At 69.2% G+C, this 115,343-nt stretch carries 81 protein-coding genes (1 of these 81 running past the window's edge); 40 read left to right on the top strand and 41 right to left on the bottom strand.

Going from position 1 to position 115,343, the window contains the following annotated elements; translation table 11 throughout:
- From HUA75_RS43465 to HUA75_RS43445, 5 genes are all read left to right on the top strand, one after another.
- On the top strand, positions 1 to 253 hold the end of the coding sequence (locus HUA75_RS43465) for an ATP-binding protein (RefSeq protein WP_174464513.1). The gene continues 1,115 nt to the left of window position 1, outside the view; 253 of the gene's 1,368 nt are visible here — the last part of the coding sequence; its start codon lies off the left edge, out of view; it ends in the stop codon at positions 251 to 253.
- A 101-nt stretch (positions 254 to 354) separates the two neighbouring features.
- Positions 355 to 1,962, top strand: coding sequence for a CocE/NonD family hydrolase (locus HUA75_RS43460; RefSeq protein WP_141644319.1), 1,608 nt, complete (start codon positions 355 to 357; stop codon positions 1,960 to 1,962).
- Positions 1,963 to 2,217: 255 nt separating this feature from the next.
- The gene (locus tag HUA75_RS43455; RefSeq protein ID WP_217442681.1) at positions 2,218 to 4,062 is read left to right on the top strand and encodes an OmpA family protein; all 1,845 of its coding nucleotides are present in this window, start codon (positions 2,218 to 2,220) and stop codon (positions 4,060 to 4,062) included.
- A gap of 12 nt (positions 4,063 to 4,074) precedes the next feature.
- A complete protein-coding gene (locus HUA75_RS43450; protein ID WP_174489791.1) occupies positions 4,075 to 8,214 on the top strand; it encodes a DUF4215 domain-containing protein in 4,140 nt (1,379 codons plus the stop codon).
- A gap of 103 nt (positions 8,215 to 8,317) precedes the next feature.
- Positions 8,318 to 12,010: a serine/threonine-protein kinase gene (locus tag HUA75_RS43445; RefSeq protein WP_174489790.1), complete on the top strand. Its 3,693-nt coding sequence runs from the start codon at positions 8,318 to 8,320 to the stop codon at positions 12,008 to 12,010.
- A gap of 10 nt (positions 12,011 to 12,020) precedes the next feature.
- Here HUA75_RS43445 and HUA75_RS43440 read toward each other — a convergent pair whose 3' ends face one another.
- From HUA75_RS43440 to HUA75_RS43425, 4 genes are all read right to left on the bottom strand, one after another.
- Positions 12,021 to 12,365, bottom strand: a complete 345-nt coding sequence (locus HUA75_RS43440) for a hypothetical protein (RefSeq protein ID WP_141644316.1) — start codon at positions 12,363 to 12,365, stop codon at positions 12,021 to 12,023.
- A gap of 171 nt (positions 12,366 to 12,536) precedes the next feature.
- Positions 12,537 to 14,156 carry a sigma 54-interacting transcriptional regulator gene (locus HUA75_RS43435; RefSeq protein ID WP_141644315.1) on the bottom strand — a complete coding sequence of 540 codons (1,620 nt, stop codon included), beginning with the start codon at positions 14,154 to 14,156 and terminating at the stop codon, positions 12,537 to 12,539.
- A gap of 262 nt (positions 14,157 to 14,418) precedes the next feature.
- Positions 14,419 to 15,072: a translation initiation factor IF-3 gene (gene infC / locus HUA75_RS43430; RefSeq protein WP_371745711.1), complete on the bottom strand. Its 654-nt coding sequence runs from the start codon at positions 15,070 to 15,072 to the stop codon at positions 14,419 to 14,421.
- A gap of 334 nt (positions 15,073 to 15,406) precedes the next feature.
- Entirely contained in the window at positions 15,407 to 15,961 is a 555-nt protein-coding gene (locus tag HUA75_RS43425) for a GNAT family N-acetyltransferase (RefSeq protein ID WP_174457847.1), read from the bottom strand.
- Between the two features lie 249 nt (positions 15,962 to 16,210).
- Here HUA75_RS43425 and HUA75_RS43420 point away from each other — a divergent pair, with 249 nt between their 5' ends.
- Positions 16,211 to 17,269, top strand: a complete 1,059-nt coding sequence (locus HUA75_RS43420) for a nitronate monooxygenase family protein (protein ID WP_254628072.1) — start codon at positions 16,211 to 16,213, stop codon at positions 17,267 to 17,269.
- A gap of 105 nt (positions 17,270 to 17,374) precedes the next feature.
- Positions 17,375 to 19,153 (top strand): DUF6311 domain-containing protein, encoded by a 1,779-nt coding sequence (locus tag HUA75_RS43415; RefSeq protein ID WP_174489788.1) that lies wholly within the window; start codon positions 17,375 to 17,377, stop codon positions 19,151 to 19,153.
- A gap of 10 nt (positions 19,154 to 19,163) precedes the next feature.
- Here the strand turns inward: HUA75_RS43415 and HUA75_RS43410 are convergent, their stop codons facing one another.
- The 3 genes from HUA75_RS43410 to HUA75_RS43400 all read right to left on the bottom strand — a co-directional run bounded on the left by HUA75_RS43410 (position 19,164) and on the right by HUA75_RS43400 (position 22,476).
- Positions 19,164 to 20,060 (bottom strand): bestrophin family protein, encoded by an 897-nt coding sequence (locus HUA75_RS43410; protein ID WP_174463987.1) that lies wholly within the window; start codon positions 20,058 to 20,060, stop codon positions 19,164 to 19,166.
- 120 nt (positions 20,061 to 20,180) lie between these two features.
- On the bottom strand, positions 20,181 to 21,365 hold the full coding sequence (locus HUA75_RS43405; protein ID WP_141642503.1) for a phage capsid protein: 1,185 nt from the start codon (positions 21,363 to 21,365) through the stop codon (positions 20,181 to 20,183).
- A gap of 64 nt (positions 21,366 to 21,429) precedes the next feature.
- The gene (locus tag HUA75_RS43400) at positions 21,430 to 22,476 is read right to left on the bottom strand and encodes a serine hydrolase domain-containing protein (RefSeq protein WP_174489787.1); all 1,047 of its coding nucleotides are present in this window, start codon (positions 22,474 to 22,476) and stop codon (positions 21,430 to 21,432) included.
- Positions 22,477 to 22,585: 109 nt separating this feature from the next.
- Between HUA75_RS43400 and HUA75_RS46335 the strand changes: the two genes are divergently transcribed.
- Positions 22,586 to 23,230, top strand: coding sequence for a histone H1-like repetitive region-containing protein (locus HUA75_RS46335; RefSeq protein ID WP_217446546.1), 645 nt, complete (start codon positions 22,586 to 22,588; stop codon positions 23,228 to 23,230).
- Positions 23,231 to 23,380: 150 nt separating this feature from the next.
- On the opposite strand, the gene HUA75_RS43390 is transcribed toward HUA75_RS46335, so the two are convergent.
- Positions 23,381 to 24,319 carry a LysR family transcriptional regulator gene (locus HUA75_RS43390; RefSeq protein WP_174489786.1) on the bottom strand — a complete coding sequence of 313 codons (939 nt, stop codon included), beginning with the start codon at positions 24,317 to 24,319 and terminating at the stop codon, positions 23,381 to 23,383.
- 149 nt (positions 24,320 to 24,468) lie between these two features.
- Here HUA75_RS43390 and HUA75_RS43385 point away from each other — a divergent pair, with 149 nt between their 5' ends.
- The 3 genes from HUA75_RS43385 (at position 24,469) to HUA75_RS43375 (ending at position 28,519) form a co-directional block, all read left to right on the top strand.
- Positions 24,469 to 25,227, top strand: a complete 759-nt coding sequence (locus HUA75_RS43385) for an SDR family NAD(P)-dependent oxidoreductase (protein ID WP_174489785.1) — start codon at positions 24,469 to 24,471, stop codon at positions 25,225 to 25,227.
- Positions 25,228 to 25,365: 138 nt separating this feature from the next.
- On the top strand, positions 25,366 to 26,883 hold the full coding sequence (locus HUA75_RS43380; RefSeq protein ID WP_174489784.1) for a discoidin domain-containing protein: 1,518 nt from the start codon (positions 25,366 to 25,368) through the stop codon (positions 26,881 to 26,883).
- A 100-nt stretch (positions 26,884 to 26,983) separates the two neighbouring features.
- Positions 26,984 to 28,519 carry a discoidin domain-containing protein gene (locus HUA75_RS43375; protein WP_174489783.1) on the top strand — a complete coding sequence of 512 codons (1,536 nt, stop codon included), beginning with the start codon at positions 26,984 to 26,986 and terminating at the stop codon, positions 28,517 to 28,519.
- A 67-nt stretch (positions 28,520 to 28,586) separates the two neighbouring features.
- On the opposite strand, the gene HUA75_RS43370 is transcribed toward HUA75_RS43375, so the two are convergent.
- The 5 genes from HUA75_RS43370 to HUA75_RS43350 form a co-directional block, all read right to left on the bottom strand.
- A complete protein-coding gene (locus tag HUA75_RS43370) occupies positions 28,587 to 30,236 on the bottom strand; it encodes a cell wall anchor protein (RefSeq protein ID WP_254628071.1) in 1,650 nt (549 codons plus the stop codon).
- A 194-nt stretch (positions 30,237 to 30,430) separates the two neighbouring features.
- Complete coding sequence (locus HUA75_RS43365) at positions 30,431 to 32,113, bottom strand: carbohydrate-binding protein (protein WP_174489782.1); 1,683 nt, start codon at positions 32,111 to 32,113, stop codon at positions 30,431 to 30,433.
- 132 nt (positions 32,114 to 32,245) lie between these two features.
- A complete protein-coding gene (locus HUA75_RS43360) occupies positions 32,246 to 33,232 on the bottom strand; it encodes a methyltransferase (RefSeq protein WP_141642511.1) in 987 nt (328 codons plus the stop codon).
- A 282-nt stretch (positions 33,233 to 33,514) separates the two neighbouring features.
- Entirely contained in the window at positions 33,515 to 37,072 is a 3,558-nt protein-coding gene (locus HUA75_RS43355) for a PepSY domain-containing protein (RefSeq protein ID WP_174489781.1), read from the bottom strand.
- A gap of 253 nt (positions 37,073 to 37,325) precedes the next feature.
- The gene (locus HUA75_RS43350; protein ID WP_174489780.1) at positions 37,326 to 37,925 is read right to left on the bottom strand and encodes a TetR/AcrR family transcriptional regulator; all 600 of its coding nucleotides are present in this window, start codon (positions 37,923 to 37,925) and stop codon (positions 37,326 to 37,328) included.
- Between the two features lie 107 nt (positions 37,926 to 38,032).
- Between HUA75_RS43350 and HUA75_RS43345 the strand changes: the two genes are divergently transcribed.
- The 3 genes from HUA75_RS43345 to HUA75_RS47355 all read left to right on the top strand — a co-directional run bounded on the left by HUA75_RS43345 (position 38,033) and on the right by HUA75_RS47355 (position 40,944).
- A complete protein-coding gene (locus HUA75_RS43345) occupies positions 38,033 to 39,394 on the top strand; it encodes a S9 family peptidase (RefSeq protein ID WP_174489779.1) in 1,362 nt (453 codons plus the stop codon).
- A 7-nt stretch (positions 39,395 to 39,401) separates the two neighbouring features.
- Entirely contained in the window at positions 39,402 to 40,496 is a 1,095-nt protein-coding gene (locus tag HUA75_RS43340; RefSeq protein ID WP_174489778.1) for a BamA/TamA family outer membrane protein, read from the top strand.
- Between the two features lie 217 nt (positions 40,497 to 40,713).
- Positions 40,714 to 40,944 (top strand): hypothetical protein, encoded by a 231-nt coding sequence (locus HUA75_RS47355; RefSeq protein WP_254628070.1) that lies wholly within the window; start codon positions 40,714 to 40,716, stop codon positions 40,942 to 40,944.
- Here the strand turns inward: HUA75_RS47355 and cqsA are convergent, their stop codons facing one another.
- The 6 genes from cqsA to HUA75_RS43305 form a co-directional block, all read right to left on the bottom strand.
- The gene (gene cqsA, locus HUA75_RS43330) at positions 40,945 to 42,198 is read right to left on the bottom strand and encodes an alpha-hydroxyketone-type quorum-sensing autoinducer synthase (protein WP_174489776.1); all 1,254 of its coding nucleotides are present in this window, start codon (positions 42,196 to 42,198) and stop codon (positions 40,945 to 40,947) included.
- Between the two features lie 147 nt (positions 42,199 to 42,345).
- Positions 42,346 to 43,065, bottom strand: a complete 720-nt coding sequence (locus HUA75_RS43325) for a CPBP family intramembrane glutamic endopeptidase (protein ID WP_174489775.1) — start codon at positions 43,063 to 43,065, stop codon at positions 42,346 to 42,348.
- Complete coding sequence (locus tag HUA75_RS43320) at positions 43,062 to 43,634, bottom strand: helix-turn-helix domain-containing protein (protein ID WP_174489774.1); 573 nt, start codon at positions 43,632 to 43,634, stop codon at positions 43,062 to 43,064. Before HUA75_RS43320 ends, HUA75_RS43325 begins: the two co-directional genes overlap by 4 nt.
- Positions 43,635 to 43,697: 63 nt before the next feature.
- A complete protein-coding gene (locus HUA75_RS43315) occupies positions 43,698 to 44,267 on the bottom strand; it encodes an imm11 family protein (protein WP_174489773.1) in 570 nt (189 codons plus the stop codon).
- Positions 44,268 to 44,280: 13 nt separating this feature from the next.
- Positions 44,281 to 45,636, bottom strand: coding sequence for an AHH domain-containing protein (locus HUA75_RS43310; RefSeq protein WP_174489772.1), 1,356 nt, complete (start codon positions 45,634 to 45,636; stop codon positions 44,281 to 44,283).
- A gap of 208 nt (positions 45,637 to 45,844) precedes the next feature.
- Positions 45,845 to 46,276: a DUF4345 domain-containing protein gene (locus HUA75_RS43305; protein WP_174489771.1), complete on the bottom strand. Its 432-nt coding sequence runs from the start codon at positions 46,274 to 46,276 to the stop codon at positions 45,845 to 45,847.
- Positions 46,277 to 46,337: 61 nt separating this feature from the next.
- Here HUA75_RS43305 and HUA75_RS43300 point away from each other — a divergent pair, with 61 nt between their 5' ends.
- The 3 genes from HUA75_RS43300 (at position 46,338) to ileS (ending at position 51,440) form a co-directional block, all read left to right on the top strand.
- Positions 46,338 to 46,940 carry a TetR/AcrR family transcriptional regulator gene (locus HUA75_RS43300; RefSeq protein WP_141642521.1) on the top strand — a complete coding sequence of 201 codons (603 nt, stop codon included), beginning with the start codon at positions 46,338 to 46,340 and terminating at the stop codon, positions 46,938 to 46,940.
- A gap of 150 nt (positions 46,941 to 47,090) precedes the next feature.
- Positions 47,091 to 47,633: a hypothetical protein gene (locus HUA75_RS43295; protein ID WP_141642522.1), complete on the top strand. Its 543-nt coding sequence runs from the start codon at positions 47,091 to 47,093 to the stop codon at positions 47,631 to 47,633.
- A gap of 60 nt (positions 47,634 to 47,693) precedes the next feature.
- A complete protein-coding gene (gene ileS, locus HUA75_RS43290; RefSeq protein ID WP_174489770.1) occupies positions 47,694 to 51,440 on the top strand; it encodes an isoleucine--tRNA ligase in 3,747 nt (1,248 codons plus the stop codon).
- A gap of 77 nt (positions 51,441 to 51,517) precedes the next feature.
- On the opposite strand, the gene HUA75_RS43285 is transcribed toward ileS, so the two are convergent.
- Genes HUA75_RS43285 through HUA75_RS43250 form a run of 8 tightly spaced genes read right to left on the bottom strand, consistent with a single transcriptional unit; the run spans position 51,518 to position 58,499 of the window.
- Complete coding sequence (locus tag HUA75_RS43285) at positions 51,518 to 53,266, bottom strand: complex I subunit 5 family protein (RefSeq protein ID WP_174489769.1); 1,749 nt, start codon at positions 53,264 to 53,266, stop codon at positions 51,518 to 51,520.
- Positions 53,263 to 54,747 (bottom strand): monovalent cation/H+ antiporter subunit D family protein, encoded by a 1,485-nt coding sequence (locus HUA75_RS43280; protein ID WP_217446545.1) that lies wholly within the window; start codon positions 54,745 to 54,747, stop codon positions 53,263 to 53,265. Before HUA75_RS43280 ends, HUA75_RS43285 begins: the two co-directional genes overlap by 4 nt.
- A complete protein-coding gene (locus tag HUA75_RS43275; protein ID WP_174489768.1) occupies positions 54,744 to 56,171 on the bottom strand; it encodes a complex I subunit 5 family protein in 1,428 nt (475 codons plus the stop codon). Before HUA75_RS43275 ends, HUA75_RS43280 begins: the two co-directional genes overlap by 4 nt.
- Positions 56,168 to 56,497: an NADH-quinone oxidoreductase subunit K gene (locus tag HUA75_RS43270; RefSeq protein WP_141642526.1), complete on the bottom strand. Its 330-nt coding sequence runs from the start codon at positions 56,495 to 56,497 to the stop codon at positions 56,168 to 56,170. The genes HUA75_RS43275 and HUA75_RS43270 overlap by 4 nt, the downstream gene beginning before the upstream one ends.
- A complete protein-coding gene (mbhE, locus tag HUA75_RS43265) occupies positions 56,494 to 57,426 on the bottom strand; it encodes a hydrogen gas-evolving membrane-bound hydrogenase subunit E (RefSeq protein WP_174489767.1) in 933 nt (310 codons plus the stop codon). Before mbhE ends, HUA75_RS43270 begins: the two co-directional genes overlap by 4 nt.
- Entirely contained in the window at positions 57,423 to 57,737 is a 315-nt protein-coding gene (gene mnhG, locus HUA75_RS43260; RefSeq protein ID WP_141642528.1) for a monovalent cation/H(+) antiporter subunit G, read from the bottom strand. Before mnhG ends, mbhE begins: the two co-directional genes overlap by 4 nt.
- A complete protein-coding gene (locus HUA75_RS43255; RefSeq protein ID WP_141642529.1) occupies positions 57,734 to 58,024 on the bottom strand; it encodes a monovalent cation/H+ antiporter complex subunit F in 291 nt (96 codons plus the stop codon). Before HUA75_RS43255 ends, mnhG begins: the two co-directional genes overlap by 4 nt.
- Positions 58,017 to 58,499, bottom strand: a complete 483-nt coding sequence (locus HUA75_RS43250) for a Na+/H+ antiporter subunit E (protein WP_181790569.1) — start codon at positions 58,497 to 58,499, stop codon at positions 58,017 to 58,019. The genes HUA75_RS43255 and HUA75_RS43250 overlap by 8 nt, the downstream gene beginning before the upstream one ends.
- A gap of 317 nt (positions 58,500 to 58,816) precedes the next feature.
- Here HUA75_RS43250 and HUA75_RS43245 point away from each other — a divergent pair, with 317 nt between their 5' ends.
- Positions 58,817 to 59,638 carry an alpha/beta fold hydrolase gene (locus HUA75_RS43245; RefSeq protein ID WP_174489765.1) on the top strand — a complete coding sequence of 274 codons (822 nt, stop codon included), beginning with the start codon at positions 58,817 to 58,819 and terminating at the stop codon, positions 59,636 to 59,638.
- 15 nt (positions 59,639 to 59,653) lie between these two features.
- Here the strand turns inward: HUA75_RS43245 and HUA75_RS43240 are convergent, their stop codons facing one another.
- Complete coding sequence (locus HUA75_RS43240; RefSeq protein WP_174489764.1) at positions 59,654 to 62,383, bottom strand: N,N-dimethylformamidase beta subunit family domain-containing protein; 2,730 nt, start codon at positions 62,381 to 62,383, stop codon at positions 59,654 to 59,656.
- A gap of 325 nt (positions 62,384 to 62,708) precedes the next feature.
- Here HUA75_RS43240 and HUA75_RS43235 point away from each other — a divergent pair, with 325 nt between their 5' ends.
- Both HUA75_RS43235 and HUA75_RS43230 read left to right on the top strand, forming a co-directional pair.
- The gene (locus tag HUA75_RS43235; RefSeq protein ID WP_141642533.1) at positions 62,709 to 63,512 is read left to right on the top strand and encodes an alpha/beta fold hydrolase; all 804 of its coding nucleotides are present in this window, start codon (positions 62,709 to 62,711) and stop codon (positions 63,510 to 63,512) included.
- On the top strand, positions 63,509 to 66,010 hold the full coding sequence (locus tag HUA75_RS43230) for an ATP-binding protein (protein ID WP_174489763.1): 2,502 nt from the start codon (positions 63,509 to 63,511) through the stop codon (positions 66,008 to 66,010). Before HUA75_RS43235 ends, HUA75_RS43230 begins: the two co-directional genes overlap by 4 nt.
- Position 66,011: 1 nt before the next feature.
- Here the strand turns inward: HUA75_RS43230 and HUA75_RS43225 are convergent, their stop codons facing one another.
- Positions 66,012 to 67,682 (bottom strand): condensation domain-containing protein, encoded by a 1,671-nt coding sequence (locus HUA75_RS43225; protein ID WP_174489762.1) that lies wholly within the window; start codon positions 67,680 to 67,682, stop codon positions 66,012 to 66,014.
- 74 nt (positions 67,683 to 67,756) lie between these two features.
- Positions 67,757 to 68,158, bottom strand: a complete 402-nt coding sequence (locus tag HUA75_RS43220; RefSeq protein ID WP_181790571.1) for a hypothetical protein — start codon at positions 68,156 to 68,158, stop codon at positions 67,757 to 67,759.
- On the opposite strand from HUA75_RS43220, the gene HUA75_RS43215 reads away from it, so the two are divergent.
- From HUA75_RS43215 to HUA75_RS43205, 3 genes are all read left to right on the top strand, one after another.
- A complete protein-coding gene (locus HUA75_RS43215; protein WP_174489761.1) occupies positions 68,043 to 68,666 on the top strand; it encodes an FAD-dependent monooxygenase in 624 nt (207 codons plus the stop codon). The two genes, HUA75_RS43220 and HUA75_RS43215, sit on opposite strands and share 116 nt — an antisense overlap.
- Positions 68,663 to 70,267, top strand: coding sequence for a hypothetical protein (locus HUA75_RS43210; RefSeq protein ID WP_371746324.1), 1,605 nt, complete (start codon positions 68,663 to 68,665; stop codon positions 70,265 to 70,267). The genes HUA75_RS43215 and HUA75_RS43210 overlap by 4 nt, the downstream gene beginning before the upstream one ends.
- A 74-nt stretch (positions 70,268 to 70,341) precedes the next feature.
- Positions 70,342 to 70,992, top strand: coding sequence for a carbonic anhydrase (locus tag HUA75_RS43205; RefSeq protein WP_141642538.1), 651 nt, complete (start codon positions 70,342 to 70,344; stop codon positions 70,990 to 70,992).
- A 9-nt stretch (positions 70,993 to 71,001) separates the two neighbouring features.
- Here the strand turns inward: HUA75_RS43205 and HUA75_RS43200 are convergent, their stop codons facing one another.
- Complete coding sequence (locus HUA75_RS43200) at positions 71,002 to 73,428, bottom strand: ABC transporter permease (RefSeq protein ID WP_174489760.1); 2,427 nt, start codon at positions 73,426 to 73,428, stop codon at positions 71,002 to 71,004.
- Positions 73,429 to 73,691: 263 nt separating this feature from the next.
- On the opposite strand from HUA75_RS43200, the gene HUA75_RS43195 reads away from it, so the two are divergent.
- From HUA75_RS43195 to HUA75_RS43185, 3 genes are all read left to right on the top strand, one after another.
- Positions 73,692 to 75,749, top strand: a complete 2,058-nt coding sequence (locus tag HUA75_RS43195) for a glycoside hydrolase family 71 protein (RefSeq protein WP_174489759.1) — start codon at positions 73,692 to 73,694, stop codon at positions 75,747 to 75,749.
- A 165-nt stretch (positions 75,750 to 75,914) separates the two neighbouring features.
- A complete protein-coding gene (locus HUA75_RS43190) occupies positions 75,915 to 76,826 on the top strand; it encodes a DUF6310 domain-containing protein (protein ID WP_174489805.1) in 912 nt (303 codons plus the stop codon).
- Positions 76,823 to 77,578 (top strand): DUF5953 family protein, encoded by a 756-nt coding sequence (locus HUA75_RS43185; RefSeq protein ID WP_174489804.1) that lies wholly within the window; start codon positions 76,823 to 76,825, stop codon positions 77,576 to 77,578. The genes HUA75_RS43190 and HUA75_RS43185 overlap by 4 nt, the downstream gene beginning before the upstream one ends.
- A 46-nt stretch (positions 77,579 to 77,624) precedes the next feature.
- On the opposite strand, the gene HUA75_RS43180 is transcribed toward HUA75_RS43185, so the two are convergent.
- A complete protein-coding gene (locus HUA75_RS43180; RefSeq protein WP_141642540.1) occupies positions 77,625 to 78,932 on the bottom strand; it encodes an acetamidase/formamidase family protein in 1,308 nt (435 codons plus the stop codon).
- Positions 78,933 to 79,128: 196 nt separating this feature from the next.
- Between HUA75_RS43180 and HUA75_RS43175 the strand changes: the two genes are divergently transcribed.
- Together HUA75_RS43175 and HUA75_RS43170 are read left to right on the top strand one after the other, a co-directional pair.
- The gene (locus tag HUA75_RS43175; protein ID WP_174489758.1) at positions 79,129 to 80,502 is read left to right on the top strand and encodes an SWIM zinc finger family protein; all 1,374 of its coding nucleotides are present in this window, start codon (positions 79,129 to 79,131) and stop codon (positions 80,500 to 80,502) included.
- Positions 80,499 to 83,243: a DUF6493 family protein gene (locus HUA75_RS43170; protein ID WP_174489757.1), complete on the top strand. Its 2,745-nt coding sequence runs from the start codon at positions 80,499 to 80,501 to the stop codon at positions 83,241 to 83,243. The genes HUA75_RS43175 and HUA75_RS43170 overlap by 4 nt, the downstream gene beginning before the upstream one ends.
- Here the strand turns inward: HUA75_RS43170 and tal are convergent.
- A complete protein-coding gene (gene tal / locus HUA75_RS43165) occupies positions 83,149 to 84,270 on the bottom strand; it encodes a transaldolase (RefSeq protein WP_174489756.1) in 1,122 nt (373 codons plus the stop codon). The two genes, HUA75_RS43170 and tal, sit on opposite strands and share 95 nt — an antisense overlap.
- A 196-nt stretch (positions 84,271 to 84,466) precedes the next feature.
- Here tal and HUA75_RS43160 point away from each other — a divergent pair, with 196 nt between their 5' ends.
- The 4 genes from HUA75_RS43160 (at position 84,467) to HUA75_RS43145 (ending at position 92,500) form a co-directional block, all read left to right on the top strand.
- Positions 84,467 to 86,368 carry a transketolase gene (locus HUA75_RS43160; RefSeq protein WP_174489755.1) on the top strand — a complete coding sequence of 634 codons (1,902 nt, stop codon included), beginning with the start codon at positions 84,467 to 84,469 and terminating at the stop codon, positions 86,366 to 86,368.
- Between the two features lie 48 nt (positions 86,369 to 86,416).
- Entirely contained in the window at positions 86,417 to 88,882 is a 2,466-nt protein-coding gene (locus tag HUA75_RS43155) for a WD40 repeat domain-containing protein (RefSeq protein ID WP_174489754.1), read from the top strand.
- A 585-nt stretch (positions 88,883 to 89,467) separates the two neighbouring features.
- Entirely contained in the window at positions 89,468 to 90,688 is a 1,221-nt protein-coding gene (locus HUA75_RS43150) for an FAM151A/B family protein (RefSeq protein ID WP_141649492.1), read from the top strand.
- Positions 90,689 to 90,919: 231 nt separating this feature from the next.
- Positions 90,920 to 92,500: a DUF2181 domain-containing protein gene (locus tag HUA75_RS43145; RefSeq protein ID WP_174489753.1), complete on the top strand. Its 1,581-nt coding sequence runs from the start codon at positions 90,920 to 90,922 to the stop codon at positions 92,498 to 92,500.
- 3 nt (positions 92,501 to 92,503) lie between these two features.
- On the opposite strand, the gene HUA75_RS43140 is transcribed toward HUA75_RS43145, so the two are convergent.
- Together HUA75_RS43140 and HUA75_RS43135 are read right to left on the bottom strand one after the other, a co-directional pair.
- Positions 92,504 to 93,286, bottom strand: a complete 783-nt coding sequence (locus HUA75_RS43140; RefSeq protein WP_174489752.1) for a hypothetical protein — start codon at positions 93,284 to 93,286, stop codon at positions 92,504 to 92,506.
- 106 nt (positions 93,287 to 93,392) lie between these two features.
- Positions 93,393 to 93,812, bottom strand: coding sequence for a hypothetical protein (locus tag HUA75_RS43135; protein ID WP_174457787.1), 420 nt, complete (start codon positions 93,810 to 93,812; stop codon positions 93,393 to 93,395).
- Positions 93,813 to 94,101: 289 nt separating this feature from the next.
- Here HUA75_RS43135 and HUA75_RS43130 point away from each other — a divergent pair, with 289 nt between their 5' ends.
- Entirely contained in the window at positions 94,102 to 96,048 is a 1,947-nt protein-coding gene (locus tag HUA75_RS43130; RefSeq protein WP_217446544.1) for a vWA domain-containing protein, read from the top strand.
- A gap of 57 nt (positions 96,049 to 96,105) precedes the next feature.
- Here HUA75_RS43130 and HUA75_RS43125 read toward each other — a convergent pair whose 3' ends face one another.
- The 4 genes from HUA75_RS43125 to HUA75_RS43110 form a co-directional block, all read right to left on the bottom strand.
- On the bottom strand, positions 96,106 to 99,510 hold the full coding sequence (locus tag HUA75_RS43125; protein ID WP_174489750.1) for a hypothetical protein: 3,405 nt from the start codon (positions 99,508 to 99,510) through the stop codon (positions 96,106 to 96,108).
- 466 nt (positions 99,511 to 99,976) lie between these two features.
- Positions 99,977 to 100,861 carry a class I SAM-dependent methyltransferase gene (locus tag HUA75_RS43120; protein WP_141648682.1) on the bottom strand — a complete coding sequence of 295 codons (885 nt, stop codon included), beginning with the start codon at positions 100,859 to 100,861 and terminating at the stop codon, positions 99,977 to 99,979.
- A 126-nt stretch (positions 100,862 to 100,987) separates the two neighbouring features.
- A complete protein-coding gene (locus HUA75_RS43115) occupies positions 100,988 to 102,685 on the bottom strand; it encodes a delta-60 repeat domain-containing protein (protein WP_254628068.1) in 1,698 nt (565 codons plus the stop codon).
- A 218-nt stretch (positions 102,686 to 102,903) separates the two neighbouring features.
- Positions 102,904 to 103,122 (bottom strand): hypothetical protein, encoded by a 219-nt coding sequence (locus HUA75_RS43110; protein ID WP_141649527.1) that lies wholly within the window; start codon positions 103,120 to 103,122, stop codon positions 102,904 to 102,906.
- A 198-nt stretch (positions 103,123 to 103,320) separates the two neighbouring features.
- On the opposite strand from HUA75_RS43110, the gene HUA75_RS43105 reads away from it, so the two are divergent.
- A complete protein-coding gene (locus HUA75_RS43105; protein ID WP_174489748.1) occupies positions 103,321 to 105,480 on the top strand; it encodes a caspase family protein in 2,160 nt (719 codons plus the stop codon).
- Between the two features lie 70 nt (positions 105,481 to 105,550).
- On the opposite strand, the gene HUA75_RS43100 is transcribed toward HUA75_RS43105, so the two are convergent.
- Both HUA75_RS43100 and HUA75_RS43095 read right to left on the bottom strand, forming a co-directional pair.
- Positions 105,551 to 106,159, bottom strand: a complete 609-nt coding sequence (locus HUA75_RS43100; protein ID WP_174489747.1) for an RNA polymerase sigma factor — start codon at positions 106,157 to 106,159, stop codon at positions 105,551 to 105,553.
- Positions 106,160 to 107,227, bottom strand: coding sequence for a sigma-54 dependent transcriptional regulator (locus HUA75_RS43095; protein ID WP_305794755.1), 1,068 nt, complete (start codon positions 107,225 to 107,227; stop codon positions 106,160 to 106,162). It lies immediately after the preceding gene.
- 387 nt (positions 107,228 to 107,614) lie between these two features.
- Here HUA75_RS43095 and HUA75_RS43090 point away from each other — a divergent pair, with 387 nt between their 5' ends.
- The 6 genes from HUA75_RS43090 (at position 107,615) to HUA75_RS43065 (ending at position 115,190) form a co-directional block, all read left to right on the top strand.
- Positions 107,615 to 107,944, top strand: a complete 330-nt coding sequence (locus HUA75_RS43090; RefSeq protein WP_174461150.1) for a hypothetical protein — start codon at positions 107,615 to 107,617, stop codon at positions 107,942 to 107,944.
- A gap of 103 nt (positions 107,945 to 108,047) precedes the next feature.
- Entirely contained in the window at positions 108,048 to 110,297 is a 2,250-nt protein-coding gene (locus tag HUA75_RS43085; protein WP_174489745.1) for a TOMM precursor leader peptide-binding protein, read from the top strand.
- Between the two features lie 12 nt (positions 110,298 to 110,309).
- A complete protein-coding gene (locus HUA75_RS43080) occupies positions 110,310 to 111,704 on the top strand; it encodes a SagB family peptide dehydrogenase (RefSeq protein WP_174461148.1) in 1,395 nt (464 codons plus the stop codon).
- On the top strand, positions 111,701 to 113,038 hold the full coding sequence (locus HUA75_RS43075; RefSeq protein WP_174489744.1) for a B12-binding domain-containing radical SAM protein: 1,338 nt from the start codon (positions 111,701 to 111,703) through the stop codon (positions 113,036 to 113,038). The genes HUA75_RS43080 and HUA75_RS43075 overlap by 4 nt, the downstream gene beginning before the upstream one ends.
- Positions 113,035 to 114,375 (top strand): cytochrome P450, encoded by a 1,341-nt coding sequence (locus HUA75_RS43070; RefSeq protein WP_174489743.1) that lies wholly within the window; start codon positions 113,035 to 113,037, stop codon positions 114,373 to 114,375. Before HUA75_RS43075 ends, HUA75_RS43070 begins: the two co-directional genes overlap by 4 nt.
- Entirely contained in the window at positions 114,372 to 115,190 is an 819-nt protein-coding gene (locus HUA75_RS43065) for a class I SAM-dependent methyltransferase (RefSeq protein WP_174489742.1), read from the top strand. Before HUA75_RS43070 ends, HUA75_RS43065 begins: the two co-directional genes overlap by 4 nt.
- Positions 115,191 to 115,343 lie beyond the last annotated feature (153 nt).

Here is a 115,343-nt window from a genome sequence, read left to right as displayed (position 1 = left end):
CGGCCCGGCGCAGCGCCTGCGGCTCTGGGAGGCGTGCTTCCGCGACAAGCCCTTCCCCCTCGCGCCCGACGTGGACCTGCCCCGACTCGCGCGCGAGCACGAGCTGTCCGGTGGCGCCATCATCAACGTGCTCCGCCACGCCTGCCTCAAGGCCGTCGTCCGCACGCCCCAACAGATTCGCGCACAGGACCTCCTCCACGGCATCACCCGCGAACTCCACAAGGAAGGCCGCTACTCCCTCCCGGGACGATGAAATCTGCTTAACAAGTCTTCCGAGACATACCTTGATTGACGAATCAATCTACCGTTACGGTGGACGCTCCCCCTCTAGCCAGCAGTCCCGTGAGGTGCTCCATGGCGCAGCGTCTTGCCCCCCGGTTGCTCCGACTGCCGTCCCTCCTCCTGGCGTTGCTCGTCCCCTTCGCCGGGGCCGCATCCGTTCCCAATCCCTCCCCTGTCGCGCGCGTGGTGCTCGCGGCGGTGCCGACCACGGGCTTCCAGTTCGTCGACATCCCGGTCGGCAATGGCGTGGTGCTGAAGGCCAACTTCATCGCGCCGACGACGCCCGGCCCCCATCCCGCCGTCGTCTTCATCGCGAGCTGGGGCCTCAATGATTTGGAGTACCTGGCCCAGGCCAAGGCGCTGGCGCAGAAGGGCTACGTGGCCCTCTCGTACACGCCCCGGGGCTTCTGGGCCTCCGGTGGTGGCATCGACACGGGCGGGCCCGCGGACATCGCGGACACCTCGCGCGTCATCGACTGGCTGGTGGCGAATACGCCCACGAACAGCGCGCGCATCGGCCTTGCGGGCGTGTCGTACGGCGCCGGCATCTCGCTCATCGCCTCCGGCTTCGACCCGCGCGTGAAGGCCGTCGCCGCGCTCTCCGGTTGGACGGACCTGGTGGCCTCGCTGTACGGCGGGGACACGCGCAGGCCCCAGGCGGTGGCCCTGCTGGATATCGCCTCGCGCCTGTTGGGCCGTCCCAGCCCCGAGCTGCGCACCACCATCGACAACTACTTCGCCAACCGCGACATCGAGGGCATCAAGAGCTGGGGCCGCGTGCGCTCGGCCGCCACCTACGTGGACCGCATCAACGCGAACGCGCCCGCCATCCTCATCGCCAACGCGTATGGCGACAGCCTGTTTCCGCCCAACCAGCTCTCCGCGTTCTTCGGCCAGCTCACCGGCCCCAAGCGCCTGGAGCTCGCCCCCGGGGACCACGCCGTCGTCGAGGCCACGGGCCTGCTCGGCCTGGAGAACCATGTGTGGACCAGCGTGACGCGCTGGATGGACCAGTACGTGGCCGGCATCAACACCGGCATCGGCAACGAGGCCCCCGTGGTGCTGCGCACCTATGACGGCGACGTGGAGGGCTACACGTCCTGGGCCGACGTGTCCTCGGGCACCCAACGTCACGCGCTCGGCGCCATCCGCCTGCTCGATGGCACCGGCACGCTGGGCGGCTCGTCCACGAACCCATCCCGGACCATTTTTGGCGGCTTCGACACCCACGCCGACGCGGGCGTCGCGCTGCTCACCAACGGGCTCCAGGCGCTGACGGGGATTCCTCCCGTGGTCTGGCTGCCGGGCGTCAACCGCCTCAACGCGGGCGTCTGGACCTCCGGGCTCTCCACGAACGCTGTCGCCATTCGCGGCACGGCCACGCTGCGGCTGCGCATCACCCCGACGACGGCGTCGGGCACCGTGGTCGCCTACCTCTATGACCTGGCCGGCGACTTCGGAGGCCTCATCACCCACGTGCCCCTGAGCTGGACGGGCGCCACGCCCGGCGCGCCGCTCGACTTGAACCTGGTGTTCCCCGCCACGGCGTACGACGTCCCGGCCTGGCACCGGCTCGCGCTCGTCGTCGACACCGAGGACCCGCTCTACTTCGACGCCAACACCACCGGCGCCTCGCTGGCGTTCAGTGGCCCGTCCTGGCTGGACCTGCCACTGCGCTAGAAATGCGCCCCTCCCTCCCGGACTCTTTTCGAGGAGTTCGGGAGGGTCTGCTTCCACCCGCCTCTTGCTGACCTGACACGTCAACGGCACGCGCATTTGCGTCCGGACGTGCCCTGACACGTCAGCAGGGGCTCTCGTCCTCCTGCCTACCGCCCACGACGCCCTGGCCCGGGGCGTGCAAATGTGCACTCACACACATTTGGTGGCTGAAGGCCGCGCGCGCTCCCGGTGAGCAGCGCGGACGTGGAGGAACCCTTGAATTCAAGAAGTCGTCATCCCCTGCTCGGAGGACTGGCCGTTCTCTGGGCGTTTTCCGCTCAAGCACAGGCCCAGCGAATCCCAAGCATCGAGCTGGAGCGATTGCAGCTCAACCCGGGCGCGAAGGACAGCCTCGTGCTGTCCACCGGCGACCTGTTGCCGGACGGCACGTTCCGCATCGCCCTCACGGCGCATTACGAGAACGAGCCGTTGGTGCTGCTGCGCAACGACCAGCGGCAGGGCACCATCATCTCGGACCGCATGACGGTGCACTTCAGTGGCGCCTATGCGGTGACGGACTGGTTGGAAGTGGGCGCGCAGGTGCCCATCGTCGCGCAGTGGGGGCCGGACACGAGCACGCTCGGCTTCGACACGCCGGACACCAGCTCGTTGGGCACGCCCTGGCTGCAGGTGCGCGCGGGCCTGTTGTCCGAGTCGCGCGGTGGACCGCTGGACGTGGGCCTGCACCTGGGCGCCGCGCTGCCCCTGGGCAGTGAGGAAGTGCTCACGAAGGACGACGGCTTCGTCTTCACCCCGCGCCTGGGCCTGGGCAAGAAGCTGGGCGACACCTGGCGCGTGGGCGCCGACGTGGGCGCGCTGGTGCGGACCAAGACGTACGCCCTCTCCCCCGGCGCGGACCCGCTTCGCGACGAGATGGGCGTGGAGATGAACGGCGGTGTGAACCTCACCGCCCACCTGTTCGGCCTGCGCGAGGAACTCGTCGTGCGCGGCACGCTGCCCTTCGCGGACGCGCCGGAGTCGCTGGAGGTGCTGCTGGGTCTGCGCGCGCCGACGAGCAACGGCACCGAGTTCTACGTCATGGGCGGCCCGGGCTTCGGCCAGACGCCCGGCACGCCGGAGTTCCGCGTGCTTGCGGGCGTCAACTTCGGCCCTGGCAACACGCCGGTGGCGTCATGTGTCGCGGGCCAGCCCCACGACGCGGCCCGCTGTCCCGACCTGGACGCGGACGGCGATGGCGTGAAGAACCTCGCGGACCGCTGCCCGACGGCGCCGGGCCTCGCCCAGCTCAACGGCTGCGCGGACGAGGACGACGACAAGGACGGCCTGCTCAACCTGGCGGACCGCTGCCCGGCGAAGGCGGAGAACGTCAACGGCTTCGAGGACTCCGACGGGTGCCCGGATGACCCGGACACGGACGGCGACGGCCTGGCCGACTCCAAGGATACCTGCCCGCGCGAGGCGGAGGACCTGGACGGCTTCGAGGACACCAACGGCTGCCCGGACCCGGACAACGACAAGGACGGCGTGGCCGACGCGCGCGACGCCTGCATGAACGAGGTGGGCCCGAAGGAGAACCGCGGCTGCCCGGACAAGGACCGCGACGGCGATGGCCTCGTGGACCGCCTGGACAACTGCCCCGACGAGCCCGGCACGGAGAAGAACCACGGCTGCAAGCAGAAGCAGCTGGCGCAGATTGGAGAGGGCCAGATTCGCATCCTCGAGGCCGTCTTCTTCGAGAACAACCAGGACGTCATCAGCGCGCGCAGCCACAAGCTGCTCGACGGCGTCGCGTCCATCCTCTCGTCGCACCCTGAAATCGAGAAGCTGCGCGTCGAGGGCCACACCGACAACACGGGCAAGGCCGACTACAACCTGGACCTGTCCCAGCGCCGCGCCGAGGCGGTGGTGAAGTACCTGGTGGGCAAGGGCCTCAGCCGCGAGCGGCTGGAGTCGCAGGGCTTCGGCCCCGCGAAGCCCATCGCCGAGAACACCACCAAGCCCGGCCGCGCCAAGAACCGCCGCGTGGAGTTCCGCATCGTCGGTGACGCCGAGGGCGTCGAGACGAAGCAGGGCGCTCCCACCGACACCATCGAGAAGTGAGGCAGACATTCCATGAACACACGTGTCCCTGAACCCCTTTGTTCCGAGCCCGTGAAGTCCTCGCGCTCGGGGCTCTCCACCGCGCTCGCGCTCGCGCTCTTCACCGCCCTCACCGGCTGCGAGCAGAACACCCCACCCCCTCCCGTCGAGGAATCCGTCCTGGCAAGCCAGGCCGCCGAGGTCGTCGGCGACGGACGCATCCAGCCCGGCGAGCAGTGTGACGACGGCAACACGGTGAGCGGTGACGGCTGTTCCGCCACCGGCACCGTCGAGGCCGGCTATCTCTGTCATGTCCCCGGACGCGCCTGCTCGCTGGCGAGCCTGTGCGGCAACACCGTCGTCAACCCGGGCGAGGCCTGCGACGACGGCGACACCGCCGCTGGCGCCAACGGCTGCACCGCCACGTGCGACCTGTCGCTGTGCGGCAACGGCGTCTTCAACAACCGCCAGTGGCCCAACTTCGACCAGGAGATCTGCGACGACGGCAACCGCACCGAGGGCGACGGCTGCAGCCGCATGTGCGAGGTGGAGCCCGGCTTCGCCTGCGCGGGAACGCCCAGCCGTTGCGTGAGGGCGGGCCTCGCCTTCTTCAACACCGGCGTGGACCAGAACAACCGCCGCCTGGAGTCCGGCGCGGATCCGCACTGGTTCTACCGGGGTGGCACGACGGGCGCCGCCACGGGCGTGCGCAACGCCCAGGACTGGCCGCAGGAAATCACCACGGCCCGCTTCATGGCGGCCCCCCTGGGCGCGCCGGTGTGCGTCTACCAGGACTTCATCATCCCCTCGACGACGAACATCGCCCAGTTCCGCATGCGGCTGGCCACGTTCAATGACAACGAGTTCGACAGCGCGGCGGTCAACGGCGCGGCCTTCACGCCCACCACCGTGAGCGAGCCCGCGGGCAACTCCTGGCAGAAGAACATCATCCGGGAGTTCGGCACGACGGCGGCCTGGCGCATCGGCCTCAACCGCATCGAGCTGTGCAACGAGAACGCGGAGTCGACGCCCAACGCGTTCCGCTACCTCTTCGTGGACGCCTACGACGACCGCTGCGGCGACGGCGCGGTGTCCCTGCGTGAGGAGTGCGACGACGCCAACACCGTCAACAACGACGGCTGCAGCGCCAGCTGCGGCATCGAGCCCGGCTATGGCTGCGCCGGCTCGCCCAGCTCCTGCGCGGCGACGTGTGGCAACGGCCTGCTCAACTCGGGCGAGCAGTGCGACGACGGCAACACCACCATCGGCGACGGCTGCAACGCGTCCTGCCGTATCGAAGCCGGCCACGCATGCCCCACCCCGGGACAGGCGTGTGTCGCCACCTGCGGCAATGGCACCATCAACCCGGGCGAGCTGTGCGATGACGGCAATGGCCTGTCCGGCGACGGCTGCTCCAACTCCTGCCGCATCGAGAGCGGCTACGAGTGCGTGGGCCAGCCGTCCAGCTGCGCTCCGCTGTGCGGCAACTCGCGACTGGACTCCGGCGAGCTGTGCGACGACGGCAACACGAACCTGGGCGACGGCTGCTCCAACGCCTGCACCCTGGAGCTGGGCTATTCCTGTCCGACCGTGGGCCAGCCCTGCGCGAAGACGTGTGGCAACGGCACGGTGAATCCGGGTGAGCAGTGCGACGACGGAAACCTGAACCCGGGCGACGGCTGCGCCACCGAGTGCCGCGTGGAGTCGGGCTACTCGTGCAGCAGGCCCTCCAACGGGCCTTCGGTGTGTGCCCCGACGTGCGGCAACGGCACGGTGGACGCCAACGAGACGTGCGACGACAACAACACCACCGCCGGTGATGGCTGCTCGCAGGGCTGCGGCGTGGAGCCAGGCTACTCCTGCTCCAACACGCCCTCCGACTGCGTCACGCTCTGCGGCGACGGCATCACCGCCGGCAGCGAGGCGTGTGACGACGGCAACATGACGGACGGCGACGGCTGCACCGCGTGCGCCGTGGATTCCGGCTACAGCTGCCCGCCCCCCGGCAACGCCTGCTTCAACACCTGCGGCAATGGCACCCTCAATTCGGGCGAGACGTGCGACGACGGCAACAAGCTGAGCGGCGACGGCTGCTCCGGCATCTGCGCCCAGGAGCCGGGCTACAACTGCAGCGGCTTGCCCTCCAGCTGCGCCACCACCTGCGGCGACGGCGTCGTGGCCGGCTCCGAGGTGTGTGACGACGGCAACCTGAACAGCGGGGACACCTGCTCGCCGCGCTGCCTGTGGGCGAACGGCCAGCCCTGCGCCGCCTCTGGCGTCTGCGAGAGCGGCACCTGCAATCCCCACACGGACGTCTGCGTCACCGCCAACGTGTGCGGCAACGCGATGCTCGACAACGGGGAGCTGTGCGACGACGGCAACACCGCCAACAACGACGGTTGCTCGGCCACCTGCGCCATCGAGGCGGGCCACGGTTGCACCGGCAACCCCTCCGTCTGCGCCGTGACGTGCGGCGACGGCATCAAGGCCGGCTCGGAGGCCTGTGACGACGGCAACACGGAGGCCAACGACGGCTGCTCGGCCACCTGCACCATCGAGGCGGCCCACGGCTGCAAGAACACCGAGGTGCGGGTGTTCTTCACCCGGCAGGGCAGCAGCCAGTGCACCCAGGTGTCCAGCATCGACGAACCGGAGCTGGCCGCGGGCGCCATCCAGGCACCGCTCACCGTGCCGGGCCGCTACCGCGTCGGCTACGTCTCCGGAGCGGTGAGCTACTCCGGTGGCACCAACTGGTACCCGGGCATCTTCGGCTTCAACCACACGTCGGGCACGGGCGAGCAGCGCTTCTCGCTCGGCTTCGTCCCGGCGGGGGGCCCCCCGTCCACCACCCGTGACGCCGCGATGGAGCTGGGCTTCCCGCTGCGCCGCGACTTCGACGCGGCCTCGGGTGACGTGCGCCTGGCGCTCGTCGACACCGACTGCGCCTTGAACAACAACTCGGAGACCGCGGTGGCCTACCGCGTGGACTCGCTGTCCATCTGCCAGCTCATCCCCGTGCTGACGGACCCGACTCCGGGCGGCGTGTCGAACCCCGTCATTGGTGGCACCGGCTCGCCGGGCTCCACCATCAACGTCTACGTCGACGGCAGCCCCACCCCGGCGTGCACCGCCGTCGTCGACAACAACGGCCACTGGACGTGTGATTTGGGCAACATCCCCGAGGGTCCGCACTCGGTGGTCCTCACCTCCACCGAGGTGGGCGCCACGGAGACGGCTCCGCCGGTGGACATCATCATCAACAGCGGGCCGCCCGCCGCGCCCGTCATCACCGGCCCCGTGAATGGCTCCACCACGACTGACTCGACGCCGCCCCTGAGCGGCACGTCCGAGCCGGGCACCACGGTGACGGTGAGCGAGGGTGGCACGGTGCTCTGCACCGCGACCGCCGACGCCGCCGGAAACTGGAGCTGCACGCCCGCCACGCCGCTGACCGACGGTCCGCACACCATCACCGCCGTCGCCACCGAGGATGTGGGCAACCCCAGCGCGCCCTCGGCCCCGGTGACCTTCACCGTGGACACCACGCCGCCGGCCGCGCCCGTCATCACCGGCCCCGCGAACGGCTCGGTGCTGGACACGTCCACCCCGGCCATCTCCGGCACCTCCACGCCGGGCTCCACGGTGACGGTGCGCGAGGGAGACACCGTGCTGTGCACGGCGACCACGAGCGCCACGGGGGCCTGGAGCTGCACGCCCGCCACGCCGCTGGCGGACGGCACACACGCGGTCGTCGCCAACGCCACGGATTCGACAGGCCTCACGAGCGCGCCCTCCAATGTCGACACCTTCCGCATCGACACGCAGGCGCCGGACACGTCGTTCGGCCGCGGCCCGCCGGCTCGCACCGGAGACCCGGAGGCTCCGTTCGCGTACGCCTCCAACGAGGGCAGCGTGACGTACGAGTGCAGCCTGGACGGCGGCCCCTTCATCGCCTGCCAGGAGACCTACGACGTCAACGACGGTGACCACACCCTGCGGGTGCGCGCCACCGACGAAGCCGGCAACGTGGATGCCTCCCCCGCCGAGTACCGGTGGACGGTGGTGAACACGCGCGCCTTCGCGGGCGGCGGCTGCAGCGCGGCCCCGGCGACGTCCTGGCTGCCCCTGCTGGCGCTGCTGGGTCTGCGCCTGCGCCGCAAGCAGCGCCGGTAGCGACGGTTTTCCGCCGGGGGGTCCACATCCCTTCCCCCAGTCCCCGACCCCGGGGACTCGTGGACCTCCCGGCGGATCTCCCCGTAAAACCGCGCAACCCCGTATGCTGGGGGCCGTGGACATCGCGGGGAAGAAGCAGGAGACGTTCGAGGAGGAGCTGCTCCTCGCGCTGGACGAAGGGCTCGTCTCCGCCGAGGAGGCGGCCGCCCTGCGCGAGGAGGCGCTCGGCCTGGGGCGCAGTCCCCTGGAGCTGCTGAGGGAGCAGGGGCGCCTGGGCGAGCACACGCTGAGCGAGCTGCGCGAGGAGGTCTCCCGGGAGTTGGGAGGCTCCGGTGGGCAGAGCCCGCAAGAGGCAGCCACGCTGGACCCGGACACACCCATGGTGCCCCCGCCGGCCGCCCCCGCGTCCACCGACTCACACGCGGAGCCGTCCTTCCCCGTGCTAGACTGGGACCGCTACCAGCCCGTGCGCTTCCTGGGGCAGGGCGGCATGGGACAGGTGTTCCTGGCATATGACCCGCTGCTGCGCCGCAACGTCGCGCTCAAGTTCGTGAAGGGCGGAGACCCGGAGCTGGCGCGCCGCTTCCTCTCCGAGGCCCGCGCCCAGGCCCGCGTGCGTCACGAACGCGTGTGCGAGGTGTACGAGGTCGGTGAGGTGCAGGGGCGCGGCTACATCGCCATGCGCTACGTGGCCGGCCAGTCCCTGGGCCAGCTGGCGCCGTCGCTGACGCCAGAGCAGAAGGTGCTGGTGCTGCGGCAGGCCGCGGAGGGTGTGCACGCCGCGCACCGCGCGGGACTGGTCCACCGGGACATCAAACCCGGCAACATCCTGGTGGAGCGCACGGAGGACGGAGACTTCGCGCCCTTCGTCATGGACTTCGGACTGGCGCGGGACTGGCGCGAGGAGGGCGGACTGCACGGCGTGGTGATGGGCACGCCGCACTACATGGCCCCCGAGCAGGCCAAGGGCGACACGGCGCGGTTGGACCGGCGCGTGGACGTCTACGGCCTGGGCGCCACGCTGTACCTGTTGCTCACCGGACAGACGCCCTTCCAGGGCACCCGCGAGCACGACATCATCACCCGACTCCAGACCGAGGAGCCCCGGCCGCCGCGCACGGTGGACCGGGACATCCCCCAGGATTTGGAGGCCATCGTCCTCAAGTGCCTGGAGAAGGACCGCTCGGCCCGCTACGACTCGGCGCGAGCGCTGGCGGATGACCTGGAGCGCTTCCTTGGCGGAGAGCCGGTGCAGGCGCGGCGCGGCCTGGGCTACCGGCTGCGCAGAAAGGCGCGCAAGCACCGCGTGGCGCTGAGCGCGGGCCTGGCGGCGCTGACCGTGGTGGCGCTGGCGCTGGGGCAGGCGGTGCTGGCGCGCAGCGAGGTGGCCGAGCGCGAGCGGCTCACGCGCAGCTTCACCGAGCGGGTGGAGCGCATCGAGGCCGCCGCGCGCTACTCATTCCTCTCGCGCCTGCACGACACGCGCGAGGACCGCACCGCCCTGCGCGCCAGCATGGACGCGCTGGAGGCCGAGGTGCGGGAGGCGGGTGAACACGCGGTGGGCCCCGGCCACTACGCGCTGGGCCGCGCGCTGTTGGCGCTGGGCGACGTGGAGGGCGCTCGCCGGAAGCTCGAGTCCGCGTGGGAGCATGGCTACCGCGAGCCTCGCGCGGCCTGGGCCCTGGCGCTGGTGCTGGGAGACCAGTACCGCGAGAAGCTGCTGCTGGACGTCGAGCGGCGCAGTCCCGAGCAACGCGAGCTGCGCCGCCGCGAGCTGGAGCAGCGCTATCGGGACCCGGCGCTGGCGTACCTGCGTCAGGCCGAGGGTCCGGATGTCCCGGCGCCGCCGCTGTACGTGAAGGCCCTGTTCGCCTTCCACGAGGGGCGCCATGAGGAGGCGCTGGCGCACCTGGAGGCGATGAGCCACACCCAGCCCTGGTTCTACGAAGCGCCGCTGCTGCGCGGAGACGTGTACCTGGCGCGCGCCATGGGGCGCTGGCACCAGGGCGACGGCGTGGGCTCGCAGGCGGACCTGGAGGCCGGACGGCGCGCGTACGCCGCGGCCATCGCCACGGCGGAGAGTCAGCCCGACGGCCACTACGCCCTGGGGCGACTGGAGCTGGCCGCGCTCGTGATGGAGCTGTACGGCGCGGGCAACGTGCTGCCGCCCTACCAGCGGGGCCTGGAGTCGCTGGACTACGCGCTCACGGCCGCGCCGGACCATCACCGCTCGCTCATCGTGCGCTCGCGGCTCTACCGCCGCCTGGGCGAGCAGCACTCCAACCAGAACACCGACGACGTGGAGATGCTGTTCGGCAAGGCCATCGACGCGGCCCAGGCCGCGCTGAAGCTTGCGCCCCCGAGCGACCGCGTCACGCTGGAGCTGGCCATCATCCACCGGCTGTGGGCCCGCCACCGCCAGCGGCTGTCGCAGGACCCTCGCGAGCAGCTCGGCCTCTCCATTGACGCCCTGGAGCGGCTGGGCCCCGAGGAGCGCGACTATGCCTTCCACGCCAACCTGGGCCTGACGCACCAGGTGTGGGCCGACTACGAGAGCGAGCACGGGGAGGATTCGCTCGTCCACCAGGGCAAGGCCATCGACGCGTACCTCGCCGCCATCCGCGTGAGGGAGAACCAGGCGGACGCGTGGATCAACCTCGGCAATTCCTATCGCGCGCGGGCGGCCATCCCCAGCGCCCCGGACGCCTCGGGAGATTTGACGCGGGCGATGGAGGCCATCGAGCGCGCGCTCACGCTCAACCCGCGCAACGTCATGGCCTGCTTCCAGGGCGCGGACGTCTCCGAGCAGCTGGCGCGCTGGCGACAGGAGCACGGGCAGGACCCGGAGCCGGACCTGGAGCGGGCGCTGGCGCTCTACCGGCAGGGCCGGGACATCAACCCCAAGCTGCCGCAGCTCCACAACGGCCTGGGCGCCGCGCTCCTCGCGCAGGCCGAGCAGCGCTGGGAGGACGGAAAGGACGTGGGGGCACTGCTGACCGAGGCGCGCAAGGCCTTCGAGCAGGCGCGCGCCGTGGCCCCGCAGCAGGCCTTCGCCTACAACAACCTGGGCGAGGTGGAGGCGGTGCGCGCGGGCTTCCTCGTCGCGCGCGGGGACGACCCCGGCCCCAGCCTCAAGGCGGCGAAGGAGGACTACCGCCGCGCGCTGGAGCTGCTCCCCGGCGACGCGGACCTGTGGACCAACCTGGCGCGGGTGCATGTGCTGTGGGCCACCCACGCGCTGGCGCGCGGGCGCGACGTGGGCCCGGACCTGGCCCAGGCGGAGGAGGCGCTCGCCCGCGCCCGCGAGCTCAACCCGAAGCTGGCCTACGCGTGGCGCTACCAGGGCGGCGTGCTGGACGTGCGCGCCCGCGACAAGGCCCGGCGAGGCACCGCGAAGGACGAGGACTTCCAGCACGCCGCGGAGGCGCTCGCTCGCGCGGTGGAGCTGGCGCCCAGGCGGCACGAGTACGTGCTCGCGGCCGGGGAGCTGCAGCTCGCGTGGGGGCGCTGGAAGCAGTCGCAGGGAGAAGACGCGACCCCCATGCTGACGCGGGGGTTGGAGCACGTCGCGCACATCGTCGCGGCGCGGCCGGCGTGGGCGAAGGCCCTGCTGTTGCGCGCGGGACTGCGGCTCGCGCTGGCCGACAACGCGCCCACCGAGCAACAGCAGGCGTGGCGCGTGCAGGCCCGAGAGGACGCGGAGGTGGCGCTCTCGCGAAACCCCCACCTCGCGCCGGGCTGGAAGGGCAGGCCCACCTCCGACTCGGAGCTGTCGGCCCGCCCTCCCCCGCCTTGAGGCGCGGCGACTACTTCTTCTTGAAGTCTTCCGGCGGGTCGGTCGTCACGTCCAGGCCGCCCTTCTTCGTCTCGTAGTTGTTGCCCGGGCCGTGCTTCGCGTCGGGCAGAATCACCTGGAACGGGTACTTGTCCGGCGCGCACGTCAGCGTCACGCTGTTCGTGCTGTTGGAAGAAGCCAGGGTGCTGTTGTTCAGGAAGAACGGGCCGGGATTCGAAAGGCACGTCCCGTCGGGGAACTTCACCTCGGCGGAAACGACTCCATCCAGGGTGAACGTCACCGAGTCACCGTGACGGACGCGGGGCTCTTCCGGGGTGGGTCCTGAGGACTGAATCCTGATGACGATATCGGCCATGGGCCGTGGCTCCTTCTGGGGGTTGGACTGACTGTCTGTGGCAACAGATTGCAGGCACCGTACCAGCGCGTGCCGACATGCGGCTCACTCGGAAGCCCCCTCCGGGCACGCGGTGCCGGGGAGCGATGGACGCGTCAACGACGTGTCATGCCCGGAGGCTGACGCGTCCACTCACGCGTCCGACAGGCCCAGCTCGCGCACGCGGCGCTGCAGGGCGCGGCGGGAGACCTCCAGCCGCTGCACCATCTTGTCCAAATCCCCCTCGCACTCCTGGAAGCAGCGGGTGATTTCCTCCGGGCTCAAGTCCCGGGCGGTGCGGATGAGCGAGCTCTTGTCGATGAGGACGTAGACGGAGGGGCGCGGAATGCCGAGGAAGTCCGCGGTGGCCTTCAAGTCCCAGGAGCACGCGCGCAGGGCCTCCAGCAGCTCGTCCTCCCCGACCTCGGACGGCTTGCGCCGGGAGGACTTCGCGTCGGCGGCGTCGGGCTGGCCCGAGGTGGGCGCGGTCAGCACCTTGCCCGGCACGGGCAGCGACTCCGCATCCAGCGTCTGCTCCAGCCGCGAGTCCACGCGCAGGCCCGGCAGGCCCCGGCTGCCGATGATGAGCTGCCGGGTGATGTTGCGCAGCTGCCGGACGTTGCCGGGCCACGCGTAGCGCACCAGCCGGACGGCGACGGCCGCGGGCAGCCAGGGCTGCGCGCGCGGGTCGGTGGAAGCCAGGCGCCACGTCTCGCCCGTCGTCTCCAGCTCCTGGCGCGCGAAGTGGAGGAACAACAGGCCAATGTCCTCGCGCCGCTCGCGCAGCGGGGGCACCCGCAGCTCGAAGCCCGCCAGCCGGTGCAGGAGCGGCGCCTTGAACAGGCGCTCCTCGATGCGCGCCTCGAGATTCGAGTCCGTGGCGGCGACGAGCCGCACGTCCACGGGCACCGGCGTGTGGCCGCCCACCGGATACACCTCGCCCGTCTCCAGCACGCGCAAGAGCGCCGCCTGCACCTCGGCGGGCGCTTCCCCCACCTCATCCAGGAACAGGGTGCCTCCGTGCGCGGCGCGGAAGAAGCCCTCGCGATCTCTACTGGCGCCCGTGTACGCGCCGCGCTGCGCGCCAAACAGCTCCGCGGCCACCAGCTCCTTGGAGAGCGCGCCCAGGTTGACGCTGACGAAGGGCCCCGAGCGACGCGGGCCGTGCTCGTGGATGGCGCGCGCCACCAGCTCCTTGCCCGTGCCCGTCTCCCCCCGGATGAGCACCGGCACCTGGAGGTCCGCCACCCGCAGGATGTCCTCGCGGAGCTGCCGGATGCCCTCGCCCTGCCCCACCAGCCCCAGGTCCTTGTGGGAGACCACGTCCCCACCCGAGGAGGCCAGGTGCAGCAGCAGCACCACGCGCTCGGCCAGCACCAGCGGCACGCCGGCGACCAGCTCCTCGTGGGTGAACTCCCGGCCTCCGGCGACGGACTCCCCGGCCACGCAGACCTGGGTGCCATCCTCCGGCACCAGCAGGCGCAGGCCGCCATGGGAGCCCGGCTCGAACAGCACCGGCGTCCGGCTGAGGAAGGGGTCTCCCAGGGGCAGCGCCAGCAGTCCTCCCGGGCGGGAGAAGTCCGGCGCGTTGCGCGACAGCGCCGCCGTCCGGCCCACGCTGGCGAGCACCTCCAGCAACAGCCGCTCACCGATGCGCTGGGGATGGGGATGCGACACGACCGTCAAGGCCGGCACACTCCGCGGGGCCTGCGCGGACTTGCCCTTCGTATGGACGGCGGTCGTCGACATGTCGGCGGCGAGCTTTTGCTGCATGGGCTGGTTCGATTTCCAGGTGCTTCCAACCTATCAGCGTACACCGGCCCGGCGCGGGGAGATCAGCCGAGGCGACTCAACCGTCAGCGAAGCTACGCTCACGGGAGCAGGCCCTCGCCAGCTCGCCAGCCAGCGGCCTCACGTGTGGGCCGCTGACGTCATCGCTCCCCATCACCTCATTCCAGGGAGGCTGAAAGGGACGCGGCCCTGAGAGGCCCCCCACGCGGTGGAGATTGTCCACCGCGTGCGGGGGCTGTGGGTCTCAGGCCGTCGGGCCCGTCGTGTCCGACGGGGGAGGCGCCGCGGGGCTGGCGCTCTCTTCGGGCGTGGTGCCCGTGGCGGTCGCCGCGGGCTTCTCAGAAGAGGCCGGGGAGGGGGTCGACGGCCGCTTGGGGCCGGCCGCGGCGCGGGCCTGCTCACGGGCACGCTGGGCGATCTTCGGCGTGGGCGCGAGAATCATGAACATCAAGCGCCCTTCCATGCGCGGGGCCTGCTCCACCACCGCGACGTCCTTCAGGTCCTTCGCCACGTCGTCGAGGATGGCGGTGCCCTGCTCCTTGTGCGTGATTTCACGCCCGCGGAACTGGATGACCACCTTCGCCTTGTTGCCATCTTCGATGAAGCCGCGGGTGTTGCGGACCTTGAACTCGTAGTCGTGGTCCTCCGTCTTGGGACGGAGCTTCACTTCCTTGAGGTGGACGATGAGCTGGGCGCGCTTGGCTTCCGCGGCCTTCTTCTTCTCCTCGTACTTGAACTTGCCGTAGTCCATGATCTTGCAGACTGGCGGCTGAGCCATCGGACTGACCTCGACCAGGTCGAGCCCTTCCGAGCGGGCCTTGTCGAGCGCGGCCTCGAGCGGCATGACTCCGAGCTGTGAGCCATCGGAGCCGACCACCCGGACTTCACGGGCGCGGATGCGGCGATTGGTTCTCTGGTCGCGGCTCCCGCCGCGGCTGCCTCTTTGATCACGAAGAATGTGACGCTCCTGCGAAAGGGTGGAAGGACCTGCTGCCCCAAGGGTGGGCAGGTCACTGAGTTACGGCATGGGGTGGGTCGATGCGTACGGCGGGCGGCCCGCCCCTCTGACACTCGCGCACGGTGCGGCCTCTCCGTGCGACACTTCGAATCTAATCGCCCCCTTGCCCCGTGAGAAAGGGAGCAAGCGGGAAGACACGTCCCAGGGGCGAGGACTAGCCCACCGGCGGACATAACACCAGGGCCCCTTCCTTGCCCCGGAATCCCACCCTGGGTCAGCCATTGGACGAAGCGCGGCGGGCCCGCCACGCGTCCCGGCCCTGGCCCCAGAGTTCCACGAGGGAGCTCTCCATGGGGGCGGGGAGCTTGCCGGGGCCGCGCAGGCTCGAGCCCAGGCGGCGGGCCACCTGCTGGGAGCCGGTGTTGTCCGGGGCGATGGAGTGGATGATGTCCGTCCAGCCCAGGTGGTCGAAGGCCCAGTCCATGGCGGCCGAGGCGGCCTCGGTGGCGTAGCCCCTGCCCCAGGTCTCCCGCAGCAGGGCCCAGCCGACCTCCGTGCCCGGCCACCCTTCCGGCTGCCAGGGGCCCACCCGGCCCACCCACCTGCCCGTGGAGCGCTCCAGCACGGAGAACATGCCAAAGCCCTGGAGCGCCCAGCTCCCTGCCATGGAGCTCATGGCCCGCCAGACGACGGAGCGGGGCTGGAGGCCGCCGATGTGGCGCGAGGAGTCGGGGTCGGCCATCAGGGCCACGAAGCCCTCGAAGTCCTCCCGCGCCGTCGGGCGCAGGATGAGGCGCGCGGTTTCAAGCGTCGGTCCCGGTGCTTGCATCATCAAGTTCCTTTGGAGAATCGAGCGGCGCGGCAGGGTTGCACCCGCCCCCCGCCGGGGCAAGCGCTCGTTGCCCCGTGGCAGGCGCCCTCGCCACAAGCGCGGCTTCTCCTCTCGGTTATCCGGAAAAGCCCCAAGCGCCCGCCTGTCCGGACATCGGGTCGCGGGGCAGGCCCCTCGTCGCTAGGACAGCGGCGCACACGACGGCGCGAGGGCCTTCCCATGTGGACCGAGACACGAGTGGCACGGATGCTTGGAACCCGGCTCCCCCTCATCCAGGGGCCGTTTGGCGGAGGCATGTCGTCGACGCGGCTGGCGGCGGCGGTGTCCGAGGCGGGAGGGCTGGGCTCGTTCGGCGCGCACCACCTGAGCGCGTCGCACATCGAGGACACCGTCCGGGAGCTGCGGGGGCTCACCTCGCGGCCGTTCGCCATCAACCTGTGGGTCCCGCTGGAAGGGGAGCGGGAGCTGCGCCCCACGCCGGAGGAGTTCCAGGCGAACGTCGCCCGGCTGAAGCCCTGGTACGACGAGCTGGGCCTGCCCGCGCCCACTTACCCCAGCGCCTTCTCCCAGGACTACGACGCGCAGCTTGACGCGGTGCTCGCGCTCAAGCCGCCGGTGTTCAGCTTCATCTTCGGCATCCCCTCGGCGCGCATCCTGGAGGCGTGCCGGGCCTCCGGAATCCTCACGGTGGGGACGGCGACGAACGTGGACGAGGGGCTCGCGCTGGAGCACGCGGGCGTGGACCTCATCGTCGCGTCGGGCAGCGAGGCGGGTGGACACCGGGCCTCGTTCCTCAGGCCCGCGGACGAGTCCCCCGCGACGACGGCGCTGGTGCCTCAGCTGGTGGACCGGGTGCGCACGCCCGTCATCGCCTCGGGTGGCATCGCCGACGGCAGGTCGGTGGCCACGGCCCTGGCGCTGGGAGCCGAGGGTGTCCAGGTGGGCACCGCCTTCCTCGCATGCGAGGAGTCCAACGCCAGTGACGTCTATCGCAAGGCGCTGCGCCAGGAGTCCGCGCGCGCCACGGTGCTGACGCGCGTCTTCTCCGGACGCTATGCGCGTGGCATCAAGAACCGCTTCCTGCGGGAGATGACGCCTCACGAACACGACGTCCCGCCCTACCCCGTGCAGAACTGGTTCACCCAGCCGCTGCGGCAGGCGGCGGCCCGTCAGGGGCGCGAAGACCTCCTGTCGCTGTGGGCGGGCCAGAACGCGCCCCTCATCCGGCACTCGCGCGCGCCGGAGCTGGTCGACTTCCTGGAGAAGGACACCACCCGCGTGCTGGCGCGGCTCGCGGGACTCTGAGCCGCGCGAGGCGTCGGTCCAGGAGGCGCTCGCGCCGCACGCCCTCCCTCCAAGCCCTCGCGGCGCCTTGACGGCGCGGGAAGTCCCGTGCTCAAGCACCGACGAATGTCGGACCCAAGCGCCCCCCTTCCCGCCCCACCCGAGACACCGTCGGCGCCGCTCCCCCCGTGGGAGCGCCTGCATCACGCGTGGGATGCCCTCACCCGGTGGGGCAAGGCCCAGGCGGGCCCGCTGGGAGCGGCGCTCGTCGGGCTGCTCACGTTCCTGGCGACCTTCGGGCCGGGCGCGCTCGCACCCTGGCGACTCGGCTGGCTCATCCGGGACGACTTCAGTCAGCACCTGTTGGGGTGGCTCTTCTTCCGCCAGACGCCGCTCGGCCTGCCGCTGGGAGCCACGCCCAACTACCTCCATCCGCTGGGGACCTCGCTCGGGTACACGGACTCGATTCCCTGGGTGGGCTTGCTGCTGCGGCCCTTCTCCTTCGCGCTGCCCACGGACTTCCAGTACATCGGCCCGTGGATGTGTTTGTGCCTCATGCTGCAAGGCGCGTCCGCGGCGTGGGTGGCGCGGCGCATGGGCGCCTCCACGCAGCACCAGTGGTGCGTGGGTGGACTGCTGGTGCTGTCGCCCGTGCTGCTCTCGCGGATGACCTTCGCGCACGAGGCCCTGTGCGCGCACTGGCTGCTGGTGCTGCTGGTGGGGCTCCACCTGATTCCCCAGCGCGACGCGCGTGACGCGAAGCAGGCGCTGGGGATGGGCCTGTCGCTCTGTGTCTTCGCCGCGGGTGTCCACCCCGTCATCGCCGCCATGACGTTGCCGCTCGCGCTGTCGCTGTGCGCGCGAACGGCGCTGGAGCGGAAGCTGCCCTTCACCTGGCCCGCGCTCGCGGCGGTGGCCTGCTTCGCGTCCGTGCTCGGCCTCTTCTTCGCCTTCGGCTACCTGGGCACCGGCATCCCCGTGAGCGCCACGGAGTTCGGTGACTACTCCTCGGACCTGACCACGCTGTTCAACAGCATTGGCCACGGCGAGATTCGCTGGTCCCGCTTCCTGCCCCCGCTGCCCAGGAACGGAACCCAGAACGAGGGCTTCGGCTACCTGGGCATGGGGGGCCTCGTCGCGCTCGTCATCGTGCTCGGGCTCATGGCCCGCGAGCCCCGGCGCATCCTGTCGCTGTGGCGGCGCTGGGTGCCCCTCACCGTCGTCGCCCTGGGACTGGCCTTCTTCGCCCTCTCGTGGCGCATCACCTTCCAGGGCGTGCAGGTGGCCGACGTGTCCGCGCTCTATCGCCCCGTGCTCAAGTGGGTGGAGGCGTTCCGCTCCTCGGGCCGCTTCATCTGGCCGCTGCACTACCTGCTGCTCGTGGGGGCCGCGCTCGCGCTGCCTCGGCTGGTGCGCCCGTCGCTCGCGCCCACGCTGGCGGGGCTGCTGCTGCTCATCCAGGGCCTGGACCTCAACCTGGGCGAAGGGCGCAGGGCCCAAGGAGGAGGCCGTTGGAACACGCTCCCGTCCCCCGCGCTCACCGAGGCGGCGAAGGGCCGCAAGCACCTGGCGCTGTATCCGCCGCAGATGCATGACGGCTCCGGCCGGGGCTGCCGCGCGGGCCCCATGGACTTCCACCGCTGGGCCTACCGCGCGTACCGGCTGGGCCTCACCTTCAACAGCGGCTATGTCGCGCGCATCGACGACGCCAAGGCGCAGACGTACTGCCTGGGCATGGACGCCGAAATCGCCGCGGGCAGGCTGGACCCCGAGACGGTCTACCTGGTCATCCCCGTGAGGGTGCGCTGGCTCCAGAAGATTCCGGGCGCGCACTGCACGCCGGAGGACGGGCTGTGGCTGTGCGTCTACAACGAGCCGCCCGCGTCCTCCGTGTCCGGTCGCTGAAACCCCCGGCTCAGGCGGCCGGGGGGGCCTGACGCGCTGGCGGCTCGACGGGCATGAGCGCGTTCAGGTTGGCGTGGATGGTGTTGCAGATGGAGTCCAGCGGCAGGTCGTTGTCGTCGTGGCCGAAGGGGTCTTCGATTTCGACGCCGATCTCCTCGATGCCGAAGAAGATGTACGCGACGACGAACGTGGCGAGCACGGTCAGCCCACCGAAGGACTCCACCAGCGCGAAGGGCAGCGTGTAGCAGAAGACGAGCAGCGCCCGGCGCAGGTGCATCACATACGCGAAGGGGATGGGCGTCTTGCGGATGCGCTCACAGCCGCCGATGTAGTCGACGAGCAGGTGGACGTCCTGGTCCAGCTGCATCTGCACGTACTCGGAATAGAGGCCCTTGCGCCGGCCGGCGTCGAGCAGCGCGCTCATCTTCCGCGCCACCGCGAACGGCACGTGCTGCGCGCGCATCACCTCCGCCACCTCGTCCGGCGGCAGCTCCTGGGCCAGGGGCCCCAGCTCCGCCTTGGTGCGCAGGAACGACGCGGACGCGAAGGGGAAGGCGGCCGTCCACCGCAGCAGCGCGGCGTAGAGGGCGGGCTCGGACTGGAGGAAGACGCCCGCGGCGCGCGCCAGGTTGCGCGTCTCGTTGACGATGCCACCCCACAGCTTCCGCCCCTCCCAGAAGCGGTCATAGGAGGAGTTCGTGCGGAAGACGAGCAGGAGGCTCAAGGAGATTCCCGCCAGCGTGTGGACCGTGGGGGGAATCGCCACCGAGCGGACATGGGAATGGAAGATGGTGACGCCCAGCGCCCACAGGACGCAGACCATGACTCGGGCCACGATTTCGCGGACCATCGAGCCCTTGAGATAGTGGAAGTAACTCCACCAACGATGCGGATCGTACTCAACCATGGGATTCGAGGGCGTAGGCTGCCACGGCGCTTGAAACCGTGCCGCAACCTTTTCGTCCAGGGGCTGCTGGTGTGTCCAGCCCTCTCTTCCATGAGCAAGGGCTGGCCTCGGGCCTCGTGACTACGGCTGGAGCACGCGGTTTCCGCCGAGCGCGTCAATCACCGCGATGACGTCGTTGGGAGCGCGCTCGTAGAGACCCGGCGTGTAGTTGCGGGACGTCGCGGTCCACACGGGGCTCGGGGCCGACCACGTCTCGAAGTTGACCGTGGTGCTGACGTAGCCGACGTGGCAGTTGCGCTGGTCCACGGGGGCGCTCGACAGGTCGGGCGCTCCCACCTTGTCCTCGTCTGTGCAGAAGGCGACGCCGACGGGGCCATTGCCCACGCGGATGGCATACGGGACGTAGGCGTTGTAGCGACGCCCGGAGCCCGGGTCGACACGGGAGCGATAGACGGTGCGCCGCAGGGACTCGTCCCATGTCCTGCCGCCGTCCCACGACTGCACGGCGTTGATGACATTGGCGCGCGCGCCACCGGTGGCGAAGGCCTCCACGCCCTCCACGACGACCATCAACCGGTCTCCTCCGAGTTGCACGACGGTGGGCATGCCCTCGCGGTTCAGCGCTCCAGCGCGCTTGTCCCACGCCACGGCGACGACGCCATACGCGGTCCACGGCCCCGAGATTCCCGCGCGTCCCTGCATGGCAATCCACTGGTGGCCCGGATAGCCGCGCTGCGCGGCGAGCGGCTCGGAGTCGTAATAGACTTGCAGGTCTCCATTCGCGCGCTGGAAGAGGAAGGGCGCTCCGACGAAGCGGGTGACGGGGCCGATGACGGTGCTGTCGTAGACCCAGTGGTCTCCGTCGTTGTCGCTCCGGGTGATGGTGATGCGGTACTGGCCGCCGGCGTACTCGCGGAACGCACAGAAGATGGTGCGTGTCCCCGGAATGGCTCGCATCGTCACGTCGCCGAACTGCACCGCGGGGTTGTTCGCGACGGAGCCGTGGAGTGACCAGCTCGCACCACCGTTGCCGCTCGTCCAGACGTCGACGCGCGTCCCCGCGCTCGCGCCGCCAATCAGCAGTCCATCCGAGCGGCGGGTGATGTTCCGGATGGGCGCGCCGCCGCTCGCCATCAACGTCCGCCAACCGCCCGCGGGCAGTGCGTCCTCTCTTCGCTCCAGCGGCTCGGTTTCATCGCGAGGCGCTTCGGGTCCACACGCGGCGAGCGCCGCCACCAGGACGAGCACAGCCAGGGGACGCGAATCAGAACAGCGGCCAGTCCGCAGCACGGGAGCAGGTGTCATGCGCTCCAGCGTGCCCGTTCGTGTTTTATCTGCTCAAGCCAATAAAGCCGATTTTCTTGAAATGCTAAGTTGTCGTCTCCGCGAGGAGTCGGGAGAGGAGCGCGAAGCCAGGGGCCTCCAGGGGGACGCGACCTCGGAGCGCGGCGAGCAGGGACCAGCCGTGGTTCGAGAGCAGGACGACGCCCGCGTCCACGGAGGGCGCCAGGCCGATGAAGCCGACATACCCGCCCATCACCGACGAGCACCACGCCACGGTGTGGCCACGAAGCTGGGAGATGGACCAGCCGAGCCCCATGCGCACGGCGCCGCCTTCGGTGCGCGGAAGCAGAGACATCTTCAGGGGGCGTGAGAGGGACTCGTCGGCGCGGCCGAGGCTCGCGTCGAGGAAGCGCAGCAGGTCCGGCACGGTGGAGTGGAGCGCACCCGCACCCGGCAGTGCTGGGAAGGTCCAGGCGGGCACGGGCCGGCCGCGCGCGGTGTGGCCGGGGAGCAGGCGAGGCGCCAGTTCGTCCGTCACCCGTGCCGAGGTGTCGCTGAGCTTCAGGGGAGTGAAGAGCAGGTCGCGCAGCGCGTGCCCGTAGTTGAGTCCCGCGCGTCGGGAGAGCGCGTGGCCCAGGACGCCCATGCCGAGCAGGGACTCGGAGACGGGGCGCGGAGGGGGAAGTTGGGGGTGGTAGGTCCGGAGGAAGTCACCGAAGAGGTTCGCGGAATAGTGGCCGAACGGGTCTTCGGGACTGCGAGGTGCCGCGTCGAGATTGGGCGGCAGGTGGGGCATGCCAGTGGTGTGCGTGGCGAGCTGCTCCAGGGTGATTCGGCCCGCGTCCGCATCGGGGAGAAGCGAGCGGGGAATCACCTCGGCGAGCGGCATGTCGAGTCGTGCCTTGCCCTGCTCCATCAGGAGGCCCAGCAGGGCGCCGGTGAAGACCTGGGTGAGTCCGCCCAGGGAGAACAAGGCGTTGTCGGGAGGCGGGGTGCCCTTCCCTCGGGAGGCCTGGACGTGGTGCTCGCCGCGTGAGGTCAGGCCCGCGCACAGCGAAGCCGAGCGATAGCTCCGCACGTAGCGACGGGTCTCATCCTGAAGCAGCGTGGCGAGGGACGGAGGGGAGCTCACGGAGATTGTCTACACCATGGCGGACGCGGGCTGTGCGGAGACGTGTCGCCAGTTCGTGGTTGCCTGGACGCGCTGCCCTCTCCATGGTCAGCACCCCAGGAGGAAGCAAATGCCGACCGGACTTGCAGCGGATGGGACGTATGGGGCCGGAGCCCGACACACCTTCGACATGACGGCCGAAGAGGCGTGGCGGAACTGGGCGGAGGCGAAAGGCCTGGGGCGATGGCTCTCACCCGCACGGGCCTCGTTCAAGGAGGGCGACCTGACCACCCTCAAGGACGGGACGGACGTCGTCGTGATTCGGGCGAGGCCTCCAACCCTGCTCCGCATCCGACTGAATCGCATCGACTGGCCGCGCCCGAGGACCGCGCAGCTCCGCGTCCTCCCGGCGGCGCGCGGCCACACCGTCGCCCTGCATGCGGAAGGACTTCCCGACGCGACGACTCGCGCTGACTACATCCAGCGATGGATGAAGGCCCTGACCGGCGAAGCCACGGCGACCACGACGAAGGTCGCGGCGAAGTCCGCCTCCGCGAAGAAGACCTCCACGCGGAAGACGGTGGCGAAGAAGAGCGCGGCGAAGAAGACCTCCACGAGGAAGACGGTGGCGAAGAAGAGCGCGGCGAAGAAGCCTTCCGCGCGAAAGCCAGCGGCGAAGAAGCCTTCCGCGCGAAAGCCAGCGGCGAAGAAGCCTTCCGCGCGAAAGCCAGCGGCGAAGAAGTCCTCAACGCGGAAGACGCCAGCCAGGCGCTGACGCCTGACGTCCAGCCCGGCGCTGACGCCTGAGGTCCAGCACGACGCCCTCCAGGAATCGCCTTGAGCTGATAGCGACAGGACAGAGCGCCCTACGCCTCGACGAAGCGCTCTGCCTCTCGTTGATAAAGGGCGCCGCACCGGTCCTTCTTCACCGCCGGGCCGCGAGCTCCGTGACCTCACGCCGAGGCCTGAACGGAGCGAACAGCTCCACCGCCCAGTCCACGAACGCGCGGAGCTTGGCGCTCACGTGCCGGTTCTGCGGATAGACGATGAAGAGAGGGAACGGCGGCCCCTGCCACTCATCCAGGATTTGAACCAGTGCCCCGCTGTCCAGATGAGGCCGGGCCACGAAGGCGGGAAGCTGCGTCACGCCCAGCCCCGCCAGTACCGCCGACAAGTGCGCGGTGCTCTCGTTGACGGCCACGCTGGAGCGCCCCATCACATCGATGCGCTCTCCTTCCCGTGGGATGAAGGACAACGGCACGAGCCGTCCCGTCCTCGTGGAGAAGTAGCTCACGATGTCGTGGCCCTCCTGGAGGTCCGAGGGATGCATGGGCTTGCCCTTGCGCTTCAGGTACTCGGGAGTAGCGCACGACAGGAACTCCAACTCTCCGATGCGCCGCGCCACCAGCGACTGGTCCGGCAGTACACCTCCGCGAATCACGCAGTCCACGCCGTCGCCCACCAGGTCCACCGAGCGGTCACTCACCCCCAGCTCCAACTGGATGTCCGGATACTTCGCCCGGAACGCCGGCAGCGCTGGGATGAGCAGGAAGTTGGACACCGAGGACCCCGCGTCCACCCGCAGCCGTCCCCGAGGACGCGTCCGAGCGTTCGACACGTCCGCTTCGATGTCCTCCAGGTCCGCCAGGAGCCTCGCCGTGCGCTCGTAGTACGCCGCGCCCTCGGGCGTCACCGTCACGCGTCGGGTGGTGCGCTGGAGCAGCTTGACTTGAAGGTGCTCCTCCAGCCCCTGGACCAGCTTCGTCACCGAGGGCTTGGGCATCTTCAGCGTGTCCGCGGCCCGGGTGAAGGTGCCGGCTTCGACCACGCGGGCGAACACCCGCATCGCGGTGAGCTGATCCATGGAGTCGTCCTCGAAGCGGCCCGAAGGGAAGTCCCGGGCTCCGGCGATTATTACTCGAATGGAAACAGTCCTGTCCCAGGCCCGGCGTTTCTCCCGCGAGGCGAGGTCCCTACCCTTGCCTCATCGAAACCCCACACCGGAGACACGCCATGACGAAGACACGCAAGAACCTCGAAGGCAGGGTGGCCCTCATCACCGGTGGCTCGCGCGGCCTGGGCGCGGCCATCGCCCGGGCCCTGGCGGATGAAGGCGCGGACGTCGCCATCAGCTACGCCTCCTCCGAGACGAAGGCCCAGGCGCTCGTCGAGGAGCTGAAGACACGCGGAGTCCGCGCCGCCGCGTTGAAGGCTGACCAGGCCTCACCCCAGCAGGTGGAGGCCCTGGTCAACGAGGTCGCGCGGCGCTTCGGCCGCCTCGACGTGCTCGTCAACAACGCGGGCATCTTCCACACCGCCGTCGTCGGAGACCCCGCCAGCGACCTCGAGGCGCTCGAGCACCAGTTCTCCGTCAACGTCCACGGGGTCGTCGCCGCCGTCCGCTCCGCCGTGCCCCTGCTGCGCGAAGGCGGGCGCATCATCTCCATCGGCTCTGGCATCGCCAGCCACACGCCCTTCGCGGGGCTCGGAGACTACGCCGCCACCAAGGCCGCCATCGCCGCGTACACCCGAGGCTGGGCTCGCGACCTGGGCCCCCGAGGCATCACCGTCAATCTCATCCAGCCCGGCCCCATCGACACCGACATGAACCCCGCCACCGGCGCCAGCGCCCTGGTGCAGCGCGCCGGCACCGCGCTCGGACGCTACGGCCAGCCCGAGGAGATCGCCGCCGCCGTCGCATTCCTCGCCAGCCCGCAGGCCTCTTTCGTCACCGGCGCTACCCTCGACGTGGACGGCGGCTTCAACGCCTGAGCTCCAGGCTTATGCCCCGTGGGTACATTTGCAACAAAGTGGCACATCAATCTCTTGCAAAAACAAGGCATTGGAGATTCCCCTTAACACCGCGTTCAACCAACCCAATCATGTGAGTCCTTTCCCGAAAGGCCTCCCATGACCTGGAAACCCCGACGTCTCCTCGCCGCGGTCCTGTCCCTGCCCGCATGGGCGCAGTCGGCGAATGTCGCGCAAGGAAAGGCCTCTTCGGCGTCCTCGGTGCACGCCAACGGCGCCCCCTTGCTGTATGGGCATGCCAAGGCGTTCAATGGCATCCTCAACACCGAGGACCGGTGGGCCTCCGCCACGCCGCCCGCGGCGTCGACCCCGGAGTGGCTGGAGGTGGACCTCCAAGCGGTGCATCGCATCGACGGGCTCAGACTGCACTCCGGCCGAGACACCACGGTGGGACTGCAGATGCTCGACTTCGACGTCCAGCATCGGTTCGCCGCCACGGACAGCTTTCAGCCCATTGCCGGCGCCTCCGTCACCAACAACACGCTGCCCACCTGGACGTTCCAACTCGCCCAGCCCGTGGAGACGCGCTACGTGCGCCTCCTGTGCAAGCGCGCGTCAGGCGACGGCCTGTGCCGGGTGCGGGAGCTGGAGGTGCTGGGTGTCCGCCTCGCCAACCAGCCGCCCACCGTCTTCGCGGGCCACGACACGGCCGTCGTCCTGCCAGTCAGCACGGTGCAACTCCCGGGAACGGCCACTGATGGCGATGGCACCATCGCCAGTTACCTCTGGCAGCAGGTCTTCGGCCCCACGCCGGCCACGCTGACGGGAGCAACGACGTCGACTGTGAGCGCCAGCGGGCTGACGAGCGGGACGTACCTCTTCCGCTTCACCGCCACCGACAACGGCGGCTCCACCTCATCCGACACCGTGAGCGTCACGGTGCATCCGAGCACCGCGCCGGTGGACCCGCGCGCGGGCAAGCTTCACGTCTGGTCTCGCGGCGGCAGCTACGACACCGCCGTCTTCCTCCCCATCGAGTACGGCGCGCTTCCAGCGAAGAAGTATCCCCTGGTCCTCTCGCTGCACGGCCGGGGCGGCACCACGCTCACCGCGAACCACACCCAGGTGCTCGGCAATCCGGAGGGCTTCATCCGGCAGCTCATCCCCGGCAAGCCCATCGTCAACACCTACCCCGCCGTCGTCATCGCTCCCCATGCGCCGAATATCGGGGCGCCCCATAACACCAACTGGATCCCGGTCCTCACCCACGACCTGGTGCTGCAGGCCATCAGCCTCTACAACATCGACCCGGACCGCGTGACGATGACGGGGCTCTCCTACGGCGGCCAGGGCGTGAATGACCAGATGCTCTCGTACCGGAGCACCTACGCCGGCGGCATGCCGTTGGCCTTCACCACGCCCCTGGCCAACCCGGTCTGCATCCTCGAGGACTTCCCCCTCTGGGCGGCGGGCAACGACGGCGACGGGACGTTCAACGCCTGGAAGTGGACCAACCCCACCGACGGCCTGCTGACCCAGGTCCGGCAGTGCCCCGGCTACACCGGCGAGTTCCAGGTCACCGTGATGCCGGGGACCACGCACAGCGGCTGGGATGAATTCTGGAGCCGCCCCGACGCGCAGAACTGGCTCGTGAGCCAGGTGCGCCAGACGCCCTGAGCTTCACGACGGGGCGGAAGCGGGTGGAGGTGCCTTCCGGCATCACGCCTGCTTCTGCCCTCGCATCACATCTGTCTCCCCACCCCCGAAAGGCGTCCGCATGCCCTGGCACCCCCGGAGTCTCGCCACAGCGCTGTGTGTCCTCTTGCTTCCCCTGGCCCCCGACGCCCTCGCGCAGTCCACCAACGTGGCGCTCGGAAAGCCGTCCTCCGCGTCGTCCGTGCATCCCATCGGTTATCCCGACACCTTCGGGCACGCCAAGGCGTTCAACGGCGTCTTCAACAGCCCGGATGACCGCTGGTGCTCGGGCGTCAATCCGCTGCCCTCGAATCCGGAGTGGCTGGAGGTAGACCTCCAGGCGCTGCACCGCGTGGACAGCCTCACCCTCTACTTCGGCAAGGACGACACGTTTGGCCGGATGGTGGACTTCGACATCCTCTACCGGGCGAGCAACACCGCCGACTACCAGCTGGTGCCAGGAGGCGCCATCACCGGCAACACCCTGCCTGGCCGGACCTTCACCTTCACGCAGCCCCTGGACGCGCGCTATCTGCGAGTGCAGTGCAAGCTGGGCGCTGACGACAACTACTGCCGCGTGCGCGAGTTCCTGGTCTTCGGCGCCCTGCAGGGCAACCAGCCTCCGTCCGCCTTCGCGGGCAATGACGTCTCCATCACCCTGCCCGTCAGCACCGCGCAGCTCCAGGGCTCGGCCAGCGACTCGGACGGAACCGTCACCGGTTACGCCTGGACGCAGGTCTCCGGCCCGACGACGGCCACGCTGTCATCACCCACCGCGCAGTCCCCGAGCGCCAGTGGCCTCTCGCAAGGCGTCTATGTGTTCAGGCTCACCGCCACGGACAACGGCGGAGCCACGGGCTCGGACACGGTGAGCGTCACGGTGCAGCCGGCGACCCCCTCCGCGGACCCTCGCGCGGGCAAGCTCCACCTCTGGTCTCGGGGCAACAGCTACGACTCGGCCGTCTTCCTGCCCAAGGACTACGGCACCGTGCCCGGCAAGAAGTACCCGCTCGTGCTCTCCCTGCACGGCCGGGGCGGCACCACGTTGGACGAGAACCACACGCAGGTGGGGAGCAACCCGGAGGGCTTCATCCGACAGCTCATCCCGGGCAAGGCGTTGGTCGACACCTTCCCAGGCATCGTCGTCGCGCCCAACGGACCGAAGATCAAAGAGGCCATCGACACCTGGTGGCACGCCCCCGGCGTCCACGCACTGGTGCTGGAGGCCATCACCCTCTACGGCGCCGACCCGGAGCGCGTGACGATGACGGGCCTGTCGTCCGGCGCCGCGGGCGTGAATGACCAGATTGCCACGTACCGGAGCACGTATGCCGGCGCCATGCCTCAGGCGTACTTCCCGCCGTTCACGTCGCCCATCTGCTTGATGGAGGCCTTCCCCATCTGGGCCGCGGGCAACGAGGACGACGGCACGTTCGGCGCGTGGAACTGGACCAATCCCTGGGATGGCGTCCAGCCGCGCGTCCGCGCCTGCCCGGGCTACACGGGAGAGTTCCAGGTCACCGTGAATCCGACGGGTGGACACAGTGGCTGGGACATCTTCTGGAGCCGCTCCGACGCGCAGAACTGGCTCGTGAGCCAGGTGCGCAAGGCCCCCTGACCTCGTCGACTGCCGCCCCGAGTGTCCCCGGACGAAGCACGCTCCGGGGACACCTGGGTTCAACGCGCTACTGACGCAGGACGCGCTTGAGCTTGAAGGGCGAGGGGCTCTCGCTCATCGTGTAATAGCTCGCGCCGCTCGGGTCGTACTCGATGGCCTCGCCCTGCCCTTCCACTGTGTCCGTGAGGGTGACGGGCGCCGCCGCGAAGGCCGTCTCGAAGGCCGCTCCCGGCGCCGCGCGGAACTCATACACGGTCTTGTACGTGCGCAGGATGAAGCGGTTGGAGCACGGGTGGATGGCCGCGGACGTGGTGTAGGACCAGTTCGGCTGGTCCGGAACCACGGGCAGCTGGAGGTTGGACACGAAGATGAGCGTGGACTGCACGCCCGGCGCCGGCAACGGATTGGGCATCTTGTACACCTTGCTCAACCCCGAGCCGGACTTGGTGATGATGTAGATGTCCGCGGTGACGGGGTGGACCATGATGGCCTCGGCGTCCTTGCCGCCATCCGGGTACACGAAGGGGAACTGCTGCGCCGTCAAATCCCCGCTCGTCTGGCCCGCGCCGATGTTCGGCTCGGGGATGCGGTAGACGTAGAACGTGTTCGGAGGGATGGGCAGGCTCGCGCTCGAGCGGCCAATGTCTCCCATGTAGATGCAGAAGCCCGTGGGGCACGGCCCGGTGGCCACGTCTTCCCAGTCCTGCGGCGTCACGCCCGCCACCTTGAAGGAGCCCAGCGTGGCCGCGGTGGTGGTGCTGATGGCGACGATGTCGTTGACGTCCTCGTTGTGGACGTAGATGGCGCCCGGGGTGACACGGCTGGCGGCCAGGCCCGACGGCTCGACGATGAGCGGCGCGGACACGTTGCCCATCAGCGTCCACGTCGTGGCGAAGGTGTCACCCACGGTGCACGTGGGCGCGTCCGCGGCTCGGAGCGCGACGACCTGCGCGATGTTGGTGTTGGGCAGCGTCGACACGCCGTTGAACGCGGGCTGCACGCCCGCCGCCCCCAGCTCCTTCCACGCCATGTCGAAGAGGATGCCCCGGTCCGAGGACTGCAGGCACGCCTCGAAGGCCTCGGTGAACCCCGTGGGAGGCGTCAGCGGGTCAACGGGGCACGTGGCGCCCGCCCACAGCTGCGAGCCGAACCACACCGCCAGCCCGTTCGCCGAGGTCGTGGTGATGGCCGGGCTGTCCATGGTCGCCAGGTTGCCGTTCTTCTGGCCGCTCTGCGCGTCGATGGGGTTGGTGGGGTTCGCGCCGGAGAACGCGGAGATGCTGCCGGCCACGTAGTAGGCGGCGTCGAAGGTGAACGCGTAGCTCGCCGGCTCCGAAGCCCCGGCCACCTTGTAGAAGACCCACGCCTTTATCTGCGACGCGCTCTGGTCCGAGCGAAGGAATGTCCAGCCCGCGGGCGCCGTCGCCACCGCCGCCACGTTGTTGCGGTTGCTGAGGCGCACCAGCAGCACGTCACCCGCGACGGTTCCCGCCGGCTTGGTGAGCGTCAGCGAGGTGACAGTCTTGCCCCAGGCCGTCGTGCTCGCCCGATGGCTCACCGAGGACACCTCCTGCCGCGCGGCCCCCACCGACGCCGGAGCCTCCTCCGAGCTGCTCGGCGCGGACTCGGACTCCAGCGGCCCGCAGGCGCCCAACGCCAGCAATGAGACTGATACAACCCAACGTGAAACACCCTGATTGAAGACCTTCAATGTCATTCCAATCTCCCGAAGAGCAGCTCGGCGATGCCGCCTCGCTATCGAGCCCCGCTATCTCAGGAAATGGGAAAAGATGGGAGAGACACGTTGAGAAAAACAGAAGTCTCAACAGCACATGTCAGCCATTGCTGAAAACTTCCACGGCAACCATCCGAGCGGAGGTATCTGATTCCGCCCGGATGGTTCGTTTCACCCTACGGCGCGACGTCCAGGAGGCCCACGCCGCGCTGGGCCCACTCAGTGCCGGGCGCGGTGCGCAGGTCATCCACGGGCACGGGCAGGTGCTCCCACTGCGCGGAGTTGGCCGGCGGGGGCTTGTTGGTGTTCTGGACACGCGCCCGGTACAGCTGCCCGTCATGCATCACCAGCGCGCCCGCCGCGTACGTCATCTCGGGTGAGCCGGGCGCAAGGGTGGCCTTGTCCGTCCAGCGCTCCAACTGGCGCGTCGTGGTGCCAGCCGGAAGGCCCGTGTCGACGAACGTCAGCGCGGCGACGGCCCCATTCACGTTGCCGGTGGCCGTCACCGAGCCCACCGTCCCGCTGCCACCCGTCAGGCCGGAGATGAACCGGCGGCTGCCCTCCCAGCGGTTCTCCTTCAGGGTGATGGGGGCGGTAATCGTCCCCGCCTTGCTGAGCACGACGCCCGGGTCCGTGGCGGTCGGGTAGACGCCCTGGTAGCCGAAGTCGAGTCCCCGGAAGGCATTGCGCTCCCAGTTGAACCGGGCCCCCGCGCCGACCGTGCCGCCGAACCAGATGCCCAGCGACAGCGTGTCCGCGAAGTAGTTGTCGGTGAACTCGACGTTGAGCGGCACGTCTCCGGTCTCCGGCTGCGCGAAGAAGTTGAGCAGCGCGCCGGCGCCGCCCACGAAGACGTTGTGGTGGAAGCGGATGGTGCCGCCGCGCACCTGGGCCTGGGAGTTGTTGTCCTGGTAGTTCGCGAAGGCCGCGCGCCAGTCGATGGCGCCGTAGGCGAACACGTTGTGGTGGACCTCCGTGCCGTCGCCCAGGTTCTGAATCTGGAGGGACTCCGTCCCGGTGCGCACCAGCCGGTTGTTGTAGACCTTCAGGTTGGAGCCCAGCGGCGTGGGCGCGCCCTGCGTGGAGCCGAAGTAGATGGCCTCGCTGGCGGTGTCGTGGATGTAGAGGTCGTGCAGTTTGATGTCGTTGAGCGGCGACACCGTGCCGTCGCTGTTCTTCTCGCGGAGGATGCGCAGGCCCGCGAAGCCCGCGCGGGTGATTTCCAGATACTCCAGCTCGAAGCTGTGCGCCCCACCGATGCCCAGCCCCATGTGGCCGTCGCCCAGGAAGAGGTCGTCGCTGAGGATGCCGTAGCGCTCCCGCGACGTCGCATATGCGCCGCAGCGGTGCCCCGGAAAGTCCGCGTGGCCCGTGCCCGAGTCCGCGTCATAGCGGCCGGTGAGCACCCAGTTCGAGCCGCCACTCATGGCCCAGATGTAGCCCTGCGAGGACCCCGGATTGGGGCGGATGACCACCTGGCCCCCCGTGTTGGTGATGACCAGCGGGCGGCTCGCCTGACGGTGAGGCAGGTTGCCCAGGTTGATGAGCGTGTAGTTCCCCGCGGGGATGTAGAGCCGGTCCAGCGTGCTCCAGTTCGTGGACGGGAAGCGGGCCTGCACATCCGGGATGTACATCTCTCCGTTCGCGGAAGGCCCGGGCAGCGTGAGCGTGGTGCCGGGCGCACCGAAGCGGCCCAAGGGCTCGCACGCACCGGCGACGCCACCATCCCCCTGCGTGGAGCCACCATCCGTCGGTCCCGCGTCCGCCTGGAGGTCGGGCCCCTCATCCCCGGGTGAGTCGCCCGAGCACGCCGAGGTGAGGCAGACCATCAGACACAGGACGCAGAGGCTCCGAATCATGGTGCGGCTCCCGAGGGGAAGGAGCCGCCAAGCCTAGCCCGATTCCGCGAGCGGTCCGCGCACCCCGCACGCGGACCTCCCGCCCCACTCTTGTCACCCAGTAACATCTTCAACGAAATAGCGGGTTTAGGTTCAGGCCACCTTGCCCACCAGGATGGAGTAGGGGCTGTGGGTGGGGATGATGCGGTCCAGCTTGAAGCCCCCCTCGGCGAACAGGGCATCGTATTGGACCTGCGTGCGCTCGCGCCCTCCGGCCAGCGACAGCATGACCAGGTCCATCACCATGGCCGGGTGCAGCTCCGGGCCCTCGGGCAACATCATCTCCATCACCAGCACTTCCGCGTGGGGCGGAGCCACCTGGCGAATCTGGCGAAGGATGGAGATGGCCTGCGGGTCCGCCCAGTCGTGGATGATGTTGCTCAGGATGTAGGCGTCGGCGCGGGGCAGCGGCCCCACGAAGAAGTCTCCCGCCTGCGTCTTCATGCGGGGGTGCGGCTGGGAGTTCTGCACCACGTCCGGCAGGTCGAACAGCGTGCCCTGGGAGCGAGGCGTGGCGTCGAGCACCGCCGCCAGGATGTGGCCCCGGCCGCCAGCGATGTCCGCGATGTGCTCATAGCGGTGGAACTCCATCGCCTGGAGCACCGCCGCGATGGCCATGTGCGACTTGCCCGTCATCGCCGCGTCGAAGACACGGGCGTCCTCCGGGTGGGCTCGCAGGTAGGGCCAGAGCCCGCCCGGCGTCACGGCCTCACAGGCCGTCTGGCCCGTCCGCGAGGACACGCCCAACGCTCCGGCCGAGCGCCAGTTGATGTCGTCTCCGAACATCAGCACCAGGGACTTCAGCGAGTGGGCGTGACTGGCCTTCAGGTGCTCGGAGTACTCGGTGTGGACCCAGCCGCCCCCGCGCCGCTCGAACACCCCGTGCGCCGCCAACAGCCGCATCATCCGGTGGAGCGAGTCGGCGTGCGCCCCCGTCGCCCGCGCCAGCTCCTCGCTGGTCATCGGTGTATTGCCCAGAACATCCGCGACTCCCAGCTGCGCGACGAGATGCAGACACCGTGGGGCGAAATATCCAGTGCTGAGATTGAAGATGAACGCCGGGGCTGGAAGCTGTTGCATGCGCGCTCCTGGTCAGCAGGGCTTGAATTGCCTGCAAAGTGAAATTCTAGCTGGACCCTGGAACGAAGCAGACACCCCCGCATACCGCCTTGCCTTCAATTGAACACAGCTGCTGTAGCCATACAGTCCAAAGCCTGACGTGACGCACCTGGCCGCGGCGCGACGAAGGGCGGTGGAAATCTCGCCCTGGAGGGCATGACCCTGGAGGGCTGGGTGGGGAATGACAACACCGCCAGCCCTGGCGCGCGGGGCGTCAGGGCTGGCGGCCTTGGACGGGAGGGATTAGCGCGTGGCGCGCGTGCGTCCCTGGGTGGCCTTGGGGCTGGTCGGGCCGGATGCGACGGCCGCCGCCACGCCGAAGACGACGTCGTCATTGTCATCGTAGAGGCCGAAGGTGCAGCTCGACGCCGGGCTGGAGGCCTCCACGAATTGCGCCCGGAGGGCGTGCTGGCCCACGGTGCTGCCCACCGTGAAGGTGTGGCTGAACGTCCGCGCGCCGCTGCCCGTGCACGTCAGGCCGGCGACGAGTTGCGTCCACAGGGGGAAGCCCGACACCGGGGCGGTGTAGAGGTTCAGCCGGTCCGTGGCGTCGTAGCACCACACCGTCACGTCCACCTTGACCTGCTTGCCCGGGGTGATGGGTCCACCGTCCACGCTCTTGAGCACGACGCGGTCGATGCTCTCGTCGAAGTGGTAGAAGCCGAAGGGGCCGTCCGGGCAACCATCGAGCGTGTTGGGCGTGTTGGGCTCGGCCGCCAGGAACTGGCTGCCCCGGCTGTTGACGAGCGTGCCGGTGTCACACCCGCAGCCCGTCCCGCATGCGGGCGTGCCGAGCGAGGCGTCATACGTGGCCAACGCCGGAGACGTGCAGGTGCCACCACCCGCCTGGGTGGTGAAGCTGAAGCCGGTGCTGTAGTTGCCAGCGCCGCAGGCATCCACCGCGCGGGCCCGCCAGAAGTACTGCGTGTTGGCGGTGAGCGCGGGCGTGACGCTCCAGGTGCTGCTGGTGAGCGCCGTGGCGGAACGCACCACGTTGGAGAAGCCGGCGTCAGACGCCACCTGCACCTCGTACGCGGTGGCGCCCGTGACATCGCTCCAGTCGAGCGCCGGGGCCAGCGCGACGTTGGCCGCCCCGTTGGCCGGGGTGGACAGCGTGGGCGCCGCAGCCGGCTGACACGTGGTGTCCGCGGTGGTGAAGCGGAAGGCCGTGCTGTACGCGCTGGTGCCGCAGCCGCTCACCGCGCGAACGCGCCAGAAGTACTGCGTGTTGGCCGTCAGCGCGGGGGTCACCGTCCACGTGCTGCTGGTGAGCGCGGTGGCGGAGCGCACCACGGTGCCGAACCCAGCGTCCGTGGCCACCTGCACCTCGTACGTGGTGGCGCCCGACACGTCCGCCCAGTCGAGCACGGGGGCCAGCGCGACGTTCGCCGCGCCATCCGCCGGCGTGGAGAGCGTGGCGGTGCCCGGCGGCGTGCAGGGGCCTCCGGCCGTCGCGCAGACACACGCGGCGGCGGGGCCGTAGCAGGCGGTGGAGCTGGCGGGGACGACGGAGTAGCAGTACTGCCGCCCGTTGGCGACCTCGGCATCCGTGTACGTGGTGCCGGAGACGGTGGCGACGCGCACCTTGCCGAAGTCACAGCCGGCGTAGCCGTCCGTCTTCATCACCCAGTACTCGCTCGCGCTGGGCACCGAGTTCCAGCTCAGCGCCACCTGGCCGTCGCTGGGGCTCGCCGTCGCGGTGGGCGCCGTCTTCGGGCCCGTCGCGCAGCCGCCGTTGGTGGGGGCGGGCGTGGAGCAGGCGATGCCGTGACGGTTGAAGGCCGCGTGAATGGCCGTCATGTGCGGCGTGCCGTCGTTCAGGTTGCCGTTGTCGTCATCCGCCGCCAGCCACTGCATGTAGCCATGGCTCGCGCCGCAGCCGTCGGACGTGCCCGCCGAGCAGTTGCAGGCGTGCCACGAGCCCACGTTGCCGCTGCCCTGGTAGAAAATCTTGTTGCCGATGATGAAGGCGGTGTTGGAGTCGTAGTTGAACGGCGCGGCCTGCAAATCGCGAGCGACCAGGTCCCACGCGGCCTGACGCACCGGCGCGGCGGCGCAGTGCACCTGCCGACCGCAGGGGCCCGTGCCGGAGGAGCAGCGCGAGCACACGAAGTTCTGCGGCGTGGCCGGCGTCTGGTTGACGTGCGCCAGGTAGTCCGCGTCGCGCACGCCCGAGCAGCGCGCGTTGCACCACGTCCCGCCCGCCTGCGCCTCGTTCTGGTTGTAGCCCGTGCCGTCCGGCGTCTTGCCGCAGCCCAGGTCCGTGGTGGCGAAGAAGCCGTAGCCCACGCACGAGGCCTGCAACCGGTAGATGGACGCGATGTCCGCGTATGCCTCGCTGGAGTTGGAGAGCGCGCCGCCGGAGTCGAAGTCGTCCATGCCGTGGCCCCACTCGTGGTCGAACACGGCGGCGATTTCGCCCGTGTTCCGGCAGCCTCCGCCGCTGCGGTAGAAGTTGACGGTGGAGCCGTTCCAGAAGGCGTTGCACGTGCTGTTGATGTTGACGTTCGCGGTGAGCTGCCCCTGCAGCCACGTGTTGCCCGGCAGCCAGCCGCGCCCCAGCTCCGCGATGCGGTTCAGCTCGTAGAAGGCCGAGCGCGAAGCCGGCGTGTTGCCCGCGCCGCCGCCACCCGTGGCGCAGTCATGCTGGCCGTTGGTGCCACCCAGTTGGATGTTGCCGGTGGCCGAGGTGGTGCTCGGCGAGCCGCAGGTGTCGCTGACGCGCACGTACTTGCCGGCCAGCGTCGTGGTGACGCTGCCGGAGCTGTAGTTGAGGACGCCGGCGCTGTCGGTGAAGTTGTTGGGCGCGGCCAGGCCCGTGTTCGCCCAGGGCATGGGCGAGTCGACCTGCATCGTCCCGCACGTCGTGTTGGACGGGCAGATTTCCGTGTTGCTCAGCGGGTAGATGCCGCCCTTGATGGTCGCATCCAGGTAGTGGTTGTCATCCTCCAGGGCGAGCACCTCGCCGGAGTGCGCGTCCACCGTCACCTTCCAGCGCTCCGTCTCCCCGGGGTTCTGGAAGCCATACGTCCAGACGAGCTGGTGGCGGTAGCCCTCGCCAAAGCCCGCGTCCGCGCGAGCCAGCGGGGCCATCTCCAGCGAGGGCGCCTGCCACAGCGTGCCCGGCGTCTCCAGGAGGCCGAAGCGCTCACCGCCCGCCGTCAGCGCCTGCTCGGGGCTCAGCGTGGGCCGCGTGGACGCGGTGACGTTGCTCCACGCCTCGGTGCCCAACAGGACGAGGTTGCCGTGGTTGATGGTGGCCACCAGCTGGCCGTGCCGCACGGGGATGCCATCCACCTGCTGCGGCACCCGCACGTGCCAGAGCACGTCGGTGACTCGCGTGACTTTCGGCTCGTCCAACTGCAACAGGTCCACGCCCAGCGCGGCCTGGTTGTCGTTGAGGAACTTGAAGAGGATGTCCGCGACGACGGCGGCATCCACCTCCCCCGTGGAGCGGCCGAGCTGCTGCTGGAGCGTGGACAGGCTCACCGTGTTGCCCACGCCCTTGCCGGGGATGAGCGGAATGGCGCCCTGGATGGCGGTGGGCGAGCCCGTCAGCGGGTCCAGGTACACGTGGAAGTCCCGCCCGTTGCGCGCGAAGAAATCCTCCCAGACGCCCGGCCCCGCGCCCTTCAACTTCGAGCGGGCGTCCTCCAGGGAGATGTTGGAGACCGGCAGGTAGAGCTCCGGCTTGAAAAACGCCTGGCTCGCCAATGAGCTGGGTTGTGAGGGCTGGAGTGCCCACGCCAACGCGCTGCTACACAGCACGAGACAGGCTAGCCACTTCGACACGAGACGCATGCGGTCCTCCCGCGAGTCACGAATGACAGACACTCCCCCCTGGGAGCACCCGCTCAGTCGAGCCCGTGCGTTGTGACGAGGAAATCGCTACTTTCGAGAAGTGTCGGACCAGCCAGAACATCAATTGCCACGCGGAGCTAGACAGCCCACGGCTGAACAGTCACCAGGACTTCCAGTCTGACGTATCTAGGTGGGCGCGAAATCATCCATTGCACTGGAGTTGACGCTCCGCGCCGCGTTTGACGCGCTCCGCTCAGGCCGGGAAGAGCAGACGCGAGGACTGTTTCACCCACGCGCGCCGCGTCTCCAGCGTGCGGAAGTCCAGGAGGATGAGCTGGTCGAACACGCGCGGCATCATCGACATCAGCGACACCGAGGACCAGATTTGCGTGAGCGCCAGCCGGCGCCGCTCCTCCGTCAGGTGAGAGGTGTCCGGCGCGAGCTTGCCCGACAGCGCCTCCAGGAACGCGTTGAGCTCCCGGATGGCCGCGCCGTCGTAGCGCTGATGCACAAGCGCGTCGTGGAGGTGCGCGTGCGCGATTCGCGGGTAGCGCCCCACGTTGCCGATGACGTCCTCCAGCAGCGTCTCGAAGGCCTCGCGGATGCCCAGCCCCTCGGCGCGCAGCCGGTCGAAGTCCACCAGCACGTGGCCGAAGGCCTGCTCCAGCGTCGCCTCCAGCGCCTGGGCAATCAGCTTCTCCTTGCTGCGGAAGTAGTAGCTGATGGCCGCGCTGTTCACCTGCGCCTCGCGCGCGATTTCCCGGATGCCCGTGGCGTCCAGACCGTCCCGCTCCAGGCAGACGATGGTCGCCCGGAGGATGCGCTCCCGGGCGTCCTGCTCCTTGGTTCCCATGTGCGCCAAACCCTTGAAACAACGGGACATTGAGCCCCGCGCTTGACGCCGGAGCCCGATTCAATCTATCGATTCAATCAACTGATTAATTCCGGAGATTGAATCCCATGAACAACCCAGGTCGCGACAGTAGCGCAGGCGGACTCTCCCGACGAGGCGTGCTGGTGGGGACGGGGCTGTTCGTGGGTGGGGCCGCCGTCACCACGGGCTCTCGCCGGCTGCTGGAGCCCGAGTCCACGGACGTCGTCGGCCTGAATCCCCGGAGCGACGCCTGGTACGACCTGCGCCTGTCGGGGGACGGGCTGATGGACAATCAGCTGCTCTGGTTCCTGGGGCATGCGACGCACGGCCAGTCGGACGTGGCGGATGTGATGGAGACGGCCAAGCGCATGCGGCCCGGGGACGAGCGCAGCTGGTTCGAGGCGTGGCTCCAGACGGCGACGCGGGTGCATGGGCTCGCCACCACCGCGGAGTCCAAGGGCCACCGGCTGAGCGCGGGCCAGGCGTACGCGCGGGCGGCGAACTACTACCGCGCGGCGACGATGCACTACACGGACACGGCGGACCCGAGGCTGCTCGAAGTCACGCGGACCTCGGCGGCCACGTTCGAGAAGTCCAACGCGTTGCTCGACTTCGACATCCAGCCGCTCGAGATTCCCTACGAGGGCACGAGCCTTCCGGCGTACTTCGTCCGCTCGCCTCACGCGAAGCCCAGCGCGCCTGTCCTGCTGCTGCACCAGGGGCTGCATGCGTGGCCGGAGGAGACGAAGTGGGTCTGGGAGGGGGCGCGAAAGCGGGGCTACCATGTGCTGATGTTCCATGGGCCGGGGCAAGGGCGCGCGCTGCGCGAGAAGGGCCTGAGCTTCCGGCCGGACTGGGAGAAGGCGGTGAGCCCCGTGGTGGACGCGGCCGAGCGCATCAGCGGCGTGGACCCGCGCCGCATCCTCCTGATGGGTTTGTCGTTTGGTGGAGCGCTGGCGCCCCGGGCGGCGGCGTTCGAGCCTCGGCTGGCCCTGTGTATCGCGAACCCCGGAGTGCTGAGCTGGTGGGAGTCGCATGCCGCGCACTTCAATCGCTTCCTGCCCGGGTCGCTGGCGTTGTTGAAGTCGCACCCGGAGGCGTTCGACGAGGCGATTCTCGGGCTCGCTTCACGCTGGCCCACGGCGAGCTACTGGCTGAAGGACGTCTTCTGGAAGCATGGGGCGAAGACGCCGTCGGAGCTGTTCCGCAAGTTGGAGGAGTTCACCAACGAGGCCATCGTCGAGCGCATCCGCTGCCCGGTGCTCATCATGGAGGGCGAGGCGGAGGACGTGTCGCCGGGGCAGTCGCGCAAGCTGTACGACGCGCTTCGCGGACCCAAGCACTTGATGAACTTCACCCAGGCCGACGCCGCGCCCCTGCACTGTCAGGCGGCCTCCACCGCGCTCGCGGAAGAGCGGATGTTCGACTGGCTCGACGAGAACGTGTGAGCGTCCCATGACACCGTTCTCACTCGTGACAGTGCTCGGCGTCCTGCTCGCCTCCACGCCCGAGGTCGTACCGGAGACTCCGCCCCAGGCGCCCCTGGACGGGCGTGGGAAGTTCAGCGTCGTCCCCTTCGTCCTGCCCGCGTATCAACCGGAGACGAGCTTCCTGCTCGGGGGCGCGGGCTCGCTCGTATACCAACCTCCGGAGGGCAGTGGCCGCAGGGAGTCCCAGGTGCTCCTGGCCGCGGCGGCGAGCGTGCGGGGACAGTTCACCGTGCTGCTCCAGCCGGATGTGTACTTCCTGGAGGACCGGCTCAACCTGACGGCGACGCTCAGCGCGGCGCGCTTTCCGGACCGGTTCTACGGCATGGGGGCGAACACGCGAGTCGCCGACGAGGAGGACTTCACGCCCGTCTTCTTCGAGCTGGAGCTGAGTCCGAAGTGGCGCATCGCGCCCCGGCTGTATGTCGGGCCCACGCTGCGCGCGCAGCACGTGCGAATCACGAAGCGGGCCGAGGACGGCGCGGTCCGGAACATGCCGGGCGCCGAGGGCGGAGACACACTCCAACTGGGGCTCACGGCGCTGTATGACTCGCGGGACAACACGCTGAATCCCACCACGGGCTTCCTGGGACGGCTGAACCTGCGCCGGGCGAGCGGGGCATGGGGTTCTGATTACACGTTCGGACTCTTGCGCCTGGATGCCCGGCGCTACGTGTCCCTGCCGTGGGGACAGCGGCACGTGCTCGCGTTTCAAGGATTGGTGGAGCTGAGAGATGGCGAGCCGCCCTTCTATGACACGGGGAGGCTGGGCGGCATGGAGCTGAGCCGGGGTTATCTGGAGGGGCGGTTCCGCGAGCGCCAGCATCTGGGGGCGCAGGTGGAGTACCGGGCGCCCCTGTTCTGGCGACTGGGAGGCGTGGCCTTCGCATCGGCGGCGACGGTGGCGCGGAGCCTGAAGGACATGGACACGGGGGACATCAAGCCCGCGGGCGGCGTGGGATTGCGCTTCGCTCCGCTCTCGGATGTCCCGGTGAACATCCGGCTCGATGTGGCGTATGGCTCGGAGCCGAGCTTCTATCTGAACATCGGCGAGGCGTTCTGAGCGTCGTTCGTCCCCTGCTCCCTTGCTTGCGCGACGACGCGTCGGAACCTATGAGTGCGGGTATCACGCAGGTTCACCACGCCGTCCTCCCATGACGCTGAACGAAGCACAGCAGAGAATCTGCCATCGAGCAGGGGCCGAGTTCTCACCCATCCCAGCCGGCACCCGAGTAGCCATCGCACGAAACCTGCGGTCCGGGGCCATGCCGATATACGGCGTGCGATACAGCACCCAGCCGGGCGGTGTCGGCTGGTTCTTCTGGGCGGGAGAGGGGGAACTCAGCACCGATGTGGACTACTTCCAGGCACTGCACGTCGAGCACCTGGAGGAGTGGTGTCCTCTGGTGTTGCCCTACCTTGCCCTTCCACCTGGGTGGCGCTTCCTGACCGATGGCGAGGTGGATGACGTGTGGTTTGACCAGGCCGTCCTGGACCGACCCATTCCCTGACTACGCTGGGAGCGCCGCTGACGAGACGTCCGCGTGGCGCCGGGTGGAGGCCCAGCTCGACAGGCCTACTTCGTCCCGGATTTCCCGGCACGCGTCGACGACGTGGTCGAGGTCGTCCTGGCTCAGCTCGCTGTGAACAGAGAGGCGCACGAGCGAGTGCTTCACGGGCGTGGCCGGGTCGCAGAACACCGAGCCGAAGATGCCCCGCGCTTCCAGCGCGTCCTTGAGGCGCAGTGTTCGAGCCTCCAGACCGGATTGCAGGGCGAGAATCTGTGACGAGCCGCCGTCCAGGTCGTAGCCCAGTTCTTCCAGACGCGCGCGCAGGGACGCGGCATTCGCGTGCAGGCGCTGACGACGTGCGTCCGCGTCGCGGATGAGGTCCAGCGCCGCGAGCAACGCCGCGATGTCGTGTGGCAGTACGGCGGAGCTGAAGACGGCGGGGCCCGAGGTCATCTCGAAGTAGCGCTCGAAGCCGCGCATGCAGGCGACGAAGCCAGCACGTCCGACGAAGGCCTTGGACAGGCTCGCGGTCCGGAAGTGGACGTGCTCCAGCAGCCCCTGCCCCACCACCATCCCCGCGCCACGGGGCCCGTGCGTGCCCAGGGAGTGGGATTCATCCACCAGCAACACGCAGCCGTGCCGCGAGGCGAGCTCCGCCACATCCGCGAGCGGGCAGACGGAACCGTTCGTGCTGTAGACCGAGTCCACCGCGATGACACCGGGGCCCAAGCGCGTGATGCGCCGCCGCAGGTCATCGACGTCATTGTGACGAAAGGGCACGGCGGTGGCGCCAGCGCTCCGGATTCCTCTCCAGAGAGACACGTGCGCCATCCGGTCGATGTAGACAGGCACCTGCTCGTCCGCCAGACACTCCAGCAGGCCCACATTCGCACAGTAACCGGACTGGCACAGGATGCCTGACTCCGCGCGAAGCAACGCGGCGAGCCGCTGCTCCAAGGTATGCCGAGGATGCTCCCCGCGCTGGAACACGCCCGACATCATCACGCCCAGCCCTTCCCGGGAGACGGCCTCCATCGCCGCTTGGGCGAGCCGGGGGTGTTTCGACAGGGAGAGATAGTCATTGCCGTTGAGCAGGATGGCTCCTGGCCCGGGGGACAGACCGTCGAGGATGTGTCGCGGCGACTCCCAGCGCTGAATCCGCTTCTCGAAGTCGTGGAGCTTGCGCTGTAAGAAGCCAGGAACTGGAGGGCTGACGCCTTCCGTCGCCTTCGCCTCGGGTGCATGGTCTGTCATGGCACCGGAGAGAGGTTCGACTCTGGCGATGTGACGAAGAGGGGTTCCGCTCAATCTGGCATCGAGGCAATGCCTTGCCCGCCGGACCGCACGCATGGGCCTCGGGTCATTGAGCGGGGAGTCGGTCAAACACAGGGTGGCATGGGCCTAAGGCCGTGACGCGGTGGTCGCCAGGCTCGGACCCCGCAGCGCCCAGCCAGCAGCCCCGGCCTGCAGGTCGACGGCGGCGTGGATGAGTACCGGCCACAGCAGCGAGCCGGTGCCTGTGTACAGCGCACCGAGCGCCAACCCGATGAGCCCCGTACGGACCACGCCCGCGACGCCCTGGTAGCTGTGCACGGCCGCGAAGCCGAGCGCCCCGAGCACCACCGCGAGCCACGGGCCCACGAAGGGCTCCAGGTACGCGAGGAGGAAGCCTCGGTAGAGCAGCTCCTCACACAGGCCCGCGGTGATGCCGAGCGCCTGGAAGCCGCGGTACTCAGTGGGCGTCCGCGGCAGGTACTCGGCCACCGCGCCCATCCGCCGGCCGAGTTCTTCCCGCCCATCGGCCCCAAGGTGTCGCAGCGCGCGTTGCTGCAGTGCGAGGAAGCCCAGCAGCACCAACGTCAGCGCGGCGCCGACCAGGGACCTGCCCCCGGGAGGCAGCGTGAGCCCCAACACCTCCCATGCGCCTCCGCGCCACCACCAGAGGCCCAGCGCGAGCAGGGTCATGCCCCAGAGCGCGACCATGGTGCGCCGGTAGTCGCGCAGTCTTGCTCCTGCGTCGCCGTCACGCAGTGCCCGCTCGAATCCACGGTGCGCAATCGCCACGTACACAGGGAAGCCGAGCAGCAGCAGCGCGATCAGCAGATGCTCCGAGGCCCTCATGAGCTGTGACTCCTTCCTGCCTCCCTGGCAGGAGTGAGAACCAGGGTGACGGCATAGGCCTTCCCGCGAGGACTGCTCGCGCCGGCCCGGGTGAGCACGTCGCGGATGCCTTCAAGGTGCTGGTTGAGTTCGCGCAGCGCGGCGGGACTCAGCCGGGCCTTGGCGCGCACCGCCACCAGCTCCCGCTGCGGGGCCGCGCGGCGCAGGCGACTGTCTCGTAGGGCCGCTTCGACCTCGCGTCCCGTGAGGCGAAGCATGGACTGGGCGGCACGCACCTCCGTCTCCACCTCGACGCGCGTCGCGCGCCTCGCGCGCATCCGGAGGGCCTCGGCCCGCACGGCGTAGTGCCGTTCGCCGTCTTGCTCCCTGGCGATGCGCACCACGCCGGCTCGCTCCAGCAGGCCCAGGTGATGGTAGAGCGCCTGGCGGCTGCGCCCCAGCCTCTCGCTAAGCACGCGCACCGTGGCCTCACCTTCGGTAAGGGCTTCGATCAACTCCTGCCGGGCGGGAGAGGTGAGCGTCTCGAGCGTGCGCAGCGGCGTGCGGATGGAGCTTCTGCGGGGTGCCATGCCCGGGTTCGTAGCACGGCCTATTCCAAATTTGATGGAATATGGAATGACCGCTCGAGGTCATCAGACCTCGGTGAACCTCACTCCGGTGGCGCCGAACTGCTCCAGCGCGACCTTGATTTCCTCCGAGACAATCAGGGCGATGGACCATCCCCAGGTTCGGAAGACCTTCGCATCACCCACTTTTCGTGGGTCAATTCGCAGCCCGGAGATATCTCGGTACTGGCCGACCTTCTCTGGCTGTTCGTCCTCCGCTGTCCAGCGCTCCACCTCTCGACAGGCGGCGTCATCGATACAGCGAGCAAGCCTTGTCGCCACCAGGATGAGGAATTGCTCCATCTCCCCTTGAATCGCGACGGGAAGAAGCTGGACGTCATCAGGTGCCATCCGGGCAAGGAGGGTCGCCACCCGAGCGTGGACCACGGGAGTACCGAACGCCGCGAGTGAAAAGTCCAAGGGCTGGCCAGGAACATCGACCGGCAACTTCAAAGGTCCTGGGTCTCGCACGGGCGTTCCCTCGGTGAACACCCCCCACGCTTCTATTTCACCACCGTTCGAGTCGGTCGGCGCACCAAGCAGCCAGCGCCCCTTGAGGGTCATGTCATCCGACAATTTGAAGTAGCGCGTTGTCATTGGAGCGCTCGGGTCAGCGGCCTCGGGTCACCATCAGGTTGAGTTCGGTTCCTGCTTTGGAGATCTGCCGCGCCAACCGATTGAGTTCCGCAGCAAGTGCCACACGACACTGCTGAATGCTACGGCATGTGCGCGTCGCTTCGATGAGCCGCTCGAATATCTTCTCGTGGTACTCCTGAGGATGAGGTCCCTTGTGTCCCTTGATGTGGACGATGTTCGCTGGATCGTTCAGCGACAGGCCCGCCTTGTCGAAGATTTTCTGAAACCTGGGTGACCACGGCCCACCGCCACTCGTGGACTCCCACCACTTGTCCGTGGCGATGTGGTGGTCGTGCCCCTTCGCATCCACCGGGCCCACGACCGCTCCACCCAGCCCCTGCGCCGTCGCGGACACTGCCCCAGCGGCCACCGCCAGGGTGACGACCTCGCCAACCACCGCCACGGCCCGCACTTCCCCCACGGCCGACAGGACGACTCCCGCCTGGGATGCAGCCTGCACGGACGCTTGCGCCGAACCGGGTAGCATCGGCACCTTCCCCGCGAAGCCCGCCGCTGTGTTCCCGATGGCCACCGTCGCGAGCAACGCGAAGGCTCGCGCCGCATTCCGGCCCATCACCTTGCCGTACCGCTCGCCAACCACCCGCAGCTCATCGAACGTCCGCGCCCGGTCCGCCTCCTCCATCAACCGCGTGAAGCCCGTCGTCAGGCTCCAGAACGTGTCCACGCCCAGGTAGGCAATCAGCGTCGCCGTCATCACCGCCGCCAGCCCCTTGCTCACTGGCTCCGGCACCGTCCAGAGAATCAGGTACATCGTCCCCGTCCACATCGCCGCCGCCACCATCGCGCTCGGGTCGGCCATGTCCTGGAACGCCTCCAACATCTCTTCGAGCACCGCCCCATGCGCGAGCGCCATGGCCAGCGCGTAGCGGCCATCCCCCTCCAGCCGCACGCCATCCACCAACACCTGGAGACAGTCGCCACGCCTCCCTGTCCGCTCGCACCACTCCAGATAGGCGCGCGTCATGGCCCGCTCCGTCTCGGTGGCCTCCACCTCCAGGTGCGCACCCGACTCCAGCGGCGTCACGTGACGGGTGCGCGCATCGAATCGGTACTCACCTCCTCGCGCACCCATCTCGAAAAGGCGTCGCGCCGCCTCCTGGGCCTTCACGGGAAGACGAACTCCTCGCCCCTCAAGACCCATGGCCCGCATGAACTCGTCTTCGTCCAACGCGACAGGCGCGGAGTCAGCGGCGTGTGGAGTGAATGCGATGACCTCGCCGCCCCCCGTCTCCAAGCGCACACCACGCGTCGCGGCACACCCCGTCAGCAGCGACACGAGCAACAACACGACAGCGCAAGGCAGCCTCATCCGACACGCTCCCCGCAGAGGCCCCGGGCTCCCGACACAAACAAGTACACGGGGGCAACGGCGATGAAGCGTAGCATTCAAGGCGGACAACGGAGTCCACCCCACCCCTTGGGCGACAACGACCCGCTACGCGCGCGGTGCAAACCATTGCACCCGCCAAGAGCATCCGATTCGCGACGGCAGGCTCCCTCCAGGGCGCCTGTCCTTCCTAGACGTTCGGAACCGCCTCCGGAGGCGTCAGGGGGCGCGAGTTCGCGCGCTCGCGTCCCAGCAGTAGCGCCGCGCAAAGAGTGCCAATCAACAGCTCGGCGACCATCGCCGCCACCAGCTCGGGCGCGGGCGCGCCATCCAACACCAGGCTCAGGACTCGCGACACGCCATAGGACAAGTAGAGCGTCGTCGACACCACCAGAGAGGTGAAGGTCATTCGAGGCCAGAGCGCCCCGGCCATGATCAACAGTCCGCAGGCCAGCAACGCCCCGCCCGGAGCACGCACCTCGCTCAGCAGGCTGACCTGGCCGCCAAGGTCGATGCCACTCCAGCCATGGAAGACCTTGGGGATGAACAACAGCGGCGTGCCAATCAGACTCCCACTGACGCCCGCGACCAGGAGCACCGTCTTCGTCACTCTGTTCCGCATCGCCGTCCTCGCTTGACACCGTGTCAATTGACTCGACAGTGATTATTCGCGACTTTACATCATGTCAAGTGAATCACCCGAGACGCGGACCCGCATCCTCGCGGCCGCGCTGCACCTGTTGGAGACCGGCCAGGGCCAGGCGGTCCGGATGAGTGACATCGCTCGGAAGGCCGGGCTCAGCCGGCAGGCCGTCTATCTGCATTTCGGCACGCGGGCGGCCCTGCTGATCGCCACCACGCTCTATCTGGACGAACTGAAAGACGTGCGGGCGCGCCTTGTCCCCAGCCGCACCGCCCGAAGCGGCGTCGAGCGCCTGGACGCCTATGTCGGAGCCTGGGCCGACTACATCCCGGAGATTCGCGGCGTGGCCAAGGCACTGATGGCCATGAGCGACACCGACGAAGAGGCCGCCGCTGCGTGGCGCAAGCGCATGGAGGACATGCGCGAAGGCTGCGCCGCCGCCGTCGCCGCGCTCCGCGCCGATGGCACCCTCTCACCCGACTTCACACCGGGCGAGGCCACCGACCTGCTCTGGACGCTGCTGTCGGTACGGAACTGGGAACACCTGACCCTCGAGCGCGGCTATGCACAGCCACGCTACAAGGACCTGCTGCTGCGCACCGCGCGGAGGCTCCTGGTCCGCGCCCCACGCTCCGCCACCTGAGCTGCGCCTCGAACGCACAAGGGCCGCGCGCACCACGACCCGCTGCTCACCCGCGCCACCCGCTGCGCGCTGTGCAATCCGTTGCACGCCTCCCTCCCACGGTCCGCAGGCGGTGAGCGCGAGGTACACCGGTTGCAATCCCGCGAGTCCATGTCCACGCGCCTCTCCCTTCTCGTCCTGGTGTTGCTCGGGGCCCCCTTGTCCGCGCGGGCCGACCCCTACCTCCCCAACAACGAGCGCTGGTTCACCATTGGCCCGCTGCTCAGCGCGACACCGCTTTCGAGCAAGCCCCAGCTGGGCCTGGGCGTGGAGACCACCTTCAACGTCCTGGACGGCATCACCGCCCTGGGCGTCTTCGGCCAGGCCCAGTGGATGACGGAGGGCCACGCCCGCCTCGGCGCGGGCATCCAGGGCACCCTGGTCTTCGGTGGCGTCGAGCTCGGGGTGATGCACGAGACGGGCACCCGCGAGCACCTGCCCACCACCGGCCTGCACATCGCGCCCTTCGTGACGTTCGTCTTCGGCTCGGTGGGCGTGCGCTTCGGCATCCCCCTCTCCGAGCCAGGCGCCGCCGGCCCCGGCCTGCCCGGACGCACCCGGCACGGCCGTGAGGTGGGACTCGTCCTGACAGCCAAGATTCCGGCGAAGTGGACCTCGAAGGGCACCCTGGAGCCCATGTTCCCCTGGGACTAGGCCCCTCCCCCCTCGGGGCCCCTTCCCTCCCAGGCTCGCGGTGCTATCAAGCACGGCACCATGCCTGAGACAGCGCCCGCCCCCCTGTTCGACGCCGTGCCCGCGGAGATGGACTTCCCGGCCGAGGAGCGCCGCATCCTCGCCTTCTGGAAGGACCGCCGCATCTTCGAGCGCTCGCTCGAGGCACGCGAAGGCGCCAAGAGCTTCGTCTTCTACGAGGGCCCGCCCACCGCCAACGGCCTTCCCCACAACGGCCACGTCCTCACCCGCGTCATCAAGGACCTGTTCCCCCGCTACCAGACGATGCGCGGCCACTACGTCCCCCGCAAGGCCGGCTGGGACACCCACGGCCTGCCCGTGGAAGTGGAGGTGGAGAAGGAGCTGCGCATCCACGGCAAGGCGGAAATCGAGCGCTACGGCGTGGAGCCCTTCACCGAGCGCTGCATCGAGTCCGTCTTTCGCTACACCTCCGAATGGGAGCGGCTCACCGAGCGCATCGGCTTCTGGGTGGACCTGAACCAGGCCTATGTCACCTACCACCGGGGCTTCGTGGAGAGCGTGTGGTGGGCGCTCGCCGAACTGCACAAGAAGGGCCTGCTCTACCAGGGCCACAAAGTGGTGTGGTGGTGGCCCCAGGGCGGCACCGCGCTCAGCTCCGCCGAGGTGGGCCTGGGCTACAAGACGGTGGACGACCCGAGCGTCTACGTCACCTTCCCCCTGCGCGACGCGCCGGACACCTCGCTGCTCGTGTGGACGACCACCCCGTGGACGCTGCCGTCCAACATGTACGCGGCCGTCAACCCGGGCGTGGATTACGTCACCGTGGACGCCGGCGACCGCAAGCTCATCATCGCCGCCGCGCTGCGCGAGGAGCTGGCCAAGAAGCTCAAGAAGGACCTGCCCATCCTCGCCACCCAGCCGGGCAGCGCGCTGGTGGGCCAGCGCTACCTGCCGCCCTTCGACACGTACTTCGCCAGCGAAGGTGACACGCGCCTGAAGCTGCGCGACGGCGGAGACGACACCCGCGCCTGGCGCGTGCTGGGCGCGGACTTCGTGACGCTCAACACGGGCACGGGCATCGTCCACATCGCCCCCGCCTTCGGCGAGGACGACTACGACGCGTTCCGCAAGGACCGCGCGCGCTTCCTCCAGCCGGAGGCGATGGAGCTGTTCTGCGCCGTCAAGCCGGACGGCACCTTCTCCGAGGAAGTCCCGCTCGTCGCCGGGCGCTTCGTGAAGGACGCGGACAAGGACATCCAGCGCAACCTCAAGGAGCGCGGGCTCTTGCTCGTCACCGAGCAGTACAAGCACGAGTACCCCTTCTGCTGGCGCGCGGACGACGACCCGCTCATCCAATACGCCCGCCCCGCCTGGTACATCCGCACCACCGCGGTGAAGGACCGCGCCATCGAGAACAACCGCGCCGTCAACTGGGTGCCCGAGCACATCAAGGAAGGCCGCTTCGGCGACTTCCTGGCCAACAACGTGGACTGGGCCCTGTCGCGCGAGCGCTACTGGGGCACCGCGCTGCCGCTCTGGATTCACTCGGAGACGGGCGAGGTGGAGGCCGTGCCTTCCCTCCAGGCCCTGCGTGACAAGCCCGGCAGCAACCTGGCCGCCGTGGAGGCGGAGCTCGCGGCGTTCCTCGCCGGCAAGCCGCACGAGGCCAACGCGAAGCACCTCATCGTCCACAAGCCGTGGATCGACAAGGTGACGTACGAGAAGCCGGGCTCCCCGGGCCGCTTCAACCGCGTGCCCGAAGTCGTGGACGTGTGGTTCGACTCCGGCTGCATGCCCTTCGCGCAGTGGGGCTTCCCTCACGCGCCCGGCTCGCACGAGCTGTTCAACCGCGCCTTCCCCGCCGACTTCATCTCCGAGGCCATCGACCAGACGCGTGGCTGGTTCTACTCGCTGCTCATGGTGAGCACGCTCGTCTTCGACGAGGAGACGCAGGCCCGTCTGGGATTGACGCCCCAGCGCGAATGGCCGCACCCGTACAAGAGCTGCATCGTGCTGGGCCACGTCTCCGACAAGGAGGGCCGCAAGGAGTCCAAATCCAAGGGCAACTACACGCCGCCCGAAATCATCCTGGACGAAGTGCGCATGGACTTCGCGGTGCTGTCCGCCACGGAGGCGGGCGCGCCGGCGGAGGCGGGCGTGGCGCTCATCGCGCGTGAGGACCTGGAGGGCCTGGACCTGCAGGAAGGCGCCAGGGTGCAGTTGTTCCGCCCGGACAGGCCGGACGTCTCCATCTCCGCGACGGTGAAGGCGCACAAGAAGCTCAAGCGCCGCGTGGTGCTGCTGGCCCCCTCGGAGCTGCAGGCGCTCGGCGTGGCGCCGTCCGCGAAGGGTGCGGGCGTCATGCCGGTGGAGGTGCCTCGCCTGGCGCCTTCCGAGCGCGTGACGGTGAAGGACCCCGCCGCCAAGGCTCCCGGCGCGGATGCGTTCCGCTGGTTCTTCTACGCGGCGAGCCCCACCTGGTCCAACACGCGCCACTCCCTGGCGAACGTGCGGCTGTTGCAGAAGGACTTCCAGGTCAAGCTGCGCAACGTCTACTCGTTCTTCACCATCTACGCGAACATCGACGGCTTCAATCCGGCGCAAGGCAACGCGGACGCGACAGAGGCTCCGTGGGAGGCCGTGCGCAAGAGCCACGGCTGGCGCGAGGTGAAGGCCCGGCCGATGCTGGACCGCTGGATTCTGTCGGAAGTCCAGCTGGCGCTGCGCCACGTGGAGAAGTGCCTGGACACCTATCAGGTGTACGACGCGGCCCAGCGCATGGTGGCGCTGGTGGACGCGCTGTCCAACTGGTACCTGCGCCGCAGCCGCGAGCGCTTCTGGAAGCCGGGCTTCGAGCAGGACAAGCGCGACGCGTACTTCACCCTCTACGAAGCGCTCACCACCATCACCGCCCTGGCCGCGCCCTTCGTCCCGTTCTTCTCCGACGAGATGTGGGGCAACCTGGTGCGCAAGGCCTGGCCCCAGACGCAGCCGGAGAGCGTGCACCTGGCCTCCTTCCCTCGCGCCGACGCCAGCCTCATCGACGACGAGCTGGCGGTGGACATGGCCGCCCTGCGCGAGCTGGTGTCCCCGGGGCTCAAGGTCCGCACGGACAACAAGCTCAAGGTGCGTCAGCCCCTGGCCCGCGCGGACATCATCCTCGCGCGCAAGGAGATGACGGACCGGCTGGCCGTCTACAAGGACCTGCTCGCCGAGGAGCTGAACGTCCACGAGGTGCGCTTCGTGGAGCAGGGCAGCCCGGACGCGGACGTGGTGCGCTTCCGCGTGCGTCCCAACCTGCGCGCGGTGGGCGGACGGCTCGGCGCCAAGCTGGCGCCGGTGCGCAAGGCGTTCGACACCGGAGACGGCCGCGCGCTGCACCGGGAGCTGCTCCAGACGGGGCAGGTGGCCATCCAGCTCGCGGGCGAGACGCTGGTGTTCTCCGGCGAGGACCTGGAGACGCTGGTGGAGGCCAACCCCGGCTTCGCGGCCGCGGGCACGGGCGCGGGCGTGGTGGTGCTCCACACCGAGCTGACGGAGGCGCTCGTCGATGAGGGCCTCGTGCGCGAGCTGCTGGCGCGCGTGCAGGGCGCTCGCAAGGACATGGAGCTGGGCTACACGGACCGCATCCGCCTCTGGGTGGACGGTGACGCGCGGGTGAAGCGCGTCACGGAAGAAGGCCGCGAGCTGATTGCCCGGGAGACGCTGGCCGACTCCATCAACGTGGGGCCCGAGGGCCTCACGGGACAGGAAGAAGAGGTCAACCTCAACGGCCTGCCCGCGCGACTGCGCGTGGAGCGCGCCTGAGGTCGCTCATCCCCGCCCGGTCGACCACCGACTGAGCGGGAGGGACGCCAGGGGTTGAAGCAATCCCTGGCGTCGTCTCACCGGACCAGCAGCAGCAGGAACACGCCCAGGAACAGCAGCAGCGCGAGGCCCACATGGCTCAGCTGGCTCAGGCCCTCCTCGGCGTTCTCGAACTCGTCGAGCGAGGCGCGCCGGAACCGCGCGAACCGGCTCGGGGGGCCTTCACCGATGTCTTCCTGCTGGGGAGGCTCGCGGTCCGCGCCCGCCGTCAGCAGGCGCCAGCCCGGAAGCAGCACCCGCGCCATGGGCCAGAGCACGTCGCCCGGCGGAATCTCCGGCACGCGCCAGGAGCGCCACCGACGCGAGCGCCACACCAGCCCCGTCAGCAGCACGCCGGCGACGACGGGCCACGCCGCCGAGACGAGGCTCTTCGACTCGAGCAGGTGCGGCAGCTCCTCGCGCCCCACGGGTGGCCAGAGGAGCAGCGCCGTGTCGACGACGAGCAGCAGGACCCACGTGAGCAACATCCCCCCTGCCCCGGGTGAGCCCTGCTCGGGGGCCTTGGGGACGGTGCGTTCCAGGAAGCGCGCCATGATGAGCGTGCTGCCCACGGCCGCCAGGGAGAGCAGCGTCGGCAGGGCCTCCGATGCGTGCGCGGCGGCCTCCGCGGACTTCAGCGCGAGCTTCGCCAGGGCCCCGCTCGTCAGCGGCGCGCCCGCGATTTCCAGCGCGGACCACGTCAGCCCCACCAACACCAGCACACCCCTCCAGCCCTTGCGGCCCGTCGCGGGCAGCAGGCCCGTGCCCAGGAACAACAACCCCTTCGCCAGGGAGTGATGCACCGCATAGACGAGCACCGCGCCGATGAGCACGGGAGCCGCCTCCGGGGCCCCCAGCGCGAGCCCCACCGCCAGCGTGAGGAAGCCCATCTGGCTGATGCTGGAGTAGGCCAGCACCGTCTTCGCCTCGCGCTGCGTGAGGCCCACCGCGACTCCGTAGAACGCGGCCGTCAGCCCCGCCGCCACGCACACGGTGCCCAGCGTGGGGAGGCTCGCATGCCCCAGCGGCAGGAAGCGCAGCCAGCCCAGCACGCCGACCTTGATGATGGTGCCGCTGAGCACGGCGCTGCCCGGGGCGGGCGCGACGGGATGCGCCAGGGGCAGCCACATGTGCAGCAGGAGGGCGCCCACCTTGACGCCAAAGCCGCCCAGAATCAGCACGCAGATGACCTCGCGGGAGGACGACTCCGCCACCACGCGCGGCACCTCGGCGAGCGACAGGTTGATGCGCGTGCCCACCGTGAGGAAGAAGGCCGCGAGCAGCAACACCTCTCCCAGCAGGGCCATGATGATGTAGACGCGGCCCGCCCGCGCCGCCGCCTCGGTGCGCTCGTGGACGACGAGTCCGTACGCGCAGAACGTCATCATCGCGAAGAACAGATAGAAGCTCGCCACGTCCTGCGCGAGCACCGCGCCCACGTTCCCCGCGAGCGTCGCCAGGAAGAAGCCCCAGAACGAGGCCCGGCGCGAGTCGTCGCGCAGATACCCTCGCGCGAAGAGGCCGGAGAAGAGCCACAGAATCCCGGTGAAGAGCAGGTACGTCCGCGTCACCTCGTCCGGCGCATACAGCCGCATCCCCAGCAGCACCGGCTTCCAGTGGACGGACGCCCCCGTCCCCAGGCCCAGCCCGAGCGCCGGAAGCGCGGCCCACGGCGCCAGCGCCATGCCGACGCCGCGAAGGACGGGAATCATCACCGCCACCGTGAGCACCAGCGGCACGCACAGGGCCGCGATGACGGCGAGCGAGGCAAGGTCATGGCCACTCACGGACGGAACTCCCGCTCGGTGATGAGCCGCGTCCAGCCCAGCGGGCTGAGCTCCGCTCCGGCGAAGAGTCCCGCGGCGAGCGACAGCACCGCCGTGGCCACCGTGGGCAGCAGCAGGAGCAACCCAATCTCCCACCCCCGGGTGCTCGGCTTCCATTCCTCGCGCGGGGCCTGGAACCACGCGGAGTAGACGATGGGCAGGAAGTAGCCCGCGTTGAGCAGGCTGCTCGTCAACAGCACCACCACCATCCAGGGCTGATGCGCCTCCAGCGCGCCGATGCCCAGGTACCACTTCGAGATGAACCCGGCGATGGGGGGAATCCCAATCATCCCCAGCGCGGCGATGGTGAAGGCCCCCGTGGTGAGCGGCATCCGTCGCCCCACGCCGCGAAGCTCACTCACCCGGTGCACGTGCAGCTCCTCGGCGAAGTTCCCCGCGCAGAAGAACAGGGTGATTTTCATCACCCCCTGATGCACCAGGTGCACCAGCCCACCGATGGTGGACACCGTCCCGAAGAGGGAGACACCCAGCACGATGTACGCGACCTGGCTCACCGTGGAGTAGGCCAGCCGCTTCTTCAAGTCTCCTTGCTGGAGCGCTCGCACCGAGCCGTAGAGGATGGTGATGGCGGCGACGATGGCCAGCGGCTGCATCACCCCCAGGTCATGCACCAGGTAGACGCCATACACATCGTAGATGATGCGGGTGATGCCGAAGGCTCCCGCCTTCACCACCGCGACGGCGTGCAGCAGCGCGCTGACCGGAGCGGGCGCCACCATCGCCACCGGCAGCCAACCATGGAGCGGCACCAGCGCCGTCTTCACCCCGAGCCCGGCTATCAGCAGCACGAAGGCCACCACCAGCTCGGTGCGGTGTGACGCGACGGCGCCCAGCGCGCCTCGCTCGGTGAACTCCACCGAGCCCGTGAGCGAGTAGAGCAGCACCACGCCCGCAAGCAGCAGCGTGGCCCCGCTCAGCGTGTAGCGCAGGTACACGTTGCCCGCGCGCAGCGCCTCGGGCGTTCCCCGGTGGATGACCAGCGGGTACGTCGACAGCGTGAGCATCTCGTAGAACAGGAAGAAGGTGAGCAGGTTGCCCGCGAGCGCGATGCCCATCGTCGACGCGACACACAGCGAGAAGAAGCCGAAGAACCGGCTGCGGTGGTCCGTCCCCTCCAGGTAGCCCACCGCGTAGATGGTCGTCACGAACCAGAGCACCGCGGACAGGGTGATGAAGAGCAGGCTGAAGGAGTCCGCCCTCAGCACCAGGTCCGCCTTGGGAAAGAAGGGCAGCCGCGTCTCGTACTGGCGCCCCTGGAACACGCCCCACGCCATGACCGCGGTGAGCAGCAGCTTGGTCACCGCCGCGAGCAGGTTGAGCACCGTGCGCGTGCGCCGCTGCTCTTCGGCTAGCAGGAAGATGATGAGCCCCGGCAACAGCGAGCTGAGCAGCACGGACAGTGGCAGCCAGGTGTTCATCATCTCGACGCACCGACGGCCAGCAGGTCCAACGGGAACCAGGGCACCAGTCCCAGCAACAGCGCGATGAGCGCGAGCGCGAGCGGCGCCAGCTCGTTCCCCAGGGGAATGGACCGCACGGTGACGCCTGGAGGCAGCGGCAGGAACGAGCCCCGGAGGATGCGAAAGACATATGCCGCCGCCAGCAGGCTGCCTCCCAGCAGCACCAGCGCCCACCACCACTGCTGAGTGCCAATGGACTCATTCAACAGGAGCCACTTCGCGATGAACCCTCCACTGGGCGGAATGCCAATCAGGCTGATGCCTCCCAACGCCATCGCCAGGAACGTGAAGGGCATCCGGTAGGCCAGTCCCTGGACACCCCCCATCTCGGTGATGCCCACCGCCTGATGGATGTTGCCCACCGCCACGAACATGGATGCCTTCGCGGCCGCGTGGGAGACGACCAGATAGATGACCCCCGCGCGGGCCCCACTGGTCGCCATGGGGAAGACGAGGAACATGTAGCCAATCTGCGCGACGCTCGAATAGGCGACCACCCGCTTGAGCTGCGTCTGGCTCAGCGCCAGGACCGAGCCCCACAGCACCGCCACCGCTCCGAGCAGGCCCAACAGTTGCCCCACCTCCGCGTCCAGGACGGGCGCGAAGACCTCCAGCCACAGCCGCAAGAGGACGTAGAAGGAGCCCTTCGAGATGAGCGCCGACAGGAGCGCGGTGACGGGCGTGGGCGCGCCCGTGTACGTCGGTGGCAACCAGACGTGGAGCGGAAACAGGGGCGTCTTGAGACACAGCCCCACCGTCACCAGCCCCGCGGCCACCCACGTCACCGGCCCCGACTGCACGCGCTGGGCGAGCATCCCCACATCCAGCGTGGCGTAGGCGCCGTACAGGAACGCGATGCCCAGCAGGTAGCACAGCGAACCCGGCAGCGCGAAGAGCAGGTAGCGCAGGCCCGCGTCGAGCCCTGGCAAATCCCTGCGCACCACGATGAGAGACACCGCGCCCAGCGTCGTCAGCTCCAGCGTGACGTAGAGGTTGAAGGCATCCGCCGACAACACCAGCGCGTTGAGCGCGCACCAGATGAACAGCCACAGCGGGAGGAAATCCCGGTCCTCACGGTCCCCCAGGTGGTCCAAGGCGTGGACGCTGATGAGCGGCCCCACCACCGCGATGGTCAGCAGCATCAGGGCGGCGAGCCCGTCCGCGCGCCACTCGATGCCCAGCGGTGCGCCCCACCCTCCCAATTGCTGGCGAAGCACTCCCTGCGTGGAGACCTCCCAGGCCACCAGCGATGACGCGATGAGCGTGGCCACGGAGGCCACGCCCGCGACCAGGCGCACCCCCGTGCGTCCCACCAGCAGCGACAGCACCGCGCCTATCAGCGGAAGGGCGACGGACCACGCCATCAGGGCCGTGCCCCCCATCATGGACCTTCCCCGCCGGAACCCGGCGGCGGCTCGGAAGCACGTGCCGCGTCGGCTCGGAGCCGGGCCATGCGCCGGGCCAGGGCCACGCCCAGCGCCGTCGAGCTCACCGACACGACGATGCCCGTGAGCACCAGCGCATGAGGCACGGGGTCCGGCACGCCCGACGGCGCGCGCCGTGCCAGGGCGACCAGGACTATCAGCACTCCGGAGCCCGCGATGTTCGAGGCGAGGATGCGCTTCACCACGTGCTGATGGGAGAAGAGCCCCACCAGCCCCACGCTGAACATCGCCACACCCGACAGCGCGTAGACGGCCCACGGGTTCATGGCTCGCCCTCCGCTCCCGCCCTGGGTGGACGCGTGCCTGGGAAGAACATCAACAGCACCATGGCGATGGTGACCGTCAGCGCCAGCTCCACGACGAAGATGAGCGTGCCCGCGTATGGCCTCGGGAGCTCCAGCAGACGCCTCCCGGTGAACAGCGGCGCCACCGCCACGCCGATGAAGAGCATGGGCCCGGTGAGCAGCGCCCACCTCACCTGCCAGGACGACAGGCGGGGCGGCCCCATCCGCATCGTGAGGAGGGCCACGACGCCGCCTCCCGCGAGGATGGCGCCCGCCTGGAACGCCCCTCCTGGTCCATGGTCCCCCACCCACACCAGGTAGCCCGCCACCAGCAGCAGGGCCGGCATCATCATCCGGAACAACTCTCCGGTGAGCGGGTCATCTCCAGCGTCCGGAGTGGGCCGCTCGCTGCGCGGATTCACCGCCCGCGCCCCCAACGCGGCCACCAGCAACACCGCGATTTCCAGCAGCGTGTCGTAGCCCCGGAAGTTCAGCAGCACCGCCGTGACGGGGTGCTTCACACCGCTTTCCTCCCGTCGCGCCTCCACCAGCGGCCCCAGCCCCGGGCTGTCGGCGGGAAGCGCGAGCACGGCCCACCCGAGCATGAGCGTGGACGCGGCGACCGCCAGCAGGGCCCAGGGCCTGCGCCGGCCCCGCGCGCGAATGTCGGGCGGCGTCTCCTCCGTCCAACTCAACGTGTGCATCAGCAGCGCGCCGGTGAGGCCCGTGCCCACCGCGGCCTCCACCAGCGCGATGTCCGGGGCCTCAAGTCGCGCCCAGCCCAGCGCGGACAGCAGTCCGAACGCGACGAAGAGCACCACCGCCTGGGACAGCGACTCGGTCCGCAACACCAGCCACGCCAGCAAGGGGAGGCACAGCGCGAGGACGCCATCGAGCAGCACATCCATCATGGCTCCCGCCGTCCTCCCCAGGGCGCCGCGCCCCTGCCGCGGAGCGCCGCGCGGGCGATGAGCTGGCAGGTGAAGGCGCTGGAGATGAGGACGAAGAACCAGACGAGGAGCAGCTTGAGCGCCGTCGCCCACGAGCCCGACTGGAGCGCCAGCCCCACCACCACCAGCCCCAGGCCCAGGTTGTCGACCTTGGTGAGCGCATGCAGCCGGCAATACACATCCGGGAAGCGCAGCACGCCCACCGTGCCCGCCAGACAGAAGGCGCCGCCGCCGAAGAGGAACGCCGCGGAGAGGAAGTCCAGGGGGCTCATGGCCTCGGCTCCTTGTCCGAGCCAGGGGCTGCATCGCTCCCCACCGCGAAGCGTACGAAGGCCACGACGGTGACGGGCGCCAGCAGGGCGAAGACCAGGGCGACGTCACGCAAGGCATCCCTGCCCGCATCCGCCGCGAGCAGGATGAGGACGCCCACGCCCGTCGTCCCGAAGAGCTGCGCCACGATGAAGCGGTCGGTGACGGTGGGCCCGCGAATGACTCGCACCATCCCCGCGAGGATGTTCAGGAGGAGGAAGAAGGCCAGGCCCGTGCGCAGCTCATGCATGCGCGGGCTCCGGCGGAGGCAGCCCCAGTCCGAAGAGTCGCGACACGCGCCACTCCAGGTTCTTCAACTCGTGCTGGATGCCCTCGCCCCGGTCCACGAGCGAATGCACCACCAGCTCGTCCCCGAGGACGTCCGCGTTCAACGTGCCCGGCATCAGGCTGAGGGTGATTCTGAACACCGTCTGGGGCGCGCCTCCGGGCAGGCTCATCCGATATCGGACGAACACGGGGGAGATGGGCATGCTCGGCGCGAGCGCGCGGCGTGCCACGTCGAAGCCGCCGTGGACGGAGCCCGCGAGGAAGTAGCCGGCGAAGCGCACCACCTCCGTGAGTCGCCACCCGTAGCTTCGGGGCGGACTCAGCAGGAAGCTCACCACCGACACCGTCGCGACGACGGGCACGCCGAAGATGAAGCTGCGCGGGTCTCCATCGCATAGGGCCCACCACGCCATGCCCACGAAGACGACGCGTGCCACCGCGCTCTTCCAGGCGCCCGCACGGAACCAGGACCCCACCTTCTGGAGCCCCCCCGTGTTCCTCCCTGTCTTGCCTGCATCCCCTGGGTCCACGGGCCAGGACCCTAGTGCCAGCCCCACGGCCCACGTCGGACCGAGTCAGCCTCCGCGTTCGTCACCGGACGCTTACCGGACGCAGGGACTTCGAGACGACTGTCGCGCTGTGAGGCCGTCATCCCCCGACAGGGGGACCGCGCTCCACCCCACCCGGGGGTGGGGAGCCCTGGCGTCGACCGCTAGCGTGACTCCATCGCAGTCATCCCCTCGGAGTCACGCCCATGAGCATCATCACGACGAAGGACGGAGCGCGCATCTATTACAAGGACTGGGGCAAGGGTCAGCCCATCGTCTTCAGCCATGGCTGGCCGCTGAGCTCCGACAGCTGGGACGAGCAGCTCTACTTCCTCGGCTCCAATGGCTTTCGCTGCATCGCGCATGACCGCCGGGGCCATGGCCGCTCCACGCAGACGTGGGATGGCAACGACATGGACACCTACGCCGACGACCTCGCGGCGCTGCTCGACACCCTGGACGTGAAGAACGCCATCCTCATCGGCTTCTCCACCGGAGGCGGCGAGGTGGCCCGCTACATCGGCCGGCATGGGACGAAGCGCGTGGCCAAGGCGGTGCTCGTGGGCGCGGTGCCTCCGCTCATGCTGAAGTCGGCCGCCAACCCCGGCGGACTGCCCATCGAGGCCTTCGATGGCATCCGCGCTGGCGTGCTCGCCGACCGCTCCCAGTTCTTCAAGGACCTCACCACGCCCTTCTACGGCGCCAACCGCCCGGGCTCGAAAGTTTCCCAGGGCGCGCGGGACGCGTTCTGGCTCGCGGGCATGCAGTGTGGCCTCAAGCCCGCCTACGACTGCATCAAGGCGTTCTCCGAGACGGACCTCACCGAGGACCTCAAGAAGTTCGACGTCCCCACGCTCATCATCCACGGTGACGACGATCAGATTGTCCCCATCGGCGCGTCGGCGCACCTGTCATCCAAGCTCATCAAGAACTCCACGCTGAAGGTCTACGCAGGCGCGCCGCACGGCCTCTCCGTGACGCACCGGGAGCAGTTCCACTCGGACCTGCTCGCCTTCGCGAAGTCCTGACGTCTTCGCCGCGACTCAGGGCGTGCCCTCCCCGGTCACGCCCACGCGGATGACCTGGGTGGTGGAAGCACTCACGCCCCTGCCATCCGTCGCGGTGAGCGTGACGGTGTAGCGGCCCACCTGGGTGTAGCGGTGCTCCAGGTAGGCCGCGTCGGACGTCGTGCCGTCGCCCAGGTCCCACCGGAAGCGCTGAAGCCAGCCCCCCGGGTCCGTCGTCGTGCTCGTCGTCGCATCGAGGAACACATCCAGCGGCGCGGAGGTACCGGAGAAGGGACCTCCGGTGATGCGTGGCACCGGACGCGGGCCTCCGCCGCTCGACGGCGCGAGCAGCTTGCGAATCGTCGACGCGCCCTGGTCCACGACGAGCACGTCTCCGTTCGGCAGTCCCGCGACGCCCGTGGGCAGACTGAAGGTCGCCTGCTCGGCGGCGCCGTCCCTCGCGCCGTGCGCCCCCGTCCCCGCATAGGTGCGCACCTGTCCACCGACGAGCGCGCGGATGCGCTCGTTGCCGGTGTCCGTCAGCAGCAATCGCCCGTCGACATACGCCGCGCCCAGCATGGGCAGGAACAGCGCCGCGCCTCCCGCTCCATCCGCGAAGCCCCCCGTGACGGCGCCGGCCACGGTGGAGGTGGTGAAGCTGGCATCCATCGCCACCCGCCGGATGAGCCGGTTGCCCGTGTCCACCACCCACAGCGCGCCGCCGCCAAAGGCCACCGCCGTCGGCCGATGGAAGCGAGCCTGCGCGGCGGGGCCGTTGGTGCTGCCCGAACCCCGGGCGCCAATCACCGTGGTGACCTTCCCTTCCGGCGAGATGCGCGCGAGCCGATGGTTGAAGGTGTCCGTCACGTACAGGTCCGCGCCCGCGAACGTCGCGCTGCCAGGCGTCTGGAAGCGCGCGGCGGTGCCCACCCCGTCGCTCTTGCCCTGTCGTGCGTCCTTCGAGCCCGCGAAGGTGCTCACCGTCCAGCGTCCATCCCGAGCGATGCGGACGATGCGGTGATTGCCCGTGTCCGCCACGTAGAGGGTGCCATCCGGGGCGATGGCGATGGACTCCGGCGAGCGCAGCGCCGTCGTCGCGCCCGGCCCCTCTCCCACGCCCGGCGTCCCCGTGCCTGCGATGGTGGTGACGGTGCGAGCCTCGTCATTGGCGATGCGTCGCACCGCGTGGTTGCCCGTGTCCGCCACGAACACCGTGCCCGTTCCATCCACGGCCACACCCACGGGCCTGCGGAAGCGCGCCTGTGACGCCGGGCCATTCACGAAGCCTTCCTGGAACGCGCTCCCGGCGAACGTGGAGACCCCGGCGGACTGGCCCGTGCGGTCCACGGGCCGGGGGTTCTGCGCACCGAAGGTGTCCCCGTCGAGCGTGGGCACCAGACCCGCCTTGCGCATCACGTTGTCGGTGATGCGCTGCACCCGGAGGTCGGCGAAGTGGGGATGGGACAAACCTTGAGACCAGGAGATGCCGCCACTGGAGAAGACGAACGCGCCGGAAGGCGCGGTGTAGAGGCCGGAGGTGTGCCAGTTGGGCTCGCCCTTGTTGCTGATGGCCGGGGACTGCGCCAGCGGGATGAGGCCCGGGGGAGAAGCACCGTTCGTCCACGCGCGGTCGATTTCGTAGCCGACGACGGCGGGGATGGAGTCACCCTGCGCGAGCCCCGTACCGGCGAAGGGCCAGGCTCCGGGCGTGCGCACGACGTAGGGCTGGGGAATGATTCCCCACGCATCGGACATCACCCCCACGAGCCCGTTCTCCGGCTCACCGAGCAGCGCGTTGCGCCAGCGGACGGTGACGAGCGGCGTGCCCGCGAGCGGGTCCTCCGTCCGAGCCTCGTCCTTGTAACAAACCTGCTTGCGTCGCGACGCGCCCGCGGTCGAGGACTCCAGGCGGATGAGCCAGCAGCTCGTGTCACTGCCAAGGAACGCCAGGTTCACACCTGACGCGAGCGCCGCGTCCACCGCCGTCCGGGCCGGGCGGGACCAGTACTCGTCATGCCCCACCGAGAGGAACAGCCGCTGCCCCAGCAGCAGGGAGGGGTCCCTGTCCACGTCGACATTGGTGACATAGGACAGCTCGTAGCCCTTCGACTCGGCCCACAACACGAAGTTGTGCGTGGCGTAGAAGTACTCACCCGCGCCATTGCCATCTACATAGGGCCGGTCGAACGAGACGACCTTGGCGTGGCCTCCCGACAGTCCCAGGGAGTCGGCGTAGAGGCTCTCGCCGCCCCAGGCGTTGTAGGCCTGGAAGGTGGTGAACGGAATCTGCAGGACGCCCGTGTTCTTCCGCTCGTCCGCGCGGACGACGAAGATGACGTAGGACTGGGGCCCGTCGTCGCGCCGCAGCTTGAGCAGGTAGACGCCGCTGGGCCAGCTCGCCTGCGTGGGGACGGTGAAGCTGGTGGGCCAGCGGCACTCGACCAGTCCCGTCGTCCGGTCCGCCACGGGCGTGGGCTGGGGGCCAATGGTGAGGGGGCCGCCCGACGCCATCTTCCGGGAGCCGGTGCCCCCATAATAGCCCATGCGGAAGAGCTCCCAGCTCACGGGGCGCGCGCCGTCCGTGCGGACGTGGATGTCAATGGACTCGCCCCGCTGCACGCTGGTCGCTCCGGCGTATCCCTCCAACTGGGCGCCCGTGGCGGTCTGACTCAGCCTCCACTCCGTCGTGCCGGGACGACGTGCCTCGGGGCCTTCCGGAGTGACCGACATCATGCCCACCATCATCAAGACGATTGCCAACCCCATGCGCGCACCCCTCCCGCGCCCGTTGTCATCGCCGACCGAATCCCTCTCAATCCGTCCTGCCCTCGAGTGGGCGGCCGCCAACAATGGCGCCTCACTCTGTGCCGGGGCTGACGGGACGAATGTCTGACATGGCCGACCGGGCACGGGCCTCGCGTCGCGCGCGCTTGCCCTGGCGTCAATGACACCCACGTTTCCCGACCCAATGCGGGCTCAGGGGTTTCCACGAGGTCGGGTGGGTCAACGCGACACTTCGTTGATTGGTCGACCCGTGGGCATGCGGGGCTGGTCGGCGCTGACGTGGTGCCTGGCTTAGACTGGGCCAGCCATGTCCAAGACGGTCCTCACTCGAAACAATGTGCAGGTCGTCGGCAGGGGCGACGACGTGCTCGTGCTTGCCCACGGCTTCGGCAACAATCAGAAAGCGTGGCACAACCAGGTGCGTGCCTTCGAGGACACGCACCGCATCGTCCTGTTCGACCATGTGGGCGCCCAGGGCTCGGATTTGGAGGCCTACAGTCCGCATCGCTACGCGAGCCTGGAGAGCTACTCGCTGGACTTGATTGAGGTGCTGGAGGCCGTCCAGGCGCGCGATGTCTTCTACGTGGGCCATTCCATGAGCGGGATGATTGGCCTGCTGGCGGGGCTGGTCCGTCCGGAGCTCTTCCGCTCCATGCTCTTCATCAGCGCGTCGCCGCGCTACATGAACGCCCCCAACTACCTGGGCGGCTTCGAGCGGCCGGACATCGACGCGCTGTACGAGACCATCGAGAAACACTTCGACGCGTGGGCCAGCGGCTTCGCGCAGGCCGCCGTGGGCCCCTCCGCGACACCCGAGATGGTCCGGGCCTTCTCCGAGTCCCTCGTCGCGCTGCGACCTGACATCGCCATCGGCGTGATTCGCATCATCTTCGAGTCCGACTTCCGCGAGCAGGTCGCCCGACTCACCATTCCGGCCTGGGTCGTCCAGCCGCTCAACGACTTCGCCGTCCCGAACAGCGTGGGCGAGTACCTGGCGAAGAGCCTGCCCCAGGGGCAACTTCACCACGTCCCCAATCAGGGACACCTGCCACATCTGACCGCGCCCCACGAGGTCAACACGCTCATCGCCAAGGCACTCGCCGCCTCGTGAGTCTGTCGCGGAAGGATGCCTCCGACCCGGGTGAGCCCCCGGGACCACCGAGCGTGGACCCCTCGGTGACGGAGCTGATGGTGGCCTCGGTGAAGGCCCTGTCCCTCCGGGATGGCGGTCAGCTCGCGAGGGTGCTGGAGGTGATTCGCCAGGCCTGTCGCGCGGACGTGGCCGTCAGCCTGCGCCGCATCGACGCTGTCACCGTCTTCGAGCTGGCGGGCACCCCCGCCACGCGCCCCCGGCTGGCCCACCTGGGAGAGCTGCTCTTCCGAGGGGTGCTGGGCGAAGCGGAGTGGCGCTTCTTCGAGCCGAGCCCCACGGACCTGGCGCTTCCGGCGCCTCTGCGCGGGGCCATGGCCGTGCTGCCGTGGCAGTCCGTCGATGACCGCAAGGGGGGCCTCGTCCTGCTTCGCCAGGACACCTCGCCCTTCACGCCCACCGAGCAGGAAGCCCTCCGGGCCTTGTCCGGGCTCCTGCTCACCGCCGCGCGCGAGTGCGATTTGGAAGGCGCGACGGAGACGTTGCGCGCGCGCGTGGACTCCATCACCGACGCGGTGCCCTGCGGGCTCGTCTTCCTGGAGCAGAACCGCGTGGAGACGTGGGTGAACAAGCCGGGTGCCACGCTGCTCGGCCTTCCGGAGGGACAGGTGGCCGCCCACCTCATGTCCCGCGCCATGGCCACCCTGCGTGAGCGCGCGACGAACCGCGCGCGAATCGAGGAGCGGATGGCGCGCATGTTCGACGGCAGCGAGCCGGAGCTGCGCAACATGCTCTGGCACTTCGAGTCACCGCACCAGACGCTGTCCGTCTCCTGCGTCCCCGCGCGCCGAGGCTCCGCGCGCGGCCGGCTGTGGGCCTTCCTCGACGTCACCGAGGCCCAGGACGCCCTCTCCGCGATGGGCGAGAAGAACGTGGCCCTGGACGCGGCGCGCGCGGAGGCCGACGCGGCCAATGCCGCCAAGTCCAGCTTCCTGGCCAACATGAGCCACGAGATTCGCACGCCCATGAATGGCGTGCTCGGCATGGCCCAGCTCCTGCGCGACACGTCGCTCACCGAGGAGCAGCAGGAGTGCGTCGACGTCATCCACACCAGCGGCGACGCGCTGCTGCGCCTCATCAACGACCTGCTCGACTTCTCCAAGATTGAAGCTGGAGCCTTCGAGCTCGACAGCCAGTCCTTCTCGCTGCGCCAGGGCCTCAAGGAGTGCATGGGACTGCTGAGCCCCCAGGCGTCCACCCGGGGGCTCTACCTGCGCCACTCGGTGGACGAGGACGTGCACGACGCATTGCTTGGCGACAAGACGCGACTGCGGCAGGTCATCGTCAACCTGGTGGGCAACGCGCTCAAGTTCACCCACGAGGGCGGCGTCTCCATCCACGTCTCGAAGGGAGAGGCGCCCCCCGACGCCGAAGCGAAGAGCTGGCCTTTGCGCATCACCATCCAGGACACGGGCATCGGCATTCCCACCGAGCGAATGAATCGGCTCTTCCGCTCGTTCAGCCAGGTGGATGCGTCGACGAGCCGCCACTACGGCGGCACGGGCCTGGGGCTCGCCATCAGCCTGCGGCTGGCGGAGATGATGGGCGGCACCATCCGCGTCCAGAGCACCGTGGGCGTGGGCTCCACCTTCACGCTCGAAGTCGTGCTCAAGGAAGGACAGGTGGTCCCCACGCGGCCCACCGTCGAGCTGGACGGCACCCTGGGCAAGCGCCTGCCGCTGCGCATCCTGTTGGTGGAGGACAACCCCATCAACCAGAAGGTCGGCCTGCGCCTGTTCAAGAAGCTGGGCTACGAGGCCGACGTCGCGGGCAATGGCGAGGAGTCGCTCGGCGCGCTGGAGCGCGAGCCGTATGACGTCGTCTTCATGGACGTCCACATGCCCCAGATGGATGGCCTGGAGGCCACCCGGCGCATCCGGGCGGACGCGCGGCGCTATGGAAACCCTCGCATCATCGCGATGACGGCGAGTGTCATCCAGGGAGACCAGGAGCTGTGTCTCCAGGCGGGGATGAACGACTTCGTGACCAAGCCCGTGGAGGCGTCGGTGTTGGTGGCGGCGCTGGAGAACGCGGCGGAGGCGCCTCGCTTCGCACCGACTCCCGCGCCCCCCGCCGTCGCGTTCGACCCGGCCGCCTTCCAACGACTGGAGCTGCTCACCGGCCCGGACCGGAGCGAGCTGGCCACGCTGGTGCGCGACTTCCTGCGCAACGCCGACAAGCACCTGTCAGCGTTCCGTCTCGCCCTGGAGGAGAACGACGCGGCCGCGCTGACCCGGCACGCGCACAGCCTGCGCTCCAGCGCGGCCCTGTTCGGCGCGGCGCGCCTCTCGCGGACCTGCGAGGAGCTGGAGGCCCGCTCACAGCAGGAGCCGACGGAGCACCTGAGCGCGCAAGTGGACTCCGCCCTGCGCGACTTCGAGGAGGCCCGCCAGGCCTTGATGGAGGCCGTGCCCGAGGCCTGTCCCGTGGGGACACCGCCTTCGGACTCCAGCGCCTGAGTCACGCGAACGGCGCGGCGACCCCGAGAGGCAGCAGGTCATCGAGCCGCGCATCGGGCGTCTCCACGACGCGGCCCAGCAGGTGGCGGAAGCGCTCCGCGAGCTGTTCGACCTCCACGGGCTGGAACACGTCAGCGGCGTACTCGAAGGCGCCCCGCAGGCCTCCCTCGTCCTCGCGCAACAGCAACGTCAGCTCATGGCGGGCCGTGCCGGGTACGGACGCATCCGGCGTGTCCGACAACAGCGTGCAGCACAGGCCGGGAATGGTCAGCTCGAAGGTGGCCAGACTCTCGAACACGCATGCGGCCCGCACCCTCGGCGGCGCGCCCCCGGCGTCGCGGACGTGCCGCACCACCTCGTCGAACGGCAGCTCCTGATGACTCAGGTCGTCGGTGGTGCGGACGCGGTGGCGCGCCAGCAGCTCCCGGAACGAGGGGTTGCCCGTCAGGTCACACCGGAGCGCCACGGTGTTGGCGAGATACCCCACCACGTCGCGAAGCTCGCGCCGCCCCCGGTTGGCCACCATGGTGCCCAGCAGCACATCCTCCTGGCCCGCATGCGAGCGCAGCAGCGCGGCGAAGGCGGCCGAGAGGGCGGTGAACAACGTCGCGCCCTCCCTGCTCGCCAGCGCCTTCCAGGCCGACGTCAGGGCCACGGGCACCTCGAAACAGACCAGTCCTCCCAGCCGCGGGTCCTCGGCATCGGCGCTCCTCGACGCGAACGTCAACGCGGGCACCCCGTCCAGCCGCGCGCGCCAATACTCACGCTGCCGCTGCGCTGCCTCTCCGGAGAGCCACGCATGCTGCCAGCGCGCCACGTCCGCCACCTGACGCGACGGTGGGGCCAGCGGCGACGGGACCCCCGCATGGAAGACGCGATAGAGGGACGCCAGTTCCCGACCGAACACGCCGAGCGAGGACCCATCCGTGATGAGCTGATGCTGCGTCACCAACAACACATGGGTCTGGTCCGCCAGCACCACCAGCGCCGTGCGAATCAGGGGTCCGGCCTGGAGGTCGAAGGGCGTGCGCCCCTGCGCCTCATGGAGTGTCCGGAAGGACGCGGAGCCCAGGGCCCCTCCCAGGTCCCCGTCCAGTTCCGCGCGCAGGTCCACGACAGGCATCTCCAGCCGCGACGGTGAGGCCACCACCTGCGTCAGCCGCCCGTCCTGCTCGCGAAACGTCGTCCGGAACGACTCATGCCGTCGCACGATTTCCTGGAGGCTGAGCCTGAGGGAGTCGACATCCAGCGGACCGTCGAATCGCAGCCCCAGGTGGACATGGAAGCGAGCACTTCCCGGCTGGAGCTTGTTGAGTCGCCAGAGCTGCTGCTGGCCCAGGGACGCGGGAGTCGCACCGCCGGGCGCCCACGTCGACTCGGCGGACTCGCTCGGAGGTGCCTGGGCGAACAGGTCTCCCGGCGAAGCCAGGGCACGCGCCAGGGCTTCGATGGAGCGCTGCTCCCAGAGGAAGGACAGGGTGAGCGGCAAACCCAACCATTGCTCCAGGTCATGCGCCAGGGAGATGGCCCCCATGGAGTCGAGCCCCTGCTCCACCAGGGGACGCCGCGTGTCGATGGAGGCCGCGGGCATCTGCCAGTAGAGGGCGAGCCACTCCACCACCCAGCCCTCGATGGTCACATTGTGAGCAGGCAGCCGGGATTCGTTCTTCACGCAAGCACTTCCACTCCGGTTGAGGTGGGTGCGTGACCGGGCGACGTCAAGGACTGCTTCCAATAGTCTGACATTCAGGCGTGCACGAGCAGACGCGGCCCGCCACCGGGCGTCACCTGCCAATCCCTCCCGTTCCGATACACGCGCGCCCAGGTGCTCCACGGTCCAGGGTCGCTGTCCAATGCCTTGCGGAAGGCCCCACGCGGCTCACCGTGCCTGGCGAAGCGCGCGTCGAAGTCGGAGTCCACCAGCGCGTCCACCGCCCGGGCCACATGGGGAAAACGCGGCGTGGCGAGCGCCCGCATCCGCTCGGCCACTGGAGGCCCCTCGCCCTGCTGAGCACCGAAGGCCTGCTCCTCGATGGTGAACCCGAGCACGTCGTCGAGCAACGCGAAGGTGGCCTGGCCCACCTCCTGCCTCGCCCTCACCCCCGCGCATGGCAACGCCTTCATCGTCCCCATGGGGGACGGCATCATCACGGACGCCCGGCGCGAGCACACGCCCCTCAAGGAGCCGCTCCCCCTGGACGAGCTGCGGGCGAGCCTCACGCGCGTGGCGGGCTCCGACTTCGGGATGCGAGAACCCCGGTGGCTGTCGCGCTTCGGCAACGAGACGCGGCTGGCGGAGGCGTACCGGCAAGGACGCGTGCTGCTCGCCGGTGACGCCGCTCGCCGAGCACCTCGGAGGACTCGATGTCGCCTACCCGGACGCGCCCGTGCCTTCGCCCCACCGGGCGCTGCCCTCACTGCCGGGTTGGACGGGCGGGGGCCGCTCTGCACGCGAAGGGTGGCCCCCACCCGCCCACCCGGTGGGAGCCCGCGCCAGGCTGGACACCGAGGCTGGAGGTGCTGGAACTCGACATTTCCGACGACGCCACCCCGCTCCACGGCCTGGGAAGGCTGCTGCTTCGTCCAGAGGGACACGCCGCATGGGCCTGGGCGGCCGGGCGGTGAAGTCGTTGTGGGACGTTTCACTCTGGCGTGAGACTTCACGCATACCGAGACGCGTCATACGACTCTGCTAGGCTCGCGAGCCTTCAGAGGTTCCCCCTGCAGACACGCATCACGACAGGTGCCTTCCGAGCACTGGGTACGGCCGCCCTGCTCTTCCTGCTTCCCTGGGTCGTCTATGGCAGCGCCATCTCCCTGGACTATGGCCTGCGCGACGACTACGCGATTCTGAGGGAGGCCCGCGAGGAGCCTGGGAAGATTCTGCGGGTGTGCGGCGCCATGGGCCGTCCGCTGTACGGCTGGCTCCTGGAGCGCTCCACGCGTGAAGTCGACGACGTGGATGGGCTGGGCGGCCTGCGGGCCCTGGGCGTGCTGGGGCTGGCCCTGCTGTCACTCGCGCTCTACCTCCTGTTCCGGGCCGAGGGGTGGCGGAGGTCTCCCGCCGCGCTGCTCGCCGCCTTCCTCATCGTGATTCCCTCCGCGCAGGTGGTCGCCAGTTGGAGCATCTGCTGGCCCCAGGCGGTGGCGCTGCTCTTGAGCGTGGGGGCGTTCGCCCTGGCACGAAGAGGCGTGGGCACCTCGACGGGCGGGGCGCGGAGCGTGTCCTGGTGCGTGGGCGGGGTAGCGGCCCTGGCCGCGTCGACGCTCATCTATCAGGCGAGCGGTCCGTTCTACGCGGTGCTGCTCGCGGCGGCGCTGGTGACGCGGCGGTTCGACGATGTGCGAGCGTCCGCGCGCTGGCTCGCGAGCCACGTGCTCGTCGTGGGCGGGGGACTGGGGCTGGCGTATGTCGTCACCCGGATGACGTTCGCGCTGGGGGTGTTCACCCCGTCGCCGCGCATGGTGCTGGAGCGGCACTTCGTGGCCAAGGCGGTCTGGTTCGTCACCCAGGTGCTGCCCAACGCCCTGGCGCTGAATGCGCTCAACGACACGGACGCCGCGCCCTCGTGGGGGTACTGGCCCATGGTGGGCGTGACGCTGACGGTGCTCGCGCTGGGGCTCGTCGTCGAGGGGCGCCGCACGGGACGCGTTGGCGTGGGGACGTGGGTGGTGTCGCTCGTGGGCCTGTCGGGCGTCGCGTACTGCGCGAGCCTGCTCGCCAGCGAGCGGTGGCCCACGTACCGCACCCTCTATGCCCTCACGGGGGTGTGGAGCGTGTTCTTCTTCGCCGCCATGGTGAAGCTGGGGGACCGGTTTCCCACGCGGGGACCTCGCGTGGCCGTGGCGTTGCTGGGCGGGTTCGTCGCGGTGAGCGCCCTGCTCGCACATCAGCAGTCCGTGGAGCTGTTCGCGGTGCCGCAGGAGCGGGAGCTGGCGCTGATGCGGCAGGGGGCCTCCGCCATCGTCCCCGCGCGCAAGCCGCGCGTCTTCGTCCTCACCGCGCGGCAGGGAGACTCCGCCGCGTCCCAGCGCTATCTGGACGAGTTCGGCTCCGTGTCCGTCGACACCGAGTGGGTGGCCAAGGAGCTGCTCGCCACCGCCGTCCGGGAGCGCTTCCCCCAGGAGAAGGACACGCGGAGCCTCTACCGCTTCGCCGCGGGTCCCGTCCTGCCCGAGTCCCGCGCGTACGACATCCTCGTCGACATGCGCCAGCTGAGGGCTTCGCCGCCCAGGCTCATCCAGCTCGCCCGCTGAGGCGTGTCCACAGCGAACCGGAAATGACACGTCCCCGTTGACGCGGGGGCGCAGGGGCGGCATGCAACGGGACCGTGCCCTCCTACGAAAAGATTTTCGAGAACAACCGCCGCTGGTCCGCCGACAAGACGAAGGACGACCCGCAGTACTTCGAGCGTCTGTCCGCGGAACACAACCCGGAGTACCTCTACATCGGCTGCTCCGACAGCCGGGTGCCCGCCAACGAAATCATGGGCGTGGAGCCCGGGGACGTCTTCGTCCACCGCAACGTCGCGAACCTGGTCAACAACGTCGACCTGAACGTGATGTCGGTCATCAACTACGCGGTCCGCCACCTGTCGGTGAAGCGCATCATCGTCTGCGGCCACTACGGCTGTCAGGGCGTGAAGGCGGCCATGCAGCCCAAGGATTTGGGCATCCTCAACCCGTGGCTGCGCAACGTGCGCGACGTCTACCGGCTCCACAAGGCGGAGCTGAACACGTTCACGGACCCCGAGGCCCGCTATGCCCGGCTCGTGGAGCTGAACGTCACCGAGCAGTGCATCAGCATCGTCAAGACGGCCGCCGTGCAGCGCAGCTACGTGGAGAAGGGCTTCCCCACCGTGCACGGCTGGGTGTTCGACATGCGCACCGGCCTGTTGAGGGACCTGGAGCTGGACTTCCCCAAGCTGCTGCGCGACGTGCAGGAGGTCTACAACCTCACCGACAAGGACTCGATTTTCTAGCGGGCGGCCTCAGTCGTGCCGCAGCGCGATGATGGGGTCCACGCGCGTGGCGCGGCGCGCCGGCACGTAGCTGGCCACCAGCGCCACCACGCCCAGCAGCACCGACACCGAGGCATACGTCAGCGGCTCCGTCGGAGCGACGCCGTACACCAGGCCCGTCATCATCCGGCTCGCGGCGAAGGCCAGCCCGAGCCCGATGCCGAGCCCCACCAGCGTCAGCCGCAGGTATTGCCCCAGCACCAGTCGCAGCAGCTCGCCCCCCCGCGCGCCCAGCGCCATGCGGATGCCGAACTCCCGCGTGCGGTGGCTCACCGCGTGGGCGATGACACCCGACAGGCCCACCGCCGCCAGCAGCAGGGCCAGCACCGCGAAGCCCGCCGTCACCAGCATGTAGAAGCGAGGCTGGGACAGCGCCTCGCCCACCAGCGCCTCCAGCGGGCGCACGTTGCCCAGGGGCAGTTGGGCGTCCAGCGCCCGCACCTCCTCGCGCACCCGCCCCACCAGCGAGAGCGGGTCCGCCTTCGTCCTCACCACCACCGTCATCCGGCCCAGGGTCCCCTGGCTGAAGGGCACGTACACCTGAGGGAACGACGCCTTCTCCAGCCCATCGTGGCGCACGTCACCCACCACCCCCACCACCTCGCCGCCAAAGCGGCCCTGGCCGACGTTGACGCCCACCTCCACGGTGCGCCCCAGCGGGTCCTGCCCGGGCCAGTAGCGTCGCGCGGCCTCCTCGCTGATGAGCACCGCGCGGCGGCCCTCGCCCGCGTCGTCTCCGGACTCAAGCCAGCGGCCCCTCAGAAGGCGCAGGCGCAGCGTCTGCGTGTAGCCCGGGGTGACGATGCTCACCTGCGCCCCCCAGCTCTCTCCCGGCCGGGCCTCGGGCAGGGCCATGTCCCTCAGGGTGGAGGCGATGGTGCGACCCGCCAGCGGCAGGCCCTGGATGGCCCCCACGGACTCGACGCCGGGCAGCGCCCGCAGCCGCTCCAGGAGGCCGTCATAGAAGCCGCGCGTCGCCGGCGTGCCCCAGCCATAGGCACCCCGCGGCAGGTCCAGCTCGAAGGACAACACGCCCTGGGGCTCGAAGCCCGGGTCCACGTCCTGCAAGCGCTGGAAGCCCTGGAGCAGCATCCCTCCGCAGACGAGCAGCACCACCGCCAGCGCCGTCTCGCCGACGATGAGCGCGTGACGCATGCGCCCGCCTCCGCGCGTGCCGCCCTTGGCGCCCACCTCCTGGAGGCTCGAGCCCGGATGCTCTCGCGACGCCTGGAGCGCCGGCAGCAGCCCGAACAGCAGCGCGGTGAAGAGCCCCAGGCCGCAGGTGAAGGCGAGCACGCGGCCGTCGATGGCCACCTGCTCCAGCCCCGGAATGCCCTGGGGCGACAGCCCGACGAGCACGTCCAGCAGCCACCCCGCGAGGAGCACGCCCAGCCCCGAGCCCAGCGCCGCCAGCACCACGCTCTCCACCAGGAGCTGCCGGACGATGTGGCCCCGGCTGGCGCCCAGCGCCATGCGCACGGACAGCTCTCCCCGGCGACTCACCGAGCGCGCGAGCAGCAGGTTGGAGAGGTTGGCGCAGGCGATGAGGAGCACCAGCCCCACCGCCCCCAGCAGCATCAGCAGCGCGGGCCGTGCCCGACCCACCAACGCGTCCCGCAGCGGCTCCAGCGAGGCGCGGTAGCCGGTGTTCGAGTCCGGGTACTCGCGCTCCAACTGTCGCGCCACCTCGGACAGGTCTGCCTGAGCCGCCTCCAGCGTGACGTCGGGGTTCAGTCGCGCGTAGACGCGCAGCGAGTGATTGCCCCGCGCACCGGGGTCGGTGAACTCCTCGTTCCACACGAAGGGCACCCAGAGCTGCGACTTGAGAGGGAAGTCGAAGCCCTGACGCGCCACGCCCACCACCGTGTGCGGCTCGCCCCCGAGCATCAGGGTGGAGCCGAGCACCTCCGGCGCGGCGTTGAAGCGCCGCAGCCACAGCTCATGGCCCAGCACCACCACCCGCTCGCGCCCCGGCTGCGCGTCCTCCGGGCGGAAGGCGCGGCCGAGCTGCGCGGGCACGCCCAGGACCTCGAAGAAGTCAGCGGTGCTGTAGGCGCCGCGCAGCCGCTCGGGCGCGTCTCCGTCGCCGGCGAGGGTCAGCTCGGAGCCGCGCAGCGCCGTCATCCCGGAGAAGGAGCGCGTGCGCGTCCGGAAGTCCGTGAAGTCGGGCGGAGAGGTGGGCCTGTCCCCGGGGCTCCCATCGCTGCTGTACAGGCGCACCAACCGCTCGGGCTCTCCCATGGGCAGCGGGCGGAGGAGGACCGCGTCCACCACGCTGAAGATGGCGCTGTTGGCGCCCACCCCGAGAGCCAGCGTCAGCACCGCCACCAGCGTGAAGCCCGGACTGCCGCGCAGCCTGCGCAGTGAGAGACGGAACTCCTGGGCCAGACTCGTCATGCGTCACTCCGGGGACGGGAAGCCGAGCCCGCCCCACACCCGAGGCGAAACTCGCGCCTGCGTTGAGCAAGCCAGGTGCCAGGACCCTCCCACTGGGGAGACGGCGCGCATGGGCCTCGCGGCCTTCCCACAACCGGGGAGCCCCTGCCCGGAAGTGGGATTGCGAAGGCCGGAGACATTCTCGGGACGCTCCAGTGCCTTCCTTGTTATCAGGTATTTTTAAGTTTTCCTGCTTTACACACCCTCTGGAAGACCACACCCCCATGAACACCACACCCCTGCGGCGAGCAGTCTGGATTGCCTTGTTCATTCCCCTCCTTGGAGCCTGCGGCCCCGCCTCGCGGCCCGAGGAGACCCCACCCCCTTCCGCGACAGCGACAGTGGAGGAGCACCTCCAGGTCAGCACGCTCGTCGCACCGGGCAGCGTGTGGAGATATCGCGACACGGGCGTGGACCCGGGCGCGGGCTGGACGGCGGTGGGCTACACGGACACGGCGTGGAAGCAGGGCTCCGCGCAGCTCGGCTATGGCGACGGTGATGAGGCGACGGTCGTCTCCTACGGACCCAGCACGTCGTCGCGCTACGTGACGACCTGGCTGCGCAAGACGTTCACCGTCGCGGCCCCTTCCCGGGTGAGCAACGTGGTGCTGCGGCTGCTGCGCGATGACGGCGCCATCGTCTACCTGAACGGGCAGGAGGTCCTTCGCAGCAACCTGCCCTCGGGCACGGTGACGGCGTCGACGCTGGCGAGCACCGTCATCGCGGACAGCGCCGAGCTGACCTGGCACAGCGCCTCCGTGTCCGCCGCGCTCCTCACCTCGGGCACCAACGTGCTCGCGGTGGAGGTGCACCAGTCCACGCTCAACTCGTCGGACCTGAGCTTTGACCTGGAGCTGACGGCGGACGTCGCCGCCGCGCCCGCCACGCCGTGCTGGCCGTTGGACCTGCCGGCCCTGAGTACGCTGCGCGCGTCACCGAAGAAGGTCTTCGCGCACTACTTCTCGCCCTACCCGCTCTCCCTCGACAACCGGGAGCCTTCGGTCGACTACTACGCGCGCCACTATCTGGTGCCCACCGGGGAGAACTCCAAGTTCGCGTACTGCGGCGGTCTTCTCAAGCAGCGGCCCCTGCCCCAGGCGCCTCGCGCGGCTGGCGTGGACTACGAGCTGGCGAACTTCGAGCTGGAGGTGCGCCGTGCCTCTGCGCTGGGCCTGGACGGCTTCACCTACGACATCCTCAACCACACCGGTACGCACTGGAACCGCCTGCTGAAGCTGTTGCAGGCCGCGAGCAACGTCGACAGCGGGTTCCGCATCGTCCTCATGCCGGACCTGACCTCCACCTACTCGGGCACCGACGCGGAGGCGCTGACGGCGTTCGTGAACTCCATCGCATCGGTGGCCTCGCACCCGGCGGTGTATCACCTGGACGATGGGCGCCTGCTGCTCGCGCCGTACTACGCCGACAAGCGCACGCCTCAGTGGTGGGCCTCCGTCGTCCAGGCCCTCCAGGCACGCGGAATCCCCTCGGCGCTGTGGCCCGTGTACGTCAACCCGTGGGTGGCGCAGACGAACGCACTCAAGGCGGTGGTGCCGTTGCATGGCACGTCCACCTGGGGCAGCCGGACGCTCTCCGGCGCCTCGGGGCAGTTGGCCAACCCCGGCACGGCGCACGGCATGGGGCTCCAGTGGATGGCACCGGTGGCCTTGCAGGACTCCCGCCCCAAGGACCTCGTCTACACGGAGGCGAACAACTCGCAGGCGCTCCGGGCCCTGTGGAGCGCGGCCATCCAGGGCGGCGCGGACTGGGTGCAGCTCATCACGTGGAATGATTATTCGGAGGCGACGGAGTTCTCCCCGTCCTCCGGCACGCAGTGGGCCGCCTTCGACCTGACGGCTTATTACACGGCGTGGTTCAAGACAGGCGTGCAGCCGCCCATCGTCCGGGATGGGTTGTATTATTTCCACCGGCGGCACTCGACGAGCGCGGCGCCGGACCTGACGAAGCAGAGCGCCGTCTACCGGCTGGTGAATGGCGCGCCCGCGGCGAACGAAATCGAGCTGCTCGCGTTCCTGACGGCGCCGGCGACGCTGGAAATCGAGCTGGCGGGCAGCGTTCAGCGCACGAACGTGGCGGCGGGAATCCAGTCGTTCAGAGTCCCGCTCCAGCAGGGGACGCCGAGCTTCCGGTTGGTGCGCAATGGCGCCACGGTGGCCTCCGTGACGAGCGCCTTCCCCATCAACAACACCATCGTCTACCAGGACATGCTGTACCGCGCGGGAGGAAGCCTCTCCTGTGACCGCTCGCCCTTCCTCCCCTGAAGTCACTTGCGGGTGACGTGAGTCACGGCATCACCTGGGTCGGCCGTGGATGTTCGACGGCCGGCCCGGCCTGTTGCGATTGCACGGCATGCATGGCTTTGAGCCGCCCGACACTCATGGAAGTGGCCAGCCTCCCCCTGTTCGCTGGCACGAAAGGACGTAGCCCTGCGACTCCACGCCTGCGCTGCACTTCTGATCTTCCTCTCGGCGTGCGCTACGCCGGCACCGCCCCCAAGAGGGCGCACCTCCCGAAGCCCACGGCTCGCCAACCTCCAGCGAGCGGCCGGGCTGCCGTGGATGGACGGAGGACGGTGCGCCGTCCGTGAGGCTTCCCAACCCTGGCCCGTACTGGCGGAGCGCTGCTATCCGGCCATCAACCATGACCGGATCCGTTTCAACGACCCAACGGGCAGGTGCGCCGTTGCCTCCGCGGGCACGGTCGTCCTAGGAGTCGGCCTCTGCGTTCTGGCTGCTCCCGAAATCATCGTAGGCGCGGTAATCGTCGTCGGCGCAGTGGTGGTGGGTCTCGCCATCAAGGAAGCACTGGATGCGTATGAGCTGAGAGGAAGCAGTCCCGAGGAGGCCGAGCCTGCCTCCCGAACGAAGGCCGCTCCGCGGGACCTCTCCGCGAATCGGAATCCCCAGCCAGAGCCATCAGGGCAGGACTGGTTCCCCCCGGTGCCGACCGAGCCCCTGGAGCGCGAGCGCCTCCACAGGTGCAAGGCCATCCCGGTCAAGCATCGAGGTGGAGACGACGCACATGACCGATGCGCCGACAGGATTCCACCCAACCGCTACCCTGGGATGGACGTGCTCGTTGACACCAAGCACTTCGACGCCCTGCAGGTCGGCGTGCGCGTATTGTGGGAGATCAAGACCGACCGATTCGACACCTACAGTGACTTCCTCAAGGAGCAGGTGGTCGAGGATCAAGTGGAGGAGCTGCGGGAAGAGCACGCCGTCGCGGTGTCCTGTGGGTATGGTTTCGTCGTGGGAGTGAGCACCAAAGAGCACAAGGAAGCGCTGGAGTTCCAAGCTCGCGAGCTCAAGATCGTCGTCACGGAGTGCAAGCGATGAATCAGCACAGGACCCTCGCCCTCATCGTCTACGCGCCCCCGCTGGCGGACAAAGACGGGCGCTCGCTCGCCATCGTCCAGGGGATGGAACGGGCGCTTCCCGGTTTACGTCTGGAGTGGAGGGTCTCCAAGGAAGGGCAGCCTCTCCCATTGCCTCAGCGCGACGCCTGGCTCACGGAAGCGACGACGAAGGGGAAATTCCCGCTGGTATGCAATGGCGACGAACGCTTCCCCGTGACGATCTCTGGATTACAGCTCCTCGCGAGCCTGGCGCCGGGTGGACAACCGCTGCTGGACGTCCATGCCAAATTGCCACTCGACGAGACCGTGATTGGGGTCTCGGCGAATGTGCTTGAAGGCGTGGCGGAGGGTGCGCAGGCGTTCTGGGGGCATGCGACGCCCTTCCGTGCGGGGGTAGAGATCTCACGGCAGACGATCGACCCCGTGCATAAGCCAGGGGTTCCTCCTCGGGGCCTGCCAGCGCTCAAGTTCGCCGTGAAAGTCGGCTCCCCTGTGATTCCGCACCACCTGGGGTGGATCAACTACTGGTCGCCCGCCGCCGCTCACTCCATCGGTTTTCCGGACCCCGCTCGCGACGCCGAGCTGCTCTCGCGAGCGCGGCACACGGCGAAGGGAGGATGGCTCGTGCAGCTCACGGAGGCGCCGCTCGATCTCGACAACCCCGCCCACCTGGATGCGCTCCTCCGTGCCTATGAGCGCTTCCCGGCGATAGGCGGGCGCGCGGTGCCGTGAGCATTCACGGCGTCACGCCTCGCACACTTGCGATGATGGAGCCGCGCTACTTCCCCGTGGCGCGGAGCTTCGCCAGTCGCGACTTGTCCAGCTTCGCGACGACGCCGACGCTTCGCCCCGCGAGGTTGGCGACGACGTACTGCACGCTGGTGCCCAACACCTGCGCGCTCTCCGACAACGACAGCCCGTAGTCCTGCTCCAGCCACTGCGTCATGCCGCTGGTCGCCGAGCGCAGCGCATCATCCAGCGAGCCCGCCTGCCCGAGCACCATGAGATGCGTGGGAGACTCCACCCGGGGCATCGACGGCGCCTTGCCGTGCACGACATCCACCGTCAACTCCACCTCCATCGACGTCTCCAACGCGTACTGTGACGTCTCACCATCGCCCTGCGCGGCATGGGCATCACCCAGATAGAGCAGCGCCCCCGGCTGGAAGACAGGCAGGTAGACGGTGTTGCCCTCCACCACCTCGTTGAAGTCCATGTTCCCACCGAAGCGCCCCGTGTCTCCGGTGGAGAAGGCAGGCAGACCGAAGCCCGGCGCCACCGCCAGTCCTCCCAACATGGGCCGCAGCGGCACCGTGTAGTCCTTCAGTCTCTCCGTCGGCGTCTCAGGGCTCGCGACGCCCTTCTCCCAGTCCAGCGTCCAGCGCACGGGCTTGCCCAACTCCGTCGCCTTCGCCGCCAGCGCGGGCGTCATCGCCCTTCCGACGATGCTGTCGAGACTGTCCGCGTGACGCCGATTCAAGCGCACGCGCTTCAGGTGGATGACCAGCGTGTCCCCAGGCCGCGCATCCCCGATGAAGAACGGCCCCGTCTGGGGATTTCCGAAGAGCGCCTTCGTGACGCCGTGCTCATCCACGCCACCAGAGTCGAGCGTGGTCGTCTTCAGCGTGTCACCCGCCCAGAGCGTCAGCACCGGCTCGCGCGTCGCGGAGAACTCGTTGGACCAGGTGGTGGGCTTGAACTCGTGGCGACGCGGAGGCCCCGAGGGACGCTCGGCGATGCGCCGGGCGGTGAAGGCATGCTTCACCCGCGCCTGGGCGTTGTTCGTGTCGGGCATGTCCGCGGTGCCCCGCATCGTGTCCCCGCTCACCTTGCCCGTGAAGATGTAGCGCGCCTTGTTTGAGTCCGTGACGGTGAAGCGGACCTCCTGGCCCGTCCGCTCACCCTCCAACGTGTCCCCGTCGAACTCGCCCCCCAGCCGCTTGCCCGTCCGCTCCAGCGACAGGGCCTGATAGAGCGGATTGCCCCACAGGTCCGTCGTGACGACCCACTGCTCCTTCACGGGGGCCTGCGCGAACACCAACCAGGGAACACAGCAGAGGAGCAACGTCACGGCGGGGCGGGTCATGTCGAAGGTCACCATGCCATCGGAGTGCACCCCGCGCATCGTCCAAGCGAGCCTGACGCCAGGCGTGAAGGTCCCGCATCCACGCCATTCGCGGGAATACCTCACGGCAGGCGAGCCAGGCGTCACTGGACAAGGCAGGTCGTCACGCTAGCGTCGCACCCACCCCGCGCCTCCACGCGGTGCGAGGTGACGAGACATGACGGCCCTGAGCCACACCTATCAGTACAGCGGCCCTTCGGAGCTCGTGGCCGAGGAGCGCGGACAGGCGCTGCGCCTCATGACCTCCGGCGGCGGCGCGCCCCGGCCGTACTTCTTCGAGGGGCGCCTGCTCCAACCCCGGCTGACGGCGCTGTCGCTGCGCGCCCTGTCCCGCGTGGTGGGGACGCGCTTCCATGTCCCTCCCGCCATGCTGCACCGCATCCTGCTCGAAGCCGACCCGGTGGTGACATGCGGACGCGGCATGCTGCGTTTCGAGGGGTTCTCCGGCTGCGCCAGCACCTATGCCCGCGTGGACCTCACGCCGTCGGCCTACGAAGGTGACGTCGCCTCGTTCGGCACCACCAACGTGGACTTCAACGCGCCGATGCGGGCGGCGTTGGCCACCGTGCGCGCGGAGGAGCCGCTCGCGCTGTCCGTGGGCCACGCGGAGGTGGCGCTCCAGCGCGGCGAAGCACGGGTGGTGGAGCGCAAGGTGCCGCTGCCGCTGCGCTGGCTCAAGGGCTTCGCCGAGGTGCAGGCGTACCTGTCCCGCCTCACGCCCTTCGCGGAGCTGCCCACGACGGAGGCCCTGCGCTTCCTGCGCGGCCTTCCTCGAACACGCACCGACAAGCGCCCGCACTACCTGGTGCCCCAGGGGCGCTCGGTGCGACTGAGCTCGACGGCGGCGACGGGCGCGATGCGCCTCACCGGCCTGGAGCGCTTGCGCGTGCTGGAGGACCTGGTCCCCTTCGCGAAGCGACTCATCCTGCACGCGGACCCTCGGGGTCAGGCCAGTGCCTTCGTGCTCGACATGGGCGTCCTGCGCTTCACGCTCGCGCTCTCCGGCGAGGTGTGGCGTGGCTTCTCCGGCGAAGGGCAGACGCTGTCCGCCCTGGCACAGCGCCCCGCCGTGGAGCAGGTGCTGTCCACGCTGCGCGCGGAGCTGCGCTGGGAGGCCGTGCTGGAGCCCCGCGCGCTGGCGAGCAAGCTGTCCGCGCCCGAGGACCTCGTGTGGCACGGTCTCCAGGTGCTCGGCGTCAGGGGACTGGTGGGCTTCGATTCGCAGACGGCCGCCTTCTTCCACCGGGAGCTGCCCTTCGACCTTGAGCAGGTGGAGGCTCTCGCACCCCGCCTCTCCGACGCACGCGCGCTGCTGGAGGCGGGTGCACTGGAACCGGACGCCTCTACCCCGAACGCCTGGTGGGTGCGCGGCGCGGACGTCACCTACCACGCCCTGCTGGACGCGGATGGAGAGCCGCTGCGCTGTGGCTGCCCCTGGTTCTCCCGCCACGCCCTGGAGCGAGGCCCCTGCAAACACCTTCTCGCGGCGCAGCTACACGCCCAGCGCGCCGAGGACCCCGACGCCTCATGACGACCTCGCCCCTCGATGCGCTGCTCGCCGCTCCCAGCCCCGCCGCCTGCGCCACTCTGCTGGAGGGACTGACTCCAGCGCAGCGAAGACAGCTCGGCCCCGAGGCACTCAAGCGGGACAAGGCGCTCCGGGACGAGCACTGGTCGGACTCCCGCGAGGAACAGGCGCTCCGGCGCGAACGCTCCCGGGTGCTGGCCATGTTGTGTTTCTTCACCGTCCCGCCTTCGGACTGGACGCCCCGCCTCCTCGGTGCCCTTCCCGAGGAGGCCGCCGACCTGGCCGCGAAGCTGCGACCGGACTGGCTGGAAGACGCGGCCGAGCGGCTCGTCGCGCTCGCCCCGTCCTACTTCTGGGTGGCGCGCATGCTCATGCGCAAGGGGGTGTCCCGTCGCCCCACCCATGACAACTACACCACGGGCATGCTCTTCCTGGACACGCGCTTCCATCCGAACCCCTTCGACACGGACCCGCGACTGCTGGAGCACGAGGCGTGGCGCCTGTTCGAGGTCGAGGGCAGCGGAGAGCTGAGCCTCGCGGCGAAGGACAAGTACACCTTCGAGGACAAGACCTGGGCCTCCGTCTTCTTGCGGCACATGCGTCAGGGCACGCTGGAGCGAGGGCGCCTGCTGGACGCCACGCTGGGAGCACTGGAGCGCGACTTCGCGGCGTTTCGCGCGGGCTGGTTCTCCCGCTTCCACGAGGCACTGGAGCCAACCCCCGAGGAGCTGGCGCGACACAGGGACCGCTATCTGCGCCTCCTGGGCAGCTCCATCCCCGCGACGGTCAGCCTCGCGCTCGACGTCGTCACCGCGCTGGAGGCCCGCGAGCCCTTGCCCGTGGACTCCGCCCTGCCCGCGCTGGAGCCCGTGCTGCTGGCCCGGCACAAGGGGACCGCGCAGCAGGCGGTGAAGCTCCTCAAGGCACTCGGCGAGCGCGAGTCCGGCGCTTCCCGTGAGCGAATCACGGGGGCCCTGGCCTCCGGCCTCGCGCACGAGGCCGTGGACGTGCAGAAGGCCGTGCTGAAGGCGCTGGAGTCCCTGGCGAAGACGCCCGACGCGGCCCTTCGCACCGCCGTCGAGGAGCGGGTGGACGGCGTGGCCGCCTCGCTGAAGAAGCACGTCCAGGCATGGCTGGGTGAGAGCACGCGCCCCACGGCTTCGGAACCTCCCAGGACAGCGGACAAGAAGAAGCCCTCCGGGGAGCCTCGCGCGCCGGCCTCACCCACGGACGCGCGCTTCGCGGTGACGCCCATCGCGAGCCTCGACGAGCTGCTCTCCGCGCTCTCCACCTGCATCGAGGACGCGGGCAATCCGATGGAGGTCGAGCGCGTGCTGGATGGCGTGGCCCGACTGGGCCGACAGCGTCCCGACGACTTCGCGCGGCGGACCTCCGCCCTGGCGAAGCGCGCCAGGAAGCTGAGCGCGAAGACCTACGGAGAGTCATTGGCTGTTCGCCTCGCGGGCCTCGCACTCGCATGGCTCGCGCCTCCGGGCGAGGCCCACTCCACGCTGCGCGAGGTTCCCGAGCCGGCGCTCACGCCCGGACACGAGGTGTTCCTGCCACTGCTGAGCGAACGCATCTCCGACCTCGCGAGGGCCCTGGACGCGGGACGTGAAGAGGGCCTGTTGTCCATGCCCACCCATGAGGGCGGGTGGCTTGCTCCGGAGACGCTGGTGGCGCGCCTGCTGGCGCGCGCACCCGAGGCGGAAGAGCCCCCGCTCGCGGACCTGTGTCTCGCCCTGTGTCGGCTCGCTCCCGTTCGAGACTCGAAGGCCCTGGACCCCCTGAAACAGTCGAGCCGCTCGCGAAGTGACGCACTCAAGCTCGTCGCCTGGGCCCTGGGGCCTGGCAAGAGCGCACCTGACACAGTGGACGTGAGTGTGTCGGTGGCGCGGAGGCATCGGGGTGAAACGCCGGAGTCGGAGCACACCTTCACCGTCAAGGCGCGACGCTCCGGCAAGTTCACCTTCCACGACCTGTTCATCTCGACGTCGCCCAAGCCCATCGCGCCAGGGAAGCTCAAACGCCAGGACATTCCGGGCCTGATGCTCATCAAGGAAAACGGCGGCGGCGGCAAGCCCTACCCGCGCTGGGCGGCGACGCTCTGGCCCTCGGGACTGGAGGCGTTCTTCGCCAGCCACGCGGAGGAGCTGGCCATGAACATCGACTGGAGCGAGGCCAACTGGAGCAACGTCGTCGCCTACGAGCAGTTGCTTCACCCCTGGCTGCGCCTGGGCTCCATGGCCCGGCTGGTGCTCGCCATGGGTCTGGCGACGAAGGAGCCTGGTGAGCATGGCGTGAGCGTGGACGCCGCCATCTCCGCGCTCGCCACGGGGAGACTCACCGCCGAGGAGCTCGGGGAGATGCTGCGCGAGTTACGCCCCACGGGGCTCATCAACCTCAAGCGCCTGTCCATGACGCTGGCGCGGGTGGCCAGTGCCTCGGAGGAACATGCCGCGCAGGTGGCCCTCGCCATCCAGCGCGCCCTGAGGAAGACCTCGGAGGACACCGCCCCTCGCGACGAGGGCACGCTGGTGAAGCTGCTGCTGGAGTTGCTGGCCCAGACGGAAGGCCGGCTCACGGACGCCGAGGCGTGGGACTACCTCCAGGGCACATCCCACCGGAAGACCTTCGAGCCGCTGGCGCCTACTGCTTCTTCAACTGCGCCCCCACCGCCCCCAGCAGCGCATCGAACGACTCCTCGAAGAGCCTCACGCCGTCCACGGACAGCCGCTCCGTGATGGACTTCATCGACACGCCGCCCGCCTCCAACTGGCGCATCGTCTCCTTGGCGCCCGCGACGTCTTCCACCAGGCTGGTGCGCACCTTGCCGTGGTCCCGGAAGGCGTCGATGGTCGCCGGGGGCATGGTGTTGACGGTGTCGGGGCCGATGAGCTCTTCCACGTAGAGCACATCCCGCAGCTTCGGATTCTTCGTGCTGGTGCTCGCCCACAGCACGCGCTGTGCGCGCGCGCCCTTCGCGGCGAGGGCCTTCCAACGTGCGCTGCTGAAGAGCTCCTGGTAGATGCGATAGGCGAGCCTCGCGTTGGCGATGGCCACCTTGCCGCTCAGGGCCTCCAGCGTCTTGCGCTGCTCGGCGGAGGCGCCCGATTTGAGCCGCTGCTCGATTTCCTTGTCGGCCGCCACGTCGATGCGACTGACGAAGAACGAGGCCACGCTGGCCACCGTGCTCAAGTCTCCACCCGCCTTGGCGAACTTCTCCAGCCCGGACAGGTACGCCTCGGCGATCTGCCGATAGCGCTGCTGACTGAAGAGGAGCGTCACGTTGATGTTGAGCCCCTCCGTGATGAGCTGCTGGAAGGCGGGCACCCCGGCCTCCGTGCCAGGGACCTTGATCATCACGTTCGGTCGCGCCAGCGTCTTCCAGAGCCGCCGGGCCTCCTCGAGCGTGGCCTGCGTCTGGTTCGCGAGCCGGGGAGAGACCTCCAGCGACGCGAAGCCATCCTTCCCCTTCAGCGCGTCATAGACGGGCCGGAGGATGTCGGCGGCGCCCTGGACGTCGCGCACCGCGAGCTGCTCGTAGACGTCATTGGCGGAGAGCCCCTTGGCGCGCGCCGCCACGAACAGGTCCGCGTAGTCCTCGCTGCCCGACACCGCCTTCTGGAAGATGGTGGGGTTGGAGGTGAGGCCCTTGAGCCCATCCTCGTCGATGAGCTTCTTGAGCGTGCCCTGGGTGATGTAGCTCCGCTGGAGGTTGTCCACCCAGACGGCCTGGCCGAACTCCGCGAGCTGACGCAGTGGATTCATTGGGACGTTCCTCCCCTGGTCCTCAATCTGCCCATGCCACGTTCGCCCGTGAGCGGGCCTGCGCCCAGGAGCCCCCCCGCCGGGCTGCTCTCCGAAGAGAGGACCCTCGGACCCTCCCTCCCCTTCATGGCCGCGCCGCTTCACCAGGGACTCCACCGTCAACACCCTACGGGGGTCCCCAGCCCGGAGAGAGACGATGGCAGACACACTGGCAGAGCTCGCGGCGCAGCTTCGAGTCGATAGCATCCGAGCGACGACCGCGGCGGGCTCGGGACACCCCAGCTCCTCCATGTCCGCGGCCGACATCGTCGCGGTGCTGTTCCAGAAGTACCTGCGCTTCGACTTCCAAAACCCGAAGGCCCCCGACAACGACCGCTTCGTGCTCTCCAAGGGCCACGCCTGCCCGGTCCTCTATGCGGCGTTCAAGGCGGTGGGCGCCATCGACGACGCGGAGTTGCTGTCGCTGCGCAAGCTCGGCAGCCGGCTGGAGGGGCACCCCAACCCGCATGTGCTGCCACTCGTGGACGTGGCCACCGGCTCGCTCGGCCAGGGGCTCGCCGTGGGCGTGGGCATGGCGCTGATGGCGCGGCTGGACCAGCGGAGCTTCCGCACCTACGTGATGATGGGCGACAGCGAGACGGCGGAAGGCTCGGTCTGGGAGGCGTTCGACAAGGCCTCTCACTACCGGCTCGACAACCTCTGCGCCCTCATCGACATGAACCGCCTGGGCCAGAGCGGGCCGACGGAGCTGGGCTGGAACGACGAGGCCTATGTCGCGCGGGCCCGCGCCTTCGGCTGGCATGCGCTGGCCGTGGACGGACATGACCTGGGCGCCATCGACCGCGCCCTCGCCGAGGCCCAGTCCACGAAGGGCAAGCCCACCTGCCTCATCTTCAAGACGGAGAAGGGCCACGGCTACTCGCTCATCGCGAACAAGGAAGGCTGGCACGGCAAGCCCCTGCCCGAGGACAAGGCGCGCGAGGCCATCCAGGAGCTCGGCGGTGAGCGTCACCTGCGCATCGAGGTGAAGAAGCCGGAAGCGACGCGCCCCGCCCCCCAGGAGTCGGCCGCGCCGTTGAAGCTGCCGGGCTACGCCACCGACGAGAAGGTCGCCACCCGCAAGGTCTACGGCGATGCCCTGAAGGCGCTCGGTGACGCGCACCCGGACCTCGTCGCGTTGGACGCGGAGGTGTCCAACTCCACGTACTCGGAGGAGCTGCACAAGGCCCATCCCCGGCGCTACTTCGAGATGTACATCGCCGAGCAGAACATGGTGTCCAGCGGAGTGGGCATGGCGGTGCTGGGCAAGCGCGTCTTCATCAGCACCTTCGCGGCCTTCCTGTCGCGCGCGTATGACCAGATTCGCATGGCGGCCGTCTCCAACGCGACGCTGCACCTGTGCGGCAGCCACGCGGGCTGCTCCATCGGCGAGGACGGCCCCTCGCAGATGGGACTCGAGGACCTGGCGATGATGCGCGCCGTCGCGGGCAGCACCGTGCTGTACCCGAGCGACGCCAACCAGACGGCCGCGTTGATGGCCCACCTGGTGGACCTGCCCGGCATCAGCTACCTGCGGACCACCCGCGCGAAGACGCCCGTCCTGTACTCGGCCACCGAGAAGTTCCCCATCGGCGGGTGCAAGGTGCTCCGACGCTCCGACAAGGACGTGGCGACGATTGTCGCCGCGGGCATCACCCTGCACGAAGCGCTGGACGCGCATGCGCGGCTCCAGGAAGCCGGTGTCTCCGTGCGCGTCATCGACCTCTACTCCGTGAAGCCCGTGGACGTGAAGACGCTGCGGCAGGCCGCGCGGGAGACCCAGGGGCGGCTCATCGTCGTCGAGGACCACTGGGCCGAGGGCGGACTCGCGGACGCGGTGCTCGAGGCCTTCTCCGACGAGCCCCAGCCACTGCCCAGCGTGAAGCGCCTGGCGGTGCGCAAGCTGCCCGGCTCCGGCAAGCCCGAGGAATTGTTGAGCGCGGCCGGCATCGACGCGGAGCACATCGTCCAGGCCGTCATGGCCCTGACGGACGCGCCGGGCTCCAGCGACGCTCCCGAGGCGAAGGCGCCGCATCCTCGTGGACGAAAGAACGCATAGCCGGGGGCTCCAACAGGGGCCGTCGGACGTGCGAGAGTCCCACCCTCGATGACCTACGACCTTCAGTCCCTCACCGAGCTTTCCACCCTCGAAAACCTCGTGAGCACCCAGGGCGTGGCGGCGTTGCTCGCCACCCTGGACGAGGTACTCGCGCGCACGCCGCCCGACGCGCTCGTGTTGAAGGAAGACGGCCCCGCCGTCGGACCCAGGACGCTGCGAGTCCTCCGCAAGGCCGTCGAGTTCGACGCCACCTTCCTTCAAGCGCACCCCGAGGCCCTCTTCCAGAGCCTCTACAACCGCCTGCGCTGGCACGACGCGCCCGACGCCGCCACGCACTTCGCGCCCGAGAGCCAGGGCCCGTGGAGCCATCCCGACGCGCATCTGTTCGCGCTCGCGAACCACTGGCGGAAGCAACGGGACGCGGCGGGCGCGGCGCCCTGGGTGGAGTCCCTGCTGCCGCTGCGCGGCGCCCTGGAGAGCGCGGACTCGCTCTTCTGGCACGACGCCCAGGTGCTGTGCGCGGCCTACAGCCCGTCGGGGACAAAGCTCGCCACCGGCTCCTGGTCCGACGACGGCAACGTGCGCGTCTGGGACGTGGCCACCGGCGAGTGCCTCCAGGTGATGGCGGGCCACGAGGGCGAGGTGCGGGGCCTGGCCTGGAGCGCGGACGGAACGCGACTGGCATCAGGCTCCAGGGACCATGACGCCCGCATCTGGGATGTGGAGACCGGAGCGCTCCTGAAGGAGTTTCCGGGTCAGGAGGGACAGGTGACCTCGGTCGCCTTCAGCCCGGATGGACGCCTGCTCGCCACCGGCAACCTGGGGTGGCGCGTGCACGTGTTCGACGTGGACTCCGGCCGCGCGGTGAAGACGCTGAAGGGACATGAGCAGTCCGTGCTGAGCCTGTCCTTCCACCCGTCGGGGCGCTGGCTCGCGAGCGGCGGCTCCGACTCCACGCTGAGAATCTGGGACACCGCGACGTGGACGCAGGTGGAGCGCATCGCCTCCGACGGATACGTCGACACGGTGGAGTTCAGTCCGGATGGCGAGTGGATTGCCTGGGCGGTGTTCGAGGGCATCGCCGTGGCGGACACCCGGACGTGGACCCGGCTGCCGGGCTCGCGCGGCGAGGGGCGCTACTCCCAGGTCGCCTGGCTCGGAACGAGCCGGCTGGGTCTGCTGTCCTACAACCGGGTGGAGGTCGTGGACGTCCGCGAAGGCACCTCCTTGTGGTCCAGGCCCTACCCCTCCGATGGCCATCAGCGCGGCGCGGCCTTCTCTCCCGACGGCAAGCACTTCGCGTTGACGGCGGCCGATGGCGGCCTGCTCGTGAGCGACCTCTACACTTCGCCGCCGCCCGTCCTCCTGGCGGAGCCGCATCGCATGAAACAGCTCTGGGGCCAGCCAGAGGGGGGGCTCGCCATCGCCCAGCGGTTCGACGCGTGGCTCGCCATCGACGCCCAGGGGCGCGTTCGCAACTGTCCTCCCGACCTCGACGAAACACCCATGCAGCCGTGGTGCTTCAGTCCCGATGGGACCCTGGCCGCCTATGGCATCCATCTCATGATGGAGACGCCCGCCCGGCGCGGGGTCCGGTTGCTCGACGCGAAGAGCCTGACTCCGGTGCGGACCCTGTTCGCCAGGCCGCTGGACCCGAACGACACGAAGAAGCGCCTCAGCATGAAACAACCCCTGGCCTTCTCTCCGGACGGCCAGTGGGTGGCGGCGGCGCTCGAGTATGGGTGCGTGCGAATCTGGCGCGTCTCCGATGGAGCCCTGCTGCACACCCTGCGCGGCGCGAAGGGACCCGTCACCCTGGTGACCTTCACCCCGGACGGCGCCCACGTCGTGTGTGGTTATTCCGAGGACGCTCGCGTGTGGGTGTACGAGGTGACGAGCGGCAGGAACGTCCTGACCACCCGGACCCTGCTGGAGCCCGAGCCCGCGTACGCGGCGGCGACCCGCGCGCCTCGCATCGCCGTGGGACGCGCCTCTGGAGAGCTGGAGGTCTACGATTTGACGACGGGCTCACTGCGGCTCATCCAGGTCAGCAACGACGACATCGTGGCCGTGGGGCTCTCCGCGGATGGCTCGCTCGTGGCGGCCTGTGGGTTGGACAGGCGAGTGCGCCTCTTCGATGTCCAGACGGGCGCGCTCAAGTACGAGCTGCCGCATCCGTCCCTCCCCTTCTCCGTGTCCGTGGGAGAGGACCTGCTCGTCACCCAGTCCAATGACCAGGTGACGCGCCTCTTCGACCTGGCCACGGGCGCGCCTCGCGAGGAGTTGCCTGGCAGCGCCACTCCGGAAGACGTCACGCGTCGCCGGTTCTGGGAAGTCCTGGGCGAGGGGCCCGTCTCCTTCCATCGCCAGGAGGACCCCACGCCCCTGACGCACTTCCAGGATGGGCTGGAGGAGACCGTCATCCTGCGGGAGGGACTGGTCGTGGCCCGGGGTCGGAGCATCAAGGACTTCCTCTATGTGCTGAGGATTCACGCCCCCACCGGAGGGAATTGATTCCGGGCGGCGGACGGGAAATGCGCCAGTTCAGGCCAGGGGGGCTCTACGGGGTGAAGTCCTCATCCCCCACCCCTGGAGCACCCCATGGCCTCGTGGCTTGATCTCTCATTCCGACGCCCCCCCGTCGTGACGACTCCCGTGGAGGTCAAGCCTCCTCCTCCGCCCCCTCCGCCGCCGCCCGAGCCTCCTCCGGCCGTCGGAATGCCCACGAAGGACGAGTTCATCGCGGGCTCGAAGCTCCCCACGGGACCGGACCTGACGGGTGCCCCCCAGTGCGCGCCAGATCTTCTCGCGCCCCGCCCCCCTTCCACGCCAGAAGCCGTGCCGGGTCTGATTTCCCCCGCGCCCCCTCCCGCGCCGGGAGCCGCGCCGGGTCTTCTCATCCCCCCGCCGCCTCTCGCGCCGGGACCCGCGCCCAGCCTTCTTGCCCCTCCGCCCCCTCCCGCGCCGGGACCCGGGCCTGTCGCGCCCGAATCGCCTCTCGGCCTTATCCCCACTGTCGAATTGGCCACCCAGGCGGTGGCGGCGGAATTCCAGACGGGAGGCCCCGCTGCGGCATCACAGAAGCTGTCGGACCTCGTCATGGACCCCAGGACCCCTCCGGGCTTCACCGACGAGTTGCTCAAGGCGGCGGCGCCCACGCTCCAAGCCATCAGCGACTCGCTGGGCGAGCGCACCCGGAATGGCAAGCTGGATGACGACAAGAAGGATGCCCACGGCAGGTTCAACACCACCCACGAGACGCTGAAGAACCTGTCCGTGGTCGCCAACAAGGCCGGCCCGGAGGGCGTCAAGCTCCTGGGACAGACCCTGGCGGCTGCGACCCCCGACAAGTCCGAGCTCAATCAGTTCGACGACAAGCTCAAGGCGCTTCAGAAGGAGAAGACGCCTGGACTCGACAAGCTCGCGGGCTCGCTCGTGACGGAGCTCGAAGCCTCGGGCAAGAGCAAGGCCGCGAAGGAGCTGCGCAAGGAGCACGTGTCGCTCGCGGAGCTCCCACCGCCGCCGCCCCCCCAGAAGCCTCGCTGGGAGGAGGACATGAAGCTGGCTGACGCCCACAACGCCCACTCCACCAACACCCGCGGCGACTTCAATAAAGCCGCCAAGGGGGACTACAACTGGATGGAGGGCGACGTCAGCATGGAAATCAATGACAAGGGTCGCATCGAAATGCGGCACGACCCCATCCATGAGAAGGGCGACAACCTCACCCTCACGGAATGGCTGAACAAGGGGAAGGAGCTCGGGGTCGGCCTCAAGCTGGACGTGAAGGATGAAGCCGTCTTCGGCCAGGGGTTCCTGAACGAAGTCCGCGCGGCTGGCGTTCCAGAGCATCAACTCATGTTCAACTACGGCTTCCAAAAGGCAGCCGACCATGGGGTTGAGACGCGGGCGATGTTCCCCGGAGCCACCATCGCCATCAACCCTCCCTCCCCCGACAAGGTCCCAAAGGGGTCCGACCCGATCTCCGAAATGGTGAAGATGGTCGAGACTGGCGGCGTCACAAAGCCTGTCACCTTCGTCTTCGAGTACGGCAAGCACCCCACGAATCCAGCCGACATCGCACGGTTGCAGGACCTGGGGCCCATCTCTGTCTGGAGAGGCGCGACGCTCACCGGAATGAGCGAAGAGGATGCCACCAGACACCTGAAGAAAGACCTGGGCTACACAGGAATGATCGACCTCAAGGAGACCGCCATGAACGACCCCGGGGCGGCCATCAAGGATACCGTCGACAAGGGGATGAACTACGCGGTGGATTTCGCCCAGGAGCCGGGAAAGTACCTGAAGAAGCTCATCTGAGCTGAGCGTGGGCCCCGCTTCATCCAGGGCCCTCCCTCAACGCGGGGATCACCCCACCCGCTGCCCACCGACGGTCAGGTCGTCGAGCCACCGGTCGGTGGGCCCGGAGGTGTCATCGCCGTCGCTTCGGAATCCTTGTGCGACCGTACGGCGGCGGACGGGAAATGCGCCACTTCAGGCCAGGGGGGCTCCACGGGGTGAAGTCCTCATCCCCCACCCCTGGAGCACCTCATGGCCTCTTGGCTTGATCTCGCATTCCGACGCCCCCCCGTCGCGACGACGCCCGTGGAGGTCCAGCCTCCGCCGCCACCGCCTCCGCCCCCGCCCGAGCCCCCTCCGGCCGTCGGAATGCCCACGAAGGACGAGTTCGTGGCGGGCTCGAAGCTGCCCACCGGACCGGACCTGACGGGCGCCCCGACGTTTCAACCCCTGGTGGCGGCCAGTTCGACAGCCAAGCCCGAGTCTGAGTACGGCCCGTCGATTTCAACCAACACCGCCAAGCCCGAGTCCGAGTACGACCCTTCGACTTCAAGCAACATCGCCAAGCCCGAGTCCGAGTACAGCGATCCGAGCGGCGTCGCGGGCGACGCGCTCGAAGTCGACAGGGCCTTTCGCGCGGGAGGTGCGTCACAGGCTGCCCAAACCCTGGCGGACCTCACCATGCAGCACCGGGCCGAGCCAGGGTATGCGGACACCCTGCTTAAGACCTCCGCCAGGACGCTCCAGGACATCTCCAGCGAGCTGGGAGAGCGCGCCAACAAGGGCAAGCTGGATGACCCCAAGAAGGACTCCCACGGGAAGTACAACACCACCTATGAGACACTGAAGAACCTGTCCGTGGTCGCCGGGCAGGTCGGCCCCGACAGCCTCAAGCTCCTGGGTCAAACCCTGGCGGCGTCGACGCCCGACAAGTCGGACATCAACCAGCTCGACGACAAGCTGAAGGAGCTCAAGTCGGAGAACATGCCCGGCCTGGACAAGCTCGCGGGAACGCTCGTGACGGAGCTCGAGGCCTCGGGCAAGAACAAGGCCGCGAAGGCGCTGCGCGAGGAGCACAAGCCTCTGGCGGAGGTCCCTCCTGGCCCTCCGCCAGACGGAAACCGTTGGGTGCCCGGCACGCCCCTCGCGCTCGCGAAGAACGCCCACGCCACCAACCTCCGCGATGACTTCAACCACGCCAAGAACGGGGACTACAACTGGTTCGAAGGGGACATCCGCATGGAGCTCAATCGCGAGGGCAAAATCGAGATGCGTCACGGCGGCAATGAGACCGGCGACAATCTCACCCTGATGGAGTGGCTGAACAAGGGCAAGGAACAAGGGGTCGGTCTCAAGCTGGACGTGAAGGATGACCGAGTCTTCAACAACAGGTTCCTCGAAGACGTCAGGGCCGCCGGTGTCCCCAACGAACGGCTCATGTTCAATTACGGCTTCGACGTCATGAGCAAACATGGAAAAGCCACACGCGACATGTTTCCCGGTGCGACCCTCGCCATCAACCCGCCAGGCGAGGGTTCGATGGATGAGAAGATCGCCCAAATGACAGCCGCGGTCGAATGCGGAGGCCTCACACGCCCCGTCACCTTCGTCTTCGAGTATGGCCAGCACCCCACGAAACCCGCGCAAATCGAGGCGCTGGAGAAGCTGGGGCCCATCTCCATCTGGCGGGGGAATACGTTCGACGGACAGAGCAAGAAGAAAGCCGAAGACGAGCTGCGTGCCCTGAACATCACGGGAATGATCGACCTCAAGGAAGGAGTCATGAGCAAGGTCCGGGACACCGTCCCGGGTCTTGACCACCTCCGGTTCTAGCCGTCAGCGCGGGGAGCACCCCACCCGCTGCCCACCGACGGCCAGGTCGTCGAGCCACCAGTCGGTGGGCATGGAGAGCCCCTGGTAGAGGAAGACGCCCGCCTCCAGCACCGTGAAGCTCCGGGCCTTCTCCCGCTTCGGAGGCGTGTCCGTGGGCGGGTCGGAGAAGACGAACTTCCGGGGCCATGCGAGCTCCACGCCGTCGAGCCAGACACGCGGCTCGGCGGCCTCCGGGGCCTCCCCGTTCGCCGCGTCGAAGAGCCACTCCAGACACACCCATCGGTCCAGCACGAGCGGCGTGTCGGAGACCTGCACCCACTCCGGAAAGCCGGGCGGCTCCGGCGGATGCCAGAGGGCCATGTATTTCTCCTGGTACGTCGCCACCTCGTACCAGTCGAGCGCATGGAACGCGCCGTCATCGCTCCCGGGCCGGGGATAGCGCGCGTTGAAGAGTCCCGCGTGCGAGGCCGGACGCGCGGGCGTCGTGTAGACGAAGACACGCCCCCAGAGCACGGGGCCGAAGTCCCCGGGCAACTCGAAGCGCACCGTCTTCTTCGGTCCCCCCTGCTCGCCCTCCCGGCCTCCCACCAACTGGCTGGCATGCAGCGCATACCTGCCGCCATGGGCCCGGGTGTCATCCACGACGAGCCGCCCGCTGAACTCGTCACGGTGCGGTGTCCAACCCGCGGGCAGGCGCCCCTCCTCGAAGTCCCAGCACAGCGTCTCCCCCGCCGAGCACCCCGGGGACGACGGCCGGTGAGCACACGCGAGGCAAAGGACAACCAAGGCCAGTCCGACACTCCAAGGGGCGGCGATTCGGGCGCGCAAGCAGGAGTCCTCGTCAAAGGCTCCAATCTCGCACGCCGGCCCAGGGCTGTCCCGCCGACCTCCCTCAGACCCAGATCTGACTGTTGCCGATCTCCGCCTTCTGGAGCGCCTCGAAGGAGGGATAGGCCTTCGCCGCGTCATGGTTGTAGCTGTCGTAGCTGGACCAGACGCCGTTCTCCTGGCGCACGGTGAAGAAGTGGCCGCGGGTGGTGTCCGCAATCACACCCACGCCCCGCTTCTTGAGCGTGTCCGCGTCACTCTGGGCCAGGCCATACAACCCCAGGACGGACGGGTCATTGCCATCCATCACCATCTCCTGGGCCTCCTTGTTCGGCAGGCCGAGCGCCGTCTCGTAGTGCTGCGTCGCCTTCTGGATGAACTCGTCCCGCGTCAGCCCGCCATTGGTGAAGTGGTACAGCGCATAGAAACCACAGAGCTTGGAGTCGGGAGGCGTCTTCGGCTGCTTCAGGAACTTGTAGGGCACGGTGCACCAGGGTGGTTGGAGAGCGTGAGACCGGAAGCCCCGGCCGCACATCCCCGAGACGACACGCCCCCGGGGCTTGTGACACGTCCGCCACGTGCGAGGTGTAGCGGGAAACTTCACAAAATCACCCCGTGAGTAACCCATCCCGCCACGCCGTGTCCCCGCAACCGCCTGAATGACTTGCAAGCCCGCAATGGCTTGCTTCCTGCTCACAAGCCGCCCGCCACGTCGACGCCCCGCCAATCCCTCTCCGACATGACGTGGAAACCCCGTAGGAGAAAACCACTACATGTCAAAGTCAAACACGCTCCGCCCACGAGCCATGTCCTGGCTCGGCGCGGCAATGCTCTGTCTCTTCATGTCTTCCCAGGTCGCCTCGGCCGCCAGGGTTCCCGCCCCGGTTCCTCCGAAAGAGCCGCCCCAGGTCGACCCGTGCGAGTGCGGCCCCCTGGACGTGGTCTTCGCCATCGACGACACGGGCAGCATGGGCGGCTCGTTGACCGCCCTCCAGGCGAACTTCTCCAACCTGTTGACGCAAATCCAGACGTCGTCCAACGGCGACTACCGGCTGGGCCTGGTCACCTTCCAGGACGACGTCACCGTGCGCGTGGACCTGGGCGCGGGCAACGACGCCCAGATGCAGGCGCAGATCGCCAGCCTGAGCGCGAACGGCGGGTGGAACCTGCCGGAGGCGTCCGACGAGGCGCTCAACACCGTCATCCACAACATCGCCTTCCGCCCGAACCAGAACGGCGCCTTCACGGGCTACTGGCGCACGGGGGCCCGCCGGGTCGTCGTCCTCATCACCGACAACCTGCCCGGCGGCTTCAATGACTCGTACACGAGCAACGCCCTGGCCAGCCTCCAGGCGCAGGAGGCCTACAACGAGGGCATCCGGATTCACGCCGTCTACGTCCCCACGGGCGGCACGCCCGACCCCACGGTGGTGGGCATCATGCAGAACTACGCCACCGTCTCCCAGGGGGCCTACCGGCTGACGGCGCCCAGCGGCGCGGACGTGCCCCAGGCCGTGCAGGACTTCCTGAGCGACTGCCGCACCCCGTCCGACGTCTTCATCCGCGACACGCCGGCCGACAACGGCTGGGAGCCCAGCTCCGGCGCCATCTGGACGAGCCCCGACATCAAGGTGTGCAACAACGTCAACGGCTGCGCCAGCTCCACCAACCCCGTGTTCGGTACGCCCAACAACTACGTCTTCGTCACCCTGCGCAACTACGGCCCGCTGCGCCCCACCGGCCCCATTGGTGGCTCGCTGCACCTGTACTACCTGGCGTCGGGCGGCAACTCCTCCTGGGGCTCCACGAGTTGGAGGCGCATCCAGACCCAACACAACATCTTCCTGGACGCGGGCGAGACGCGTGACATCCGCATCCAGTGGGCCAACGTCCCCCTGCCCGGCCACTACTGCCTGCTGGCGCGGTGGGTGTCCGACGGCGACCCGATGAGCTACCCGGAAATCATCGGCTCCGACACCGTCACCAACACCCAGCTCAACAACAACATCGCCTGGCGCAACGTGGACGTGGTCCGGATGCTGCCCGGCGGCACGGGCACCACCACGTATGACGTGCGCCCCACGGTGGGCCATGCGACGACGCTCTTCATCCGTCCCGAGGCAGAGCCGTTCCCGGGCCGCGTGACGCTGACGCTGACGGACCGGCTGTTCGCGGCCTGGGAGGCCGCGGGCGGCGAGGCCGAGGGCCTGGAGGGTGTCGAAGGCACGACGCTGTTCTTCGGCGGCCACGGCGGCGCGCTGGGCCTCCACACCGACAAGGAGATGGATGAGCGCATCCACGTGAACTTCCTGTCGGACGGGCCCGAGGGCTTCTTCCCGATGAACATCTTCGAGAGGGATGACCGGAAGGACCCCATCGGTGGCGTGAGGTACGAGGTCAACGTCATCTCGCCGGATACGGAGCCGGTCGCCGTGGAGCTCGCGGTGCGCGGCGTCGACGGCAAGTACACGGAGCTGACGTGGCCGCACACCGTGCACCACAAGCACTACGTCGTCTACCGGAGCGAGAACCCCGAGGCGGGCGACATGGAGGCCATTGGTGAGGTCGACGTCAGCGAGGAGTTCACCGAGACGACCGCGGTGCGCTTCGTCGACGCCTCCGACGCGACTCGCCACTTCTTCTACGCGGTGGAGAGCCACACCGACGGCAACAAGACGCTCAGTGGCTGGGTGACGCTGGGGGCGCCTCCCAACCGGTAACACGCGCGGCAACCCTCCTTCCCGGGCGAACCGTGCCCGGGAAGGAGGACGTCGTCGTCAGATGGTCGGCTCGGAGATTTTCACGTCGCTCTTGTCGAAGTGGTCGAACGCCTTCGTCATGCCCCACGCGCCCAGGCCAATCGCCAGTCCCACGGCGGCTCCCGCGGGCCCGCCCCAGGCTCCCGCCGCGGCGCCGGCCGCCAGGTAGCCGCCCACCGCCGCGGTCGCCGTCGTCACGCCGCTGGCGACCGCCCAGCCATTGCCCTTCTGGATGCCGTCGTAGGCCTGCATGCCGCCACTCAGGACGCCCAGCCCCGCGGTGAGCTTCGCGAGCCCGTTCAGGCTCTTGGCGGCCTGCATGGGCGTCAGGCGCTGTCCCGCGGTGATGACGCCTCCGTCCAGCGTCAGGCCACTGCCCGCGCCACGAAGCGCGGTGGTGACGGCGCTGCCACCCGACACGACGCCGATGGTGCCCGTCACGAGCGCCACCCCGTCCTTCGCCGCGCCAAGGTAGTTGCCCTGGCTGAAGTCCCGCATGAACAGGGGACCCGCCTTGGCCAGAATCTCAGCGCTGCCGGCCAGGCCGGCAATCCCGCTCGCTCCGCCCACCAGGCGTGCCTTGGGGTCCAGGCTGAGCGACGGCTGGCCATTGAGCGCCGGCGTGAGCGCCTCCTTCAGGCGGAGCATGCCCACGGAGTTGGCTGAGACCGCCGCCTTCACCTCCTTCAAGTCGTTGCGCTCCACCTTGTCCGGGTTCAACGCCCGGTTGGGAGACATCGCGAGCGCCAGCTCATTGAAGTCCCTGACCTGTTGCGACAGGCCATCCACCGCCGCCCCGCCCAGCGACGCCTGCCCCTTGGGCAGCGCCTTGAGCGCGTCGACCGAATCGACCTTCTCGCCGTTGACGGTCAGCGTCTGTCCTTCAGGGGTGATGGAGTGCTGGGCCGTCCCGTCGGCGTTGGTGATTTTGTTGGAGGCGCGGATGAGCTCCGGTCCCGTCTTCGTGTCGACGGACACCTGCTCCTGCTCCTGGGTGCTCTTGGGGCCGTCCTTGGGCTTCAGGCTGGACGTGGTGCGCTCGTGGATCTCCACCTCGCCCCGGGCGTTGCGCTTCTCCTCGCGCGAGTAGTCCTGCACCGCGCGCGCGCCCGTCTCGTCCGTCTGGTCCAGGTGCGACGCGACGACCTTGTTCCTGTCGTCGAACGTCCGCGTCAGCTCGCTGCGAGCCTCGACGGCGGGGCCGTCCTTGGGCTGCGTGGAGGTGGTGCTCGATTCGGTGGTCTGGAGCCGGCCCTTGTCGTCCCGCTTCTCGGTGAGCGCGTAGTCGCGCACCGTGCGCGTCCCGTCCGCCTCCGTCTGGTCCGAGTGCGCCGAGGCCAGCCGCCCCTTCGCGTCGAACGTGCGCTTCGTGTCGCCCTTCACGCTGACCGGGTCCCCGTCTGGGTTCTTCGGGTCGGGCACCCGGCCCTCGGTGGTCTCCGTGACGGTGTTGCCGTCCAGCTTCTTGCGGGTGGTGACGGAGAGGTCTTCCTTGCCCTCGATGAACGTCTGGGTGTTCAGCTCGCCGGGATTGCTCGTCTGGAGCGTCCAGCTCTTGGGCGAGCCGTTCTCCTTCTCCGCCCGGTACTCCACGTCTCCCGCGGCGTCGTAGAAGCCGCTGTCGTACGAGCTCTCGCTGGGCTTCTTCTCCGGCCGGTCCAAGACCTTGCTCTCGCTCGCGGTGACGCGGGCGTTGTCCTGGGAGTACGACGTGCCGAAGGTGTAGCTGGCCTTGGCGGGCTTGCCGTCGGGGTCCTTGGCCCCCTCGGGCGGGATGTGGACCGTCTTGGTGTCCACCTTGTCCAGGGGGCGGTCGTCGTCGAACTTGCCCTTGAGCTGGTCGTTCAGCCCCTTCTCATCATCCTGGGTGCCGAAGGTCCGCGTCGTCTGGGTGGTGCCGTTCTTCGGGTCCTCCGTGAGGGTCTTCTCGACCAGGTTCTTCGTCGCGAAGTTCAGCTCCCGGGACTCGAAGAGGGCGTTGGGGTCCTCCGCCTTGCGCTTCGTCACGTCGCTGGTGCTGGAGATCTTCGACGCCGCGTCCACGTCCGGGTCCTTCCAGACGGTGCGGGTGTTGGTCAGCGTGTCCAGCTTGTGGTGGTCTTCCAGCGACTCCGACTCGACGGTGCCCTTCTCCCGGTCGAACTTCTGCGTGGAGACGTACGTCATGTCGTCGCGGTCGCCGAACCGCACCCGCTCGGTGACCTGACCCTTGTCGTCCTTCGTCACCAGCGTCGTGCCATACCCATCCGACTTCTCGACGGAGACCCCGGGCGGGAGCTTCTCCGGGTTCTGGGCCATCGTTTCCAGGGCCTGGGCACGGGCCTTCAGGTCCTTCTGGGTCTGCTTCAGCCCCTTCTCCACGCCGGTGCGCTCCTCCGCCACCGTCTGGAGGTCCACCTCCTTGCGCAGCGCCGTATCGAGGGGTGACTCCGCCGCCGCCTTCTTCAGCTCGGGGCTGGCCTGGGTGATGGCGTCGGCCTTGTCGAACTGGGCGGAGGCCCGAAGCTCGCGGGCCATCGTCGCGCCCAGCGCCAGGGTGTTGGCATCCTTGCCCTGCGACTTGAGGCCTTCGATGACGGTCGCCTGGTCCTTCTGCGCGTTGAGCTTGTCGACAATCGGCTTGCGGCCCTCGGGCCCCGCCAGCGCGGCGCTGTCGGCCAGGCTCTTCACCATGGCATTGCGGTCCTCCGCGGGCGTCTTCTTGTCACCCACCGCGTCCGCGGCCTTCTGCACCTGCGGCGCGGACTCGCTCACCAGGGCCTTGCGGTACGCGGGGTCCTGACCGAGCGCGAGCTGACGCTTGAGTTCCTCGGCGCCAGCGCGCGGGCTCTTGGAGGAGGCGTCCGCGACGCGTCTGGCATCGGAGGTCGCGGCTTCCTTCGAGGAGACGACGGACTTCGTCCCGAACAACTTCTCCTGGTCCTTGGCGGACAGGCTGCCCGCGTCGAAGACATCCTTCTGCCGGTCCGCGAGGGCGTACGGCTTGGGCAGCTTCTCCTTCTCCGCGGCGTCGTTCGCCTCCTTCTCCGCGGCGAGCGCCTTGTTGGCCGCGGCAAGGGCCTCGCGCTTGTCCTTGGCGGCGATTTCGTTCGCCGTCTTCGAGGCCTTGTCCGCCTTGTCGAGGTCCTTGGACGCCGTCTCAACCTTCTTCTGGGCCGTGTCCTTCGCGCCGGGAGAGAGCGCGACGGCGCGCTCCTTGTCCGCCTTGTCCAGCCGGGAGCCGGCGTCGCCGCGCGTCTTGCGCGCCTCCGTCGCCTTCTTCTCCGACGCGTGCGCCTTCTGCAGCGTGCGTTTGGCCTCCGTGCGCGCCTTCTCCGCCTTCTTCTTCGCCTGCGCGGCCGTGACCTTGGGAGCCTTCGGCTTCGGCTTGGGCTGCTCTACGGGCTTGCGGACCTTCGTGGGCAGCTCTCTAGGAATGGCCATGACAACCTCCTGGGGGATGGGGGAGGCGCGGGAGAACGGCGAGGAGCCCGGCACATTGCCAGCCCGCGCTTCAACATTGTCGGAATGTGAGACAGCGAGTTTCGCGACAGGATTTAATGCCTGTTTTCACCGAAAAACCCTTGCGTCACATGAAACATGAAACACATACAGCGACCGTCACGCGCCGCGAGGGTCGGCGCATGGGTCGCGTGACAGGTCATTCAGGTCGCGGGTGTCGCCCGACAGCAGACGTTGCGGACAGGGTGCGGCTCGCACTCCGGCTTCATCAGGGAGACACACCTACCGCCCAGGTGGCGCACCGCATTCGACGCTTCGCGTTCGCGACCTGGAAATGAAGAAAGAATGCGCCACCGCGCCTGGGCGCGTGTCGCCCGGCGCGATGCCTTCAGTGCCACGACCTCAGGGGAGAGGCCCCCGCCCCGGGCACGGGGCTGGGGACCGAGCCTCAACCGACCGCGGGCTTCTCCAGCACGAGGCCGAAGTGGGTGTAACAGGTCGGGTGCAGCTCGAGGATGTTCTCGAAGTGGATGACGCGGGACGTGAGCCCCGCGGCGTGAGCGGGGTCCAGGACGCGCTCCTTCAGCGTGTCCACGCCATAGAAGCGCCCGTGCCGCTCTCCCCAGCCCGGGAAGAGGTGGATGACGGGCTCGGCCTCGCGGCGGATGTCATAACCCCACGCGGGGTCGCACATCGTGAAGGCATACTCGCCCAGGTACAGCGGGACGATGCAGACCCGGCCCCCGGGCCGCAGCACCCGCGCCGCCTCCCGGATGAAGCCCGTGTCCGCGGTCCCCTCGAAGTGCTCGAAGGAGCAGTGCAGCGTCATCGCATCCACGGAGGCATTGCCCAGCGGCAGCTCCGCGGCCGAGCCGCCAATCTCATGACCGTTGATGCCGGGCGGAAACACCAGGTCCTGGACGAACACGTTGCGCGTCTTCGCCAGGGCGCGGATGACCTCCAGATAGGGGCTGTTCAGCGTGGAGGCGATGTCGACGTAGACGGCCTCCTCGCGCGACAGCAGCGGCGCCAGTTGCGTCCAGGAGTAGTGGTACTGCGAACGCTTCTCCCAGTAGGGCTGGAGCGAGCAGTAGTGCCGGAGCACGGGGCTGCCCGCCTGCAGCTCGTTCCAGAAGCGGTCCAGCCCTGCCACATCGAAGCGGAACGTCTCGTAGGGGATGCCCGCCTGCCGCAGCGGCTCCGGGCTCTTGAGCTGGGGGCCCGGCCCATAGCGGCCGAAGCCGGTGAGGCTGAGCAGCTTCGAGAGGGGCTGGGAGGCCTGATGGGCGGCCCGGTGTCGGAGGCTCTTCTTCACGCGGGTCAGCAGGTTCAAGCGGGGCTCCACGGGGCCTGGGGAGCGCGCATTCTCGGAGCCCCCTCCAGGCGAGTCAACGCGCCCCACGCCCGCCTCCCCGCCCGCTCGACAGCTGACGGGGCGTGGAGGCGGATGGGGACGGGCTCAGTAGGGCCAGAAGCGCGCCACGAACGGGGTCTCCACGGACTGTCCCGGCGCGGTGTGCAGGCCCGCCACCCGGAAGAAGCCCTCCGCGTCGAGCCGCGCGACGAGAGGTCGCTCGCTTCCGGGCAGGTCCGAGTGGTGCGAGCGCAGCACCGTCAGCCCGTTCGCGGAGACATGGATGAGGCCCAGGCCCGGCGCGCCCGACTCGTCCCGGTACGCCGTGGACAGCGCGATGTCGCCGCCCGGCAGCAGCCCCGTGCCCACGAGCACGTCCCTCGCCTGATTCTCCACCGTCACGAAGTAGCGGTAGCCCTGCGTGCCGAAGGAGGCGTCCACCGCGCCCGTGCCGCCGTCGATGCGCAGCAGCCCCGCGCCGGTGCCGGCCCCTTCCCCACTGAACACGGCGCGAGTCCCCACCAGCACCTTGCCACCCTCCAGGAGGTGCAGCGTCCGGGGCGTGAGCCTGGGGGTGACATAGGCGGGAGGGCTGTAGCTGAAGGCTCGGTCCCGCTCACCGTTGACCTGATAGCGCCGCAGCGACAGGCCATGGTTGAGAGACGCCGTCGTGCCCGCCAGCAGGAGCGAGTCGTCCGCGAGCGCGATGACCCCCAGCCCCTCGTCGTCCCCGCCGACGTCCTCCCAGGCGAGTCCGTCCGCGCTGAACGAGGTGTCGAGCTGGCCCGTCGGCAGCAGCCGCACGAGGACCTGGTCCCGGTCCGTGTTCTGCACGGTCCCCGCGCCCACCACGCGGCCCCGGGAGTCCACGGTGAGGGCATGCAGCGTGGCGTTGCCCGCGGAGAGCTGGAAGGTCCTCACCCCCGTCGTCCCAAAGGTGGTGTCCAGTGCGCCCGTGTCGGTGAGCCGCACGAGCAGCAGGCTCTGGTAGTTGCGCGCCGTGCAACTGTTGGTGTCCGCGATGGCACCACCGGCGAGCACGACCCGCCCATCCGAGAGCACGGTGACGGCGTCGACATAGTCATCACCGTCACAGACGTCGATGACGCGCGTGCCCTGGGTGCCAAAGGAGACGTCGGGCGTTCCGTCCGGCAGCAGCCGCGCCACCAGCACGTCCCTCAGGCCCGCCGAGCCGGTGGAGCCCGCGAGAATCCACTTCCCGTCCGGCGTCACGGCCATGGCGTTGATGCTCACCGCGGGCAGCCCCAGCGCGGGGAGCCCGAGCCCCTGAGCGCCAAACGAGACATCCAGCGCGGCCTGCCCCGCCTGGACCTCCAGCGTCACCGACACCTCGACACGCTCCCCCCGGCCCTCCCCCACCACCCGGATGGGGAAGCGCCCATAGGCCGCGGCCTCCTCCACGTGGAGTTCGAACGTGGCCAGGTTCTCCGCCCCCGGCACGGACAGCGTCAGCGCGTCCGCCAGGACGTGGGCGGGCAGCCCCTCCAGCGTGAGGGTGACGTCGCCGGTGAATGAGTCGTCACGTCGCACCTGGACGCTGAAGCGCGTCGTGTTCCGCGGCGCGAAGCGCAACGTCGGCTCGGAAGGCGGGAGCACGGTGAAGGCAGGCGCCGGCTCGCCACCAGCATCCGGAGCGGGCTCCTCGGTACCAGCGTCCGGCGGTGGCCCTCCCGCATCCGGGCGAGGCGTGCCCGCGTCTCCACCCGAGGAAGAGGGCGGCGGGCTTTCGTCCGATGAGCACCCCATGCCCGTGGCCCCCAGCGCCACCAGGGCGACCAGCATCGAGAGCCGGAGGCGGGAGGGTGCGCGCTGACACGGGACGGTGGTTCGTACGGACCCGGGGACAGAGACGGCGGAAGAGCGACATGCGGGGAGGTTCATGTCGGCGGCACACTAAACAGCGGGTCTCCCCGTCGAAAGTGGCTTGTCGCATGAAACCACCCGGGGTGAAGACAGCCCGGGGTGGAGGGAGCCGGGAGACTCCCTCCACCCCGGTGTCCTCAACTGGAGTAAGACAAATCATTCTCCCCAGGTGAGGACTGATTGCTTTGGTAGCTGTTGGCACGCACCTGCCAGACCCCTCCCTGATTCGTGCCGAGCCACTGGGCAATCGTGGTGATGAGTGAAGCGTCGTGGACGTGCTTGTCCTGTTGCCAGCACACCCAGATTTCCTTCCCCGTGGTGGTGTTCTCGAACTTCTCTCGACAGTATTTCGGCATCGACTTCCTCCCGCGCGAATCGCATCCAGACCGCGCCTCCCATAACGGTCCGTAAGCAGGGCTCGTGACAGCCCTCGAGTGCTGGCGATTGACGTCCGCGGGACGTGTCACGCCACGCGTCCTCCGTTCGTTCTCAAGGCGCACCACCCACCGCGCTTTCGCGGTGCTCCCGAAGCGCCCCAGGAGGCGAAGCACGCCATGAGTCCTTCTACCCCGAGCGGCACGGACGCCACCCCCAAGCCCCCCGCGAGTCCGCCCCCCGCTCCCAAGGAAACACCGACCAAGCGCACCTCCTCGGAGCTGCGCGCGCCGAACCAGATTCGCAACCGCAAGGCCGTCGTCGCGGGCATCAACAACTACCGTCCCCAAATCAATCAACTGTCGAGCTGTATCAACGACGCCAACCTGATGGTGAGCCTGCTGGGGACGCAGTATGGGTTCGCGCCGAAGGACATCCAGGTCCGGCTGGACGAGGCCGCCACGCTGAGCAACCTGAAGGAGTCGCTGGCCTGGCTGTTCGACGGTGCCACGCAGGATGACGCGCTGGTCTTCTTCTTCTCCGGCCATGGCTACCGCGTGCAGATAGACGAGGTCTGGCGAGAGAGCCTGGTGCTCTACGACGACTTCTTCTTCGACCAGGACTTCTCCAAGCTGACCCAGCCGCTCCCCGAGGGCGTGCTGACCACCGTCCTGGACGCGTGCCACTCCGGGGGGATGGAGAAGGACCTCTTCATCGCGTCGGACTTCGCCCGGAAGCTCCATCAACTGGGGGCCACCCGCCGCGTCGAGCTGGCCAAGGTGAAGGCATACATCGACCCTCGCGACTTCGGAGCCACCACGGGAGAGAAGGCCTTCCTGCCCGCCACGCAGGCGCACCAGCGCTCCTGGCTGCACCGGAGCTCCGACGAGCGCGCCGGGGAGATTCCCTTCCGGGGCTTCGGCCGGCCCGTCCAGATTCTCCCGGGAGTGGCTGTCACCAAGGCGTATGACCCGCAGGTGGCGGCCGAGCCGCCCCAGGCCAACTGCACGCTGCTGACGGCCTGCACCGCCGAGCAGACGGCGGCCGCGGGCACGCAGCTCACCAAGAACCTGTCTGTGTTCACCTTCACGCTGGGACAGGTGCTCGGTGGGACGCCGAATGTCTCCTACGCGCAGTGCCTCCAGCAGGCCGCGGCCCAGATTTCCAGCCTGGGCTTCCAGCAGACGCCTGAGTTGCTGGTGACGCCCGACACCAACTGGGTGCGCAACCGCTCCGTCTTCCTCAACACCGATTTCGGCGCAGCGCCGAAAACCGTGGTCCCGGTCAGCCTGCCGTTCGGGCTGGGCGCTCCCACGGCTCCCGCAGTCACCCAGTCGAACGAAGGAGTCAAAACCATGACGTATCCGCAGATGCCGAATCTCCCTGGCCTCTCGCAACTCGTTGGCCTGCCCATCGGCCTCACACATCCCCTGATGGCCACGGGTCCGCAGGGTGCGGACAAGGGCTGGACGGATGTGCTCCAGCACCTGGTCAGCACCGCGCCCGCGCTCATCGGGCCCCTGGTGAACACCATCGGCGGCGCCGTCTCCGCCGCCAGCAAGGGCTACCAGCCGGCCGCCGACAAGGGCTGGTCGGACGTGTTCCAGCACCTGGTCAGCACCGCGCCCGCGCTCATCGGGCCGCTGGTGAACACCATCGGTGGCGCCGTCTCCGCCGCCAGCAAGGGCTACCAGCCGGCCGGCGCGGACAAGGGTTGGACGGACGTGCTCTCGTCCCTCGCCTCCTCGGCGCCCGCGCTCCTCGGGCCCCTGGTGAACACCATCGGCGGCGCCGTCTCCGCCGCCAGCAAGGGCTACCAGCCCGCGGTGATGGGCACCGCCGCCGACAAGGGCTGGACGGACGTGCTCCAGCACCTGGTCAGCACCGCGCCCGCGCTCATCGGGCCGCTGGTGAACACCATCGGCGGCGCCGTCTCCGCCGCCAGCAAGGGCTACCAGCCCGCCGCCGACAAGGGCTGGTCGGACGTGTTCCAGCACCTGGTCAACACCGCGCCCGCCCTCATCGGGCCGCTCGTGAACACCATCGGTGGCGCCGTCTCCGCCGCCAGCAAGGGCTACCAGCCGGCCGGCGCGGACAAGGGCTGGACGGACGTGCTCTCGTCCCTCGTCTCCTCCGCGCCCCACCTCATCGGGCCGCTGGTGAACACCATCGGCGGCGCCGTCTCCGCCGCCAGCAAGGGCTACCAGCCCGCGGTGATGGGCACCGCCGCCGACAAGGGTTGGACGGACGTGCTCCAGCACCTGGTCAGCACCGCGCCCGCGCTCATCGGGCCCCTGGTCAGCACCGTCACCGGTGCCGTCGCCGCCGCGCGCCAGTGAGCCTTCGTCGCGGCTGAAACCGGGCCGGCTCCCATCCCTCCTTCTTGGATGGGAGCCGGCTCGGCGCGCATCAACCGTCCGTCCGCTTGCGCCGCCCCGACAGCCAGCGATGGAAGCTGGCCTCGTCGCGAATCACCCCCGCCTGGGCCAGCGGCTGGACGAGCCGCTTGCGGGAGCGCTCCACGATTTTGCGCACGTTGGCGGGCGTCAGCCGGAGCGTCGCCGCGATGTCCGCGTAGCCCTGCTGTTCGACGAAGGCCAGACGCGCACAGGCCCTCAACTGCGGCGGCAACGACTCCAGCAGCTCCAGCAACAGCGCTTGCAACTGCTGCTCCTCCTGCTCCCCACACGGCCGCGCCGCCTCCAGCTCCGCGCCATCCCCCAGCTCCTCGTCGAGCGACGTCCACCGCCACGACTGGCGGCGCCGCTCACGCTGGAGGTCGATGCAGACGTTGATGGCCACCCGACGCAGCAGCGCCCAGGGCCACTCCTCCTGGGAGGAGGAGCGCGACATCTGAAGCCAGACACGAACTCCCGTGCGGCTCATCGCCTCCCTGGCCGCGTCCAGGTCCCCCAGCGTCCGCTCGCAGATTCGCAGCAGGGCGCGTTGGTGCTGACTCCAGAGCGCCTCGAAGCGCGTGGACCCGGACGCGCCCGACTCCTCTTGCTCGGGGCGCATTCAGACCTTCCCGAGCGTCAGGTCCACCAGGTCCGTGAAGGGCGAGGGCGACTGCCCCACCGCCTCGACGAGCGCGTCCACCTTCCGCAGCTCGCGCTCGAGCGCCTTGTAGTGATTGCGATTCTTCAAGAGCCGCTTGCGGCCCAACAGGAGGAAGGCCTCCTCCCGCCCCACCTGCCGCACGGCGGTGCCGAGCACGAAGCCGCGAAACGCATCCGCCAGGTCCAGGTCCCACGGCACCGCGGCGCGCTGGGCCTCCATGACGAAACACGCGGACGCCACGCGCAGCGCCTCGATGAGCGAGCGCGACGTGGGCGACTCCTCGTAGCCCAGCGCCTGCATCACATGACTGTCCCTCAGCAGGACCTCGTGCTCGACCTGGGACATCACCGCCAGCGAGTACGCACGGCGGACGATGTTGTCGAGCTGCCGGAGGTTGCCCGGCCAGCTACGGCTGAGCAGTTGCGCCTGTGCATCCGGAGCCAACTGTGCCCGGCCCTCGCGCTCGCGCTCCTGGTGTCGCCGACTCAACATGTACTGCGCCCACGGGATGATTTCGTCCCGGCGCGCATCCAGGGGCGGAATCTGGATGGGCAGGACATTGACGCGGTAGTAGAGGTCCTCGCGGAACCTCCCGGCCGTCACCGCCTCGTGGAGGTCCACGTTCGTCCCCACGATGAAGCGCACGTCGGCGCGGTGCAGCGTGCCCTCCCCCAGCACCCGGTACGTCCGCTCCTCCAGCACGTGCAGCAGCCCCGCCTGCGCGCGCAGGGACAGCTTGTCGATTTCGTCGATGAACAGCGTGCCGCCCTTCGCGAGCGCCAGGCAGCCCGGGCTGTTCTGCACCGCCCCCGTGAAGGCGCCCTTCCTCCAGCCGAACAGCGCCCCCATCTGCAGCTCCTCCGGCACCGTCATCAAATCCAGCACCTCGAAGGTCCCCTCCTTGCGCCCCGAGTGCTCGTGGCTCCAGCGCGCCAGCCTCGACTTTCCCGAGCCCGTGGGCCCGCTGATGAGGATGGTGTCCTCCTGCTGCGTGAAGACCCGCAGGACCTGAATCAGTCCGGACATGGATTCACCAATGACCGGAAGAAACGCGTCGGTTCGACTCGTCGGCATTCGTCCGCTCCAAACTCAAACATGGGTGGGGGAAGCGGGGCGCACCGGCCTGCAAAACCTCAACCAGTCAAAAATCTCGACAACCCTCTCCTTTCGCGCGCGTCTGGGATGAAAACGCGTGTGCCGGCGTCCCCGTGACAAGCAAATGCTTGTGGCAAGCAAGCAGCGCGGCGACTTTCGAGACGCGGGATGTGTCGCATCCCAGCGACAGGACTCGCGAGCGAGGCGGTGCCCGCGTCTGGCGTGCGTCATGCACAACGCGGCGGCGGCCCTGTCGAGCGTGTCTTCGCGTACTGATTTTCATCCGGGGCCGCTCACCACTCGCAGCGAGGCATGAACATGGCGGACTTCCGCACGGCGTACTCCAAGCTCATCCAGGATGTCTGGGCGAACCCTGGCAAGAAGGGCCAGATTGAGCAGGACCCGGACCTGTTGAAGGTCTACGGCTTCGACACCATCCCCAAGTCGGTGGCCTTCACCGAGGCGTACAGCGGAGCGACGACGACGGGCTACGACGAGCAGCTCAAGAGCTGGGACCGCAACAAGGACGGGAACATCACGCTCTTCATCCCGCCGCAGCCCACCGTGACGCCGGGCGGGACGGCGGGCGCCGCGGCCAAGGATGTCTCGGTCTGCTGCTGCTGCTGTCCCTGCTGCACCTGCACCTGAGCCCCGCGCATCGCTCCGGACCCGGCGGCCGCGCGCCACCGGGCTCCGGTGTCGCCCTTGTCGTTCCAGCGGTGCCCACGCTTCATGCCCCCGGGAGTCACGAATGCTGTCGAGACCTGTCTGGAAGAGCCACTGCCGCGTGGAGCGCGTCGACGAGTCGACGGTGCTGCTCCTGCACGAGAAGGACTACCTGCTCCTGCGAGGTCGCGCCTTCCCCTTGCTCGTGCCGCTGCTGGACGGACACCACTCGCTGCCGGAGGTCTTCGAGGCGCTCTCCTCGCGACTGTCCCTGGTGGAGGTCTCCCACGCGCTGGAGATCGCCGCGGAGCAGGGCTGCATCCTCGAGGGAAGCACCGACGCGCCGGAGCAGGCGCCCTTCTGGCACGCGCTCGGCGTGGACATGGCCACCGTGGCCGAGCGCCTCCAGACGCCCGTGTCCATCGTCTCGCTCGGGGGCGAGTGGGAGGAGTCCCAGCGAGAGGCCTTGCATGCCCAGGGCCTGCGCTCGGAGGGCGAGGCGGGCTTCCAACTGGTGCTCTGCGACGACTACCTGCACCCCGCGCTCGACGCGCTCAACCGCCAGGCGCTCGCGGCGCGGCGGCCCTGGATGCTGGCCAGGCCCGTGGGCGGCACGCTGTGGCTGGGGCCCGTCTTCCGTCCCGCGTTGACGGCGTGCTGGGCCTGCCTCGCGCAGCGCCTGCGCTCCAACCGGCAGCTCGAGTCCTTCCTGGAGCGGGAGCAGGGCCACGTCCATCCCCTGGTGCTGCCGGCCGCGAGCCTGTCGGCCACCACCGGGACGGCCTTCCAGCTCGCGGCGCTGGAGGTGGCCAAGGCGCTGGTGCTCGGCCCCGAGCACCCGCTCAGCGAACAGCTGGTCACCCTGGACCTGACGACGCTGGAATTGGAGCGACACGCGCTCGTGCGCAGGCCCCAGTGTCCGGTGTGTTCGGACGCGGAGGCCACGTCGCGCGCGCCGCTGCCCGTCATCCCCAGGCCCTGTCCCAAGCGGTTCGACGGTGACGGGGGCCATCGCACCCAGTCCCCCGAGCAGACCTTCGCGCGACTGGAGAAGCACATCAGTCCCATCACCGGCGTGGTGCGCAACCTGGAGCCACTGAGCGCGGACGACGGCGCGGGGCTGGTCCACAGCTACGCGGCCGGCCACAACTTCGCGCTGATGCAGCAGGACCTGCGCTTCGTCCTGCTCAACCTCCGGGGCCGCAGCGGGGGCAAGGGGACGACGGATGCCCAGGCCCGGGTGAGCGCGCTGTGCGAGGCCATCGAGCGCTACTCCGGCGTCTACCGGGGTGAGGAGTGGAGCCACGTGGCCAGCCTCCACGAGCTCCGGGACGAGGCCGTCCACCCCAACGCGCTGATGAACTTCAGCCCCGCGCAATACGCCCAGCGCGCGGAGTGGAACGCCTCACACCCGTCCGGCTTCCACCATGTGCCGGAGGTCTTCGACCCCGACCGGCGCATCCATTGGACCCACGCGTGGTCCCTCACGCACGAGCGCTTCCGCCACGTCCCCAGCGCCTACTGCTCCTTCGGGCACCCGGACCTGCGCAAGTGGTTCTTCTGCTCCAGCGACTCCAACGGCTGCGCGGCGGGCAACACTCTGGAGGAGGCCATCCTCCAAGGCTTCCTGGAGCTGGTGGAGCGCGACTCGGTGGCGCTCTGGTGGTACTCGCGGACGCGGCGGCCCGCCGTGGACCTGGACAGCGTGGACCTGCCGTATGTCCACGCGCTGCGGGAGCACTACGGCCGACTCCAGCGAGAGCTGTGGGTGTTGGACATCACCGCGGACCTGGGCATTCCCACGCTCGCGGCGGTGTCACGGAGATGGGACTCGCCGGTGGAGGACATCGTCGTGGGCTTCGGCGCGCACCTGGACGCGCGCGTCGCGCTGCTGCGGGCGCTCACGGAGGTCAACCAGTTCCTCCCCGCCGTGCAGCACCGGGACGTGGACGGCAAGACGCTCTACTGGTTCCCCGAGCGGGAGGCCGTCCGGTGGTGGCAGACGGCGACGGCGGCGAACCAGCCCTATCTGCTCCCGGACCCGAACGCCCCCGCGCGCCCCCTGGGCCTGCTCCCCGACCTGTCCTCCGGTGACTTGCGCGTGGACGTGGAGCGCTGTGTCGCGCACGCCAGGCGCGCGGGCATGGAGACGCTGGTGCTGGACCAGACGCAGCCCGACGTGGGGCTGCCCGTCGTCAAGGTGATGGTCCCCGGCATGCGTCACTTCTGGAAGCGCTTCGGGCCGGGCCGGCTCTACGACGTGCCCGCGCGGCTGGGCTGGGTCCAGCGGCCGCTGCGCGAGGAGCAGCTCAACCCCACCGGCATCTTCTTCTGAGGAGCGGACGCGATGCGGCTCCATGAATCCTTCGGGCTCACGCCCGGCATCAAGGTCCACACGCTGGAGGATGGGCGGCGCGTCGTCGCCAGTCCTCGCTTCGGTCTGGAGTTCGGCGGCCTGTCCGCCGGCGCCCGGGCCGCGCTCCAGCAGTTGGAGACAGGCGGCACGGAACACGAGCTGCTCGACACCGCGGAGCCGCATGACGGGCCCACCGCGAGCCTCCTGCTGGACCACCTGCTCCAATCCCTCGCACGGAACGACTTCCTGTACCGGACCCTGCTGCTGGAGGACGCACCGCTGGCGACGCTGCTGCCGAGCACGGCCCCCGGCCACTCGGAGCCCCGGAGGCCCGAGGCGAAGTATGTCCTCTCACGGCTCGCGTGCGTGCGTCGCGAGGACCACCAGCTCGTGGTGGAAGTCCCCGCGTCCCACGCCCGCGTGCTGCTGCGGGACACACGGGCGGCGGCGCTCCTCCCGGAGCTGTCTAGCCCGCGCTCCCTGGCCGAGCTGACGGAGCGCGCCGCCACGCTGCCCATCAAGGCCGTGGACCTCCTCCTGGGGATGCTCCTGGACGCGAAGGCGGTGCACGTCCCCGAGGAGGAGGACGCCGCGCTGGCGTTGTGGGAGCCGGAGGACCTGCTGTTCCATGGGCACAGCCGACTGGGGCGACTGCCGAGCCCCTATGGCGCCACGTATCGCTTCGAGCACCGGATGGAGCCCCTGCCCGCGCTGAAGCCCCGGATGACGGAGGCGGTGGTGCCGCTGCCCCGGCCCGACCTCAAGCGGCTCTCGCAGGAGGACGCGCCCTTCACCCAGGTGCTGGAGCGACGCCGCTCGCTTCGCACGTATGGCGAGCCGCCCATCAGCCTCGAACAGCTTGGTGAGCTGCTGTACCGCGCGGCGCGCACGCGCCGGGTCCTCTCCACGGAACATGGCGAGCTGGGTGAGCGCCCCTACCCCGGTGGAGGCGCGCTGTATGAGTTGGAGCTGTACCTCGTCGTGGACCGCTGCGAGGGCCTGGAGTCCGGCCTGTATCAGTACCGCTCCGGGCAGCACGAGCTGTGCAAGCTGACGCCGCGAACGCAGCAGGTGGAGCAGCTGCTGGAAGGCGCCTGGCACACGCTCGCCCGGGAGGGACGGCCGCAGGTCTTGCTCGTCATCACGGCCCGCTTCCCGCGCGTCTTCTGGAAGTACCAGGCCATGGGCTACGCGCTCATCCTCAAGAACGTCGGGGTGCTGTTCCAGACGTTGTATCTGGCGGCGACCGCCATGGACCTGGCGCCGTGCGCGCTGGGCGGCGGCGACTCCGAGCTGTTCGCGCGCGCCAGTGGAATCCCCCCGCTGGCCGAGGGCGCGGTGGGTGAGTTCGCGCTCGGCACCCGAGCGAAGGAGGACGGCACATGAAGGTCCTGTTGCTCTATCCCAACGCGAAGAGGGAGCTCATCGGCTGGGGAGACCTGGGCGCCATCGCGGAGCCGCTCGCCCTGGAGTACCTGGCCGCGGGGGCCCGTCAGGATGGCCACGAGGTGCGGCTGCTCGATTTGCGCCTGCATCCCCATGATTTGACGCTGACGCTGTGGAGCTTCGAGCCCGACGTGGTGGGCGTCACGGGCTACTCCATGCACGTGCCCCGGATGCTGGAGCTATGTCGGCAGGCCAAGGCGTTGCTGCCCCGGGTGCGCACGGTGGTGGGGGGACACCATGCGACGCTGATGCCCGAGGACTTCTTCGAGCCCCAGATTGACTGTGTCGTGAGTGGCGAGGGAGTCCGCCCGTTCCGGCGCATCCTCCAGGCGCTGGAGGCGGGAGACGGGCTCACGGGAATCCCAGGCGCGTGGGCACGCGCCCCGGACACGTTCCGCTTCGGAGGCGAGGCGCCCAAGCTGGACATCGACGCGCTGCCCTTTCCGGACCGGAGCCTCGTGCCGGCGGACCGGGCGCGCTACTTCATCGACTGGATGAAGCCCATCGCGCTGCTGCGGACCACGGTGGGCTGTCCCTTCCGGTGCAACTTCTGCTCGCTGTGGAAGATCATGGACGGCCGCTACTACAAGCGCGACGTCGAGCGCGTCGTCGAGGAGCTGGCCACCATCCCCGAGCGCTATGTCTTCCTCGTGGACGACGAGCCCTTCGTCAACCCGCGTCGCATGTGGGCGCTGGCCGAGCAGATTGAAGCCGCTCGACTGGAGAAGGAGTACTTCGCGTACTGCCGCATCGACTCCTTCCTGAGGGATTTGGACCTGATGCGGCGGTGGCGGGACATCGGCCTGCGGCGCGTCTTCTTCGGGCTGGAGGCGGTGCTCGACCACGAGCTGAAGGACTACAACAAGCGGCAGGCGCGCGAGCAGATCCTCCAGGGGCTCCAGGCGGCGAAAGAGTTGGGCATCCACGTCTTCGCCAGCTTCATCGTCAAGCCGGAGTACACGCCCAGGGAGTTCGACCAGCTCGCGACGTTCATCCGCGAGCAGGGCGTCGACTATCCGTCCTTCACCCTGCTCACGCCGCTGCCGGGCACGCCCGCGTGCGAATCGTTCGAGCACATCCTGGAGCGGCAGCCGAATGGCCGGCCCCACTGGGAGCACTTCGACCTGCAGCACGCGGTGACGCGGACGCGGATGCCTCGGGAGGAGTTCATGCGGGAGTACCGCAAGCTCCAGGGGGTGTTCTCCGCGTCGTACCGCGCGGCGAAACATCCCCTCTTCCAGGACCGCGAGCCTGTGCTCAGGGTGATGCCATGAGCCTGGCGGACCTCAACCTGCCCCTGCCTCCGCTGGTGACGGATGCTCCTGACTTGGGAGCCCTGCGCGCCCGGCCGCTGCGCTTCCTCACGGAGAGCGCCAGCAGGTACGGGAGCCTCTTCCGCTATACGGCGGGAGGCTGGTCCACCGTGGTGGTGAACCATCCCCTCCACGCTCAGCACGTGCTCCAGAGTCACGCGCGCAACTACGTCAAGCAGGGCACGCCCGACTTGATGATGCTCCTGCCCATGCTGGGCCAGGGGCTGATGACGACCGAGGGTGAGTCCTGGGCCGAGCAGCGCCGCGTGGCCCGTCCCGCCTTCGAGCACAGCCGCATCGAGCCCTGGGTCCAGGTCATGGCGGAGTGCACCGAGGACATGTTGCATCGCTGGGAGGACCCTGCGCGCACGGGCATCCCCTTCGACGTGGAGCGCGAGCTGGGGCACCTCACGCTGCGCATCGTCACCCGCTGTCTGTTCGGCTGTGATTTGGAGGACGCCACGACGGACTTCGCCGGGGCAGTGCAGCGGCTCAACAGCTTCATGTCCCGCTTCGACGCCGAGGACGCGGTGGGCTTGCGACAGTTCCGCGAGGCGAGCCAGCTCATCGACACGCTCGTCCAGCGCATCCTCTCGCGGCGGCGCGAGACGGGTGGCGGCACGGACCTGCTGGGCCTGCTCCTGGAAGGGCATCCTCCCGCGCTCGACGGACCCGCCGGTGAGCGCGTCCTGCGCGAGCAGATCTTCACCTTCCTGATGGCGGGCCACGAGACGACGGCGAAGGCGCTCACCTGGAGCCTGCACCTGCTCGGCCTGCATCCGGAGGCTCGGCTTCGCATGCGCGAGGAGGCGCGGGCGCTGCTGGGCACGAAGCCGCTGGTGGCGGAGCGGGTGCGGGCGCTCGACTTCGGAGGACGGGTGCTCCAGGAGGCGATGCGCCTGTATCCCCCGGTATGGTTGATGTCGCGCATCTGCCGGGAGGACGACTGCGTGGGCGGCTATCACCTCCCCGCCGGCACCCTGGTCATCGTCAGCCCGTACCTGCTCCATCGCCACCCTGACTATTGGAGCGAGCCGGAGACCTTCGACCCGGAGCGCTTCCGGGACAGCCGCGCCTCGGCTCGACATCCCTATGCGTACCTGCCCTTCAGTGGAGGCCCGCGCGTCTGCATCGGTCGCAACTTCGCGATGATGGAGGCGCGACTCGTCCTGGCCATGGTCGTCCAGCGCTTCCAGCTCCAGCACGTGGAAGGACACCGCGTGGAGCCGGAGGCGCTGGTGACACTGCGTCCCTCGGGCGGGCTGCCGATGCGTGCTCGCCGCTGGGATGCGGAATGAGTGGCTCGTATCGTCCGGAGGAGCACTCGGGAGGGCTCGGCGAGGAGCTCGCGAGGCTGAAGTCCCAGGTGGAGCTGAGCTGGCCGGAGGAGCGGCGGCTCCTTCGTGCCCTGGGGCTGACGGAGAGCATGTCCGTGGTGGAGCTGGGAGGCGGGCCTGGGTTCGTCGCGGAGAAGCTGCTGGAGCTGGTGCCGTCCGGCGCGTTGCATGTCGTGGAGCTGAACCCTGGGATGTGTGTGCTCGCGGAGGCCCGACTGGGCGCACGCGCGCGGGTGCACCGCTGCTCCGTCCTGGAGACAGGGCTGCCCGACGCGCGCTTCGACCTGGCGCTGGCGCGCTTCGTGTTTCAACACCTGGAGGAGCCCCTGCTCGCGGCGCGCGAGGCCCTCAGATTGCTTCGTCCTGGAGGGCGGCTGGTGGTCAGCGAGCTGGACGCCGGACTGTGGGGCGTGGCGGAGCCGTCCCTGCCGGAGCTGGAGTCCATCCACCGCAAGGCGGAGCGGCTTCAGCTCCAGCGCGGCGGCAATCGCTTCATCGGTCGCCAGCTCGTGCGCCTGCTCACCGCCGCGGGGTTCACGGACGTCCGTCTGGACGTCATCGCGTACCACAGCGACGCGCTGGGCCTGGAGGCGTTCCGACGCCAGTTGGACCCGGAGCGGCTACGACCGGCGATGGATGCCGGGCTCATCTCCCAGGAGGAGCTGGAACAGGTGCGCGCGGGATACCGCCGTTTCTACAGCACCCCATCCGCCTCCATCCTGATGCTGGGCTTCGTGGTCCACGGCCTCCGGGCGCTTCCCGTGGAAACCTTGTAACGACGCCGCTACTGGAGACCTAGGGGCAATGCCGATCAGTTAAGGGCGAGAAGGATCATACTGCCGCGACCGCATACAAGGAGGCGGTTGCGTGGGAAGAGGTCCATTCGGGTATTTGCCCTCTGCGGATGAGGGGGCGTTCGACCGGCTGTG

The organism is Myxococcus sp. CA040A, assembly GCF_013336725.1.
In the GTDB taxonomy this organism is placed as follows: Bacteria; Myxococcota; Myxococcia; order Myxococcales; family Myxococcaceae; genus Myxococcus; species Myxococcus llanfairpwllgwyngyllgogerychwyrndrobwllllantysiliogogogochensis.
The sequence above is the reverse complement of the archived record's forward strand: the minus strand, read 5'-3'. Positions and strand labels throughout refer to the sequence as shown.

Excerpts from the sequence above, each read along its gene's own strand:
- HUA75_RS43460 (WP_141644319.1), top strand. The coding sequence starts at position 355 with ATGGCGCAGCGTCTTGCCCCCCGGTTGCTCCGACTGCCGTCCCTCCTC.
- HUA75_RS43450 (WP_174489791.1), top strand. The coding sequence starts at position 4,075 with ATGAACACACGTGTCCCTGAACCCCTTTGTTCCGAGCCCGTGAAGTCC.
- HUA75_RS43445 (WP_174489790.1), top strand. The coding sequence starts at position 8,318 with ATGCTGGGGGCCGTGGACATCGCGGGGAAGAAGCAGGAGACGTTCGAG.
- HUA75_RS43440 (WP_141644316.1), bottom strand. The coding sequence starts at position 12,365 with ATGGCCGATATCGTCATCAGGATTCAGTCCTCAGGACCCACCCCGGAA.
- HUA75_RS43435 (WP_141644315.1), bottom strand. The coding sequence starts at position 14,156 with ATGCAGCAAAAGCTCGCCGCCGACATGTCGACGACCGCCGTCCATACG.
- HUA75_RS43425 (WP_174457847.1), bottom strand. The coding sequence starts at position 15,961 with ATGCAAGCACCGGGACCGACGCTTGAAACCGCGCGCCTCATCCTGCGC.
- HUA75_RS43420 (WP_254628072.1), top strand. The coding sequence starts at position 16,211 with ATGCTTGGAACCCGGCTCCCCCTCATCCAGGGGCCGTTTGGCGGAGGC.
- HUA75_RS43415 (WP_174489788.1), top strand. The coding sequence starts at position 17,375 with ATGTCGGACCCAAGCGCCCCCCTTCCCGCCCCACCCGAGACACCGTCG.
- HUA75_RS43410 (WP_174463987.1), bottom strand. The coding sequence starts at position 20,060 with ATGGTTGAGTACGATCCGCATCGTTGGTGGAGTTACTTCCACTATCTC.
- HUA75_RS43405 (WP_141642503.1), bottom strand. The coding sequence starts at position 21,365 with ATGACACCTGCTCCCGTGCTGCGGACTGGCCGCTGTTCTGATTCGCGT.
- HUA75_RS46335 (WP_217446546.1), top strand. The coding sequence starts at position 22,586 with ATGCCGACCGGACTTGCAGCGGATGGGACGTATGGGGCCGGAGCCCGA.
- HUA75_RS43390 (WP_174489786.1), bottom strand. The coding sequence starts at position 24,319 with ATGGATCAGCTCACCGCGATGCGGGTGTTCGCCCGCGTGGTCGAAGCC.
- HUA75_RS43385 (WP_174489785.1), top strand. The coding sequence starts at position 24,469 with ATGACGAAGACACGCAAGAACCTCGAAGGCAGGGTGGCCCTCATCACC.
- HUA75_RS43380 (WP_174489784.1), top strand. The coding sequence starts at position 25,366 with ATGACCTGGAAACCCCGACGTCTCCTCGCCGCGGTCCTGTCCCTGCCC.
- HUA75_RS43375 (WP_174489783.1), top strand. The coding sequence starts at position 26,984 with ATGCCCTGGCACCCCCGGAGTCTCGCCACAGCGCTGTGTGTCCTCTTG.
- HUA75_RS43370 (WP_254628071.1), bottom strand. The coding sequence starts at position 30,236 with ATGACATTGAAGGTCTTCAATCAGGGTGTTTCACGTTGGGTTGTATCA.
- HUA75_RS43365 (WP_174489782.1), bottom strand. The coding sequence starts at position 32,113 with ATGATTCGGAGCCTCTGCGTCCTGTGTCTGATGGTCTGCCTCACCTCG.
- HUA75_RS43360 (WP_141642511.1), bottom strand. The coding sequence starts at position 33,232 with ATGCAACAGCTTCCAGCCCCGGCGTTCATCTTCAATCTCAGCACTGGA.
- HUA75_RS43355 (WP_174489781.1), bottom strand. The coding sequence starts at position 37,072 with ATGCGTCTCGTGTCGAAGTGGCTAGCCTGTCTCGTGCTGTGTAGCAGC.
- HUA75_RS43350 (WP_174489780.1), bottom strand. The coding sequence starts at position 37,925 with ATGGGAACCAAGGAGCAGGACGCCCGGGAGCGCATCCTCCGGGCGACC.
- HUA75_RS43345 (WP_174489779.1), top strand. The coding sequence starts at position 38,033 with ATGAACAACCCAGGTCGCGACAGTAGCGCAGGCGGACTCTCCCGACGA.
- HUA75_RS43340 (WP_174489778.1), top strand. The coding sequence starts at position 39,402 with ATGACACCGTTCTCACTCGTGACAGTGCTCGGCGTCCTGCTCGCCTCC.
- cqsA (WP_174489776.1), bottom strand. The coding sequence starts at position 42,198 with ATGACAGACCATGCACCCGAGGCGAAGGCGACGGAAGGCGTCAGCCCT.
- HUA75_RS43325 (WP_174489775.1), bottom strand. The coding sequence starts at position 43,065 with ATGAGGGCCTCGGAGCATCTGCTGATCGCGCTGCTGCTGCTCGGCTTC.
- HUA75_RS43320 (WP_174489774.1), bottom strand. The coding sequence starts at position 43,634 with ATGGCACCCCGCAGAAGCTCCATCCGCACGCCGCTGCGCACGCTCGAG.
- HUA75_RS43315 (WP_174489773.1), bottom strand. The coding sequence starts at position 44,267 with ATGACAACGCGCTACTTCAAATTGTCGGATGACATGACCCTCAAGGGG.
- HUA75_RS43310 (WP_174489772.1), bottom strand. The coding sequence starts at position 45,636 with ATGAGGCTGCCTTGCGCTGTCGTGTTGTTGCTCGTGTCGCTGCTGACG.
- HUA75_RS43305 (WP_174489771.1), bottom strand. The coding sequence starts at position 46,276 with ATGCGGAACAGAGTGACGAAGACGGTGCTCCTGGTCGCGGGCGTCAGT.
- HUA75_RS43300 (WP_141642521.1), top strand. The coding sequence starts at position 46,338 with ATGTCAAGTGAATCACCCGAGACGCGGACCCGCATCCTCGCGGCCGCG.
- HUA75_RS43295 (WP_141642522.1), top strand. The coding sequence starts at position 47,091 with ATGTCCACGCGCCTCTCCCTTCTCGTCCTGGTGTTGCTCGGGGCCCCC.
- ileS (WP_174489770.1), top strand. The coding sequence starts at position 47,694 with ATGCCTGAGACAGCGCCCGCCCCCCTGTTCGACGCCGTGCCCGCGGAG.
- HUA75_RS43280 (WP_217446545.1), bottom strand. The coding sequence starts at position 54,747 with ATGATGAACACCTGGCTGCCACTGTCCGTGCTGCTCAGCTCGCTGTTG.
- HUA75_RS43275 (WP_174489768.1), bottom strand. The coding sequence starts at position 56,171 with ATGATGGGGGGCACGGCCCTGATGGCGTGGTCCGTCGCCCTTCCGCTG.
- HUA75_RS43270 (WP_141642526.1), bottom strand. The coding sequence starts at position 56,497 with ATGAACCCGTGGGCCGTCTACGCGCTGTCGGGTGTGGCGATGTTCAGC.
- mbhE (WP_174489767.1), bottom strand. The coding sequence starts at position 57,426 with ATGATGGATGTGCTGCTCGATGGCGTCCTCGCGCTGTGCCTCCCCTTG.
- mnhG (WP_141642528.1), bottom strand. The coding sequence starts at position 57,737 with ATGAGCCCCCTGGACTTCCTCTCCGCGGCGTTCCTCTTCGGCGGCGGC.
- HUA75_RS43255 (WP_141642529.1), bottom strand. The coding sequence starts at position 58,024 with ATGCATGAGCTGCGCACGGGCCTGGCCTTCTTCCTCCTCCTGAACATC.
- HUA75_RS43245 (WP_174489765.1), top strand. The coding sequence starts at position 58,817 with ATGAGCATCATCACGACGAAGGACGGAGCGCGCATCTATTACAAGGAC.
- HUA75_RS43240 (WP_174489764.1), bottom strand. The coding sequence starts at position 62,383 with ATGGGGTTGGCAATCGTCTTGATGATGGTGGGCATGATGTCGGTCACT.
- HUA75_RS43235 (WP_141642533.1), top strand. The coding sequence starts at position 62,709 with ATGTCCAAGACGGTCCTCACTCGAAACAATGTGCAGGTCGTCGGCAGG.
- HUA75_RS43215 (WP_174489761.1), top strand. The coding sequence starts at position 68,043 with ATGGTGAACCCGAGCACGTCGTCGAGCAACGCGAAGGTGGCCTGGCCC.
- HUA75_RS43220 (WP_181790571.1), bottom strand. The coding sequence starts at position 68,158 with ATGATGCCGTCCCCCATGGGGACGATGAAGGCGTTGCCATGCGCGGGG.
- HUA75_RS43200 (WP_174489760.1), bottom strand. The coding sequence starts at position 73,428 with ATGACGAGTCTGGCCCAGGAGTTCCGTCTCTCACTGCGCAGGCTGCGC.
- HUA75_RS43195 (WP_174489759.1), top strand. The coding sequence starts at position 73,692 with ATGAACACCACACCCCTGCGGCGAGCAGTCTGGATTGCCTTGTTCATT.
- HUA75_RS43185 (WP_174489804.1), top strand. The coding sequence starts at position 76,823 with ATGAATCAGCACAGGACCCTCGCCCTCATCGTCTACGCGCCCCCGCTG.
- HUA75_RS43180 (WP_141642540.1), bottom strand. The coding sequence starts at position 78,932 with ATGACCCGCCCCGCCGTGACGTTGCTCCTCTGCTGTGTTCCCTGGTTG.
- HUA75_RS43175 (WP_174489758.1), top strand. The coding sequence starts at position 79,129 with ATGACGGCCCTGAGCCACACCTATCAGTACAGCGGCCCTTCGGAGCTC.
- HUA75_RS43170 (WP_174489757.1), top strand. The coding sequence starts at position 80,499 with ATGACGACCTCGCCCCTCGATGCGCTGCTCGCCGCTCCCAGCCCCGCC.
- tal (WP_174489756.1), bottom strand. The coding sequence starts at position 84,270 with ATGAATCCACTGCGTCAGCTCGCGGAGTTCGGCCAGGCCGTCTGGGTG.
- HUA75_RS43160 (WP_174489755.1), top strand. The coding sequence starts at position 84,467 with ATGGCAGACACACTGGCAGAGCTCGCGGCGCAGCTTCGAGTCGATAGC.
- HUA75_RS43155 (WP_174489754.1), top strand. The coding sequence starts at position 86,417 with ATGACCTACGACCTTCAGTCCCTCACCGAGCTTTCCACCCTCGAAAAC.
- HUA75_RS43150 (WP_141649492.1), top strand. The coding sequence starts at position 89,468 with ATGGACCCCAGGACCCCTCCGGGCTTCACCGACGAGTTGCTCAAGGCG.
- HUA75_RS43145 (WP_174489753.1), top strand. The coding sequence starts at position 90,920 with ATGGCCTCTTGGCTTGATCTCGCATTCCGACGCCCCCCCGTCGCGACG.
- HUA75_RS43130 (WP_217446544.1), top strand. The coding sequence starts at position 94,102 with ATGTCAAAGTCAAACACGCTCCGCCCACGAGCCATGTCCTGGCTCGGC.
- HUA75_RS43125 (WP_174489750.1), bottom strand. The coding sequence starts at position 99,510 with ATGGCCATTCCTAGAGAGCTGCCCACGAAGGTCCGCAAGCCCGTAGAG.
- HUA75_RS43115 (WP_254628068.1), bottom strand. The coding sequence starts at position 102,685 with ATGCTGGTCGCCCTGGTGGCGCTGGGGGCCACGGGCATGGGGTGCTCA.
- HUA75_RS43110 (WP_141649527.1), bottom strand. The coding sequence starts at position 103,122 with ATGCCGAAATACTGTCGAGAGAAGTTCGAGAACACCACCACGGGGAAG.
- HUA75_RS43105 (WP_174489748.1), top strand. The coding sequence starts at position 103,321 with ATGAGTCCTTCTACCCCGAGCGGCACGGACGCCACCCCCAAGCCCCCC.
- HUA75_RS43100 (WP_174489747.1), bottom strand. The coding sequence starts at position 106,159 with ATGCGCCCCGAGCAAGAGGAGTCGGGCGCGTCCGGGTCCACGCGCTTC.
- HUA75_RS43095 (WP_305794755.1), bottom strand. The coding sequence starts at position 107,227 with ATGTCCGGACTGATTCAGGTCCTGCGGGTCTTCACGCAGCAGGAGGAC.
- HUA75_RS43090 (WP_174461150.1), top strand. The coding sequence starts at position 107,615 with ATGGCGGACTTCCGCACGGCGTACTCCAAGCTCATCCAGGATGTCTGG.
- HUA75_RS43085 (WP_174489745.1), top strand. The coding sequence starts at position 108,048 with ATGCTGTCGAGACCTGTCTGGAAGAGCCACTGCCGCGTGGAGCGCGTC.
- HUA75_RS43080 (WP_174461148.1), top strand. The coding sequence starts at position 110,310 with ATGCGGCTCCATGAATCCTTCGGGCTCACGCCCGGCATCAAGGTCCAC.
- HUA75_RS43075 (WP_174489744.1), top strand. The coding sequence starts at position 111,701 with ATGAAGGTCCTGTTGCTCTATCCCAACGCGAAGAGGGAGCTCATCGGC.
- HUA75_RS43070 (WP_174489743.1), top strand. The coding sequence starts at position 113,035 with ATGAGCCTGGCGGACCTCAACCTGCCCCTGCCTCCGCTGGTGACGGAT.
- HUA75_RS43065 (WP_174489742.1), top strand. The coding sequence starts at position 114,372 with ATGAGTGGCTCGTATCGTCCGGAGGAGCACTCGGGAGGGCTCGGCGAG.